The 114,564-nt window shown below is 56.4% G+C and carries 106 protein-coding genes (2 of these 106 only partly in view); 57 read left to right on the top strand and 49 right to left on the bottom strand.

What is annotated here, in order from left to right; all coding sequences use genetic code 11:
• Window positions 1-410 carry the final stretch of a DNA-binding protein YbiB gene (ybiB, locus tag ACOTXC_RS13000; protein WP_022647517.1) on the top strand. Its footprint begins 553 nt before the window's first position, so the window shows 410 of its 963 coding nt (coding positions 554-963); its start codon lies beyond the left edge, outside the window; its stop codon occupies window positions 408-410.
• Between the two features lie 116 nt (window positions 411-526).
• On the opposite strand, the gene ybiJ is transcribed toward ybiB, so the two are convergent.
• The 3 genes from ybiJ to mcbA form a co-directional block, all read right to left on the bottom strand.
• On the bottom strand, window positions 527-787 hold the full coding sequence (gene ybiJ, locus ACOTXC_RS12995; protein ID WP_003858474.1) for a DUF1471 family protein YbiJ: 261 nt from the start codon (window positions 785-787) through the stop codon (window positions 527-529).
• Window positions 788-1,072: 285 nt separating this feature from the next.
• Window positions 1,073-1,339, bottom strand: coding sequence for a DksA/TraR family C4-type zinc finger protein (locus ACOTXC_RS12990; RefSeq protein ID WP_022647518.1), 267 nt, complete (start codon window positions 1,337-1,339; stop codon window positions 1,073-1,075).
• A gap of 117 nt (window positions 1,340-1,456) precedes the next feature.
• A complete protein-coding gene (gene mcbA, locus ACOTXC_RS12985) occupies window positions 1,457-1,720 on the bottom strand; it encodes a DUF1471 family periplasmic protein McbA (protein WP_022647519.1) in 264 nt (87 codons plus the stop codon).
• 242 nt (window positions 1,721-1,962) lie between these two features.
• Between mcbA and rlmF the strand changes: the two genes are divergently transcribed.
• Window positions 1,963-2,874, top strand: coding sequence for a 23S rRNA (adenine(1618)-N(6))-methyltransferase RlmF (rlmF, locus tag ACOTXC_RS12980; protein WP_023305741.1), 912 nt, complete (start codon window positions 1,963-1,965; stop codon window positions 2,872-2,874).
• A 43-nt stretch (window positions 2,875-2,917) separates the two neighbouring features.
• On the opposite strand, the gene ybiO is transcribed toward rlmF, so the two are convergent.
• From ybiO to rhtA, 6 genes are all read right to left on the bottom strand, one after another.
• Window positions 2,918-5,128 carry a mechanosensitive channel protein gene (gene ybiO / locus ACOTXC_RS12975; RefSeq protein WP_038415723.1) on the bottom strand — a complete coding sequence of 737 codons (2,211 nt, stop codon included), beginning with the start codon at window positions 5,126-5,128 and terminating at the stop codon, window positions 2,918-2,920.
• Window positions 5,129-5,248: 120 nt separating this feature from the next.
• Window positions 5,249-5,971 carry a glutamine ABC transporter ATP-binding protein GlnQ gene (gene glnQ, locus ACOTXC_RS12970; RefSeq protein WP_022647522.1) on the bottom strand — a complete coding sequence of 241 codons (723 nt, stop codon included), beginning with the start codon at window positions 5,969-5,971 and terminating at the stop codon, window positions 5,249-5,251.
• Window positions 5,968-6,627 carry a glutamine ABC transporter permease GlnP gene (gene glnP / locus ACOTXC_RS12965; protein ID WP_010428919.1) on the bottom strand — a complete coding sequence of 220 codons (660 nt, stop codon included), beginning with the start codon at window positions 6,625-6,627 and terminating at the stop codon, window positions 5,968-5,970. Before glnP ends, glnQ begins: the two co-directional genes overlap by 4 nt.
• A 93-nt stretch (window positions 6,628-6,720) precedes the next feature.
• Window positions 6,721-7,464, bottom strand: coding sequence for a glutamine ABC transporter substrate-binding protein GlnH (gene glnH / locus ACOTXC_RS12960; RefSeq protein ID WP_003858455.1), 744 nt, complete (start codon window positions 7,462-7,464; stop codon window positions 6,721-6,723).
• 361 nt (window positions 7,465-7,825) lie between these two features.
• The gene (gene dps / locus ACOTXC_RS12955) at window positions 7,826-8,329 is read right to left on the bottom strand and encodes a DNA starvation/stationary phase protection protein Dps (RefSeq protein ID WP_000100801.1); all 504 of its coding nucleotides are present in this window, start codon (window positions 8,327-8,329) and stop codon (window positions 7,826-7,828) included.
• 298 nt (window positions 8,330-8,627) lie between these two features.
• Window positions 8,628-9,515, bottom strand: a complete 888-nt coding sequence (rhtA, locus tag ACOTXC_RS12950; protein WP_023305742.1) for a threonine/homoserine exporter RhtA — start codon at window positions 9,513-9,515, stop codon at window positions 8,628-8,630.
• Window positions 9,516-9,870: 355 nt separating this feature from the next.
• On the opposite strand from rhtA, the gene ompX reads away from it, so the two are divergent.
• Window positions 9,871-10,389 (top strand): outer membrane protein OmpX, encoded by a 519-nt coding sequence (gene ompX / locus ACOTXC_RS12945; protein WP_003858450.1) that lies wholly within the window; start codon window positions 9,871-9,873, stop codon window positions 10,387-10,389.
• A 116-nt stretch (window positions 10,390-10,505) separates the two neighbouring features.
• Here ompX and ACOTXC_RS12940 read toward each other — a convergent pair whose 3' ends face one another.
• The gene (locus ACOTXC_RS12940) at window positions 10,506-12,089 is read right to left on the bottom strand and encodes a phosphoethanolamine transferase (RefSeq protein WP_023299649.1); all 1,584 of its coding nucleotides are present in this window, start codon (window positions 12,087-12,089) and stop codon (window positions 10,506-10,508) included.
• A gap of 269 nt (window positions 12,090-12,358) precedes the next feature.
• Window positions 12,359-12,487, bottom strand: coding sequence for a manganase accumulation protein MntS (gene mntS, locus ACOTXC_RS12935; RefSeq protein ID WP_022647525.1), 129 nt, complete (start codon window positions 12,485-12,487; stop codon window positions 12,359-12,361).
• Between the two features lie 182 nt (window positions 12,488-12,669).
• Between mntS and mntR the strand changes: the two genes are divergently transcribed.
• From mntR to ACOTXC_RS12890, 9 genes are all read left to right on the top strand, one after another.
• A complete protein-coding gene (gene mntR / locus ACOTXC_RS12930) occupies window positions 12,670-13,143 on the top strand; it encodes a manganese-binding transcriptional regulator MntR (protein ID WP_022647526.1) in 474 nt (157 codons plus the stop codon).
• A complete protein-coding gene (locus ACOTXC_RS12925) occupies window positions 13,140-14,249 on the top strand; it encodes an anion transporter (protein ID WP_023299650.1) in 1,110 nt (369 codons plus the stop codon). The genes mntR and ACOTXC_RS12925 overlap by 4 nt, the downstream gene beginning before the upstream one ends.
• Window positions 14,250-14,350: 101 nt before the next feature.
• Window positions 14,351-15,445: an HlyD family secretion protein gene (locus tag ACOTXC_RS12920; RefSeq protein WP_319853727.1), complete on the top strand. Its 1,095-nt coding sequence runs from the start codon at window positions 14,351-14,353 to the stop codon at window positions 15,443-15,445.
• Complete coding sequence (locus ACOTXC_RS12915) at window positions 15,442-17,013, top strand: DHA2 family efflux MFS transporter permease subunit (RefSeq protein ID WP_022647529.1); 1,572 nt, start codon at window positions 15,442-15,444, stop codon at window positions 17,011-17,013. The genes ACOTXC_RS12920 and ACOTXC_RS12915 overlap by 4 nt, the downstream gene beginning before the upstream one ends.
• Complete coding sequence (locus ACOTXC_RS12910) at window positions 17,013-18,536, top strand: efflux transporter outer membrane subunit (protein ID WP_058646137.1); 1,524 nt, start codon at window positions 17,013-17,015, stop codon at window positions 18,534-18,536. The genes ACOTXC_RS12915 and ACOTXC_RS12910 overlap by 1 nt, the downstream gene beginning before the upstream one ends.
• Before the next feature lie 102 nt (window positions 18,537-18,638).
• The gene (locus ACOTXC_RS12905; RefSeq protein WP_063148407.1) at window positions 18,639-19,679 is read left to right on the top strand and encodes an aldo/keto reductase; all 1,041 of its coding nucleotides are present in this window, start codon (window positions 18,639-18,641) and stop codon (window positions 19,677-19,679) included.
• A 161-nt stretch (window positions 19,680-19,840) separates the two neighbouring features.
• Window positions 19,841-21,217, top strand: coding sequence for a glycoside hydrolase family 1 protein (locus tag ACOTXC_RS12900; RefSeq protein WP_421767726.1), 1,377 nt, complete (start codon window positions 19,841-19,843; stop codon window positions 21,215-21,217).
• A gap of 51 nt (window positions 21,218-21,268) precedes the next feature.
• A complete protein-coding gene (locus ACOTXC_RS12895) occupies window positions 21,269-22,591 on the top strand; it encodes a PTS sugar transporter subunit IIC (protein ID WP_150311961.1) in 1,323 nt (440 codons plus the stop codon).
• Window positions 22,592-22,605: 14 nt separating this feature from the next.
• Window positions 22,606-23,322, top strand: a complete 717-nt coding sequence (locus tag ACOTXC_RS12890; protein WP_023305749.1) for a GntR family transcriptional regulator — start codon at window positions 22,606-22,608, stop codon at window positions 23,320-23,322.
• A gap of 41 nt (window positions 23,323-23,363) precedes the next feature.
• Here ACOTXC_RS12890 and ldtB read toward each other — a convergent pair whose 3' ends face one another.
• On the bottom strand, window positions 23,364-24,284 hold the full coding sequence (gene ldtB, locus ACOTXC_RS12885) for a L,D-transpeptidase (RefSeq protein WP_003858435.1): 921 nt from the start codon (window positions 24,282-24,284) through the stop codon (window positions 23,364-23,366).
• A gap of 222 nt (window positions 24,285-24,506) precedes the next feature.
• Here ldtB and ACOTXC_RS12880 point away from each other — a divergent pair, with 222 nt between their 5' ends.
• Window positions 24,507-26,102: an ABC-F family ATPase gene (locus tag ACOTXC_RS12880; RefSeq protein ID WP_022647534.1), complete on the top strand. Its 1,596-nt coding sequence runs from the start codon at window positions 24,507-24,509 to the stop codon at window positions 26,100-26,102.
• Between the two features lie 92 nt (window positions 26,103-26,194).
• Here ACOTXC_RS12880 and ACOTXC_RS12875 read toward each other — a convergent pair whose 3' ends face one another.
• Together ACOTXC_RS12875 and ACOTXC_RS12870 are read right to left on the bottom strand one after the other, a co-directional pair.
• Complete coding sequence (locus ACOTXC_RS12875; protein WP_038415727.1) at window positions 26,195-28,558, bottom strand: TIM-barrel domain-containing protein; 2,364 nt, start codon at window positions 28,556-28,558, stop codon at window positions 26,195-26,197.
• 17 nt (window positions 28,559-28,575) lie between these two features.
• Complete coding sequence (locus ACOTXC_RS12870) at window positions 28,576-29,877, bottom strand: MFS transporter (protein WP_023299659.1); 1,302 nt, start codon at window positions 29,875-29,877, stop codon at window positions 28,576-28,578.
• A 285-nt stretch (window positions 29,878-30,162) separates the two neighbouring features.
• On the opposite strand from ACOTXC_RS12870, the gene ACOTXC_RS12865 reads away from it, so the two are divergent.
• A complete protein-coding gene (locus ACOTXC_RS12865) occupies window positions 30,163-31,236 on the top strand; it encodes a LacI family DNA-binding transcriptional regulator (RefSeq protein WP_063850241.1) in 1,074 nt (357 codons plus the stop codon).
• Here the strand turns inward: ACOTXC_RS12865 and ACOTXC_RS12860 are convergent.
• The 4 genes from ACOTXC_RS12860 to ACOTXC_RS12845 form a co-directional block, all read right to left on the bottom strand.
• Window positions 31,233-32,489, bottom strand: a complete 1,257-nt coding sequence (locus ACOTXC_RS12860) for a DUF1479 domain-containing protein (protein WP_022647538.1) — start codon at window positions 32,487-32,489, stop codon at window positions 31,233-31,235. The genes ACOTXC_RS12865 and ACOTXC_RS12860 overlap by 4 nt on opposite strands.
• A 150-nt stretch (window positions 32,490-32,639) precedes the next feature.
• Window positions 32,640-33,455 carry a Cof-type HAD-IIB family hydrolase gene (locus tag ACOTXC_RS12855; protein WP_023299662.1) on the bottom strand — a complete coding sequence of 272 codons (816 nt, stop codon included), beginning with the start codon at window positions 33,453-33,455 and terminating at the stop codon, window positions 32,640-32,642.
• Between the two features lie 219 nt (window positions 33,456-33,674).
• Entirely contained in the window at window positions 33,675-36,107 is a 2,433-nt protein-coding gene (locus ACOTXC_RS12850) for a formate C-acetyltransferase/glycerol dehydratase family glycyl radical enzyme (protein WP_046618562.1), read from the bottom strand.
• Window positions 36,108-36,111: 4 nt separating this feature from the next.
• On the bottom strand, window positions 36,112-37,011 hold the full coding sequence (locus ACOTXC_RS12845) for a glycyl-radical enzyme activating protein (RefSeq protein WP_022647541.1): 900 nt from the start codon (window positions 37,009-37,011) through the stop codon (window positions 36,112-36,114).
• 127 nt (window positions 37,012-37,138) lie between these two features.
• Between ACOTXC_RS12845 and fsa the strand changes: the two genes are divergently transcribed.
• Window positions 37,139-37,801 (top strand): fructose-6-phosphate aldolase, encoded by a 663-nt coding sequence (gene fsa / locus ACOTXC_RS12840; RefSeq protein WP_022647542.1) that lies wholly within the window; start codon window positions 37,139-37,141, stop codon window positions 37,799-37,801.
• A 98-nt stretch (window positions 37,802-37,899) separates the two neighbouring features.
• Here fsa and moeB read toward each other — a convergent pair whose 3' ends face one another.
• Window positions 37,900-38,652, bottom strand: a complete 753-nt coding sequence (moeB, locus tag ACOTXC_RS12835; protein ID WP_038415730.1) for a molybdopterin-synthase adenylyltransferase MoeB — start codon at window positions 38,650-38,652, stop codon at window positions 37,900-37,902.
• Window position 38,653: 1 nt separating this feature from the next.
• Window positions 38,654-39,886, bottom strand: coding sequence for a molybdopterin molybdotransferase MoeA (gene moeA, locus ACOTXC_RS12830; RefSeq protein WP_023305756.1), 1,233 nt, complete (start codon window positions 39,884-39,886; stop codon window positions 38,654-38,656).
• A gap of 189 nt (window positions 39,887-40,075) precedes the next feature.
• Between moeA and iaaA the strand changes: the two genes are divergently transcribed.
• From iaaA to gsiD, 5 genes are read left to right on the top strand one after another with little or no spacing between them, the layout of a single operon-like run.
• Complete coding sequence (iaaA, locus tag ACOTXC_RS12825; protein WP_045308527.1) at window positions 40,076-41,014, top strand: beta-aspartyl-peptidase; 939 nt, start codon at window positions 40,076-40,078, stop codon at window positions 41,012-41,014.
• A gap of 11 nt (window positions 41,015-41,025) precedes the next feature.
• Window positions 41,026-42,897, top strand: a complete 1,872-nt coding sequence (gene gsiA / locus ACOTXC_RS12820) for a glutathione ABC transporter ATP-binding protein GsiA (RefSeq protein WP_421767725.1) — start codon at window positions 41,026-41,028, stop codon at window positions 42,895-42,897.
• 23 nt (window positions 42,898-42,920) lie between these two features.
• Complete coding sequence (gene gsiB, locus ACOTXC_RS12815) at window positions 42,921-44,459, top strand: glutathione ABC transporter substrate-binding protein GsiB (protein WP_421767724.1); 1,539 nt, start codon at window positions 42,921-42,923, stop codon at window positions 44,457-44,459.
• Window positions 44,460-44,464: 5 nt separating this feature from the next.
• Window positions 44,465-45,385 carry a glutathione ABC transporter permease GsiC gene (gene gsiC / locus ACOTXC_RS12810; RefSeq protein ID WP_006809475.1) on the top strand — a complete coding sequence of 307 codons (921 nt, stop codon included), beginning with the start codon at window positions 44,465-44,467 and terminating at the stop codon, window positions 45,383-45,385.
• 1 nt (window position 45,386) lies between these two features.
• On the top strand, window positions 45,387-46,298 hold the full coding sequence (gene gsiD, locus ACOTXC_RS12805) for a glutathione ABC transporter permease GsiD (protein ID WP_032624585.1): 912 nt from the start codon (window positions 45,387-45,389) through the stop codon (window positions 46,296-46,298).
• A 118-nt stretch (window positions 46,299-46,416) separates the two neighbouring features.
• Here gsiD and rimO read toward each other — a convergent pair whose 3' ends face one another.
• Complete coding sequence (gene rimO, locus ACOTXC_RS12800; protein ID WP_023299671.1) at window positions 46,417-47,742, bottom strand: 30S ribosomal protein S12 methylthiotransferase RimO; 1,326 nt, start codon at window positions 47,740-47,742, stop codon at window positions 46,417-46,419.
• Window positions 47,743-47,959: 217 nt separating this feature from the next.
• Between rimO and bssR the strand changes: the two genes are divergently transcribed.
• On the top strand, window positions 47,960-48,343 hold the full coding sequence (gene bssR / locus ACOTXC_RS12795; RefSeq protein WP_038415734.1) for a biofilm formation regulator BssR: 384 nt from the start codon (window positions 47,960-47,962) through the stop codon (window positions 48,341-48,343).
• Between the two features lie 106 nt (window positions 48,344-48,449).
• Window positions 48,450-49,568, top strand: coding sequence for a PQQ-dependent sugar dehydrogenase (locus ACOTXC_RS12790; protein WP_022647551.1), 1,119 nt, complete (start codon window positions 48,450-48,452; stop codon window positions 49,566-49,568).
• Here ACOTXC_RS12790 and ACOTXC_RS12785 read toward each other — a convergent pair whose 3' ends face one another.
• A complete protein-coding gene (locus ACOTXC_RS12785; RefSeq protein ID WP_063138193.1) occupies window positions 49,569-50,195 on the bottom strand; it encodes a glutathione S-transferase family protein in 627 nt (208 codons plus the stop codon).
• A 243-nt stretch (window positions 50,196-50,438) separates the two neighbouring features.
• Between ACOTXC_RS12785 and dacC the strand changes: the two genes are divergently transcribed.
• Entirely contained in the window at window positions 50,439-51,644 is a 1,206-nt protein-coding gene (dacC, locus tag ACOTXC_RS12780) for a serine-type D-Ala-D-Ala carboxypeptidase (protein WP_023299674.1), read from the top strand.
• A gap of 86 nt (window positions 51,645-51,730) precedes the next feature.
• On the opposite strand, the gene deoR is transcribed toward dacC, so the two are convergent.
• From deoR to ACOTXC_RS12765, 3 genes are all read right to left on the bottom strand, one after another.
• Window positions 51,731-52,489, bottom strand: coding sequence for a DNA-binding transcriptional repressor DeoR (deoR, locus tag ACOTXC_RS12775; protein ID WP_022647554.1), 759 nt, complete (start codon window positions 52,487-52,489; stop codon window positions 51,731-51,733).
• Window positions 52,490-52,556: 67 nt separating this feature from the next.
• Window positions 52,557-53,165 (bottom strand): undecaprenyl-diphosphate phosphatase, encoded by a 609-nt coding sequence (ybjG, locus tag ACOTXC_RS12770; protein WP_421767723.1) that lies wholly within the window; start codon window positions 53,163-53,165, stop codon window positions 52,557-52,559.
• Window positions 53,166-53,172: 7 nt separating this feature from the next.
• Window positions 53,173-53,901 (bottom strand): phosphatase PAP2 family protein, encoded by a 729-nt coding sequence (locus ACOTXC_RS12765; protein ID WP_421767722.1) that lies wholly within the window; start codon window positions 53,899-53,901, stop codon window positions 53,173-53,175.
• Between the two features lie 167 nt (window positions 53,902-54,068).
• Here ACOTXC_RS12765 and ACOTXC_RS12760 point away from each other — a divergent pair, with 167 nt between their 5' ends.
• Window positions 54,069-55,301, top strand: coding sequence for an MFS transporter (locus ACOTXC_RS12760; RefSeq protein ID WP_022647557.1), 1,233 nt, complete (start codon window positions 54,069-54,071; stop codon window positions 55,299-55,301).
• A gap of 524 nt (window positions 55,302-55,825) precedes the next feature.
• Here ACOTXC_RS12760 and ACOTXC_RS12755 read toward each other — a convergent pair.
• Both ACOTXC_RS12755 and ACOTXC_RS12750 read right to left on the bottom strand, forming a co-directional pair.
• Window positions 55,826-56,638, bottom strand: coding sequence for a Cof-type HAD-IIB family hydrolase (locus tag ACOTXC_RS12755; RefSeq protein ID WP_022647558.1), 813 nt, complete (start codon window positions 56,636-56,638; stop codon window positions 55,826-55,828).
• The gene (locus tag ACOTXC_RS12750) at window positions 56,628-57,842 is read right to left on the bottom strand and encodes an MFS transporter (RefSeq protein ID WP_023299676.1); all 1,215 of its coding nucleotides are present in this window, start codon (window positions 57,840-57,842) and stop codon (window positions 56,628-56,630) included. The genes ACOTXC_RS12755 and ACOTXC_RS12750 overlap by 11 nt, the downstream gene beginning before the upstream one ends.
• A gap of 82 nt (window positions 57,843-57,924) precedes the next feature.
• Here ACOTXC_RS12750 and ACOTXC_RS12745 point away from each other — a divergent pair, with 82 nt between their 5' ends.
• Window positions 57,925-58,476, top strand: coding sequence for a TetR/AcrR family transcriptional regulator (locus tag ACOTXC_RS12745; protein ID WP_032624580.1), 552 nt, complete (start codon window positions 57,925-57,927; stop codon window positions 58,474-58,476).
• 27 nt (window positions 58,477-58,503) lie between these two features.
• On the opposite strand, the gene arsC is transcribed toward ACOTXC_RS12745, so the two are convergent.
• The 4 genes from arsC to ACOTXC_RS12725 all read right to left on the bottom strand — a co-directional run bounded on the left by arsC (window position 58,504) and on the right by ACOTXC_RS12725 (window position 63,228).
• Window positions 58,504-58,929 (bottom strand): glutaredoxin-dependent arsenate reductase, encoded by a 426-nt coding sequence (arsC, locus tag ACOTXC_RS12740; RefSeq protein WP_421767721.1) that lies wholly within the window; start codon window positions 58,927-58,929, stop codon window positions 58,504-58,506.
• 12 nt (window positions 58,930-58,941) lie between these two features.
• Window positions 58,942-60,231, bottom strand: a complete 1,290-nt coding sequence (locus ACOTXC_RS12735) for an arsenic transporter (RefSeq protein WP_023299679.1) — start codon at window positions 60,229-60,231, stop codon at window positions 58,942-58,944.
• A 40-nt stretch (window positions 60,232-60,271) separates the two neighbouring features.
• Window positions 60,272-60,592 (bottom strand): metalloregulator ArsR/SmtB family transcription factor, encoded by a 321-nt coding sequence (locus tag ACOTXC_RS12730; RefSeq protein ID WP_015571018.1) that lies wholly within the window; start codon window positions 60,590-60,592, stop codon window positions 60,272-60,274.
• 950 nt (window positions 60,593-61,542) lie between these two features.
• On the bottom strand, window positions 61,543-63,228 hold the full coding sequence (locus ACOTXC_RS12725; protein WP_001024855.1) for an aspartate:alanine antiporter: 1,686 nt from the start codon (window positions 63,226-63,228) through the stop codon (window positions 61,543-61,545).
• Window positions 63,229-63,502: 274 nt separating this feature from the next.
• On the opposite strand from ACOTXC_RS12725, the gene ACOTXC_RS12720 reads away from it, so the two are divergent.
• Window positions 63,503-63,877, top strand: a complete 375-nt coding sequence (locus ACOTXC_RS12720) for an inner membrane protein YbjM (RefSeq protein ID WP_023299682.1) — start codon at window positions 63,503-63,505, stop codon at window positions 63,875-63,877.
• Window positions 63,878-63,907: 30 nt separating this feature from the next.
• Here the strand turns inward: ACOTXC_RS12720 and ACOTXC_RS12715 are convergent, their stop codons facing one another.
• The gene (locus tag ACOTXC_RS12715) at window positions 63,908-64,177 is read right to left on the bottom strand and encodes a GrxA family glutaredoxin (protein ID WP_014169305.1); all 270 of its coding nucleotides are present in this window, start codon (window positions 64,175-64,177) and stop codon (window positions 63,908-63,910) included.
• Window positions 64,178-64,362: 185 nt separating this feature from the next.
• Here ACOTXC_RS12715 and nfsA point away from each other — a divergent pair, with 185 nt between their 5' ends.
• From nfsA to ACOTXC_RS12660, 11 genes are all read left to right on the top strand, one after another.
• Complete coding sequence (gene nfsA, locus ACOTXC_RS12710) at window positions 64,363-65,085, top strand: nitroreductase NfsA (protein ID WP_023299683.1); 723 nt, start codon at window positions 64,363-64,365, stop codon at window positions 65,083-65,085.
• A gap of 64 nt (window positions 65,086-65,149) precedes the next feature.
• Window positions 65,150-66,052 (top strand): 30S ribosomal protein S6--L-glutamate ligase, encoded by a 903-nt coding sequence (rimK, locus tag ACOTXC_RS12705; RefSeq protein ID WP_032621711.1) that lies wholly within the window; start codon window positions 65,150-65,152, stop codon window positions 66,050-66,052.
• A gap of 63 nt (window positions 66,053-66,115) precedes the next feature.
• On the top strand, window positions 66,116-66,592 hold the full coding sequence (locus ACOTXC_RS12700; RefSeq protein ID WP_022647571.1) for a YbjN domain-containing protein: 477 nt from the start codon (window positions 66,116-66,118) through the stop codon (window positions 66,590-66,592).
• 350 nt (window positions 66,593-66,942) lie between these two features.
• On the top strand, window positions 66,943-68,055 hold the full coding sequence (gene potF / locus ACOTXC_RS12695; RefSeq protein ID WP_126490343.1) for a spermidine/putrescine ABC transporter substrate-binding protein PotF: 1,113 nt from the start codon (window positions 66,943-66,945) through the stop codon (window positions 68,053-68,055).
• Between the two features lie 143 nt (window positions 68,056-68,198).
• The gene (potG, locus tag ACOTXC_RS12690) at window positions 68,199-69,332 is read left to right on the top strand and encodes a putrescine ABC transporter ATP-binding subunit PotG (protein ID WP_017693732.1); all 1,134 of its coding nucleotides are present in this window, start codon (window positions 68,199-68,201) and stop codon (window positions 69,330-69,332) included.
• Window positions 69,333-69,341: 9 nt separating this feature from the next.
• A complete protein-coding gene (potH, locus tag ACOTXC_RS12685) occupies window positions 69,342-70,295 on the top strand; it encodes a putrescine ABC transporter permease PotH (protein WP_022647573.1) in 954 nt (317 codons plus the stop codon).
• Window positions 70,292-71,137 (top strand): putrescine ABC transporter permease PotI, encoded by an 846-nt coding sequence (gene potI / locus ACOTXC_RS12680; RefSeq protein ID WP_022647574.1) that lies wholly within the window; start codon window positions 70,292-70,294, stop codon window positions 71,135-71,137. Before potH ends, potI begins: the two co-directional genes overlap by 4 nt.
• Before the next feature lie 42 nt (window positions 71,138-71,179).
• Entirely contained in the window at window positions 71,180-71,677 is a 498-nt protein-coding gene (locus ACOTXC_RS12675) for a YbjO family protein (protein WP_087878582.1), read from the top strand.
• 40 nt (window positions 71,678-71,717) lie between these two features.
• Window positions 71,718-72,845, top strand: coding sequence for a 23S rRNA (uracil(747)-C(5))-methyltransferase RlmC (rlmC, locus tag ACOTXC_RS12670; protein ID WP_063139299.1), 1,128 nt, complete (start codon window positions 71,718-71,720; stop codon window positions 72,843-72,845).
• Window positions 72,846-72,917: 72 nt separating this feature from the next.
• Entirely contained in the window at window positions 72,918-73,625 is a 708-nt protein-coding gene (locus ACOTXC_RS12665) for a response regulator transcription factor (protein ID WP_045623347.1), read from the top strand.
• Entirely contained in the window at window positions 73,609-75,078 is a 1,470-nt protein-coding gene (locus ACOTXC_RS12660) for a sensor histidine kinase (RefSeq protein ID WP_045623376.1), read from the top strand. Before ACOTXC_RS12665 ends, ACOTXC_RS12660 begins: the two co-directional genes overlap by 17 nt.
• 75 nt (window positions 75,079-75,153) lie before the next feature.
• On the opposite strand, the gene artJ is transcribed toward ACOTXC_RS12660, so the two are convergent.
• From artJ to ACOTXC_RS12630, 6 genes are all read right to left on the bottom strand, one after another.
• The gene (gene artJ, locus ACOTXC_RS12655) at window positions 75,154-75,885 is read right to left on the bottom strand and encodes an arginine ABC transporter substrate-binding protein ArtJ (protein WP_015571008.1); all 732 of its coding nucleotides are present in this window, start codon (window positions 75,883-75,885) and stop codon (window positions 75,154-75,156) included.
• A gap of 173 nt (window positions 75,886-76,058) precedes the next feature.
• Complete coding sequence (artM, locus tag ACOTXC_RS12650; RefSeq protein ID WP_022647579.1) at window positions 76,059-76,727, bottom strand: arginine ABC transporter permease ArtM; 669 nt, start codon at window positions 76,725-76,727, stop codon at window positions 76,059-76,061.
• Entirely contained in the window at window positions 76,727-77,443 is a 717-nt protein-coding gene (gene artQ / locus ACOTXC_RS12645; protein ID WP_003858367.1) for an arginine ABC transporter permease ArtQ, read from the bottom strand. The genes artM and artQ overlap by 1 nt, the downstream gene beginning before the upstream one ends.
• A gap of 6 nt (window positions 77,444-77,449) precedes the next feature.
• Window positions 77,450-78,181, bottom strand: coding sequence for an arginine ABC transporter substrate-binding protein ArtI (artI, locus tag ACOTXC_RS12640; protein WP_006174322.1), 732 nt, complete (start codon window positions 78,179-78,181; stop codon window positions 77,450-77,452).
• Between the two features lie 18 nt (window positions 78,182-78,199).
• A complete protein-coding gene (gene artP, locus ACOTXC_RS12635; protein ID WP_006809439.1) occupies window positions 78,200-78,928 on the bottom strand; it encodes an arginine ABC transporter ATP-binding protein ArtP in 729 nt (242 codons plus the stop codon).
• A gap of 226 nt (window positions 78,929-79,154) precedes the next feature.
• On the bottom strand, window positions 79,155-79,673 hold the full coding sequence (locus ACOTXC_RS12630) for a lipoprotein (protein WP_022647580.1): 519 nt from the start codon (window positions 79,671-79,673) through the stop codon (window positions 79,155-79,157).
• A gap of 97 nt (window positions 79,674-79,770) precedes the next feature.
• On the opposite strand from ACOTXC_RS12630, the gene ACOTXC_RS12625 reads away from it, so the two are divergent.
• The 3 genes from ACOTXC_RS12625 (at window position 79,771) to ACOTXC_RS12615 (ending at window position 81,807) form a co-directional block, all read left to right on the top strand.
• Entirely contained in the window at window positions 79,771-80,094 is a 324-nt protein-coding gene (locus tag ACOTXC_RS12625) for a heavy metal-binding domain-containing protein (RefSeq protein ID WP_003858361.1), read from the top strand.
• Entirely contained in the window at window positions 80,091-80,921 is an 831-nt protein-coding gene (locus ACOTXC_RS12620; protein WP_126490342.1) for an N-acetylmuramoyl-L-alanine amidase, read from the top strand. The genes ACOTXC_RS12625 and ACOTXC_RS12620 overlap by 4 nt, the downstream gene beginning before the upstream one ends.
• A 262-nt stretch (window positions 80,922-81,183) precedes the next feature.
• Window positions 81,184-81,807: a helix-turn-helix domain-containing protein gene (locus ACOTXC_RS12615; protein ID WP_022647582.1), complete on the top strand. Its 624-nt coding sequence runs from the start codon at window positions 81,184-81,186 to the stop codon at window positions 81,805-81,807.
• Between the two features lie 3 nt (window positions 81,808-81,810).
• Here the strand turns inward: ACOTXC_RS12615 and ACOTXC_RS12610 are convergent, their stop codons facing one another.
• Both ACOTXC_RS12610 and ACOTXC_RS12605 read right to left on the bottom strand, forming a co-directional pair.
• Entirely contained in the window at window positions 81,811-82,443 is a 633-nt protein-coding gene (locus ACOTXC_RS12610; RefSeq protein ID WP_126490341.1) for a hypothetical protein, read from the bottom strand.
• Window positions 82,443-84,005 carry an ExeA family protein gene (locus ACOTXC_RS12605; RefSeq protein ID WP_063163406.1) on the bottom strand — a complete coding sequence of 521 codons (1,563 nt, stop codon included), beginning with the start codon at window positions 84,003-84,005 and terminating at the stop codon, window positions 82,443-82,445. Before ACOTXC_RS12605 ends, ACOTXC_RS12610 begins: the two co-directional genes overlap by 1 nt.
• Before the next feature lie 300 nt (window positions 84,006-84,305).
• Between ACOTXC_RS12605 and gspC the strand changes: the two genes are divergently transcribed.
• From gspC to ACOTXC_RS12530, 15 genes are all read left to right on the top strand, one after another.
• Window positions 84,306-85,037 (top strand): type II secretion system protein GspC, encoded by a 732-nt coding sequence (gene gspC / locus ACOTXC_RS12600; protein WP_032671003.1) that lies wholly within the window; start codon window positions 84,306-84,308, stop codon window positions 85,035-85,037.
• Window positions 85,038-85,050: 13 nt separating this feature from the next.
• The gene (gene gspD / locus ACOTXC_RS12595; protein ID WP_063163405.1) at window positions 85,051-86,973 is read left to right on the top strand and encodes a type II secretion system secretin GspD; all 1,923 of its coding nucleotides are present in this window, start codon (window positions 85,051-85,053) and stop codon (window positions 86,971-86,973) included.
• A gap of 14 nt (window positions 86,974-86,987) precedes the next feature.
• The gene (gene gspE, locus ACOTXC_RS12590) at window positions 86,988-88,466 is read left to right on the top strand and encodes a type II secretion system ATPase GspE (protein WP_063163404.1); all 1,479 of its coding nucleotides are present in this window, start codon (window positions 86,988-86,990) and stop codon (window positions 88,464-88,466) included.
• Window positions 88,466-89,674 carry a type II secretion system inner membrane protein GspF gene (gene gspF, locus ACOTXC_RS12585; RefSeq protein WP_063163403.1) on the top strand — a complete coding sequence of 403 codons (1,209 nt, stop codon included), beginning with the start codon at window positions 88,466-88,468 and terminating at the stop codon, window positions 89,672-89,674. Before gspE ends, gspF begins: the two co-directional genes overlap by 1 nt.
• 3 nt (window positions 89,675-89,677) lie before the next feature.
• A complete protein-coding gene (gene gspG / locus ACOTXC_RS12580) occupies window positions 89,678-90,127 on the top strand; it encodes a type II secretion system major pseudopilin GspG (protein WP_023299696.1) in 450 nt (149 codons plus the stop codon).
• A complete protein-coding gene (gspH, locus tag ACOTXC_RS12575; RefSeq protein ID WP_023299697.1) occupies window positions 90,127-90,612 on the top strand; it encodes a type II secretion system minor pseudopilin GspH in 486 nt (161 codons plus the stop codon). The genes gspG and gspH overlap by 1 nt, the downstream gene beginning before the upstream one ends.
• Window positions 90,605-90,985 carry a type II secretion system minor pseudopilin GspI gene (gene gspI / locus ACOTXC_RS12570; protein ID WP_048966125.1) on the top strand — a complete coding sequence of 127 codons (381 nt, stop codon included), beginning with the start codon at window positions 90,605-90,607 and terminating at the stop codon, window positions 90,983-90,985. The genes gspH and gspI overlap by 8 nt, the downstream gene beginning before the upstream one ends.
• Window positions 90,982-91,635, top strand: coding sequence for a type II secretion system minor pseudopilin GspJ (gene gspJ / locus ACOTXC_RS12565; RefSeq protein ID WP_063163402.1), 654 nt, complete (start codon window positions 90,982-90,984; stop codon window positions 91,633-91,635). Before gspI ends, gspJ begins: the two co-directional genes overlap by 4 nt.
• Entirely contained in the window at window positions 91,632-92,642 is a 1,011-nt protein-coding gene (gene gspK, locus ACOTXC_RS12560; RefSeq protein ID WP_048966127.1) for a type II secretion system minor pseudopilin GspK, read from the top strand. Before gspJ ends, gspK begins: the two co-directional genes overlap by 4 nt.
• Window positions 92,643-92,657: 15 nt before the next feature.
• Window positions 92,658-93,791 carry a type II secretion system protein GspL gene (gspL, locus tag ACOTXC_RS12555; protein ID WP_063163401.1) on the top strand — a complete coding sequence of 378 codons (1,134 nt, stop codon included), beginning with the start codon at window positions 92,658-92,660 and terminating at the stop codon, window positions 93,789-93,791.
• Window positions 93,788-94,273, top strand: coding sequence for a type II secretion system protein GspM (gene gspM / locus ACOTXC_RS12550; protein ID WP_063163400.1), 486 nt, complete (start codon window positions 93,788-93,790; stop codon window positions 94,271-94,273). The genes gspL and gspM overlap by 4 nt, the downstream gene beginning before the upstream one ends.
• On the top strand, window positions 94,270-95,067 hold the full coding sequence (locus tag ACOTXC_RS12545; RefSeq protein WP_063163399.1) for a prepilin peptidase: 798 nt from the start codon (window positions 94,270-94,272) through the stop codon (window positions 95,065-95,067). The genes gspM and ACOTXC_RS12545 overlap by 4 nt, the downstream gene beginning before the upstream one ends.
• A 253-nt stretch (window positions 95,068-95,320) precedes the next feature.
• The gene (locus ACOTXC_RS12540; RefSeq protein WP_023299703.1) at window positions 95,321-98,023 is read left to right on the top strand and encodes a glycosyl hydrolase family 18 protein; all 2,703 of its coding nucleotides are present in this window, start codon (window positions 95,321-95,323) and stop codon (window positions 98,021-98,023) included.
• 102 nt (window positions 98,024-98,125) lie between these two features.
• Entirely contained in the window at window positions 98,126-98,566 is a 441-nt protein-coding gene (iagB, locus tag ACOTXC_RS12535) for a type III secretion system invasion protein IagB (RefSeq protein ID WP_023299704.1), read from the top strand.
• A gap of 134 nt (window positions 98,567-98,700) precedes the next feature.
• On the top strand, window positions 98,701-100,527 hold the full coding sequence (locus tag ACOTXC_RS12530; RefSeq protein ID WP_022647599.1) for a chitinase: 1,827 nt from the start codon (window positions 98,701-98,703) through the stop codon (window positions 100,525-100,527).
• Window positions 100,528-100,671: 144 nt separating this feature from the next.
• Here ACOTXC_RS12530 and ACOTXC_RS12525 read toward each other — a convergent pair whose 3' ends face one another.
• The 8 genes from ACOTXC_RS12525 to aqpZ form a co-directional block, all read right to left on the bottom strand.
• Window positions 100,672-101,685 (bottom strand): NAD-dependent epimerase/dehydratase family protein, encoded by a 1,014-nt coding sequence (locus tag ACOTXC_RS12525; RefSeq protein WP_022647600.1) that lies wholly within the window; start codon window positions 101,683-101,685, stop codon window positions 100,672-100,674.
• Between the two features lie 92 nt (window positions 101,686-101,777).
• The gene (locus ACOTXC_RS12520) at window positions 101,778-103,214 is read right to left on the bottom strand and encodes an SDR family oxidoreductase (protein WP_126490339.1); all 1,437 of its coding nucleotides are present in this window, start codon (window positions 103,212-103,214) and stop codon (window positions 101,778-101,780) included.
• A gap of 10 nt (window positions 103,215-103,224) precedes the next feature.
• Complete coding sequence (gene ltaE / locus ACOTXC_RS12515) at window positions 103,225-104,226, bottom strand: low-specificity L-threonine aldolase (protein ID WP_126490338.1); 1,002 nt, start codon at window positions 104,224-104,226, stop codon at window positions 103,225-103,227.
• A gap of 38 nt (window positions 104,227-104,264) precedes the next feature.
• Window positions 104,265-105,983: a ubiquinone-dependent pyruvate dehydrogenase gene (gene poxB / locus ACOTXC_RS12510; protein ID WP_023305792.1), complete on the bottom strand. Its 1,719-nt coding sequence runs from the start codon at window positions 105,981-105,983 to the stop codon at window positions 104,265-104,267.
• Between the two features lie 238 nt (window positions 105,984-106,221).
• Window positions 106,222-107,190, bottom strand: a complete 969-nt coding sequence (gene hcr, locus ACOTXC_RS12505; RefSeq protein WP_023299707.1) for an NADH oxidoreductase — start codon at window positions 107,188-107,190, stop codon at window positions 106,222-106,224.
• Window positions 107,191-107,200: 10 nt separating this feature from the next.
• Complete coding sequence (hcp, locus tag ACOTXC_RS12500) at window positions 107,201-108,853, bottom strand: hydroxylamine reductase (protein ID WP_023299708.1); 1,653 nt, start codon at window positions 108,851-108,853, stop codon at window positions 107,201-107,203.
• A gap of 144 nt (window positions 108,854-108,997) precedes the next feature.
• Complete coding sequence (locus ACOTXC_RS12495; RefSeq protein ID WP_022647606.1) at window positions 108,998-109,897, bottom strand: lysine exporter LysO family protein; 900 nt, start codon at window positions 109,895-109,897, stop codon at window positions 108,998-109,000.
• A 176-nt stretch (window positions 109,898-110,073) separates the two neighbouring features.
• A complete protein-coding gene (gene aqpZ / locus ACOTXC_RS12490; protein WP_026080729.1) occupies window positions 110,074-110,769 on the bottom strand; it encodes an aquaporin Z in 696 nt (231 codons plus the stop codon).
• 291 nt (window positions 110,770-111,060) lie between these two features.
• On the opposite strand from aqpZ, the gene ACOTXC_RS12485 reads away from it, so the two are divergent.
• Window positions 111,061-112,719 carry an ATP-dependent endonuclease gene (locus ACOTXC_RS12485; RefSeq protein ID WP_023299709.1) on the top strand — a complete coding sequence of 553 codons (1,659 nt, stop codon included), beginning with the start codon at window positions 111,061-111,063 and terminating at the stop codon, window positions 112,717-112,719.
• On the opposite strand, the gene ACOTXC_RS12480 is transcribed toward ACOTXC_RS12485, so the two are convergent.
• Window positions 112,716-113,672: a VirK/YbjX family protein gene (locus ACOTXC_RS12480; protein WP_421767720.1), complete on the bottom strand. Its 957-nt coding sequence runs from the start codon at window positions 113,670-113,672 to the stop codon at window positions 112,716-112,718. The two genes, ACOTXC_RS12485 and ACOTXC_RS12480, sit on opposite strands and share 4 nt — an antisense overlap.
• A 159-nt stretch (window positions 113,673-113,831) precedes the next feature.
• Here ACOTXC_RS12480 and macA point away from each other — a divergent pair, with 159 nt between their 5' ends.
• Window positions 113,832-114,564 carry the 5' portion of a macrolide transporter subunit MacA gene (gene macA / locus ACOTXC_RS12475; RefSeq protein WP_022647609.1) on the top strand. 383 nt of this gene lie beyond the right edge of the window, so the window shows 733 of its 1,116 coding nt (coding positions 1-733); its start codon is at window positions 113,832-113,834; its stop codon lies off the right edge, out of view.

Genomic DNA, 114,564 nt, shown 5'->3' with positions numbered 1-114,564 from the left:
CGAAGCTGGCGACGCCGTTTGCCGAAGACGCCGCGCTGCGTCTTTCCAGCGTCTCCCATCCGGAATACGTGACGCGAGTCGGGCAATTCTTTGCCGAAATCGGTGGACGCGCACTGCTGATGCACGGGACAGAAGGCGAGGTTTACGCCAACCCGCAGCGTTGTCCACAGCTGATGCTGATTGAGCCCGCCGGGACGCGGGTCGTTGTCGAACGTGGGGAAGAGAACAGAGATGCGATCCTGCCTGAGTCGAAAGATCCGCAGGTCACCGCGCGCTGGATTGTGCAGTGTCTGGCCGGGAAGGTGCCGGTTCCGCAGTCAATCAAGCTGCAAATGGCCTGCTGCCTGCTGGCTGCAGGGGAAGTCGAGTCCGTGGAAGCCGGGTTGCAGCGCGTGGCGCAGTCATTTTAAGCAAAAAAAAGCCCGTCCAGTGGCGGACGGGCAAACAAGGGTAACAACAACAGGGTCAATGAGGGTTGGAGCATCTCACCAGAGGGTATGGCGAGGGTGGAGCATAATTTGTTCGATTACTTGTAGATAACCGCAGTACCGCTCAGTTTGTTATTACCGTTAGTGGAAGTGATGGTGTATCCACTTGCGCCCGCGGCGGCAGCTTTTTCAGCCAGTTTTGCTTCCAGACCGTCCAGCGTGGTCGCGCCTTCAGCACTCACCACACCGATTTTGTTCAGATCCTGTGCCTGAGTAGAGGAGACTGGCTCTACAGCGAAAGCGCCGAAAGACAGAGCGGACAGGGCAACAGCGGCAACAGCATATTTGATGGTTTTCATGGATCAATTCTCGCAGGTTATTCTGTTAAGGGGACGATGTTCCGTCGATGTGATAAGTATCACGCTTTTTAGCGGAAGATAAAATCGAAGAGAATTGACGTGGTTGGTCAAAAAAATTGAATGACAAATAACTTATTGATTATTAATAAAATCAGAAGCGCAATTGACACTTCTTGCGGATACGCTTTACAGACACAATCAGAAGGGCACGTTTTGCTACGCGCTTCGCTGAAAGTCGTGAGCGTAAAGTAAACTGTTGGTGCGGTTAACTACGGTAAAGGAAAGTCAACGTAACTGGCTGTCTTTCGATCCTCTACGATTATATCCTGAATGTGAAGCATTTTTTGAATCTTTCTCCTGCTGACAGGTGATGCAAAGCCGTACTCCGGGAATGGCTTTACGTCGTGCCTCAGGAATGGGATCCCCGCACTCTTCGCATTCCGTCAAACTTTCGCCGCGCGGAATTTCACCGCGAGCACGCGCAACCGCATCTTCAATGGTACTGTTGATCTGTTCGTTAACGGCGTCGTCATTCGCCCAGCCGGAAGCCATGATGTTCTCCTGAAAGGGTCAAGTCATGCATTTAATATGGGGTGAAAAAACGCACAGTCAAGGCGCAGGCAGAGAGAACTGCATCTGCCGGGCAGATGCAGTTTGGAAGGCGGTAAGTTATTTATAGATAGTCGCTGTACCGTACATATGGTTATCGCCACCGGCGGCGTTCACCACGAAGCCTTTAGCGCCTTCCTGACGGGCTTTTTCGGCCAGCTTGTCCTGAAGGTCATCAAGGTTGCTTGCCCGGCTGACAGAGACCGTCCCAGCCGCGCGTAGCTGGCTGGTGTCGGTACTGTCGGTCAGAGGTTGAACGGACAAGGCAGAGAACGATGCGCCTGCCAGCGCACCCGCAATAATAAAGGTCAGATACTTTTTCATAATCACATCCTCAGGGGAAACAACAGGTGATTCCTGTTAAGTTTAGAAGCCTGATACGTGTAAATTAGCGCAAAAATTTGATGATGATCTGCTTATTTTTTGAACGATAAATTCTGACAATTTGTTGACAGATCATAGACATACAGGTCGCTGATTTTTGTCGTTTTTTTGTGCGACTCAGACAGATATTTACCCCCGTGCCGTCACAGGGTATCTTACGCGGCTGTTTAAAGGAGAATGCCATGACTTCCCACAAGCCGGGATTGCACCCGCGTAACCGCCACCGTAGCCGCTACGATATGAAAGCCCTGTGTCTGAGCTGCCCTGAATTGCAGGGTTTTATCGTTCAGACACCAGCCGGTGAACCGTCGGTAAACTTTGCCGATCCGCTGGCGGTTAAAACGCTGAACAAAGCGCTGCTGGCCCATTTTTATGGTGTGACGCACTGGGACATCCCTGATGGCTTTCTCTGCCCGCCGGTCCCGGGCCGTGCGGATTACGTCCATCATCTTGCCGATCTGCTGGCGGATGACCACGATGGCGTAGTGCCGAAACAGGCTACCGTCCTTGATATCGGTACGGGCGCGAACCTGATCTACCCCCTGATAGGCGCACATGAGTACCAGTGGCGATTTACCGGCAGCGAGATCGGTGATGAGGCCTTCGCCAGCGCGCAGGCCATTATCAACGCTAACCCGGGGTTAAGCCGGGCCGTACGTCTGCGTCGTCAGAAGGATGCCGCTGCTATTTTCAACGGCATAATTCATAAGAACGAACAATATGATGCCACCCTGTGCAACCCGCCATTCCACGACTCCGCCGCGTCCGCGCGTGCGGGAAGTGAACGCAAGCGGCGTAACCTGGGCCAGGCCGAAGATGGCGCGCTGAACTTTGGCGGCCAGCAGCAGGAGCTGTGGTGCGAGGGCGGGGAAGTAGCCTTTATTCTGCGCATGATTGCCGAGAGTAAAGGCTTCGGTCGTCAGGTGAAATGGTTTACCACGCTGGTCTCTCGTGGCGATAACCTGCCGCCGCTTTACCGCGCGCTGACCGAAGCCGGCGCGGTGAAGGTGGTCAAAAAAGAGATGGCGCAGGGTCAGAAGCAGAGCCGCTTTATTGCCTGGTCCTTTATGGACGATAACAAACGTCGCAAATAATCGTTTCTCGGGCCGGGTAAGGCGAAGCCGCCACCCGGCTCGGTTACAGCGTCGGCTCCTGCGGAGGGAGCAGCGAAGCGGGCGGCGACAATACCTGATACGTCTGCACCGGCGCTCTCACGTTCGCCAGATCGAAGTGTTTTTTCACCATGCTGTCCAGGGCAAAGCGCACCGTCCACTGTTTCAGCGGCTGGGTGGTGAACGACACGCGCAGGGTAAAGGCAGTGTTCGTCAGCCCGACGATGCCCGCAAACGACGGCTCACCAATTACCAGCCCGCGAATATCCTCCATCTCCATCAGTTCGCTCACCGCATCCCGCAGCGCCTGTTTCGCCTTATCTGCATCTTCGTGACGATCGACATCATAATTCGCCACCACCGAACCAATGCCGCGCACAAAGTTGGCAAAGGTGGTGATCGATGACCACGGAATAATGTGGTACGCCCCGGTATCCTGACGTACGCCGACGGAGCGAATGGACATCCTCTCCACCGTGCCGGTGAGCGGTCCGATGGTCACCAGATCCCCGGTGTTCATCCCGTTCTCAAACTGGATAAAAATGCCGGTGATAATATCCTTCACCAGCGTCTGCGAACCAAAGGAGATCGCCAGTCCCAGGGCACCGGCACCCGCCAGCAGTGGGGCGATATTTACGCCGATTTCCGACAACACAATCATGATGGTAATGGTGCTAATGATCACCGCCAGCGCGTTGCGGAACAGCGTCAGCAGTGTGCGGGCGCGGGCGCTTGGCAGGGGCCTGCCGTGGACATCCGACACCAGACGGTTTTCGATAAGGCTTGCCAGCAGCGTCCAGCCGACGGCGGAGAAGAACAGGATCAGCGCGATACGAATAAGAATATCGACGGTCTTTTCCCCGGCGCCGTTATGCAGCCAGTTCCAGAAATCAAACAGTCCCCACGCATTCAGCAGCAGCATAATTGCCACGCAGACCGTCAAAATACGCGCCACCTTCAGCGACACCGATGTCCAGCCATTTACCCGTTTTTGCAGCTCGGGGTAATTACGCTGAACCTGCGGCGACAGGGTGATCGTCTTCGACAGCCAGCGGGAGAGCAGGCCAGAAACAAAGGCCGCGATGCCGATAATCGCCAGGCTTTTGAACGTCGCCCCCATCATAAATTTCAGGCTGTTGCCCGGATCGAACAGCGAGAAGAAACACAGCACAATAAAATAGGCGCTGGCCAGCCAGTGCCACACCAGCGCAAAGGCGCGAATAAAGAGGCTGAAAAAGGAGAGGGAGCGATCGGCCAGGTGAAGCAGACTGTCGGTGATCGCTTTTTTATTGTGGAAGATGAGGTACAGCGCCCAGACGGTAATACAGAGCATGATCAGCACGTTCGCCAGGGCCCCGAACTGCACGTTAACCTGGTTGGAAATAATCGGGACGGCGACCAGCAGGCCATAGCCGATCAACCCGCTCAGCACGCTGAGCCGAACCGCCCAGTATTTGGCGCTCCGATCCGAAATGGCGAACGGGCGAAGTTCCGGCACGCGCGGACAGAATATTAACCGCAGGAGCGCCTTAAAGAACTCGATCAGGGCAAAGGCGTTCAGGAACAGCCCCTGCTGAAAGGCGATGGTTTTGTTCCCGGTATTAAGACGGTCGGCCAGCATCTGGCCGACAAACAGCGTCAGCGCCAGCAGCAGCAAATCGATGATAAAGGCCCCGGTAATCATTGCCGGAAGATGCAGCCAGCTGCTTTTATGCTGATTCTTTTTACGTCCCCAGTGGCCCATCTTCCGGTAAAGCGGCCAGACAGACAGGCGCAACAGCCAGTAAAAAATGAATACCGCGGCGGCCAGAATAGAAAACTGGGTCGCGGCTGCAGAAAAGGTGTGGGGATTAAAAGGCTTATGCGAGGTGCCAACAAGGTTGCGATAGAGCTGGGCAAAACGCGACGACAGGGCTTCCCCGTAGCGGCGACTGATATCGGTGACGTTTTCCAGTACCGTCTTTTCGTCTTCGACTTCCGGCGGCGCGATAGTCGGAACCGGATCCTGAGGCGGTGTGGCGGCCACTTTCCTCAGCTGATCGATAAGCTCCTGCCGGGACGTGTCGTTCTCAAGCACGTCGGCAAGTGCGCTGTAAGCGGCTTTTTTCTTTTCAGCGTCGGGTTCTGGCGGCGCATTTTGCTGGGTGGCGGTGGCTCCGGTGGTGACGCCGGGAATGGTTACAGCAAGTGATGGCGCGCTAAACAGGGTAAACAGTAGCAACAGGATCCACGGCACGGCGTCCTCCGACAAAAATATCGTGCAAAATGATAAGTATAGAGCGCGCGGAGCGGAGGGGAGTTTTTGGGAACAATCCGGCATAAAAAAGCCGGGCATGCCCGGCTCTGTGTATGGCTATCAGGAGACGTGTTGCAGGAACTCCTGGAGGCGCTGGCTCGGTGGGTTCGCAATCAGCGCCTGCGGATTACCGTCTTCCGCGATGCGGCCCTTATCAATGAAGATCAGACGGGACGCCACTTTTTCGGCAAAGCCGATTTCGTGGGTAACGATCACCATCGTCATGCCTTCTTCTGCCAGATCCTGCATCACTTTCAACACCTCGTGACGCAGCTCCGGGTCGAGTGCGGAGGTTGGCTCATCAAACAGCATCATCTTTGGCTTCACCGCCAGCGCACGGGCAATGGCCACGCGCTGCTGCTGGCCACCGGACAGCTCGGAAGGATAGTGGTGGGCACGCTCCGCTAGACCCACTTTCGCCAGCAGATCTTTTGCCAGCGTTTCTGCCGCCGCTTTGCTGGCCCCACGCACGCGCAAAGGACCGAACATCACGTTTTCCAGCGCCGTCAGGTGCGGGAACAGGTAGAACTGCTGGAACACCATGCCCGCTTCCTGGCGGATCAGGCGCTCGTCCACTTTCGGATCGTTCACCTTCAGACCATCGACGATCAAATCGCCGCTGGTGATCTCCTCGAGCTTGTTAATGCAGCGCAGCAGGGTGGATTTTCCGGAACCCGACGGCCCGATGATCACCACCACTTCACCCTGCCTGATGTTCAAATCGATATTGTGCAGCACCTGGGTTGGACCAAAGTGCTTGGAAACATTTTTAAATTCAATCACAGGATTTTCATCCTTCTTTCAAGACGACGCAGAACAAAGCTCAGGACAAGCGTGATAATCAGGTAGACAACGGCGACCGCACTCCAGATTTCCAGGGCGCGGAAGTTACCCGCGATGATCTCCTGGCCCTGACGGGTCAGCTCGGCCACGCCGATAACAATAAACAGCGAGGTGTCTTTAATGCTGATGATCCACTGGTTGCCCAGCGGCGGCAGCATGCGGCGCAGCGCCAGCGGCAGGATCACGTGACGGATCGTTTCGCGACGGGAAAGACCTAACGCCAGGCCAGCTTCGCTGAAGCCTTTATGAATCGACAGCACCGCACCGCGGGTGATTTCCGCAATGTAGGCGCCGGAGTTGATCATAATGGTGACGACAGCTGCGCTGAACGGGTCAATGCGCAGATCGTTGAAGGCCATCGGCAGGGCGAAGTAGATAAACATGACCTGCACCACAATGGGGGTGCCGCGGATCACTTCGATGAAAACCAGTGCGATGTGGTTTGCAATCCAGCCGCCGTAGGTGCGGGCGAAACCGGCCACCAGACCGATAATTAACCCGCCAACCAGACCGAGGACCGAAATCCACAAGGTCATTTTAGCGCCTTCAAGCAAGAGAGGAATGGCAGGCCAGATGGCGCTCCAGTCAAACTGCATGATGTATTCCTGTATACCGTGGTGAAAAACGAAAAACGTAGGCCCGGTAAGCGGTAGCGCCACCGGGCGTTACAAACCTGAAGTCAGGTGAAATTATTTAGGCTCGGTACCGAACCATTTTTTGTAGATTTCGTTATAGGTGCCGTTCTCTTTCAGGGTTTTCAGCGCGCCGTTAACTTTATTACGCAGGTCGTCGCTGCCTTTCGGGAACGCAATACCGTACTGCTGAGCTTCCAGAGAATCACCTACCGCTTTGAACTTGCCGTTACCGGCGGTTTTGATGAAGTAAAGGATGTTAGGCGTGTCGTGCAGCACCGCGTCTGCGCGGTTGGTGCCCAGTTCCATGTAAGCGTTGTCGATGTTCGGGAACTGACGCAGGTCTTTGGTTTTGATATTGGCTTTCGCGTAATCAACGGAACCGGTGCCGCTCTTCACGGCGACCACTTTACCGTCGAGATCTTTCACGCTTTTCACGTCGTTGTTATCCGCTTTCACCATCACCAGCAGGCCGCTTTTGTAGTAGCCATCAGAGAAATCGATAGCTTTCTTACGCTCTTCGGTAATGGTGATGCCCGCCAGCGCCAGGTCAACGTTTTTGGTTTGCAGTGCCGGGATAATGCCGCTGAAATCCATTGGCTTCAGGGTGTAATCCAGTTTGAGTTCTTTTGCGACAGCGGCCCACAGATCAACGTCAAAACCAACGTATTTATCACCCTGTTTGAATTCAAACGGTACGAACGCCGTGTCAGTCGCCACAACCAGTTTGTCGGCAGCCTGCGAGGACACCGCAAACGCCAGGGTAAGTGCAGCCAGTGAAACTTTTAATACAGACTTCATAGCATTTCCTTTTATATCCACGGGGCGATCCCCTGCGAGAACCTCAGGCACAATGAAAAAATCGTGCCAGTTTTACAAGCTGTTGTTTTGCAAAGGGGATAATGTCACGCATTGCACAAAAAGCGTGGCAATTCTGTCAGGTTGCACCAGAATGGAGCACCGTTTTGGTGCGCTTCGTTAAGGTCTTCTGACAGGGGGATATTTAGCGCAGAATCTGACGAAAAAACAATCTTCCGTTAACGGTTGTGTGAGGTGATTATTACATTTTATTCACTTTTGCGGCCGTTGCGGACAAAAGTGTGCACCATAAATGTGCAAAACCCCCGCCAGGGGCGAGGGTTATTCAGACAATCCGCAGGGATTATTCGATGTTTGACTCAATGAACCACAGGAACTGATCCAGGTCGCGTGACGCGGCAGTGAAGATATCAGCGGTGTCTTCATCTTTTGCTTCGCCAATCGCTTTACGAACATCGTTCGCGACAATCGCATAACGGTCTGCCAGCTCTTTCAGGTGATCCTGAACGGTATGGATATCCAGCGGATAGCTTTTCAGTGGCGTTTTGCTGTTGATCACCTGCGTGGTACCCAGAGCCACACCGCCCAGCTGTACGGCGCGTTCGGCCATGGTATCCAGATGAGTCACCAGTGCTGTGCGGAAGCCATCCAGCATTTCATGAACGGCAATAAAGTTTGCACCGCGCATATTCCAGTGGGCCTGTTTGGTGATCAGCGAAAGATCGATGAACTGGACCACCTGGCGATTCAGCAGCTCAATGGTCGCTTTTTTATCGCTATCCGATACATCGTTACGGGTATAAAGCAGATTAGACGCTTTCGTTTTCACCAGTTTAGCGGTACTCATAATCTCATATCCTCTTGATGTTTGTGTCCCAGGTAATTACGGGATTAAGTATAGCACCGGATTTTTTCTCTGCGGTTTGGCGCTGCCTATCGGTTTAATAGCGAAAGGATGGTTGAAGTTTTAACTTAATGATTTTAAAGTTTTTTATATAAATTGATGCAGATCAATCTTAATTCGTTAAGTGACAAGGCGGGCAGGTGAAATATTTTGGCAATATAAGAGAGTTTGTAAGAAATTATTTGAAGGGCTGACGAGACCTATATTCTGCATGGCCGGTATGCCATGCAGAATTTAAGGGCTAGTTGAGGTCAATCTTATGTACTTTTGGTTCCGGGCGCATGGTCAATGTAGAGCCCATTGACGCCGCGATAATGGAACAGAGCGCCAGCGTCTGCACCAGTGTCAGGGTTTCGCCGAGGAACATCATTCCAGAGATGGCAGCCAGCGCGGGCTCCATGCTCATGAGCGTACCAAAAATACGCGTAGGCAGACGCGTCAGGGCGATCATCTCCAGAGAGTAGGGCAGCGCCGTGGAAAGAATGGCGACCGCCAGCCCAACCGGCAGGATTGACCACTGCCATATTGAGTCCGTTGCTTGTGCCATGCCGATCGGGACAAAGATAACCGCGGCAATCAGCGAGCCTAAGGCGACCGTCGCGGGGCCGTGCTCTTCGCCCGCACGCTGGCCAGTGAGAATATACACCGCCCAGCACGCCCCTGCGCCCAGCGCCAGAGCGGCCCCTGTCAAATCGATTTGTGAAACGCTTTGGCCGAGCGGCAGAAGGAACCATAGCCCCAGCACGGCCAGTATGACCCAGATAAAGTCTACCGGGCGACGAGAAGAAAAGAGGGCAACCGCCAGCGGGCCGGTAAATTCAAGCGCGACCGCGATCCCCAGCGGGATAGTCTGAATAGAGAGGTAGAACATGTAATTCATCCCTCCCAGCGCCAGCCCATAAAAAAGCAGAGGCAGTCGCTGCTCCTTTTTAAACCGTAGCCGCCAGGGTTTAAAGACAACCACGAGGATCAGGGTGCCTAATGCGATACGCAGCGCCGTGACGCCGGGCGCACCAATCAGCGGAAACAGCGATTTTGCCAGCGACGCGCCGCTTTGTATGGACATCATCGCGATAAGTATGACTGCCACCGGCATCCAGACCGACGATTTACGAGGTAAACCTGGCATCCTTTCTCCTGTCAATTTTTGTCAAAAGAGGTAAAAGTCGCAGTGTAATGGAAATAACCTGCAACGGTTGAGCTACTGTTGAAAAAAAATCCAGGGAAAATCCGTAAAATGAGAAAACGTTGCTGATTTTATCGCCTGAAAGATTAGGAATAATCTGGATGAACTAAATGGCGATGACGCGCACTATTAGCATTTACAGGTGAAAATCTGGAGTTATTTGAACGAGATAGCTGGTGCTGGAAATGTTCTGTTACAGGAAAGGTCGCATTAGACATCGTGAATGACAAAGAGTTTCACAGATTTTTTTGATATATTTAAAACTTACGGACTTACTTGAAGCACATTTGAGGTGGTTATGAAAAAAATTGCATGTCTTTCAGCACTGGCAGCTGTTCTGGCTGTTTCCGCAGGTACCGCTGTAGCGGCAACTTCTACTGTAACTGGTGGTTACGCTCAGAGCGATATGCAGGGCGTGATGAACAAAACCAACGGTTTCAACCTGAAGTACCGTTACGAGCAAGACAACAACCCGCTGGGTGTGATCGGTTCTTTCACTTACACCGAGAAAGATCGTACTGAAAATGGCTCTTACAATAAAGGTCAGTACTACGGCATCACCGCGGGTCCTGCTTACCGCCTGAATGACTGGGCAAGCATCTACGGTGTTGTAGGTGTTGGCTACGGTAAATTCCAGCAGACCGAAAACCAGGGTCTGAACCGTACTGCAAGCAACAGCGACTACGGTTTCTCCTATGGCGCAGGTATGCAGTTCAACCCGATCGAAAACGTTGCTCTGGACTTCTCCTATGAGCAGAGCCGTATCCGCAACGTTGACGTTGGCACCTGGATCGCGGGCGTAGGTTACCGCTTCTAATCACTTCGGTGAGCCAGTAAAAAATCCGCCCAATGTGGCGGATTTTTTTTGTTTGTACCCTCTCCCCGTGGGAGAGGGCCAGGGTGAGGGCATCAGCCTGCACGAGACGGCAGAGATCACTTACTCTTAATATCGAAAATATCCGTCCCCAGATGGTTATAGTCAACTTTCTGTAACCTGAAGTTGGTAATGTAAACTGGCGGGCCCTTCTTCCCGGAGATAAACGGGTAATCATTTTTTATCTCTTTCGCCTTAATCCCCGTCCACTGTGAGAAGAATTTCAGGAAATCGTTCGCGGAACGGCGCGCTTTGATGATGCGATGCGTTTTGTCATCACTCGACAGCACCATAAACGGTACCTGGAAGTTCTGCTGAAACTTGTCATCGTGGGCCAGATACTGCACCTCTTTACCGCGCTCCTTAAACGCCAGACCGTGGTCAGAGAAATAGACCATCGAGAAGCTATCGCCGCTGTTGCGCAGCTGCGCGTACAGCTTGCTGAGCAGATCGTCGGTTTGCGTCATGGTGTACAGATAACACGAGGTCTCTTTGGATTGCACAAACTCCGCATATTTTCCCCCGGTACGATCGCATGCCTGCGGGTGTGACCCCATCAGGTGCAGGACGATCAGCTGCGGCTGGGTGCGCTGAGTGGCAAAGACCTGCGCGGTCATTTTTAGCAACGCTTCATCTTTTGTGTTTTTATCGGCTTCGAAATCACCGCTTTTCAGGAACTGTACCTCGTCGGCACGCTTCGCGATGCTGGCAATGGCGGTATCATACTCGCCGATCTGCCCCTGGTTGGAGAACCACCACGTCTGAAAACCTGCCCGGTTGGCCAGGGTGACAAAATTATCCTGAAACTGCGGTTTTCCATCCACGACACGGTTGAGCGTCAGACCGAGAGATTTCTGCGTCGAACCGCTGGCCGCCACGTAATCGGTAAACAGCGTACCGTTGACGGAGCTGGCAAACGGCGTGTTATCCCAGTGACCGCCAAACGCGCCGAGCGCATCGCGACGCGCGCTTTCACCGATCACCACCACATAGGTGTGATACTTCGGTTTCACCGCCAGCACGTTCCAGGTATCTTTCATGGTGGAAAGCTCGGCCATACGCGCCTGCTCGTCGAGCACTTCCTCGTTATTCACTACCACGTCTTTAACGAAGCGAAACACCGGATACCCGGTATCTTTAAGCTTAAACACGCCGCCCCAGGCCAGATTTTGTACCGGCGCAACAAAAAGCGTCACTACGCTAAAGGCCAGGCACAGGCTTTCAATTTTACCCCATGTTTTTTTCCCGACCTGCTTACGGCGAACCGCAATCACGCCGAGAGCAAAAATGAAAAGGCCAACCACGTAGTTGTACCACGGGAAGATCGTCAGGATCTCTGTAGACTCTTCCATATTGGTGGAGTGGAGCGCCAGCAGGGTATTAAAGTTCGGCGCGCCATAGGCCTGGCCGAACGGGAAATAGGCGGCAGCCACCAGAGAACAGATCCCGATAAGCACTTTCTGCATGCGCGGTGCGCTTCGCCATAGCAGGTGAAGAATGCAGGTGAACCCGACGGCATAAAGCAGGCTAAAGGGGTAGCCAAGAGCAAAGTTAATCAACAGCGATTGCAAAAAATAGAATCCCGTCCACGGGCTTAGGGCCCGGCTGCGGGTAACAAGTGTATCAATCAGGGTTACGTTCATAGATCACTATCACGAAAACGCCATGTGCTCACCCTGGCGTCAAGGGTCAAAGCCTGCCGGACAGTGCGTGGAAAGGGAATGGAGGTCCGCTTCAGCGAAGCCGCAAATTGTGCAGGGCTGCAAGAAGATAGTGCGAGCGTGAATCAAGGTCAACAGTTGCTAAACAGATGTTTTGCGAAGGGGGCTGCAAATCCGCAAAAATAATCAGGAAAAAGCGAGTTTACAACGAAAGTGTGACAGGAAAATGAAGCGGCGTGCCGCGACGCCGCTTAGTGAGAAGATTTGTCGTCCTGATGCGGTTTGGCGTTAAACATATCGCACAGCATGTTCAACAGCATTAGACGCACTTTAAAAGGAGAGTGGGTAAACACGTTCATACACCTCTTGAATTCATTCATAAGACCTCCTGATTCATGATCCCTTCGATCCGTGAAGGGTGACTGCATTACATACAGATATAGCACAGGCTATATTGTATAGCTATGGCTAATTCGTTAATTTTTTGTGCTTGTAGAGCTATGGTTTACAATGTGCGCTCCGTTACAGGGCGCTGGAAGCGTCAACCCATTGAGGAAGCACAATGAACCGTCGCGCAGGTAAGCCAACAACAAAAAAAACGACGCAACTGGTGAACGTTGAAGAGCATGTGGAAGGCTTCCGTCAGGTGCGTGAGGCGCACCGCCGGGAGCTGATTGATGATTATGTCGAACTGATCTCCGATCTGATTCGTGAAGTTGGAGAAGCGCGCCAGGTGGATATGGCCGCACGCCTGGGGGTGTCGCAGCCAACCGTTGCCAAAATGTTAAAACGTCTGGCGTCGGTCGGGCTGATCGAGATGATCCCCTGGCGCGGGGTGTTTCTCACCGCTGAAGGCGAAAAGCTGGCGCAGGAGAGCCGCGAGCGCCATCAGATCGTCGAGAATTTTTTACTGGTGCTGGGCGTCAGCCCGGAAATTGCCCGTCGGGATGCCGAAGGTATGGAACACCACGTCAGCGAAGAGACGCTGGTGAAGTTCCGCGAATTTACGCTCAAATATGGCCCCGCCGCTGAATGAACATCCCCGGCTTGCAGGCCCTGAAACGCGATCGTTTTTTCCATCTTTTACTTATCACTGGCGTTGGGCTCAGCGTCTTTGTGCCCTTCACGCCGCACACCTGGCCGGCGGCCATAGACTGGCGCACCATTATTACCCTGAGCGGTTTGATGATGCTCACCAAAGGCGTGGAGCTGAGCGGCTATTTTGACGTGCTGGGGCGCAAAATGGTGCGCCGCTTCGCCACCGAGCGCAAACTGGCTCTGTTCATGGTCTTTTCGGCGGCGCTGCTGTCGACGTTCCTCACTAATGACGTAGCGCTGTTTATCGTGGTGCCGCTTACGCTCACGCTGCGTAAGCTGTGCGAAATACCGGTTACCCGTCTGATTATCTTTGAAGCGCTGGCCGTCAATGCAGGCTCGCTGCTCACGCCGATCGGTAACCCGCAGAACATTCTGCTGTGGGGACGCTCCGGCCTGTCGTTTACCGCATTTACCTGGCAGATGGCGCCGCTGGCGCTGGCGATCGTGGCGACGCTGCTGGTGGTGGGCTGGTTTGCTTTCCCGAATAAATCGTTGCAGTACCACAGCGGTACCACCGGCCCCCAGTGGCAGCCGCGTCTCGTCTGGAGCTGCCTGGGACTGTATATCGTTTTCATTACCGCGCTGGAGTTAAACCAGGCGCTGGCGGGCGCGCTGCTGGTGGCGTGTGGCTTCCTGTTCCTCGCCCGGCGGGTGCTGGTGAGTGTTGACTGGACGCTGCTGCTGGTGTTTATGGCGATGTTTATTGACGTGCATCTGCTGATCCAGCTCCCGGTATTGCAGACCGTTCTCCATAGCGTCAGCGGTCTGTCGCAACCGGGACTATGGCTGACGGCGATTGGTCTCTCGCAGGTGATCAGTAACGTGCCGTCCACCATTTTGCTGCTTAACTATGTTCCCCCAACGGTTCTGCTGGCGTGGGCGGTCAACGTCGGCGGCTTTGGGCTGCTGCCCGGCTCGCTGGCCAACCTCATCGCCCTGCGGATGGCCAACGATCGCCGCATCTGGTGGCGCTTCCATTTATGGTCAATCCCAATGCTGCTCTGGTCTGCGGCGGTCGGTTTCGGACTATTCCTTCTCATATAGTGCGCAATTTGTCAGTTTTTCCTGGCAAATGTATAGCAACGTCCTAGCTTTAGTGAACGGCATAGTGTGATGCCGCTCACTGACAGGACCGTTGCTGAACTATGGCAGAAGATCAAAATCCACCTGCTGACGGGCAGGATCAAAACAATAACGAGCGCAAGCGCCCGGGCAAAAAACCGTTAATTATCCTTGGCATCGTGGTCATCGTGATGGTGATTGTGGCGCTGGTCTGGTGGTTTTTGACCCGTAACGAAGAGACCACCGACGACGCCTTCACCGACGGCGACGTAGTGACCATTGCCCCAAAAACGGCAGGCTACGTTACCGAACTTCGCGTGCGGGATAACCAGCGTGTAAAGAAAGGGGATGTGCTGGTGGTGATCGATCCGCGTGATACCACCGCCCAGCGCGATCAGGCTCAGGCCCAGCTTGGGCTGGCGGTTGCGCAGTTGCATCAGGCGCAGGCGCAGCTGGCGCTCTCGAAGGTGCAATATCCCGCCCAGCGCGATGAAGCCAAAGCCCAGGTACTGAAAGCCCAGGCGGATATGACCAACGCTCAGGCGGAGTACCGCCGTCAGCGCGGCGTTGACCCCCGCGCGACCACACAACAAAGCATCGATGCCGCGAACGCTCAACTGCGGAGTGCCCAGGCGGGTCTGGCCAGCGCGCAGGCGCAGCTGGAGGTGGCGGAGCAGGTCCAGCTGCAAATCCGCCAGCAGGAGACTAACGTCGAAGCCCGCGAACGGCAGGTCGATCAGGCCAGAGCGCAGTTGGAAACCGCCAACCTGAACCTCTCTTATACCGAAGTCCGCGCCCCGTTCGACGGTTTTGTCACCAAACGCAACGTCCAGCCTGGTACGCTGGTGCAGGCAGGCACGGCACTGTTCTCGCTGGTTTCCCCGAACGTGTGGGTGGTGGCGAACTTCAAGGAGTCGCAGCTTGAACGTATGAAGCCGGGCGACAAAGTGACCGTGTCCGTCGATGCCTGGCCGGATATGGCGCTCGAAGGCCATATTGACAGCATCCAGCAGGGCAGCGGCTCGCGCTTCTCCGCCTTCCCGTCGGAAAACGCCACCGGTAACTTTGTGAAGATCGTTCAGCGCGTGCCGGTGAAAATCGTCATTGATAAGGGGCTGGATCCGAACAAACCGCTGCCGCTGGGGCTGTCGGTTGAACCGAAGGTCACCGTGGAATGACGGACAGCAGCCACGAAAACTGGAAGCCCGCCAGTAACCCGTGGGCGGTGGCGATTGTGGTCACCCTGGCGGTGTTTATGGAAATTCTGGACACCACCATCGTCAACGTGGCGCTGCCCCACGTCGCGGGGTCGCTCTCGGCCAGCTATGACGAATCTACCTGGGTGCTCACCAGCTACCTGGTGGCGAACGGCATCGTGCTGCCGATCTCGGCCTTCCTGAGCCGGCTGTTTGGCCGCAAGCAGTTCTTCCTGATCTGCATTGTGATGTTCACCATCTGCTCGTTCCTGTGCGGCATCGCCACCGAGCTTTGGCAAATCATCCTGTTCCGTGTGATGCAGGGCTTTTTTGGCGGCGGGTTGCAGCCCACGCAGCAATCGGTGCTGCTTGATTACTTCAAGCCGGAGGACAGGGGCAAAGCCTTTGGCCTTTCATCCATTGCCATTATCGTCGCGCCGGTACTTGGCCCGACGCTGGGAGGCTGGATCACCGATAACTACTCCTGGCGCTGGGTGTTCTTTATCAATATTCCGGTAGGGATTGTTACGGTGCTGGCCATCTATCAGCTGCTGGAAGATCCGCCGTGGGAGAAAAAGTCGGAAGAGAAGCTCACCGTCGACTGGACGGGGATCGGCCTGATCGCTCTCGGACTTGGCTGTTTGCAGGTGATGCTCGACCGGGGCGAAGATGATGACTGGTTCTATTCGAACTTTATCCGCACCTTCGCGGTACTGACGCTGGTCGGCATTATCGGCGCGATCTACTGGCTGATGTATGCCAAAAAGCCGGTGGTGGATCTGCACTGTATGAAGGATCGCAACTTTGCGATCTCCAGCCTGCTGATGGCGGGGATGGCGATGATCCTGTACGGCAGTTCGGTGGTTATTCCGCAACTGGCGCAGCAGGATTTGGGCTATACCGCCACCTGGTCCGGGCTGGTGCTCTCGCCCGGCGCGGTGCTGATTGTGCTGACTATTCCGCTGGTACTGAAGCTGATGCCGGTGGTGCAGACGCGCTGGATCATCGCCTTCGGCTTTACCTGCCTGGCGGTGTCCTTCTTCTGGTCCCGGACGCTGACACCGGATATCGATTTCGAAACGCTGGTGCTGTTCCGCAGCGCCCAGTCGATTGGACTCGGGTTCCTGTTTGTGCCCCTCACCACCATCGCCTTTATCTCGATCCCGAGGCGGCTTAACGCCGACGCGGCGGCGCTGTTTACCATGTTCCGCAACGTGGCCGGCTCGATTGGGATTTCGCTCTCGACGGCGGCGATCACCGAGCGCTCGCAGGCGCACAGCGCGCATCTGGCTTACCACGCTTCGCCGTTTAATGAGCAGTTCCAGCTGGCGATACGCGAAAGCGCCCAGGCGATCCAGAACTTCACCACTCAGGTGGGCGATCCGACCGGCATTGCCACCGGGCGGATGTACCAGACCATGATCGAGCAGTCGCGCTTTCTGGCCTACATTGACGTCTTCACCATTCTGAGCGCGGTGGCCTTCTTACTGATTCCGTTTTGTTTGTTGCTCTCGCCGGTTAAGAGCGAGGGGAGTGCAGGAGCACACTGATGATACACAGACGTTTACACCCCCTGATGATAATGATGCTGCTGGTGGGCTGCGCCGTCGGGCCGGACTACCAACAGCCTGCACCGCCCGCCACCACGCACTGGAACGATAAGGGCGACGGCGCGGTGAAATCACAAACGTCCTCCGCCGCCACCAACCCGCGCTGGTGGAAAACCTTCGGCTCGCCGCAGCTCGACAGCCTGATTGAACGCGCCATCGCCGGAAATCTGACGCTACAGCAAACCGTATTACGCATTGCCGGCGCGCGCGAACAGATTAACCAGGCCGGCGGGGCGTTTTTCCCGTCGGTGAATGGCAATGTGCAGGCGACGCGCCAGCAGCTTGGGCTGGAAGGGGAGCTGAAATCCCACGGCGTGTATGACCAGCTGAATAATGTCGATCCGCAGCTGCGAAGCGCGTTAGGCCCGCTGACGCAGCCGATTAACCTCTATCAGGGCAGCTTCGACGCTCAGTGGGAAATCGACCTGTGGGGCAAGGTGCGCCGTCAGGTAGAAGCGGCCGAGGCGCAGCAGCGGGCGGCGATCGAGCAGCGTAACGATGCGCTGGTCTCGCTGGAAGCCGAAGTGGCGCGGGCGTGGCTACAGCTGCGAGGGGCGCAGAGCATCATTGCCACGCTTAATACGCAAATTGAAAGCGCGCAGCAGACGCTGGATCTGACCGAAAGCCGCCAGCGGGGCGGGCTGTCACCGCAGATGGACGTAGAAAACGCCCGGGCGCAGCTGGGCAATCTTGAAGCCCAATTGCCGCAGTATCAGGCGCAGGAACGCCAGGCGATGAACGGGCTGGCCATCCTGCTCGGCAAACCGCCGGGGGCGCTGGATGCCGAATTACAATCCGTGCAGCCGATGCCAGCGTTGCCGGATATTGTGCAAACCGGCATTCCGTCAACGCTGGCGCGTCGTCGCCCGGACGTGCGCGAAGCTGAGGCGAACCTCCATGCCGCTACGGCGCAAATTGGCGTCTCGGTAGCCGAACTGTTCCCAAGCTTCACCCTCTCCGGGCAGTTTGGCCTGCGTAACAGCGAATCCGGCTGGCTGACCGACTGGAGCAGCCACTTTTACAGCTTCGGTCCGCAGGTCTCCATCCCCATCTTCCAGGGCGGTCGGCTGGTCTCCAGCGTCAAGGTGGCCCGCGCACAGCAAGGGGCGGCGGTGCTGGACTATCGTCAGACGGTGCTGACGGCGCTCGGCGACGTTGAAAACGCGCTGGTGAGCTATCGCACTGACCAGCAGCGTGAGGCGGGCCTGGCGAAAACCATCGACGCGCTGCAAAACGCTTTTGATCTCGCCAGCGACAGCTACCGACAGGGGATCGCCAGTTTTATTGACGTGCTGGACGCCCAGCGTCAGCTCGCTCAGGCCGAACAGCAGCGGGCGCAGGCGCAGGTGCAGAGCGCGCTTGACCTGGTGGCGCTCTACAAAGCCCTCGGCGGCGGCTGGGAGCCGTATCAGCAGGTTCAGCTGCCAGACTACAGCGTCTTTGGCGATGCCCCGCGCGGATAGATTCAGAGGATTGGGCAAGAAACGGACAGGAACGCCACATTCGCGATGGCTGGGGGGCGGGTATAACTAACAGACACCCAATCGACATGCGAGGAAAGCGTTATGCGTTATCAAAAACTGGGCAATACCGGACTGTTTGTTTCTGAACTCTGCCTCGGCACCATGACCTTCGGCGGCGAGGGCGGCATGTGGGGCAAGATTGGCCAGCTAAGGCAAAACGAAGCCGAGCAGCTGGTGGGCCGCGCGCTGGACGCGGGCATCAACTTTATCGACACTGCCGACGTCTATTCGGAAGGACGCTCGGAGGAGATCCTCGGGCAGGCGCTGAAAAACCTGAGCGTTCCACGTGAAAACGTGGTGGTCGCCACAAAGGTGTTTGGTGAAACGGGCACGGCGGGAGTGAACTCACGCGGCGGCTCGCGCTATCACATTATCGACAGCGTAAAGGAGAGCCTGCGCCGCCTGCAGCTCGATCATATCGATCTCTATCAGCTGCACGGTTTCGACCCCGCGACCCCCATCGAGGAGACGCTTTACGCACTGGATAACCTTGTGCAGCACGGTCACGTGCGATACATCGGCGTCTCGAACTGGACTGCGTGGCAGATTGCCAAAGCGCTCGGTATTTCTGAACGTCTTGGGCTGGCGCGTTTCGCATCGTTGCAGGCGTATTACACCATTGCCGGACGTGACCTGGAGCGCGAGCTGGTGCCGATGATGCAGAGCGAAGGCGTCGGATTGATGGTCTGGAGCCCGCTGGCGGGCGGCCTGCTGAGCGGAAAATACGGTCGTGACGGGCAGAGCGAAACCGGAGGCCGCCGTCTGGAATTTGACTTCCCGCCGGTGAATAAAGATCGCGCCTTCGACTGCGTGGACGTAATGCGCGTCATTGCCGAGCGTAGGGGCGTCTCCGTGGCGCAAATCGCGCTGGCATGGCTGCTGCATCAAAAAGCGGTGACCAGCGTCATTATTGGTGCGAAACGCGTCGATCAGCTGGACGATAATATTGCCGCCACCGGGATCCGCTTAAGCGAAGACGAGCTTAAACAGCTTGATGCCGTCAGCGCGCTGCCGCGCGAATATCCAGGCTGGATGCTGGAGCGGCAGGGGGAATACCGTCGTAGTCAGCTCGCGCAGCAGTAACCTTCCTTTTCCCCGGTGGCGCTTCGCTTACCGGGGCTACTATCTCTGGTCTTTATTTCAACCCACCTCACAAAAAATGCTCCTTCTCTTTGCCTGATGTTTCATCTCGATCTATATGACTAGTCATGAAATTTAAATGACTAGTCATATAGGGAGAGACCATGAACAAATCACTGCCAGCCAACTTTTTATGGGGCAACTCGGTATCCAGCATGCAGACGGAAGGGGCATGGAATGAGGGCGGGAAGGGGATGTCGGTATATGACATTCGGGAAGCAGGAGAAAACATCTCCGACTGGAAAGTGGCGACCGACTCCTACCACCGCTACCGGGAAGATTTCGATCTGATGCAGGATCTGGGCATGAACTGCTACCGCTTCCAGATCTCCTGGAGCCGCGTCTGCCCGCAGGGTGACGGCGAGTTCAACGCCGAAGGTATCGCGTTTTACGACCGCTTTATTAACGATCTGCTCGCCCGCGGTATTGAGCCGATGGTCTGCCTCTACCACTTCGATATGCCGCTGGCGCTGGCGCAGGAGTACAACGGCTTCAACGAACGCCGGGTGATGGAGGCCTTTATCCGCTACGGCAAGAAGATGATCGACTGCTACGGCGATCGCGTGAAGTACTGGCTGACCTTCAACGAGCAGAACATTTTCCATATGCCGGAAGCTTTTCGCATTTCCGGTTACATGAAAGGTGAACAAACCCTGCGCGAGCTGTATGAGCTTCAGCACCATGCGATGGTGGCGCACATGACTCTGACCGAATACCTGCACCAGACTAAGCCAGGCAAGCTGATGGGCGGCATGCTGGCGCACCAGCTGATTTATCCGGCCACCTGCAAACCGCGTGATATCTTCTGCGCCCAGCAGTACGACGAATTCCTCAACCAGAACCTGCTGCGCGTCTTCGCGGGACAGGGCTACAGCCCGGCGGTGATGGCGGTGGTGGAGCAGGAGGGCTTCGGTGATATCTACCGCGCAGACGATCTCGCGCTGTTTGCGCGCACGAAGAACGACTTTTTGGCCTTCAGCTATTACGCCAGCAAAACGCTGGACAGCGATGCCATCCCGGAAGGCACGCCGGTGAACCATTACCTGCTGCATGGCGAGAAAAATAACCCGTACCTGAAAGCCACCGAGTGGAACTGGCAGATCGACCCGCTGGGCTTTCGCACCATCATCACCCGCTATGCCAACGACTGGCGGATGCCGGTATTCCCGATTGAAAACGGCATCGGCGTGATCGAGTCCTGGGACGGGGTAAACCCGATCGAGGACACCTACCGCATCGACTACCACCGGGCGCACATCGAGGCGATGAAAGCGGCAATATTCGAGGACGGGGCAGAGGTAATGGGCTACCTCGGCTGGGGCTTAATCGACATTCTCAGCTCGCAGGGTGACATGCGTAAGCGCTACGGCGTGGTCTACGTCAACCGTGAAAATCACGACCTGAAAGACCTTAAGCGCGTGCCGAAGAAGAGCTACGCGTGGTTAAAACAGGTTATCCATACTAACGGACGCGAGATGTAAGCCGTACGCTGCCGGGCCGTTTTTGTGACTGATTGATGGGAATACTCCGCTATGTCTGAAACAAAAATAACACCGCACATGCAGTCTTTTGTCGATAAATTTGTTGAGTTCTCGGCGCGCCTGGCAAACCAGGTACACCTGCGATCCCTGCGGGACGCTTTCGCCACGGTGATGCCGATTTTCATCCTCGCCGGTCTGGCGGTGCTGGTGAACAACGTCGTGTTTCCATGGGTGCTGGAAGGCGACACGCTCACGCAGTTTAAGGTGTGGGGCGAGGCGATTATCAACGGCACGCTGAACATCGCCGCGCTGCTGCTGGCACCGATGATCGCCTGGTCGCTGGCGCGTAACAAAGATTTCGACAATCCGGTCTCGGCAGTGGTTATCGCCGTCAGCAGCTTCATCATCATGATGCCGATGCGCTTACAGATTACGCCTGTCGGCAGCGACGCCACGGTGAACGTCACCCAGGTGCTGACGTTCGCCAATATCGGCTCGACCGGCATTTTCGCCGGGGTGCTGATTGGGCTGCTCTCAACCGAGCTGTTTATCGCCATTTCACGGCTGAAGGCGCTGCACATTTCGCTGGGGGAGAACGTGCCTCCGGCGGTGAGCAAATCCTTTACCGCGCTGATCCCGACAATCCTCACGCTCTCCCTGTTTGCGGTGCTGGCGGCCATACTGGCGAACGTGCTGCATACGGATCTGATCCATCTCATTACGACATTCATTCAGCAGCCGCTGCGGCTGATCAACACCAGTCTGCCCGGGACGATCTTCATTTACAGCTTCGGTAACTTCCTGTTCACGCTCGGTATTCATCAGTCGGTAGTCAACAGCGTGGTGCTGGAGCCGTTTCTGCTGATCAACACCAACGAGAACATGCTGGCCTTTGCCAACGGCCAGCCGATCCCACACATCATCAACAACATCTTTGTGCCGACCTTTGGCATGGTGGGCGGGACGGGCAGCACTATCTCATTGCTGATCGCTATCTTCATCTTCTCAAGACAGAAATCAGCGAAGCAGATGGCGCGTCTGTCACTGGCGCCGGGTCTGTTCAACATCAACGAGCCGGTGATTTTCGGCCTGCCGATTGTCTTTAACCTGCCGCTGATGATCCCGTTTGTGCTGCTGCCCGCCATCGGGATTTACTTTGCGTGGCTCTGTACCACGCTGGGTCTGATGTCGCGCTGCGTGGTGATGATCCCGTGGACCACGCCGCCGATCCTCAGCGCCTGGCTGGCGACGGCGGGGGACTGGCGGGCGGTGGTGGTGCAGTTGGCAATCATCGTATTTGGTGTATTCTTCTACCTGCCTTTCCTCAAGGTGGCCGAGCGAGTGGCCTTGAAAAACAGCGGGACAGAAAACTAATTTAAGGAAGGAAGATGGCGGCGAAGTACATCACCATAGCGCGGGAAATTAAGAAACGCATTATTACCCAGCAGTACGCCGCCAATGAACCGCTGCCGGACCAGTTCGCGCTGGCGGCGGAATTCAGCACCAGCCGGATGACCATTCAGCAGGCGATGCGTCAGCTGATCGTAGAAGGGCTGGTCTATACCCGGCAGGGACAGGGCACGTTCATCCGCAAAAATTTCCTCCAGCTTTCCCAGTGGGATCTCTCCGGCAGCGACTACTTTGGGGCGACCAAAACCTGGGAACATTTAGGCACGGTGTCGAGCCAGGTGGTGCACTTCGAACTTCGCTTCCCGAACGAGAAAGAGCAGGCCTCGCTGATGATAAATCCGGATACGCCGATCTATGACTTCATCCGTCTGCGTTTACTCAACGGTGAGCCGATGTCCCTGGACGCCACGGTGATGCCGCTCAATCTGGTGCCCGGGCTGAACAAAACCCATCTTGAAAGTTCGGTATTCCGGTATGTGCAGGAGACGCTGGGGCTGAAGATCATGGGATCGTATCGTGTGGTGCGGGCGCTGAAGCCCAGTGCGCTGGATATGCAGCATCTGGTCTGTGAGCCAACCGACCCGGTGCTGGAGGTCGAGCAGGTGATCTATCTGGAAGATGGTACGCCGCTGGAGTACGCCCATTGTCACTATCGCTATGATCATGGCGGCATCGTAATTGTGAATAACGGATAAAAAAAAGCGGGCCTCGAGGCCCGCTTTGTTCGTGCTCGCGATTAGTTCAAACGCACCGGCATACCGGAACGGTTCTGAATCGCCTGGTCAACGATGGTCGTGTCAACATCCGCCTGAGAGGTAACGGACTGCACCGCGCTGGTCAGCTTAATCGGTACGATTTCGTTGTTGTTGATCTGATCTTCGCTGGTGGACAGCGGGTTATGCACTTCAATGTAACGGCTGCCGTCCGGCTCTGACGTCGCTTTCACCGGTTCGTTAATGAACTGCACGCGCGTACCGACCGGCACGTTATCGAACAGGAATTTGATGTCTTCATTACGCAGACGTACGCAGCCGTGGCTTACGCGTAGGCCGATACCGAAGTTGGCGTTAGTACCGTGGATGGCATACAGACGACCAATGTACAGCGCGTACAGACCCATCGGGTTATCCGGGCCAGCAGGCACAACGGCCGGTAGCGGTTCACCGGCAGCAATGTACTCAGCGTGCATTTTGGCGGTCGGCGTCCAGGTTGGGCCCGCTTTCTTACGCTCCACTTTGGTGGTCCAGTTCAGCGGGGTGTCTTTACCCAGCTGACCGATACCGATAGGCAGCACGATCACGGTGTTGGTGCCTTTCGGGTAGTAATACAGACGCATTTCGGCGCTGTTAATCACGATACCTTCGTGCACGGTATCCGGCAGGATCAGCTGCTGTGGAATGTTGAGTACGGTACCCGCTTTCGGCAGATACGGGTCAACGCCCGGGTTCGCTTCCAGCATGTTAGACAGGCCGAGCTGATACTGCGCCGCGAAGTATTCCAGCGGCTGAGTGTTACCTTCCGGAACCGTCACCACCTGGTTTTCACCCACCAGACGGCTTCCGTCTGTCGGCAGGGGATACGTCACCGCAGACGCGGTCTTACAAAAACCTACTACGGCTAACGCCGCCGCAAAAAGCGTTGTTAATTTCATGTTCATGTTATGCGAGGTATCTAAGCCATTCTGGCGATGAGTTGAGAAGTCTGAATCTGTAATGGGAGCGCATTATATGTGCATTCCCGTTAACTGGGAATTCAGATGTGTACGAAATCACATTTTTTTCGATTTTGTTAAAGTTTAGTGGATTACCGCAACACAGGATCTCAATTCGGAATTGTGGCATAATGCCGCGTTTATCACACTTTTCGCAGGAATCTCTCCGTGTTAGTTACCAGCAACGTCACTATGCAGTTTGGCAGTAAGCCGCTGTTCGAAAATATTTCCGTCAAATTTGGCGGCGGCAACCGTTACGGCCTGATTGGTGCCAACGGTAGCGGAAAATCCACCTTTATGAAGATCCTCGGCGGTGACCTGGAGCCGACGCTGGGCAACGTCTCGCTCGACCCGAACGAGCGTATCGGTAAGCTGCGTCAGGATCAGTTCGCCTTCGAAGAGTTCACCGTGCTCGACACCGTGATCATGGGGCATGCGGAGCTGTGGGAAGTGAAGCAGGAGCGCGATCGTATCTACGGTCTCGCTGAGATGAGCGAAGAAGACGGTTACAAAGTGGCCGACCTGGAAACGCAGTACGGCGAAATGGACGGTTATTCTGCGGAAGCGCGTGCGGGCGAACTGCTTCTGGGCGTCGGCATTCCTGTTGAACAGCACTATGGTCCGATGAGCGAAGTTGCGCCAGGCTGGAAGCTGCGTGTGCTGCTGGCGCAGGCGCTGTTCTCTAACCCGGACATCCTGCTGCTCGACGAACCGACCAACAACCTGGACATCGACACCATCCGCTGGCTGGAGCAGACCCTGAACGATCGCGACAGCACCATGATCATCATCTCGCACGACCGTCACTTCCTTAACATGGTGTGTACGCACATGGCGGATCTGGATTACGGCGAGCTGCGCGTTTATCCGGGCAACTACGATGAGTACATGACGGCGGCAACCCAGGCGCGTGAACGTCTGCTTGCCGACAACGCCAAGAAGAAAGCGCAGATTGCGGACCTGCAATCCTTCGTGAGCCGCTTCAGCGCCAACGCCTCTAAATCGCGCCAGGCAACGTCGCGTGCCCGTCAGATCGACAAAATCAAGCTCGAAGAGGTAAAAGCCTCCAGCCGTCAGAACCCGTTCATCCGCTTCGAGCAGGACAAGAAGCTGTTCCGTAACGCGCTGGAAGTGGAAGCCCTCACCAAAGGCTTCGATGAAGGCCCGCTGTTCAAAAACTTCAACCTGCTGCTGGAAGTGGGCGAGAAGATTGCTATCCTGGGCGCCAACGGCGTGGGTAAATCCACTATGCTGAAAACTCTGGTGGGCGAAATGCAACCGGATAACGGTACCGTGAAATGGTCTGAAAACGCGCAGATTGGTTACTACGCGCAGGACCATGAATATGAGTTCGAAAACGATCTGACCGTCTTCGACTGGATGAGCCAGTGGAAGCAGGAAGGCGACGACGAGCAGGCGGTACGCAGCATTCTGGGGCGTCTGCTGTTCAGCCAGGACGACATCAAAAAGCCCGCCAAAGTGCTCTCCGGTGGTGAAAAGGGCCGTATGCTGTTCGGCAAGCTGATGATGGAAAAACCGAATATCCTGGTGATGGACGAACCAACCAACCACCTGGATATGGAATCGATCGAATCCCTGAACATGGCGCTGGAGATGTATCAGGGCACCCTGATCTTCGTCTCTCACGACCGTGAGTTCGTCAGCTCCCTGGCGACCCGCGTGATCGAAATCACGCCAGAGCGCGTGGTGGACTTCACCGGTAACTACGAAGATTACCTGCGCAGTAAAGGTATCGAGAGTTAAAAAAATAGCCGGGTGGCGGCTTCGCCTTACCCGGCCTACGTTCTATCCCCTCTCCCTGTGGGAGAGGGTTAGGGTGAGGGCATCAGGCCGCACTAAACCACCCACTCGCCTCCTTCAACCCCGTTCACCCGCAGCGTACGTTTTTCCCCCGTCGGTAACGACACCTTCAGTGCCTTCCATGCCGGACGATAGTCGCCGCGCGCATTCACCTTCAGGTTGATACTTGCGCCGTCGCACACCATCTCCCATTCCACCCACAGCGCATTGCCGTTCAGGTAGCCCCAGCTTTCGCCGTCATCCTCAAACAGCAGCCCGGAGGTGGTGCCGACGCCTTTCACCGGGAACAGTTTTAGCTCGCGGGTATCGTCTTTATCGGCGCTCACGTGACGGATGCGTTCGCTGAGCGGCAAACCGGCCCCTGCGCGCACCAGAAGCGGCAGCTTTTCCAGCGGCGCATCAAGGACGATCGATTGCCCGCCCGCATACCACGCGTGGGTGTAAAAATCGTACCAGCCGGTTTCGTTATCCGGCAGCCAGACGCGGCGCTCGCGCTGCCCGGCTTCGACGACGCTGGCCACCAGCAGGTCACGGCCCAGCAGGAAGTCGTCGCACTCTTCAAAGGTCTGCGCATCGTGCTCATGATCGAGGAAGGTCGGGCGCAGCATCGGCTCGTCGTCGGCGTGCGCCTGCCAGAGCAGGGTGTAGAGGTACGGCAGCAGGCGATAGCGCAGTTCAATGGCGCTACGAATCGCAGGGGTCACGCCCGGGTACATCCACGGTTCGTTCACGGTGCGATCGTCATTCCACGAGTGGATGGTAAAGCGCGGATGCATCACGCCGTTCTGTACCCAGCGCACGAACAGCTCGGCATCCGGCTTGTCGCCGGAGAAACCGCCGACGTCGTGACCGACGTTGAACAGTCCGGAGAGGCTCATGCCCAGGCCCATGCGGATGTTATAGCGTAGGGTGTCCCAGTTGGTACGGTTGTCGCCGCTCCAGGTCTGAACGTAGCGCTGCATTCCGGCACAGCCGGAGCGGGAGATCAGATACGGACGTTTATCCGGCGCAAAGCGCTGCTGTGCTTCCAGCGAGGCGCGCATCATCAGCAGCGGCATCACCGGGCGAATATGCTTGATGGCGATCTCCTGGCCGAAGCCATAGCAGCGCGCTTCCCCGTCCCACACTTCATATTCGTTGTTGTCGTTCCAGGTGGAGTCGATGCCCATCTCCAGCAGCTGCGTGGTCACGCCGTTCTGCCACCACTGCACCGTCTGCGGGTTGGTGAAGTCGAGATGCGATCCTTCGTCATCCCAGAAGCTGGAACGTTCAGGCGCATCGGTTTCTGAATCGCGAATGAACAGGCCGCGTTCCGCCACTTCGCCGTAGCGGGGATGATCCTGCAACAGACACGGCTTGATGTTTGCCGCAAGCCGCAGCCCCGCGTCGTGGAACGCCTGGCTCATCACCTTCGGCTGCGGCACTTTGTCGTAGTTCCAGTTAAAGACGTAGCGCTTGCCGTTAATCGAGGTATAGCCGGAGGAGAGCTGGAACGAGTCGCACGGAATGGCATGCTCATCGCACAGGCGGATGAAGTTCATCAGCTGGTCCTGCGCGTCCGGCGCGTCGGTGTAGTGCATGGTTGAGCCGCTGTAGCCCAGGCTCCACTTCGGTCCGAACAGCGTTTTCCCCGTCAGGCGCACGAAGGCTTTCGTCACGTCCAGCACGCGCTTGCCGGTGAAGAGGTAGTAGTCAATATCGCCCGCTTCCGCCTGCCAGCGGCGGTAGGCGGTGTGATAGTTGTCGATCTCGTTACCCAGATCCAGCCAGCAGCTGCTCAGGTTATCGTAGAACAGGCCGTAGCTCACGTCATCGCGACGGGTGAGGGTGAACGGGATGTGCTTGTACAGCGGATCGGTGCTGGCGGCGTTATAGCCCATCGCGTCCAGGTTACGCATCTCATAGCGTTTGCCGTTGCGCTGTAAATCCCCCGCTTTCTCACCCAGACCGTAAAAACGTTCATCATTGCGACGGCTGAGATAGTGCGCCACGCCGTCACCGTGGGCGTTCAGCAGGTAGGCGCTGGTCGGGCGGTCATTGACCAACGGCTGCCACTCGCCCGCCTCATTGCGGTAGTGCCACTCCAGCCACAGGGGCTGGTGGACGATGACGCGTAGTTGTTCGGTCGCTACGGTTAACGCATCGCCCTGCTGCGTCAGTGTCCAGGCCGGGCAGGTGAAGCCGCTGACATCGTCGCGACGGCGGCCTTCCCACGGTACGTCTTGTTCCGGCGCGATGCTCCAGGTGCGGTCCAGCGCCAGCTGGCCTTTACGCTTGATCAGCACGCGGAACAGATTCTCTTCCAGCACATACAGGCACAGACGGTGCTGGTTATCCACCAGCAGTTCCAGATGATTCGCTGACTGCGTATCGATGGTCCAGTTTTTCAGGGTTTTCATATGCAATACATCCACTATCAGGCGCGCTTGGCGCGACGTTCAGCAATAAATGCCACCAGGAAGAAAGCGCCAATCAGGTCAAAGAAGCCCATGGCGATAAAGAGCGGGTTGAAGCCGATTTTGTCGGCGGTCACCCCAATCAAAAGAGAGAACAGGAAGCTGGCGATCCACGCCGCCGAGCCGCGCATGCCGTTAACCGTCGCCATCTGGCCCTTGTCGAACGACTCCACGACCAGCGCGCTCAGCATGCAGGAGATAATCTGGTGGCCGAAACCGCCGATGGAGATCAGCACGATGGTGATATACGGGTCGCGGGTCACGGCCACAACGGCCAGAGAAATCATCAAAAACGCGCCGGTCACTGAACTTGCCACCACCGAGTTGACGCGGGTGCAGCCGAACCAGCGGGTATAAAGCCGGGTGAGGTAGCCGCTCGCCACGCTGCCGAGGTCGGCGGCGAGGAACGGCAGCCAGGCGAACATCGCGATCTGTTTCAAATCCATGCCGTGCTCTTTGGCGAGGTACAGCGGCACCCAGAAGCTCAGCACCGCCCAGGCGGGTTCCGCCATAAAGGCCGGAATGGCGATACCGTAGAACCGTTTGTTCTTCGAGACGGTTTTCAGCGCGGTCAGAAAGGGCAGCCTGACCGGTGCGGGTTCGTTATCCTGTTTGATAAACGCCAGCTCGTCGCGGCTCAGGTTCGGGTGTTGCTCCGGGTTGTGATAGAAGATCCACCACAGGATCACCCACAGCAGCGCCAGCACGCCGGTAAACATAAACGCACCCTGCCAGCCGAACGACGCATGAGCGAAGTAAATGATTGGCGGAGCCAGCATCGCACCGATGGAGAAGCCCACGCCCGCCCAACCGGCGGCAACAGGACGCTCTGATTTCGGGAACCATTCACCGATGGTTTTGGCGTTCGCTGGCGTGGCGGCGGCTTCGGACGCGCCCATAAAGAAGCGCAGGATCGCGAGATGCAGCCAGCTCCCGGCACCTGCGTGGAAGATACACATCAGCGCCCAAATCCCGGCGCAGACCATAAAGCCAATCTTGAGGCCGATAACGTCAATCAGCCAGCCGCAAAGGGGCTGGAAAATGGTATAGGCGATCTGGAACGCGCCGACGATCCACGAGTATTGCTCGGTGGTGATACCAAGGCTCTCTTTCAGCTCGGGGGCGAGAATACCTAACGAGTTACGGGTGATGTAGTTTACGGTCACGCCAAGAAGAAACAGCACCAGTACGTACCAGCGCAGATTCTTAATGACGCGACGGGTTTTGCTTGTCGCAACGGTGTTGTTGATGTCCTGACTCATTTTCTTCTCCACAAGACGGACGGTAAGGGACAAAGGTTCAGGTGTCACACAGCGTCAGGCGTTTGAAAGTTATCTGTTTTAGAGTGCTAAGCTGCTATACAACTAGTATGGAAGTTGTGTGACAGGTTCACCTTAAGAGAGAAATTGAGCAGGAAATAGTGGATTTTGTGCAAACTTTCTCATAACCGAGGTTTAATTTTCGGCATTATGGCCTTCTCGCAAGTTATTACCTGATAAAGATGTTGTGAAAATTTTTTCATTTCACATCCGGAGCCAGATCACAAAATGGATAAAAGGCTTAAAATCACCGAAATCGCCGCCCGTACCCGGCTCTCCATCAGCACCGTTTCCCGCGTGCTGGCGGGGAAGGCAAACACCAGCGAAAAAGCACGGGCAACGGTGCTGGCATGCGCGCGGGAGCTGGGGGTAATGGAGGGCATGGCGGCGGGGCGTCTGCTGCTTAACAGCCTGATGGTGTTTGCCCCGCAGCGGGCGTTTGACGAGCGGTCTGACATCTTTTACTACCGCGTCATCCAGAGCGTGAGCAAAGGGCTGGCCTCGCACGAGGTTCGCCTGCGCTATTGTGCGCTGGAGGAGAACGACAGCGATGCCCAGCTGTTTCTGGCCCGCATGAACGAAGTGGACACCCAGGCGGCGATCCTTCTCGGTATCGACGATCCGCATATCCACGATCTGGCGGTAGACGTGGGCAAACCCTGCATGCTGATTAACTGCCGGGACCGCCATATGCGCCTGCCCGCCGTCGCGCCGGATCACCGCGCCATTGGCGAGCGGGCGGCGGAGTACCTGTTCGAGATGGGGCACCGGGAGGTGATGAATGTGCTGTGTCTGCGTCGCTATACCATGGAGCTGCGCCTGTCGGGGATCCGCGACGCGTGGCACGGCCATAACCTCAGGTTTAGCGACCGGCGCGATCTGCTGATGGTGCCAAGCTTCAGCGCCAAAGAGACGGAGCAACTGGTGAGTGAGTGGCTTCACCAGCAAAAAGGGAAAGATCTGCCGACGGCGTTCCTGGTGGGCGGCGACTTTATGGCGGCGGGGACCATCAGCGCCCTGCAAAAACACGGTCTGCGCGTGCCGCAGGATGTCTCGGTGATGAGCATTGACGGGTTTAATCTCGCGGCGATTCAGGATGTGCCTCTGACGGCGGTGCATGTCCCGCGCGATGAGCTGGGAACAGAAGCGGTATATATGCTCCAGCAGCGGCTGATGCGCCCGGACGCGCCGGTCGGAACATTGCTGCTGAACGGCACGCTGGCCGTGCGGGAATCGGTACGGCGGATACGTCAGGGAAAACGACGCACCGCCGTTGAGCGGGAAGGGCTTTACGACAGTTAAGCCATGCCCAGCGCGCGCTTGCCGTGGATGTTCAGATCGTTCACGGTGAAACGGTCCTGCCAGCTTTTCTCATAATCCTCGCGCGGGAAATCTCCCGGTGACGCGCCGGTTTCCAGCGCTTCCTTGACCTTTTTCGCGTAGGCGAGGTTTTTCTCGCACATCGGCGCGGCAGGAATATACATCACGTTGCCCCAGCCCTGTTGGTTTTCCACCGGCGCGACCGAGTGGATCACATCGCAGTGCCACCAGACAGAATCACCGGCTTCCAGCGCGGGAATGCTGGTCAACGCTTCGATGAGCAGCGGATGCCACTTCTCAGAAATCGGCAGCACGCGCCCCGGCGCCACGCCGCACAGTTCGTCTTCCGGCACGTCGTCCAGCAGCGGACGCAGCAGAATGTAAGCCATCGCTTCCGGGATCGGCACCACGTGCAGCAGCCCCTGGCCGGGGATCATGTCCGACAGTGCCGTCCAGCCCTGGAAGGTGCGGAACACGGAGCATTTGGTGGTGTTATCCACCGTGTACTCTTCCACCTCGGTACGATGCGCAGCATTCCACGGATCGTATTTCTCAACGTTGCCGTCAAACACGCGGGCAAAGACCTGCTGATAAGCGGGCAGCAGCCAGCGCTCCAGCGCGCCGGAATCGGTGTGTGCGCCAAGTCCTTTCGAGGTTGTTCCTGGTGGGCGGCGGCGAATGCGGTCCGGATAAATTACGCTCACGTCCGGGTCGAACCACTGCTTACCGTTGCTCTCAAATGTCCATAAACGGTTCAGGAACGACTGTACCTGTGCCATCTCTTCACTCTGGCGCGCCTGCATTTGCGCCTGAGACCAGTAGATCGGATAAATCTCCGGGCGAGAGGCCGTTAAGGTGCCGAAGAAGTTATCGCCGGGTCCTTTGTAAACCTCGTCAAACTTATTCAGATCGAGGTAGTCGAGCATCGATTGATCCCATGCCAGCGCCTGCTCGCGCGGGAAGTGGCTTTTGATCACCGCGCAGCCGCGACGTTTAACCGCTTCGCGCTGTTCGGCGGTGATCGTACCGTTTTTCACATCCGTAAAGGGGATTACCGGCCATACGGATTCACCTTTATTTTTAAGGGCGTTAATTTCCGCCACGCGGGCGGCGATTTTGTCGCTAAGCCGGTCGAACACTGCCTGCACGTCACCGATCTGGGCCCGTAGCGCGCGTTTCATCTGACGAATTGCCGCTTTGTGGTCCGCTGGCAACGTTTCGCTGGTAAAGGTCATAACTGCCTCGCATCTTTCATTCGAAAGTAAAAGTGTCTACAAGTGATACTTTAAGTTAAAAATAAGTTAATGCAAGTTTAAAACCTTGACGGGCGCCACAGGATGGAAAAAGAGTGAAGGGGCCGGAGTGAGGCTCCGGCAGGTAGGGGATCAGACGTCGAACGGGGAGTGGGCGTCGAGCACGGCCTGAATCACATTCAGCGCGCCCTGATGGTTGTTATCGTCGGTAGTGTAACGGCTGACCGCTTTAATGCTTTCTGCCGCATTGCCCATCGCAAATGAATATTTCACCAGCTTCAGCATTTCCGCATCGTTGCCGCTGTCGCCAATGCCGACGCACGCCTGCGGGGAGACTTTCCAGCGTTTCAGCAGACGACTGATGCCGTTGGCTTTGTGCAGGCCCGGGATAATCAAATCGACAAAACCGAAGCCGCTGGTAACCGGCTTCATGATGCCGTCCAGGGAGACATGCAGTTTATCGACCAGATTCGGGATATCGCTGTCCGGCAGGTTCAGGGAGAATTTAAACAGCACGTCGTCAATGTCGCGGTAATCGCTGATGGGTTTTAAGCGATGGTAGTGTTTCGACATCAGCTTCACGAACGCTTCTGGAGCCTTATCGCTGACGTACGCGCTCTCCAGCCCGCAGGCCACAAAATTCAGCCCTTTGTCTTTCAGTAGTTCACCAATGACGATCTGCGACTCATGACGCGTTAGCTCACCGTGGAAAATCTGTTCGCCGTGGTCGAACACCAGCGCGCCGTTTTCCGCGACGAAGGAGATCTGATCTTTCAGCTCCGGGAAAAAGGAGATGAGCTGGTAATACTGGTTGCCGCTGGCGACAACAAATTCGATGTTACGGGCTTTAAGCTGCTCAAACTGTGCCTGGAAGCGGTCACGATCGTACTGCTTGGCATCATCAAGGAAAGTTCCGTCCATATCGGTGACGATAACTTTTACGGTCATACTGTGCTCCTGGGTCACTGCGTTTTGAAACATTCTAATAACAAGGTGACGGGGAGCACAAATTTAATTTCATTCGAAAGTCAAAGCAAAACGGCAACCGAAGTTGCCGTTTTTAGTGTTTTCTCCCTCTCCCCGTGGGAGAGGGCCGGGGTGAGGGCATCAGCGTGCGCATTTCCCCCTCACCCTAACCCTCTCCCTCAAGGGAGAGGGGATAAACCGTTACAGCGTATGCTCGGTACGGGCAATAATATCGTCCTGCGCATCCGGTGACAGGGCGGTGAAGAACGCCGAGTAACCCGCGACGCGCACCACCAGGTCACGATACTGATCAGGGTGTTTCTTCGCTTCCAGCAGCGTTTCGCGCGAGACAATGTTGTACTGAATATGCCAGCCTTTATGCACCTCGAAGAAGGTGCGCAGCAGCACCATCAGCTTCTGGCGATCGCTGTCGTTTTCCAGCGTCGACGGGTTCAGCTTCTGGTTAAGCAGCACGCCGCCGAGGATCGCTTCTGTCGGCAGTTTACCCACGGAGCCAATCACCGCCGTCGGGCCGAGGTGGTCGGTACCGGAGGCCGGGCTTGCCCCTTCCGCCAGCGGGGTGTGCGCTTTACGTCCGTCCGGCGTCGCCATGGTTGCTGCGCCAAACGGTACGTTTGCGGAGATAGACGACGTGCCCGCGTAGTAGTTACCCCCAATCGGGCCACGGCCGTAGCGTGGGTTGTGATACTGCTTCAGTTCTTCAATGTAGGTTTCGTAGGCACGGGTCAGCAGCAGGTCCACGCTGTCGTCGTCGTTGCCGTACTTCGGCGCGCCGTTGATCAGGCGCTGGCGCAGCTGCTCGTGGGTCAGCCCCTCGAAGTCATCCGCCAGCGCCGCCGCCAGCTGTTGCTGACCGATAACGCCCTGGTCAAACACCAGCTTCTTCACCGCGGCCAGGCTGTTACCGAGGTTGGCGATCCCCACCTGAAGGCCGGAAACCCAGTCATACTTCGCGCCGCCCTGCTTAATGCTTTTCGCGCGTTCGATGCAGTCATCCACCAGCGCCGAGCAGAGAATATCGTGGACGTTCTCTTCCAGCATGGTGTCCACCACGTACTCGATCTCAATGGATTTGCGGGTGTAGTAGCGGATCTGGTTATCCCACGCCGCCATCACTTCGTCGAAATTGCCGAAATTACCGGCCGAAAGCGCTTTTTCCTGCGGCAGGAATACCTGGCCGCTGGTGGCATCGCGACCGCCTTCCAGCGCTGCCAGCATCACGCGGGCGAAGTTGATAAAGCTCATGCCGGTGCAGCGATAGCCCCACTTTCCGCCGACGGCGGTTTCTATGCAGCCAATCGCCGCATAGTCATAGGCATCGTCCCGTTCCACGCCGAGCTTGATAAATTCCGGGATGACGATTTCATCGTTGTTAAACGCCGGCATCCCGAAGCCGCAGCGGATCACCTGCACGCAGGCGTCGAGGAAGTCGTTGCTCATCCCCGCGTGGTAACGCACGCTCAGGTTTGGCTGGGTGGAGCGCAGACGGCCGCAGGATTCCAGAATTGCGTAGGAGAGCGGGTTGACCGCGTCCATTGGCTCGCCGTTGACCAGCTTCTGGCCGCCAATGGTGACGTTCTGATACAGCGGGCTGCCCGCAGAGGCTTTGGAGTGCGAGCCGGAGCGGATTTTGTTCACTTCCAGCAGCTTCAGCCAGCAGCTGTGCAGCAGCTCGATGGCGTGCTCGCGATCCAGGCTCTGGTCCAGCTCCACGTCGCGGCGATAGTACGGGTAAAGGTACTGGTCCATACGGGCAAAGGAGACAGAGTGACCGTTGGACTCAATTTGCAGAATCAACTGAATGAAGTAGCACAGCTGTAGCGCCTGCCAGAAGGTTTTTGGCGGCTGGTGGGCGATGATGTCGCAGTTTTCCGCCATCGCCAGCAGCTCGTCCCGGCGGCTGTCGCGGGTTTCGCTGGCGGCCATCTCACGAGCCAGATCGGCGAAGCGCCTGATGTGCAGGCTTACGGCTTCCAGCACGATATCAATGGCTTTCAGGAACTGATCGCCGTGCAGATCGTCCAGTACCGTCAGGTTGATGCGCGAGCGGCGCTCGGCTACTTTCGCGCGCAGGCCGTCGAGCCCTTTCTCCAGCACCAGCGGGAAATTCACCGCCAGGTGTGCGTCACCGGAGGTCATGTTGCCTTCCGCTTTGATGATGCCGGTTTCCAGCAGGCCCTTCTGCTCGTCGGTAAACATACCGTAGCAGCGATCCTGTACCGTCTGGCCGCGCCACCACGGGCAGATTTCATGCAGAACGCGTTTATTCTCTTCGCTCACCGCAAAGCCTGCACCTGGACGGTCCGCCAGATCGTCAATCTCTTTCTCAATCCAGGAGACGGTATATTCCGGGAAGATCGGCGCGGCACGCACTTCGCTGGCCTGGTTACCGATAATCAGCTCATCGTGCTTGATCCAGATGGTGCGTTTTGCCAGGTGGTGGGCGAGGGCCAGCGCGCGACGTACCGGGATCGGCTTGTCCAGATGCTGCTGATACATTTCGGTATAGTGCTGCGCGCGTTCGGTACAGACCGGCGGCTTAACGATATGCACCAGAGCCGTTTTGTGCGCCTTGATGCGCTCGCTGAGGGTGTTGAGATTCAGGGTGGTCATAAGTTTATCCTCGTAAGGTCGCGGTTAACCCTTTCTGGCAGGCATACTGCTGCGCGAAGTCCAGCAGGGCAGGGTTATCCAGCGGTTTGTCAGGGGCAGAGTAGGGTTGGCCGAGCAGGGTGTATTTGTTCATGCCCAGCGTGTGATACGGCAGAAAATGAATATCGTGAACGCCGAGTTCGTCGGCGGCGAAATTGGTAATGGCGGTAACCGACGCTTCATCGGCGTTAAAGCCCTGGATCAGCGGCACGCGAATGGTGATTTTTTTCCCGGCGGCAGCCAGGCGCTTCAGGTTGTCCAGGATCCGTCTGGCTGAGCCATCGGTCCACTGTTTGAATACGTCACTGTCCACATGCTTCAGGTCCGCCAGGAACAGATCGACATACGGCAGTGACGGCTCGATATAATGCCAGGGGACGTGAAGGCAGGTTTCAACCGCAGTATGAATGCCTTGTTCATGGCTGACTTTAAACAGGGCGTGCGCCAGGTCAGGATTCATAAACGGCTCGCCGCCGGAGAGGGTGATCCCGCCGCCGCTGCGGTCGTAGAAGGGCTTGTCGCGCAGCACGGTGGCCATAATCTCCTCCACCTGCTTCTCTTCACCGCAGACGGTAAGCGCCTGCGTCGGGCAGCAGTCGGTGAGGGCAGTGAGCGTCTCATCGCTTAATTTTTCACGATGGATGATCAACCCGTTCAGCGCACGTTCAACACACCCTGGCGCGGCCTGCTGACACAGGTCACAGCCGTCCAGACACAGACGGGCGTCAAACAGGACGTCCCGCGTGCGGGAGCGGCTTTCCGGGTTCTGGCACCAGCGACAGCCCAGCGAGCAGCCTTTCAGGAACACCACGGTTCGAATACCGGGGCCGTCGTGGGTGGAGTAACGCTGTATGTTGAAGATCATTTTTTTGCCCTCTAATTACATATGAAGATTAAAATGCTTTCGAATGAAAGTTATCTTGATATGGGTCAATTCATGAGCAGGTTTTCTCGTGATAGGGTAAATGCAGGCTAATTTTGAGGGTGACATCATGGAACTTTATCTCGACACATCTGACGTTGCGGCAGTCAAAAAGCTGGCGCGTATCTTCCCGCTGGCGGGCGTGACCACTAACCCAAGCATTGTGGCGGCGGGTAAAACCCCCCTGGAAGAGTTGCTGCCCGCGCTGCACGACGCGCTGGGCGGCAAGGGCCGGCTGTTCGCCCAGGTGATGGCGAAGACCGCCGAGGGGATGGTGGAAGACGCACGTAAGCTGCGCGCGATAATCGATGACCTGGTGGTGAAAGTGCCCGTGACCGCTGAAGGGCTGGCGGCGATCAAAATGCTGAAAGCAGAAGGGATCCCGACCCTGGGTACCGCGGTATACGGCGCAGCGCAGGGGATGCTCTCCGCGCTGGCGGGTGCTGAGTATGTGGCCCCTTACGTGAACCGCGTGGACGCGCAGGGCGGGGACGGGATCCAGACCGTGATTGAACTGCAACAATTGCTGACGCTGCACGCACCGCAGTCAAAGGTGCTCGCCGCGAGCTTTAAAACGCCGCGCCAGGCGCTGGACTGCCTGCTGGCAGGGTGCGAGTCCATCACGCTGCCGCTGGACGTGGCGCAGCAGTTTATTACCTCTCCGGCAGTAGATGCGGCAATTGTGAAGTTTGAGCAGGACTGGCAGGGGGCGTTTGGGCGGACGTCTATTTGATGCTGTTGCCGGGTGGCGCTGACGCTTACCCGGCCTACGATTTTCTCCCTCTCCCTGTGGGAGAGGGCCGGGGTGAGGGCATCAGGCCGCAGCGGGGTTTAACCTCCGCACACCTCACACCCCGGATTACGCATCAGCTTCATCTCGCGGAACTGACAGGTCATCGCGTCATACATCACGATTTTGCCCGCTGCGGGCGTGCCGTAATGCGCCAGCACCTTGATCGCCTCCATGGCCTGCAAGGAACCGATAACCCCAACCAGCGGCGCCATCACGCCCGCCTCGACGCAGGTCAGCGCATTCTCGCCAAACAGACGGCTCAGGCAGCGGTAGCAGGGCTCTCCCTCAGCGTAGGTGAAAACGCTGATTTGCCCCTCCATGCGGATGGCCGCGCCGGAAATTAGCGGCGTTTTATGGGCAAAGCAGCCCGCATTGAGCTGGTTGCGAATGGCGACGTTATCGGTGCAGTCCAGCACCAGGTCATGCCGTGCAATCTGCGCAAACAGCGCGTCGTCATCCAGCATCGCGTCAATCAGGGTGAACTGAACGTTGGGGTTAATTCGCGCCAGCGCCGTGCGCGCAGATTCCACTTTCGGCTGACCAACCGTCGCGTCGCTGTGTAGCGTCTGGCGTTGCAGGTTCGACACCGACACGGTATCGAAATCCAGTAACGTCATGCGGCCGACGCCCGCCGCAGCCAGGTATTGCGCCGCCGCGCAGCCCAGCCCGCCAAGGCCGACAACCAGCACGCTGGCCGCCTTGAGCGCTTCCTGACCCTCGAAATCAAACCCGCGCAGCACGATCTGGCGGTTGTAGCGCATCATCTCCGGGTCGCTCAGTTCCACCGTCATGTCAGCCTCCGAACAGGTGGTTAAAGCGTTCCACTTCAACCCATTCGCCCGCCTCAACGTGGCCGCGATCGCGCTCCAGCACGATAAAGCAGTTACCCTGGCTGAAGGAGCTAAAGATGTGCGAACCCTGATGCCCGGTGGTGCTCACCTCCAGCTCGCCATCGGCGTTGCGCGCCAGAATGCCGCGCTGGAAATCGAGACGGCCCGGAGATTTTTTGAGGCGCGTTGCCGCCCGCACGCGCACACGTTCCGGCAGCGGGTCGGCATTGTTGCCTGAAAGCTTCGCCAGCAGCGGGATCACCAGCTGGTAGAAGGTCAGCGCGGCAGAGACCGGGTTACCCGGCAGGCCACAGAACCAGCTGTGCGGAAGTTTGCCAAACGCGAACGGTTTGCCCGGTTTAATCGCCAGCTTCCAGAAGGCGATTTCACCCAGCTCTTCAAGCAGGGTTTTGGTGTAATCCGCTTCGCCAACCGAAACGCCGCCGGAGCTGATCACCACGTCGGCAGAGGCGTCCGCGTCGATAAACGCCGTGCGCAGTTTCTCCGGATCGTCAGGAATGATGCCGAGGTTAATCACCTCGCAGCCCAGTTGCTCAAGCATCAGGTGCACCGCCAGACGGTTGGTGTCGTAAATCTGCCCCTCGTTCAGCGGCTGACCCGGAAGCTGTAGCTCGTCTCCCGTTGAGAACACCGCCACGCGTACCTTGCGGACAACGTCAATCTCCGCGATGCCAAGCGATGCCAGCACCGGCAGTTCGGCGACCGTCAGTTTTTGCCCGGCGGCAAAGACCGTTGCGCCGAGGGTAATGTCTTCCCCGATGTGGCGGATATTCTGTCCCGCTTTGACGCTGGCGGTAAAACGCACGCCGTCGTCCGTTAGTTCGGTCTCTTCCTGCATCACCACGGCTTCACAGCCCTTTGGCACCGGCGCGCCGGTCATAATGCGCACGCAGGTGCCCGCTGGCCACTCACCGTTGAACGGCTGCCCGGCAAAGGCTTTACCTGCCACCGGCAGCGGCTGACCCGTTTGCAAATCCGCCAGACGTACGGCATAGCCGTCCATCGCCGCGTTATCGAACCCCGGCACGTTCAGCGGCGAGACGATATCGCGCGCGGCAATACGGCCAAAACAGCGCACAAGCGGCAGCGTCTCAACGTCGTGCAGGGGAGTAATACGATCAAGCATCTGCGAGAGTGCCGTCTCAAGCGGCATCAGTCCGGCGGTAAAATCCATGGTGGGCTCCTGCGGAGTAACAACGAAAGCGCTCATTATGGCAGAAAAGTGCGGCTAACTGTATGACCCGATGGGTGTAAGCTTTACATCACAGTTGCGTCTTTCTATATTCAAAAATCATCTGAAGATTCGTCGACGATAATGATATTTATAGAAAAAGCAGCCAGCCAGGCTGATGGGTGATGCGAAATGAGTAAAGCGGTTATCGCAATTCATGGCGGTGCCGGGGCAATCACCCGTGCACAGCTCAGTCCCGAGCAGGAGAAGCGTTATATTGATGCGCTGAACGCCATTGTGGAAACAGGCCAGCGCATGCTGGAAGCGGGCGAAAGCGCGCTGGACGTGGTGACCGAAGCGGTGCGCCTGCTGGAGGAGTGTCCGCTGTTTAATGCCGGTATTGGCTCGGTCTTTACGCGCGATGAAACGCATGAACTGGATGCCTGCGTGATGGACGGCATCACCCTGAAAGCGGGGGCGGTGGCGGGCGTCAGCCGACTGCGCAATCCCGTACTGGCCGCGCGTCTGGTGATGGATCAAAGCCCGCATGTGCTGCTGACCGGGGCGGGGGCGGAGAAATTTGCCGTCGAGCACGGGATGGATACGGTCTCGCCCGATCTTTTTTCCACCGAGGAGCGTTACCGGCAGTTGCTGGAGGCCCGTACAGCGGGGATGACGCAACTGGACCATGCCGCGCCGCTCGATGAACGCAGAAAAATGGGCACGGTAGGCGCGGTGGCGCTGGATAAAGCCGGTAACCTCGCCGCCGCGACGTCGACAGGCGGTATGACCAACAAGCTTCCCGGACGCGTCGGCGACAGTCCGCTGCCGGGGGCCGGGTGTTACGCTAATAACGCCACGGCGGCGGTGTCATGCACCGGCACTGGCGAAGTGTTTATTCGCGCGCTGGCGGCCTACGACATTACCGCGCTAATGGATTACGGCGGATTAAGTCTGAGTGAGGCCTGCGAGCGGGTGGTAATGGAGAAACTGCCAGCCCTGGGCGGAGAAGGTGGCTTAATCGCGGTGGATCGGGAGGGCAACGTGGCGCTGCCGTTCAACAGTGAAGGGATGTACCGGGCGTGGGGGTATGCCGGCGATGCGCCCAGCACAGGCATTTATCGTGAATAAGGGGGCATTGCGTGCCGCACAGTGAAGAGCTGGACAACTGCGAAGTGCTGGCTGTCCACCAACTGAATATTGCCTTTCAGGAAGAGCGGCAGTTCATCCCTGCAGTACAGAATTTATCGTTTTCGCTCAGGCGCGGCGAGACGCTGGCGATTGTCGGCGAGTCCGGATCCGGTAAATCGGTTACCGCGCTGGCGCTGATGCGTCTGCTTGAGCAGACGGGCGGGCAGGTCACCAGCGAGCGGATGCTGTTGCGCCGTCGCAACCGTCAGGTTATCGATCTCAACGAGCTGAGCGCGTCCCGGATGCAGGGGGTGCGCGGGGCGGATATTGCGATGATTTTTCAGGAGCCGATGACCTCCCTGAACCCGGTCTTCCCGGTGGGCGAGCAGATTGCCGAATCTATCCGCCTGCATCAGGGACTGAGCGGTGATGAGGCGCTCAACGAAGCTAAACGGATGCTGGAGCTGGTACGTATCCCTGAGGCGCACGCGATTTTGTCCCGCTATCCGCATCAGCTTTCCGGTGGCATGCGCCAGCGGGTGATGATTGCGATGGCGCTGTCGTGCCGTCCGGCGGTGCTCATTGCGGACGAACCCACCACGGCGCTGGACGTCACCATTCAGGCCCAGATCCTGCAACTGATTAAGGTGTTGCAGCAGGAGATGGAGATGGGGGTGATATTCATCACCCACGATATGGGGGTGGTGGCGGATATTGCCGATCGGGTGCTGGTTATGCATCTGGGCAATGCCGTGGAAACCGGCACGGTGGAGCAGGTCTTTCATGCGCCGGTGCATCCTTATACTAAAGCGCTGCTGGCGGCGGTCCCGCGTCTGGGCGCCATGAATGGCAGTGATTTTCCGCGCCGTTTTCCGCTGTTCTCTCAGACCGAACAGGGCCAGCAGGAAGACGAAACCGAGCAGAACACGGTGGTTTCCGGCAGGCCGATTCTTGAAGTGCGTGACCTGGTGACCCGTTTCCCGCTGCGCAGCGGGATCCTTAACCGCGTGAAGCGCGAAGTGCATGCGGTTGAATACGTCAGTTTTGATCTCTGGCCGGGCGAAACGCTGGCGCTGGTGGGGGAGTCCGGCTGCGGTAAATCCACCACCGGGCGGGCGCTGCTCAGGCTGGTTGAGTCGCAGGAGGGGAGCATCACCTTCAACGGTGAGCGCATCGATACACTCCCCAATGGTAAATTGCAGGCGGTGCGCCGGGATATTCAGTTTATTTTTCAGGATCCTTATGCGTCGCTCGATCCGCGCCATACGGTGGGGTACTCGATTATGGAGCCGCTGCGGGTGCACAACCTGCTCGACGGTGAAGCCGCGCAGCGCCGCGTCGCGTGGCTGCTGGAGCGCGTGGGCCTGAAACCGGAGCATGCCTGGCGTTATCCGCACGAATTTTCTGGCGGTCAGCGACAGCGTATCTGCATAGCCCGGGCATTGGCCCTGAATCCGAAAGTGGTGATTGCGGATGAGTCCGTGTCAGCGCTGGATGTCTCCATCCGCGCGCAAATCATCAATCTCCTGCTCGATTTACAGCGGGATTTGGGCATTGCGTTTCTGTTTATCTCTCACGATATGGCGGTGGTTGAGCGGATCAGCCATCGCGTGGCGGTGATGTACATGGGGCAAATTGTTGAAATTGGCCCCCGTCGGGCGGTATTTGAAAACCCGCAGCATCCGTACACCCGCAAGCTGATGGCCGCCGTACCGGTTGCCGATCCTGAGCATCGTCACGCCCAGCGCGTGCTGTTGCAGGACGAAATGCCGAGCAATATTCGTAAACGGGGCGAAACTCTGGAGCGCGTGGCGCTGCGTGAAGTCGGTCCCGGTCATTTTGTCGCACCCCCGCGTCAGGGCAATGCATTCTCGCGGTTATAACTTACAACAGGCAGGAGAACACAATGGTTCCTTTTGTTGCTCGTAAATGGCTGCTGGCCGCGAGCGTGACGGCTGCGCTGGCCGCCGCCCCCGCGTTCGCGGCGAAAGATGTGGTGGTGGCTGTGGGGTCTAACTTCACGACGCTGGATCCGTATGATGCTAACGACACCCTTTCTCAGGCGGTGGCAAAATCCTTCTACCAGGGGCTGTTCGGCCTGGACCGCGAGATGAAGCTGAAAAACGTGCTGGCGGAAGGCTATACCGTGTCGGACGACGGGCTGGTCTATACCGTTAAGCTCCGTACCGGCGTGAAGTTCCAGGACGGCACCGACTTCAACGCCGAGGCGGTTAAGGTCAACCTGGACCGAGCCAGCAATCCGGAAAACGGTCTTAAGCGCTACAACCTATATAAAAATATCGCCCAAACCGAGGCGGTTGATCCGGCGACGGTGAAGATCACCCTCAAAGAGCCGTTCTCGGCGTTTATCAATATCCTGGCGCATCCCGCGACGGTGATGATTTCCCCTGCGGCGTTAAAGAAATACGGCAAAGAGATTGGCTTCCACCCGGTGGGGACCGGACCGTACGAACTGCTTACCTGGAACCAGACCGATTATGTGAAGGTAAAGAAATTCGCCGGATACTGGCAGCCGGGGCTGCCGAAGCTGGATACCCTCACCTGGCGGCCGGTCGTGGACAACAATACCCGCGCCGCGATGCTGCAAACCGGCGAAGCGCAGTTTGCCTTCCCGATCCCCTACGAACAGGCAGCGCTGCTGGCGAAAAACAGCAAGCTGGAGCTGGTGGCCAGCCCGTCGATTATGCAGCGCTACATCAGCATGAACGTCACGCAGAAACCGTTTGATAACCCGAAGGTGCGCGAAGCCATCAACTACGCCATTAACCGCCAGGCACTGGTGAAGGTGGCCTTTGCCGGCTACGCCACCCCGGCGACGGGCGTGATGCCGCCAACCATTGAGTACGCGCAGAGCTATCAGCCGTGGCCGTACGATCCGGCGAAAGCGCGGGAACTGCTGAAAGAGGCGGGCTATCCGAACGGCTTTAGCACCACGCTGTGGTCGTCGCATAACCACAGTACCGCGCAGAAGGTGCTGCAATTTACCCAGCAGCAGCTGGCACAGGTGGGCATTAAAGCCAGGGTCACGGCGATGGATGCCGGACAGCGCGCGGCGGAAGTGGAAGGCAAAGGACAGAAAGAGAGCGGCGTGCGGATGTTCTACACCGGCTGGACGGCTTCAACCGGTGAAGCGGACTGGTCCCTGTCGCCGCTGTTTGCTTCCCAGAACTGGCCGCCAACGCTGTTCAATACCGCGTTCTACAGTAATCCGCAGGTGGATAAGGATCTGGCCGATGCCCTGAAAACCATCAAACCGGAAGAGAAAGCGCGCCTGTACAAAGAGGCGCAGGACATTATCTGGAAAGAGTCGCCGTGGGTGCCGCTGGTGGTGGAAAAACTGGTCTCAGCCCACAATAAAGCGCTGACCGGTTTTTACATCATGCCGGATACGGGCTTTAGCTTTGACGACGCGGATCTAAAATAAAACTCATGCTGAATTATGTGTGTAAACGCCTGCTGGGGCTTATCCCGACGCTGCTGATTGTGGCCGTGCTGGTGTTTTTATTTGTCCACATGCTGCCCGGCGATCCGGCGCGTTTGATTGCCGGACCGGAAGCGGATGCCACGGTTATAGAACTGGTACGTAAACAGCTCGGTCTTGACCAGCCGCTGTATCGGCAATTTCTGCGCTACATTGGCAATGTCCTTCAGGGCGATTTCGGCATCTCGATGGTGTCGCGTCGTCCGGTGTCGGAGGAGATTGCCAGCCGCTTTATGCCCACCTTCTGGTTAACGATTGCCAGTATGAGCTGGGCGGTTGTGTTTGGCCTGGGCGCGGGGATTGTCGCCGCCGTCTGGCGCAACCGCTGGCCGGATAAGCTCGGTATGGCGCTGGCGGTCACCGGTATCTCTTTCCCGGCGTTTGCGCTGGGTATGCTGCTGATGCAGATTTTCTCCGTCGAGCTGGGCTGGTTGCCCACCGTCGGGGCCGACACCTGGAAGCACTACATTCTGCCCTCTATGACGCTTGGCGCAGCCGTTGCGGCAGTGATGGCCCGTTTCACCCGCGCCTCCTTTGTCGACGTGCTGAGCGAAGATTACATTCGCACCGCGCGGGCAAAAGGGGTGAGTGAGAAATGGGTCATTCTGAAGCATGGTTTTCGTAATGCGATGATCCCGGTGGTCACGATGATGGGGCTACAGTTCGGCTTCCTGCTGGGCGGCTCTATCGTGGTTGAGAAGGTCTTTAACTGGCCGGGGCTGGGGCGCCTGCTGGTCGACTCGGTCGATATGCGTGACTATCCGGTTATTCAGGCTGAAGTTCTGCTTTTCTCGCTGGAGTTTATTCTTATCAACTTAGTGGTGGATGTGCTGTACGCCGCCATTAACCCGGCCATCAGGTATAAGTAAGATGCGATTACTGAACTGGCGTCGCCAGGCCATTTTAAACGCTATGCCGGGGATCAGGCCGGACCATATTCGCACCCCGTGGGTTGAGTTCTGGCGTCGATTCCGTCGTCAGCCCGTCGCTATGGTCGCCGGGTTGTTTGTGTTACTGCTGATCCTGGTGGCGATTATCGCCCCCTGGATAGCCCCGTTTGATGCGGAAAATTACTTCGATTACGACCGGCTGAACGATGGACCGTCGATGATGCACTGGTTTGGCGTGGACTCGCTCGGGCGCGATATTTTCAGCCGCGTGCTGGTAGGGGCGCAGATCTCGCTGGCGGCCGGGGTCTTTGCGGTGCTGATGGGCGCAGCAATTGGCACCGTGCTGGGGCTGGTGGCCGGGTACTATGAAGGCTGGTGGGACCGCATCATCATGCGTATCTGCGACGTGCTGTTTGCCTTTCCCGGTATTCTGCTGGCGATTGCCGTGGTGGCGGTGATGGGCAGCGGCATGGCGAACGTCATCATCGCCGTGGCGGTATTCACGATTCCCGCTTTCGCGCGCCTGGTACGTGGCAACACGCTGGTGCTGAAGCAGCAGACCTTTATCGAGTCGGCCCGCAGCATGGGAGCCGGCGATGCCACTATCCTGTTCAGCCATATTCTGCCGGGAACGGTCTCGTCTATCGTGGTCTATTTCACCATGCGCATAGGCGTGTCGATTATCTCGGCGGCCAGCCTGTCGTTTCTGGGGTTAGGCGCACAGCCGCCGACGCCGGAGTGGGGGGCGATGCTGAACGAGGCGCGGGCGGATATGGTGATCGCCCCGCACGTGGCGATCTTCCCGAGCCTGGCCATTTTCCTGACCGTGCTGGCGTTTAACCTGCTGGGCGATGGGCTGCGCGACGCGCTGGATCCGCGGATTAAGGGGTAGGTTTTTGCAGGAACTTACCCCTCACCCTAACCCTCTCCCCTGAGGGGAGAGGGGACTGCTCGGTGCGGTCTGTTCCCCCTCGCCCCTTTGGGGAGAGGGCCGGGGTGAGGGGTTAAGATTAAACCCGGCTGCCCCACAAATCATACTCGTCGGCGTTTTCAACCTTCACGCGAATAATATCGCCCGGCTTGACGTTGGTTTCCCCGTTCAGGTACACCGCGCCGTCGATTTCAGGCGCATCCGCCATGCTGCGGCCAATCGCGCCTTCTTCGTCCACTTCGTCGATAATGACCAGAATTTCGCGGCCCACTTTCTCCTGCAAGCGTTCAGCAGAGATCTGCTGTTGCAGCTGCATAAAGCGGTTCCAGCGTTCCTCTTTGACCTCTTCCGGTACCTGGTCCGCCAACTCGTTGGCCGTTGCGCCTTCAACCGGGCTGTACTTGAAGCAGCCCACGCGATCCAGACGCGCTTCTTTCAGGAAGTCGAGCAGCATCTGGAAATCTTCTTCGGTTTCACCCGGGAAGCCAACGATGAAGGTGGAGCGCAGGGTCAGTTCAGGGCAGATCTCGCGCCACTGCTTGATGCGCGCCAGCTGGCGGTCAACGGAGCCAGGACGCTTCATCAGCTTCAGAATGCGCGGGCTGGCGTGCTGTAACGGGATATCCAGATACGGCAGGATTTTGCCTTCAGCCATCAGCGGGATCACATCGTCAACGTGTGGGTAAGGGTAGACGTAGTGCAGACGCGTCCAGATCCCGAGCTTAGCAAGCTGCTCGCACAGGCCGACCATGCTGGTTTTTACCGGCTCGCCGTTGTGGAAACCGGAGCGGTGTTTGACGTCCACGCCGTAGGCGGAGGTGTCCTGGGAGATGACCAGTAACTCCTTCACGCCCGCGTCGGCCAGGCGTTTGGCTTCTGCCAGCACCTCGCCAATCGGACGGCTCACCAAATCGCCACGCATCGACGGGATGATGCAGAAGGTGCAGCGATGGTTGCAGCCTTCGGAAATTTTCAGGTAAGCATAGTGGCGCGGCGTCAGCTTCACGCCCTGTTCCGGCACCAGGCTCAGGAACGGGTTGTGCTTTGGCTTTGGTACGTAGTGATGAACATGTTCCAGCACCTGCTCGTAGCTGTGCGGGCCGGTGATCTCCAGTACCTTCGGGTGCACTTCGCGGATCTGATCCACCTTCGCGCCCAGGCAGCCGGTGACAATCACTTTGCCATTTTCCGTCAGGGCTTCACCAATGGCTTCCAGTGACTCCTGGACCGCGCTGTCGATGAACCCACAGGTGTTGACGATCACCATGTCGGCGTTGTCGTAGCTTGGCACCACGTCATAGCCTTCAGTGCGAAGTTCAGTCAGGATGCGTTCGGAATCCACCAGGTTCTTCGGGCAGCCCAGGGAGACAAAGCCGATTTTCGGCGGGTGCGTAACATTGCTCATAGGTTAAAAATTCATCAATTATGGAGTTATCAGGGCGGGATTTTACAGCGTATCGCGGGGGATTTATACACTCTTGATGGCGCAGTTGAGGCGGGCAATCGTTGTAACATTGTAAAGAATGTTAATCAGTTATCGTTTATTGATCTCAGGCATCACATTGTACAAAAAATGACCTTATTATTAATAGGGTAACATGGCTGACAGAGGAGGAAATAGCATGTCCGTTGACAGACTGAAACGCGATCTGCTTAACAAGCTGATCAACGCCCGAATCGACCTGGCTGCATATCTGCAACTCCGCAAGGCGAAAGGGTATATGTCAGTCAGCGAAAGCGAAAATCTGCGTGAAAATTTCTTTGAACTTTGCAATTTCATGCGTGAAAAAGCACCCATCCTGAAAGCGCACTGCGCTGAAAACGAATTAGTGGCGCTGCGCCGCGCCGCCGAGGTGCTTTCCATCGCAGGGGTCTGTTTGATGAACGGACGTCACGACTGCCCGAATTTTATTGCCGTTAACGCGGAGAAGCTTGAAAACTGCCTGACCACGCTCGCGCTTTGCATCATGTGTCTGAACAAGCCGGAAACGCTTGCCCGACACTGAACCCGGGGGAGGCAACTCCCCCTTTTGATTAAGCTTTTGTAAAAGTGTTAACGCACCCGGGAACAGTGGCTAATCTTTAAGCCATATGCCGATAAAGGAGTGCGTTATGCCTCGATCCTCGCTGCTTTTCCTCCCTGTACTGTTATTCCCGCTTTCGCTGCTTGCGGCGCCCGAGACGGTTAAGGTCGACGTGCTACAGACAAAACTGGATCACCCCTGGTCGCTGGCGTTTCTGCCTGATAATAAGGGGCTGCTGATCACGCTAAAAGACGGGCAGCTTAAGCACTGGCAGGCAGGGAAAGGGCTCTCCGATCCGATTATCGGCGTGCCGAAGGTCTGGGCGAGCGGCCAGGGCGGATTGCTGGACGTGGTGCTGGCCCCGGATTTTGAACAATCACGGCGGATCTGGCTCAGCTTCGCCGAGGCGGGTGATGATGGAAAAGCGGGCACCGCGGTGGGCTACGGGCGGTTGAGCGATGACCTCTCGCGCATTGAGGGCTTCCAGGTGGTGTTCCGACAGATGCCGAAGCTCTCTACTGGCAACCACTTTGGCGGACGGCTGGTGTTCGACGGCAAAGGCCATCTCTTTATTGGCCTGGGTGAAAACAACCAGCGCCCGACGGCGCAGGATCTGGATAAGCTTCAGGGCAAGGTGGTGCGCCTGACGGAGGACGGGAAAGTGCCGCCGGATAACCCGTTTGTGAACACAGCCGGTGCACGGCCTGAAATCTGGTCTTACGGCATTCGCAACCCGCAGGGGATGGCGATGAACCCGTGGAGCGACGCGCTGTGGCTTAATGAACACGGCCCTCGCGGCGGGGATGAGATCAACATTCCTGAAAAAGGCAAAAACTACGGCTGGCCGATGGCGACGCACGGGATCAACTACAGCGGCCTGAAAATCCCGGAAGCGAAAGGCGAGCACGTTGAGGGCACTGAAAAACCGCTGTTTGTCTGGAAAGTGTCGCCCGCCGTCAGCGGCATGGCGTTCTACAACAGCGACGTCTTCCCGCAGTGGAAAAACAAGCTGTTTATCGGCGCGCTGAAGGAGAAAGACGTCATCGTGCTGAGCGTGAAGGGCAATACCGTGACGGAGGACGGGCGCATTCTTGGGGATAAAGATCAGCGAATTCGCGATGTGCGCGTCGGGCCGGATGGTTATCTGTACGTGCTGACCGACGAGACGGACGGGCAGCTTTGGAAAGTCAGCCCGTCCGGGTCGTAATCAGGTCACCGGGATCATCACCACGTTGCGATACGCCGGGCGCTCGCTGAGCTGCTGGATCCAGCGCTCAAGGTGAGGGCGCGGGGTCCAGCTGAGACCCATGTTAGTGAGGTTCCAGACGAAAGGGGCGACGGCGATATCGCCCACGCCGAACGTGTCGCCGGAGAACCAGGTATGCTTCGCCAGTTCGTCGTCCATCATCGCAAACAGCGACTCGCACGCGTCCTGGGCGGCATGAATGGCGGGATAATCACGATCGGCTTCCGGCGTACGGATAAGCCCCATCAGGATCACGCGGTGCGTTGGGGAAAGCGTCTGGTTTGCCCAGTCCATCCATTTTTCGCCCTGCGCGCGCTGGGCTGGATTTTCTACCCACAGCCGACCCTGGCCGTACTGCGCGGCGAGGTATCGCACGATGGTGTTAGACTCCCACAGCGTGGCGTCTGTCTCGTCATCGCGCAGTAGCGGCACCAGTCCGTTTGGGTTCATCGCCAGGTAGTCCGCGTCTTTATTCACGCCAAACTCCAGGCCCGCCATAACCTGCTTAAACGGTAAATCCAGCTCTTCCAGCGTCCAGAGCACTTTTTTCACGTTGGTCGAATTGTTCCTGCCCCACAGCGTAATCATATTTACTCCCGATGAGATGTGAATCCGAGTCAGCTTTTCGCCATGGTGAGATAAACCTAACAATTACGCAACAGATGCTAAAAAAAACACCGCAATCAAAGCGTATCTGAATGTTATTGCATAAACTTTAAAAACTTTACCTGGAACAGGTTTCTTTGAAGGCTGTAGTGCGCTATTACTCATCGCTTCTTGCGACACGGTGATTGTGACGTGATTTTTAGAATGGACACTCGGGTGGCATTTATGACGCAAAAAACTTCCTCTCTGCGCAGCCTGGCGGCAGGCTCGGCGCTGCTTTTCCTTTTTGCCCCAACGCTCCATGCGGCGGAACAGACAGCGCCCGAAGCGCCGCCTGTTGATGCGCGCGCCTGGATCCTGATGGATTACGCCAGCGGGAAAGTGCTGGCGGAAGGTAACGCCGACGAAAAACTCGACCCGGCGAGCCTGACGAAAATTATGACCAGCTATGTGGTCGGCCAGGCGTTGAAAGCGGGCAAGATCAAGCTGAATGACATGGTCACCGTCGGGAAAGATGCCTGGGCGACCGGTAACCCGGCGCTGCGCGGCTCGTCCGTGATGTTCCTGAAGCCTGGCGACCAGGTCTCCGTGTCCGATCTGAATAAAGGGGTTATTATTCAGTCGGGAAATGATGCCTGTATTGCGCTGGCCGATTACGTCGCGGGCAGTCAGGACTCATTTATTGGGCTGATGAATGGCTACGCGAAAAAACTGGGTCTGACCAATACCACTTTTAAAACTGTTCACGGCCTGGATGCGCCGGGTCAGTTCAGTACCGCGCGCGATATGGCGCTGCTGGGCAAAGCGCTGATCCATGACGTGCCGGATGAGTACGCTATCCATAAAGAGAAAGAGTTTACCTTCAACAATATCCGCCAGCCTAACCGTAACCGTCTGCTGTGGAGCAGTAACGTTAACGTGGACGGCATGAAAACCGGTACAACTGCCGGGGCCGGATACAACCTGGTGGCTTCTGCGACGCAGGGCGATATGCGCCTGATCTCAGTGGTGCTGGGAACGAAAACCGACCGTATTCGTTTTAACGAATCCGAAAAACTGCTGACCTGGGGTTTCCGCTTCTTTGAAACCGTCACGCCGATTAAGCCGGACGCCACCTTCGTCAGCCAGCGTGTCTGGTTTGGTGATAAAAGTGAAGTGAACCTGGGAGCGGGTGAAGCGGGTTCCGTCACCATTCCACGCGGTCAGCTGAAAAACCTGAAAGCCAGCTATACCCTGACCGAGCCACAGCTCACCGCACCGTTGAAAAAAGGTCAGGTGGTCGGGACGATAGATTTCCAGCTTAACGGCAAATCTATTGAGCAGCGTCCGCTGGTGGTAATGGAAGCGGTGGAAGAGGGCGGCTTCTTCAGCCGGATGTGGGACTTTGTGTTAATGAAATTCCACGGCTGGTTTGGCAGCTGGTTCAGCTAAGTTTTTGCCGGGTGGCGGCTTCGCCTTACCCGGCCTACAACGGCTCGAACGTAGGCCGGGTAAGCGCAGCGCCACCCGGCATAACCTCAATACATCAACTTCACCTGCTGCGCTTTCGCGTATGCCACCAGCTCGTCATCCGGGCGGCAATCACTGACGATGGCGTCAAAGCGCGACAGTTCTCCCATCCTTGCCGGACGGACCTTGCCAAATTTACTGTGATCGACCACCAGCACATGCTGCTGCGCGGCGTTGAGCGCCCACTGTTTCACCGGTAACTCTTCAAGATTAAAACAGGTTGCCCCCTGTTTCACATTCACGCCCGCCGCAGAGTAAAAGGCGATATCAGGGCATACATTGCTCAGCGTGTCCTGAATATTCAGCGGCTTGAAGATGGCGTTGCTGGCATGAAACTCGCCGCCACACAAAATCACCCGGCATGCTGGTTTCTCCTGCAAAGCCAGGAAGGTATTTAGCGAATAACAGACGGCGGTAAAGGGAACGGTGCTGTCGATGGCCTCGATGATCCACGGGGTTGTCGTACCGCAGTCAAAAAACAGCGTTTGATGCGGCTGCACCAGCGAGGCGGCGAGCCGCGCGGCTTTGCGCTTCTCTTCCACCAGGCGTGTTTTTTGATCGCTTAACAGATAATGGCTGGCGCTACGCGGCTCCAGAACAATATACCCGCCAAGCAGCACAACGGGGGCGCTGTCGCTGTTCAGATCGCGACGAATGGTCATTTCAGACACGCCAAGCAGGGAAGCGGCTTCCTTAAGATGCAGCTTATCGCTGCGCTTCAGCGCCTGAAGCAGCTGAGCAATGCGGTCATCGCGACGTGTTTCCATAGATCCTCGGGCTAAAAAAGTGAGCCCCCGCAGGGCGGGGGCTCAAGTGTAACCTGACGGACCGGGGTTAGTCACGTATCCAGCCTTTGCGGATCGGAAGGGCAAACAGAACGCGATAGGCCTGTGATAATCCATGATAAAGCGCCGGGCCAAAAAGGCTCCACAGGATGGCTGCGCTGACGCAGCCCATCAGCCCCACCAGGAAACCGCCGACCATATCCAGCGGCCAGTGCACCCCCAGGTAGACGCGGGACCAGGCGATGGCGACTGCCACGCCCATCAGCACTACGCCGGACCACAGGCGATGCCAGAACAGGAAGGCCAGCGCAAAGGTGAAGATCACCGTGCCGTGATCGCTCGGGAACGAGTCATCCGGCGCATGGTGCAGGAAGTTGTAGCCGACGCGATCGACAAACGGACGATCGTGCGGGAAGGCGTGACCCAGCACGTAGCTTGCCAGCACGCTCACGCCAATTGCCATCGCCATTTTGATCACCAGATGGCGCTGGGCGGTGACCTGTGTACGAGGTCCCCATAACCAGAGGATCACTGCCAGCGCCGGTACAATGCTAATCAGATCTTTCGCAATGAAGGTGGCGAGATCGATCATCCATTCCGGTGACGACGGTGTGGCGTTGAGCAGGTAAAACAGTTCGTAGTTCAGATTTTCTAACATAATCTCGTTACTCTTTAGCAAACCGGGCGGAAACCAGCCCGTAAACCAGCACCTGGGAAAACCAGACCCACCACCCGGCCCACAGGTTGTGAGAGAAAAAATGCGCGCCGCGCATGACCTGCCCGAAGCCCATCACCAGCCCCATAACAACGCCTGACGCGACAAAGGACCATGCCAGGCGCGGACGTTCACGCCAGAAGGCAAAAAACAGCCCCATCACCATAAACCCGCTGGAGGCGTGGCCGCCGGGAAAGCAGCGTCCCGGTCCGCTGTCTGCCGGAACGGCGCTGAACAGGGGATACGAAACGGACCTGCCGCCATATTCCACCAGATCCCACGGACAGCTGTGGTGGCTTATGCTTTTCAGCACCCCTACTACCAGCGCACCCAGCCCCATCAGAAGCGCGGCCGTTACCAGTCGGGCATTGCGTTTGTAAGCGCCGTAAATCAGCGATGCGGCAGCGATAACAATGGTCACATATTTCGCCAACCGATGGTTCAGCAGATCCAGCAGCGGGTTTTGCTGTAGCGGAAAATGATGCGCCGCTGCGTCATACCAGAAACCGGTTATCCATCGGTCAAGCGATTCATTGCGCGAAAGCCAGGTAAAAAGCACCGCAAGGGCAATAAGCACGAAAAGTTGATAACCATAAAAGCGGGCAGGCAAACGGTAAAGACGTTTTGTCTTATTTGTCGGTAACTTAGATAATTCTGAAGGGCTGACGGCGTGTGTCATAGTTTCGGTCAATAACGTGAAATAGCACTATCATAGGGAGGGCAACTTAAGGAAACCTTAAACAACAACGATAAGTGCGTTATTTCTGTTTTTTCACGTTAATTTGCTATCTCAGACAGCGGCAATTCATTACACTCATCGCGATTTTTTCATACTAAAGAGATTGCATGATAAACCGTTCTTCTTCCGGTAATCGTCTGGGTCGTCAGGCGTTACTTTTTCCTCTGTGTCTGGTGCTTTACGAATTCTCTACCTACATCGGCAACGACATGATCCAGCCCGGCATGCTGGCTGTGGTTGAGCAGTACAACGCAGGTATTGAGTGGGTGCCGACATCCATGACCGCCTATCTGGCGGGTGGCATGTTTTTACAGTGGCTGTTAGGGCCGCTGTCGGATCGTATTGGCCGCCGTCCGGTGATGCTGACGGGCGTAGTGTGGTTTATCGTCACCTGTCTCGCCACGCTGCTGGCGCAGAGTATTGAGCAGTTCACACTGCTGCGTTTCCTTCAGGGCGTGAGCCTGTGCTTTATTGGCGCCGTGGGCTATGCCGCTATTCAGGAGTCGTTTGAGGAGGCGGTGTGTATCAAAATTACCGCGCTGATGGCAAACGTGGCACTGATTGCACCGCTTCTTGGGCCGCTGGTGGGAGCCGCATGGGTTCACGTCGCGCCGTGGGAGGGGATGTTCGTCCTCTTTGCCGCGCTTGCGGCTATCTCTTTCTTTGGCCTGCACCGTGCGATGCCGGAAACCGCCACCCGCCTGGGCGAAAAGCTCTCGCTTAAAGAGCTTGGGCGGGATTATAAGGCAGTGCTGAAAAACGGTCGTTTTGTCGCGGGCGCGCTGGCGACGGGGTTTGTCAGCCTGCCACTGCTGGCGTGGATTGCCCAGTCGCCGGTCATTATCATCAGCGGCGAACAGCTTAGCAGCTATGAGTATGGCCTGTTACAGGTGCCGATTTTTGGCGCGCTGATTATCGGTAACCTGGTGCTGGCGCGTCTGACGTCGCGCCGTACCGTGCGTTCGCTGATTATTTTGGGCGGCTGGCCCATAGCGGCAGGGCTGATTATCGCGGCGGTGGCGACCGTAGCCTCGTCTCATGCGTACCTGTGGATGACGGCGGGGCTGAGTGTTTACGCGTTTGGTATCGGCGTGGCGAATGCTGGCCTGGTGCGCCTGACGCTGTTCGCCAGTGAAATGAGTAAAGGCACGGTGTCTGCCGCGATGGGGATGCTGCAAATGCTGATTTTCACCGTCGGTATTGAGGTGAGCAAACATGCCTATGCTTTCGGCGGTAACGGGCTGTTCAGCCTGTTCAACCTCGCAAACGGTGTGCTGTGGGTAGGGCTGATGGTGGTGTTCCTGAAGGACAAACGCGTCGGAAGCGCACTGCAACCGTAATCCTTATTCCCTCTCCCCCCTGGGCGAGCTCGGGACAGTTCCCTCTCCCTGTGGGCTGAGGGATCCCCAGTAATTTGAAAGCAAAAGCGATAACGTTGCCTCAGAATAACTGAGGGCTTTCAGCGATGCCTCGGTCCGGCTGTAAATCGCTGAGGCGTTTCCTGTAGGCCGGGGCGAGGCGCAGGGATGCGCCGAGAGGGCGGGCTTTACAGGGATGTTACCTCCGCCCGTCCCCGATAAGCCGGAAGGAATAAGCCGAAGGCACCGCGAAGCGGCGATTTTCCGCCGGAAGCCCGGGTCGCCAGGGTGGTGGCGACTGAGCCACCCTGGCACGTTCACCGGTCATGTCGTGACAGAGTAGCAAGGAACATAAAGTGAACGGAATGACCACCAGAGCCGTATGTTCCCCCTCACCCCAGCCCTCTCCCTCAAGGGAGAGGGGGCCATCTGTGCAGGCATTATTTTGTGGGGAACCCTCAGCCCTGTGGGAGAGGGTTAGGGTGAGGGCACCAGACCGCACGGAATCAATTAAACGGCGCCTTCCCCTCCAGCACCATATCAATCACGTCCAGCACCCCTTCGTCATTATTGTTCGGCGCTTCATAGCGGGCCACAGCTTTTATATGCGGTCTGGCGTTGGCCATCGCGAAGCCAAACCCAGCCTGGCGCAGCATCTCCACGTCGTTACCGCTGTCGCCAAAGGCCACCACTTCACTGTCCTCAATGCCCCAGCGCGCTTGCAGGATCCGCAGGCCGTTAGCTTTGTGCACGCCAGGGATTATCAGGTCGATACTGCCGTGACCCGTGGTCACCGGCACCATGATGTCGCCAAGCTTCTCATGCAGCAGCGCCTGAATGCGCGGTATTTCGTCGTCAGAGACGTTAAGCCCGAACTTGAAGAAAATATCGTTGAGGTTGTCAAAGCTGCTGACGCTTTCAAGGCGGTGATAGTATTTCGCCGCAATCTCTTTGAAGAGGTCGTTATACGTTTTCAGCGTGTAGGCGCTGTTTTTTCCGCAGGCAATTATCTCAATGCCGGGCACGTCGTTTAACAGGGTGGCGACGGTCAGAAAATGCTCTTTCGACAGTTCGCCGTTAAACACGTCTTCGCCCGCATCCACCACCCAGCCGCCGTTTTCGGCGACGAAGGCGATTTCATGGGCGATCTCGGGGAAAAATGAGATCAACTGGTAGTACTGGTTTCCGCTGGCGACCACAAAACGGATGCCTTGCGCTTTCATGCGCGCGTACTGCGCCAGAAAACGCGCGCGATTATAGGTTTTCGCATCGCTCAGGAAGGAGCCATCCATGTCGACTGCAATCAGTTTAACGCTCATATCCCTTCTCCATTGTCGTTTGTTCTGCTTCCGGTTTTGCCACCGCACGCGCCACCAGGGCGGCAATAATCACTAACCCTAACACCACCAGCATGGCGCTGCGCAACCCGTAGTGCTCACCGAGGAATCCAAGCAGCGGCGGCCCCACCAGGAAAGCGAGGTAGCCCGTGGTCGCCACAACGCTCACGCGCGTCGGCGCATCGGGACCGGTATCGCTGGCAGCGGAAATGGTCAGCGGGAAGCCAAGGGAGGCGCCCAGCCCCCACAGGATCACCGACACACCGGCAATCCAGTCCACATCCACAAAGATGATCATCGCGATGCCCAGCCCACCCAGCAGGGCGCTGGCACGGACGACCGCCACGCGGCTGTAACGGTCGATAAACCAGCCGCCGGTAAAGCGTCCGACGGTCATGCCGAGCGTAAATCCAGCGTAGATCAGCGAGCCGGAGGTGGGGCTAAATCCGTGCCCGTCCACCATCAGCAACGGTAGCCAGTCGTTGGCGGAGCCTTCAGCAAATGCCATCGCCAGCACCACCACGCCAATCAGCATTAGCTGGAAATCACGATAGAAGGGCAACCCTTTTGCCGCAGACTTCTGTTCGTCCGAGGCGTGTTGTCCTGTGCCTGCGGGAATAGCCCTGATGCCGGTGAGGATCGGGATAATACAGACCAGCGCCGCCAGCAAAATGTGCACATTGGCCGCAATGCCCAGCGCCGTCAGTGCCATCCCCACGCCCGCGCCCGCCAGCGTGCCGAGGCTGTAAAAGCCATGCATCATGGGCAGCACCGTTTTGTTCATCGCCTGTTCGACGGCGGCCCCCTCGACGTTAATGGCCACTTCAGCCGCACCAAAGCTGCCGCCAAATACCATCAGCCCAAGGGCAAACATCAGCGGCGAGGCGAACCACAGCGCCACGCTCAAAGCGAACATTCCCACCACGGCGCAGCACATGGTGGTACGGATCACCGCGCGCGTGCCAAAGCGCTTCACCAGCCAGGCCGAGCAGAGGATGCCGCTCATCGAGCCAATCGACAGGCCAAACAGCACGATCCCCATCTCCGCCGTCGAGACGGATAGCGTATCGCGGATTGCCGGGGTGCGCGTTGCCCAGGAAGCCATCAGCAGCCCGGGGATGAAGAAGAACATAAACAGCGCCCACATGCGCAGATGCAGGGCTTTGCGAGGAGAAGTTAGCGTCATTGGGATCAGCACCAGAAGTACAACAATAGCGACAACACTAGCAACTTTGTGTACATTTGTACATAAACCGGATGAGGATTTTATGAGCAGACCACCAAACGACCCTAACCGCCGCGAGAAGATACTCCAGGCGACGCTGGACACCATTGCTGAGCACGGTATTCATGCCGTCACGCACCGCAAAATTGCCACCTGCGCAGGCGTACCGCTGGGGTCGATGACCTACTATTTCGACGGGATGGAGTCGCTTCTGGAGGAGGCGTTCACGTGGTTTACGCAGCAGATGTCTCAGCAGTACCGGGATTTCTTCGCGGGGGTGACCGGGCGGGAGAGGGCGTGCGAGGCCATTACCACGCTGATCCACAGTTCAGCCGTGACCACGCCACACAATATGGCGCTGATGTATCAGCTGTACGCTTTTATGCACCGCAGCGCCGCGCTGAAAACGGTGATGCAGGACTGGATGAAGATGAGCCAGACTACGCTTGAGCAGTGGTTTGATCCGGCCACCGCCCGTGCGCTGGATGCGTTTATCGAGGGGATGACGCTGCATTTTGTAACCGACCGGTCGCCGTTAACCCGGGAGGAGATCCGGGCGATAGTGGGACGGATTGCAGGCGAGGATACCGTCTGATAGCGCTCGCCCCGGCCACGCCTGATGTCAGGAGATTTTTTTCCCGCTGGCGTCAACGACGATTTCGCCATCTTCCTTTGTAAATGCCCCTTTTTGCGCGTCCGGAAGGATGTCGAGAACGACTTCAGAAGGGCGGCACAGACGTGTACCCAGCGGCGTCACCACAATCGGACGGTTAATCAGAATGGGGTACAGCAGCATGAAATCGATAAGCTGGTCATCGGTGAAATTTCCCCCGGCAAGGCCCAGTTGCTCATAAGGCTCGACGTTTTTGCGCAGCAGATCGCACACGGGAATCCCCATGTCTGCAATCAGCCTGGTCAGTTCATCACGCGACGGTGGGTTCTCAAGATAGAGAATAATTTCGGGTTCCGTACCGCTGTTGCGGATCATCTCCAGCGTATTGCGCGACGTGCCGCAGGCCGGGTTGTGGTAGATAGTGATGTTGCTCATATCCGTTACTCATTACAGTGTGAAGGAGAGACGTAGCGCCAGCGCGGCGAGCGTCACAAACAGAACCGGCAGCGTCATTATGATGCCCGTCCTGAAATAGTAGCCCCAGGTAATGGTCATGTTTTTCTGTGCCAGCACATGAAGCCATAGCAGGGTGGCCAGGCTACCGATGGGGGTGATTTTCGGCCCCAGATCGCAGCCAATCACGTTAGCGTAAATCATCGCCTCCTTAATCAAGCCTGTTGCCGCACTACCCTCAATGGAGAGCGCGCCGATCAATACCGTTGGCATATTGTTCATTATGGATGACAGAAAGGCGGTGATAAATCCGGTTCCCAGCGTAGTGGCCCAGAGTCCGTGTCCGGCTAAGCGATCAAGAACGCCTGAAAGAGACTCCGTCAGCCCGGCATTACGCAGGCCATACACCACCAGATACATCCCCAGCGAAAAGATAACGATCTGCCAGGGTGCGCCGCGCAGCACTTTCCCGGTGTTAATGGCGTGCCCGCGTTTCGCAACGGCAAATAAAATCAGCGCGCCAGTTGTTGCGATAGCGCTGACCGGGATACCCAGAGGTTCAAGCACAAAGAAACCGACGAGCAGTAGCAGCAGCACGATCCAGCCCGTTCTGAACGTCGGCAGGTCATGAATGGCCCGTGCGGGCTCGCGGAGTTTTGCCAGGTCATATTCCGGCGGTATTTCCTTGCGGAAGAACAGATGCAGCATCACCAGCGTCGCGGCAATTGCAGCGATATCAACCGGGATCATCACCGAGGCGTATTCGCTAAAGCCCAGCTTAAAGAAGTCCGCTGAGACGATGTTGACCAGGTTGGAGACAATCAGCGGCAGGCTGGCGGTATCGGCGATAAATCCCGCCGCCATCACGAACGCCAGCGTGGCCTGCTTGCTGAACCCCAGCGCCAGCAGCATGGCGATAACGATAGGCGTCAGGATCAATGCCGCACCGTCATTGGCGAACAGCGCCGCCACGGCCGCACCCAGCAGCACGATCCAGGTAAACAGCAACCGCCCGCGACCGTTTCCCCAGCGAGCAACGTGCAGCGCCGCCCACTCGAAAAAACCGGACTCATCCAGCAGCAAACTGATAACGATTACCGCGATAAACGTGGCCGTCGCATTCCAGACGATGTTCCAGACCACCGGAATATCGTTAACGTGGATCACACCGCTCGCCAGCGCCAGCGCGGCGCCAATGGTGGCACTCCAGCCGATACTGAGCCCTTTGGGCTGCCAGATAACCAGTACCAGCGTAAACAGAAAAATAGCCCCTGCCAGAAACATCTTTTACTCCGTTATATCTGTTTTTGTGAATGTGTTGTGGTCAGCACGAGCCCGGGAGGCGGTTTTTCAGCTTCATACGTGTCTCTTCTCGCAGGCAGTTCCAGCTGGTGTCGATAACGGTTGCCGCCCATGCAGGCATGTTGGGAGAGAGACGGTAGTAGATCCACTTACCCTCGCGACGGTCGATGGCCAGCCCGGCCTCGCGCAGTAAGGCCATATGGCGGGAGACTTTCGGCTGCGGCTCGTTGGTAGCGGAGCAGAGATCGCAGACGCACAGCTCGCCCGCTTCACGCAGAAGCATGACGATGGAGAGGCGCGTTTCGTCGGAGAGGGTTTTGAAGAGCTGAACGGGGTGAAGCATCTGGCGATCCTGCGTGGTTTTTGTCATATACATTAAATCATATATGTTTGTGGCGAGTGAGGGAAGGGCAATAAGGGCAAATAAATGTCCTCAGTGAAGTACCATTACGTTGAGCAGTCGTCTTTGAGCCACAGACAAGGCGGGATTAGAAGATTAATGATTCCTGGTTTTGTTGAATATCTTCAATGTTATGAGACAGACGATCGTTGCAGATGTTAACAGAATCAAAATATCAATATTTGTATATGTTTCGTACATTGTCTCCGCATTAATATCACCATAGATGAAGCCGCAAATAGCAGTCGCAACGTCGTGGTTAATATAAGCTGTTGAAGGACCCAGCGTGCGTCCTAGCAGAAAGCTAATTAACGCAAACCAGACGGCCTTAAGTAGTCTTGAGCCCCATTTACAGGCAAGGGTAGTGATATCCACCGTCAATAACCTCAATACTATTGCACGCGATATGTGAACGCATACATGGGACCTAAATAAATTCCGGTTTCAGAAGAGCGATTCCGAAATTGGAGTGGTGAGCGAGCTTTATGTAGACTTCTGCCGCTATCCCCGGATGAAGCCTTCATTACTTTTCCTGTCATCAGGTGGATTAATTCGTTCCAGCTTATGCCAGCTGCCTGTATCGAAGTTCAAACCCGATCATATCTACGCTCAATCGTTGTTCTTTTAAGATATTGACCAGGCAAAATTTAACCGCGCAAGAAGATCAGCTATACCGCCATGGAAAATAAGGTAGTGTTATAAGTAATTGATAGGGAAGGGTATTAATTTCAGGCAACAAAAAACCCATCAACCTTGAACCAAAAATGGCGGGGTTGATGGGCTCCACAAATTGGGGACATCAAAGAAAAGCAGTGGCACTAGTTATGACTGCACCCTGCGTAAAAAGTTCTGCGCGTAACGAAAATTTTTTCAGCCACACGCAATCTTGAGATTTATCCGAGTCCTGGCCAGATAATGATGATCAGCGTACCTGCCAGCGTCAGCAGCACGTTTGCGATGGCGTAGGTGCCTGCATAGCCCAGCGCCGGGATGTTGCTGCGCGCGGTGTCGCTGATGATCTCCATTGCCGGTGCGCAGGTGCGCGCGCCCATCATCGCGCCGAAGAGCAGGGCGCGGTTCATGCGGAGCACGTAGGCGCCGAACAGGAAGCAGATGACTACCGGTACCAGGCTGACGATAAGCCCGGAAACCAACATTTGCCAGCCGACCGCACCCAGGCCATTGCCAATGCCGCTCCCGGCGCTTAAGCCGACACCCGCCATAAAGACCATCAGACCGAACTCTTTCACCATGTTCAGCGCTCCCTGAGGGATGTAGCCGAAGGTGGGATGGTTCGCTCGCAGGAAGCCCAGCATGATCCCGGCGAACAGCAGACCGGCAGCGTTACCGATGCCGAAGCTAAAGTTACTGAACTGGAAGGTGATCATCCCGATCATCAGGCCAACAATGAAGAAGGCGCAGAAGGCTAACAGGTCCGTCACCTGGCTGTGGATCGAGATAAAGCCGATACGGTCGGCAACGGTTTTAACACGTCGGGCATCGCCGCTGACCTGCAACACATCGCCTTTATTAAGCACCACGTTATCGTCGATAGGCATTTCAATCTGGCTGCGGATCACGCGATTGAGGAAACAGCCGTGGTCGGTCAGCTTCAACTGCGCCAGACGGCGGCCCACGGCGTTGTGGTTCTTCACCACAATCTCTTCGGTGACGATACGCATGTCCAGCAGGTCGCGGTCGAACACTTCTTTCCCGTTGCGGAAGCTCGGATCGAGACGCGCGTGGGCGTCCGGGTAACCAACCAGAGCGATGTCATCGCCCATCTGGAGTACTGCGTCACCGTCCGGGTTTGCCAGAATGCCGTTACGACGGATACGTTCGATGTAGCAGCCGGTCTGACGGTAGATCCCCAGCTCGCGCAGGTTTTTCCCGTCGGTCCAGGCAACCAGTTCCGGACCGACGCGGTAGGCGCGGATCACCGGCAGGTAAACTTTACGTTTGGAGTCCGTATCCAGACCACGCTCTCGGGCAATGGTTTGGGCGCTGGTCTGGAGATCCTGATGCTGAAGTTTTGGCAGATAGCGCGCGCCAACAATCAGGCTCACCAGACCAATCAGATAGGTCAGGGCATAGCCCAGGCTCAGGTTATCCAGCGCGGCGGAAAGCTGCGTGCCTGCCATGCCAGAATGACGAAGCGTATCCCCCGCGCCAACAAGCACCGGCGTGGAGGTCATCGAGCCTGCCAGCATACCGGCCGTTAAGCCGATGTCCCAGCCAAACAGTTTGCCCAGCCCTAACGCAATCAGCAGGGCGCTGCCGACCATCACCAGCGCCAGCATCAGATAATTTTTGCCGTCTCGGAAGAAAATGGAAAAAAAGTTCGGACCGGCTTCCACGCCTACGCAAAAAATAAACAGCATGAAACCTAAGTTAAGCGCGTCCGTGTTAATACTGAAATGTTGCTGACCTAATAACAGGGAGACGACTAAAACGCCAATGGAATTACCAAGTTGAACTGAACCCAGGCGCAATTTACCCAGACAAAGGCCCAGTGCCAGTACCACAAATAATAACAGGATGTAATTCCCATTTAACAAGTCTGCGACGTTTATATTCACGGAGGCTAACTTCTTGTTTACCAGTAAGTTGTTGAATGAAAGGACTATTTGGGCTACTGTTTTCAGAGTCAGGGAATCACTTTGCACCTCCCTGCTTCCTGATAAATACCCTAAACACTAGCAGGCGGTTAGTTTAATCGTAATAGCTACCGACAGCCACCTATTATCGCACGACTTGTGTGCGTGCTTTGGCAAGGATTGCCGCAATGCTTTATCTGACTGGGCGTCCACCGGACGATTTTTGTATTTGATAGAGATAAGTCAGGAGGATAGTTTGAACTTTAAACGAAACTGGGTTGGCGTAATCAGCTGCTTTTTGCTGTTTACGGTCGTTTGCATGTCGCTTGCTTTTAATGTGAAGGGCGCCTTCAGAGCGTCCGGTCATCCCGAGCTGGGCCTGTTGTTCTTCATCCTGCCGGGGGTAGTGGCCAGTTTTCTCTCGCGCAAAGGCGAGGTGGTAATGCCGCTGCTGGGGGCCATCCTTGCGGCGCCCCTCTGCCTGCTTCTGATGCGCGTGCTGTTTCTCTCGTCGAGAAGCGTCTGGCAGGAAGTGGCGTGGCTACTGAGTGGCGTTTTCTGGTGTGCGCTGGGCGCGCTCTGTTTCTTATTTATGCGCAGCCTGCTGCAACAGCGGAAGCACCATAAATAAAAACGCCCTCAGGGTGAGGGCGTCTTAGCATTACTGAGCGGCAAACAGGCCCAGGTGCTCTTTGGCGTACGCTTCGAAATCGGTGCAGCCGCCGATGTGTTTCTGATCGAGGAAGATTTGCGGCACGGTTTCAACCGGTTTACCCACGGTTTTTTCCAGATCGGCTTTGCTGATGCCTTCCGCGTGGATATCCACGTAACGGAAGTTGAAATCATCACGTTCTTCAGTCAGTTTCTCAGCCAGCTCTTTCGCGCGCACACAGTAAGGGCATCCTGGACGACCAAAAATTACTGCAAACATTTCTCTCTCCTCAAAAAACAAGCCTGACGGCGAATAATCCCTATAGTGCACGATAACCTGCCGTCATGGAAAGAAGGTTTCACCTGTCACTTTGATACAGTCAGGCTATGTTTCGCCAATTACATCAGGTGGATCATTGCCTATACTGGCTGCCATACGTTTTACGCAATACAAAGAGAGACAAAATGACGCCAACCATTGACCTGCTTCGTTCCCACCGTTCCATTCGCCATTTCACCGATGAGCCGATCACCCAGGCGCAGCGGGACGCGATCATCGACAGCGCAAGAGGCACCTCCAGCTCCAGCTTTTTGCAGTGCAGCTCCATTATCCGCATCACCGATCCGGCGATGCGTGAACAGCTGGTAACGCTGACGGGCGGACAAAAGCACGTTGCCCAGGCGGCTGAGTTCTGGGTGTTCTGCGCCGATTTTAACCGTCACCTGCAAATCTGTCCTGAGGCGGAGCTGGGGCTGGCGGAACAGCTGCTGCTGGGCGTGGTGGATACGGCATTGATGGCGCAAAACGCGTTCACGGCGGCGGAATCGCTGGGGCTTGGCGGCGTCTATATCGGCGGGCTGCGTAATAACATCGAAAGCGTGACGCAACTGCTGAAGCTGCCGAAACACGTGTTGCCGCTGTTTGGTCTGTGCCTCGGCTGGCCGGCGGATAACCCGGATCTGAAGCCGCGTATTCCTGCTGCGATGCTGGTGCATGAAAACCACTACCAGCCGGTCGATCAGGACGTTCTGCATCAATACGATGAAGAGCTGGCGAACTACTATCTGACGCGCGACAGCAACAACCGCCGCGATACCTGGAGCGACCATATTCGTCGCACCATCATTAAAGAAAACCGCCCGTTCATTCTTGATTACCTGCACAAACAGGGCTGGGCAACGCGATAGTCCCTTCCTCCTGCGCCTCGTGTATGATAGGCAGGCTTTTCCCATGTCTTTAGAGAGGTGCAGGGTGAAAATTGCCATATTGTCCCGGGATGGAACGCTCTATTCATGTAAACGCCTGCGAGAAGCGGCGGCGAAACGCGGACATCAGGTTGAGATCCTCGATCCGATGTCCTGCTATATGAACATCGACCCTGCGGCGTCGTCGATTCATTACAAAGGCCGCAAACTCCCGCATTTTGATGCGGTAATTCCCCGCATTGGCTCCCAGATCACCTATTACGGCACGGCCGCGCTGCGCCAGTTTGAAATGCTGGGAAGCTATCCGCTCAATGAGTCCGTGGCGATCTCACGCGCCCGCGATAAGCTGCGCTCGCTGCAGCTGCTGGCGCGCCAGGGGATCGATTTGCCCGTCACCGGGATTGCTCACTCCCCGGACGACACCAGCGATTTAATCGACATGGTGGGCGGTGCGCCGCTGGTCATTAAGCTGGTGGAAGGCACGCAGGGTATTGGGGTGGTACTGGCGGAGACGCGTCAGGCGGCGGAAAGCGTGATTGACGCCTTTCGCGGTCTGAATGCCCATATTCTGGTGCAGGAGTATATTAAAGAGGCCAAAGGGTGCGACATCCGCTGCTTTGTGGTGGGCGATGAAGTGGTGGCCGCCATAGAGCGGCAGGCGAAAGAGGGCGACTTCCGCTCTAACCTGCACCGCGGCGGTATCGCGCGGGTGGCCCTTATCAGCGAGCGCGAGCGCGAGATTGCGGTGAAAGCGGCGCAGACGCTGGGCCTGGACGTGGCGGGGGTCGATCTGCTGCGTGCCGACCGCGGGCCGCTGGTGATGGAAGTTAACGCCTCGCCGGGGCTGGAAGGGGTGGAAAAAACCACAGGCGTCGATATTGCAGGTAAAATGATCGCATGGATTGAACGCCATGCGACGCCGGGATTTTGCCTGAAAACGGGCGGTTAAATGGATCGGCGCGCACTTTTTGCGTAAGCTGGACAACGTTTTTATTTAAGAGGCTGCACAGCGATGGATTTACAGGTCGTACCTACACTGGATACGTTACGTCAATGGCTCGATGATGCCGGTATTACTTTTTTCGAATGCGACTCCTGCCAGGCGCTGCATCTGCCTCACATGCAAAATTTCGATGGTATTTTTGATGCCAAAATCGATCTGATTAACGACGTGATCCTGTTCTCGGCGCTGGCTGAAGTGAAGCCTTCAGCGCTGCTTGCACTGGCATCCGATCTGTCAGCGATTAACGCCAGTTCTTTGACCGTGAAAGCGTTTCTCGACATACAGGATGATAATCTGCCGAAGCTGGTGGTTTGCCAGTCTTTATTCTCCGGCGCGGGGCTCTCCTTCAAACAGTTCGCCTGGTTTATGCGCCTGAGCGAAGAGCAAATTTCCATGGTAATGATGGAAGCCAACGCACATCACCTGCTGTATAGCGCGGAAGATGATGCCGAGAATAATGATGCATCTTCCAATTTTCTCCACTAAGCCTGTCTGACTTTTGCGCAGTCGCTACCAGAGCGGCTGCATAACACCGCTTTTTCTGCTGCTTTTAACCTTTCTTTAAAGAATTTTTCACCTCCTCTCAGGCCGTTTCGGCTTATCACGTAGACATAATCTGCATAAAAAATTGATAAAAGGCGTTTTTTCGTCTGGGCTATAGCCGGAGACACGGGCTACAGTTATTCTTGCGGTGCTTAAAAAAGCGAGCGGAACCTGCCGGGAAGAGGGGTGTATTTTATTTCGGGCAGAGCGACAAACTATGCATGAATATTGCATATCTTCAGGCTGCACAGTTTTGGTTCGTTTGTTAACGAGCTTTCAGAAGGAATAACAATATGATCGCCTTGAATAAAAAATGGTTATCGGGTCTGGTTGCGGGTGCTCTGATGGCCGTCTCTGCCGGCACGCTCGCTGCGGAACAAAAAACGCTGCACGTCTATAACTGGTCTGACTATATTGCGCCGGACACCGTCGCGAATTTTGAAAAAGAGACCGGCATTAAGGTTGTCTACGACGTATTCGATTCCAACGAAGTACTGGAAGGCAAACTGATGGCGGGCAGTACCGGTTTCGACCTGGTGGTGCCCTCTGCAAGCTTCCTGGAGCGTCAGCTGACCGCCGGTGTCTTCCAGCCGCTGGACAAGAACAAGTTATCGAACTGGAAAAACCTCGATCCGAAAGTGCTGAAGCTGGTGGCGAAGCATGATCCGGACAACAAATACGCCATGCCTTACCTGTGGGCGACCACCGGTATTGGCTATAACGTGGATAAAGTCAAAGCGGCGCTGGGCCCGGACGTCAAGCTGGACAGCTGGGACGTCGTGCTGAAGCCGGAAAATCTCGAGAAGCTGAAAAGCTGCGGCGTCTCTTTCCTCGATGCGCCGGAAGAGATTTTCGCCACCGTGCTTAACTATCTTGGCAAAGATCCAAACAGCAGCAAGGCCGACGACTACACCGGTCCGGCGACCGACCTGCTATTAAAGCTGCGTCCGAATATTCGCTACTTCCACTCCTCTCAGTACATCAACGACCTGGCTAACGGGGATATCTGCGTGGCCATCGGCTGGGCGGGTGACGTCTGGCAGGCAGCGAACCGTGCGAAAGAGGCGAAAAACGGTGTGAATGTTTCCTACTTCATTCCGAAGGAGGGGGCGCTGGCGTTCTTCGACGTCTTCGCGATGCCGGCTGATGCGAAAAACAAAGAGGAAGCGTATCAGTTCCTCAACTACCTGATGCGTCCGGAAGTGATTGCCCACATCAGCGACCACGTCTACTACGCCAACGGTAACAAGGCCTCCGTGCCGCTGGTGAGCGAAGAAATCCGCAATAATCCGGCGATCTACCCGCCAGCCGATGTGTTTGCCAAGCTCTTCACCCTGAAAGTGCAGGAACCGAAAATTGACCGTGTGCGTACCCGCGCGTGGACGAAGGTGAAAAGCGGTAAGTAACGGCGTTTGATATCGTTGCCCGGTGGCGCTGTCGCTTACCGGGCCGACAAATCCCGTAGGCCGGGCAAGCGTTAGCGCCGCCCGGCGATGCGCACCCTGACGGTGCGTTTGCACCAGTGTTGATCTATGCCGGAGAGCACCCCGTGAATGACGCGATCCCCCGCCCGCAGGCGAAAGTCCGTAAAGCGCTGACCCCGCTTCTTGAAATTCGAAACCTCACCAAATCCTTCGACGGCCAGCATGCCGTGGACGATGTCAGCCTGACGATCTACAAAGGTGAAATATTTGCTTTACTCGGCGCATCTGGCTGCGGTAAATCGACCCTGCTGCGTATGCTGGCCGGGTTTGAACAACCTACCGCCGGGCAGATCGTGCTGGATGGGGTAGACCTCTCCAGCGTGCCGCCGTACCAGCGGCCCATTAACATGATGTTCCAGTCCTATGCCCTGTTCCCGCACATGACCGTCGAGCAGAACATCGCCTTCGGCCTGAAGCAGGACAAACTGCCGAAAGCCGAAATCACCGCGCGCGTGGCGGAGATGCTGAGCCTGGTGCACATGCAGGAGTTCGCGAAGCGTAAGCCGCATCAGCTTTCCGGCGGCCAGCGTCAGCGCGTGGCGCTGGCAAGAAGTCTGGCCAAACGGCCGAAATTACTCCTGCTCGACGAGCCGATGGGCGCGCTGGATAAAAAGCTGCGCGACCGGATGCAGCTGGAAGTGGTGGATATCCTTGAGCGCGTAGGGGTGACCTGCGTGATGGTGACGCACGACCAGGAAGAGGCGATGACCATGGCCGGGCGCATTGCGATCATGAATCGCGGTAAGTTCGTGCAGATCGGCGAGCCGGAGGAGATTTACGAACACCCGACAACCCGCTACAGCGCGGAGTTCATCGGCTCGGTAAACGTCTTCGAAGGGCTGCTGAAGGAACGCCAGGACGACGGTCTGGTGATTGAATCGCCGGGGCTGGTGCACCCGCTTAAGGTTGATTCTGATAATTCCGTGGTGGACAACGTGCCGGTTTACGTTGCCCTGCGCCCGGAAAAAATCATGCTTTGCGATGAGCCGCCCGCCGATGGCTATAACTTTGCCGTGGGCGAAGTGGTACACATCGCCTATCTCGGCGATCTGTCGATTTACCATGTCCGCCTGAAAAGCGGCCAGATGCTCAGCGCCCAGTTACAGAACGAACACCGGTATCGCAAGGGACAGCCAACCTGGGGCGACGAAGTGAGCCTGTGCTGGGATGCGGACAGTTGCGTAGTCCTGACGGTATAAGGAGCGGTCATGAGCACACTTGAACCTCCAGCCCGCGTCAAAAAACCGGGCGGTTTCTCGCACTGGCTGGCGCGCGTGCAGATGGCGCATGGCCGCAAGCTGGTCATCGCCATGCCCTATATCTGGCTGATCCTGCTGTTTTTGCTGCCGTTCCTGATCGTCTTTAAGATCAGCCTGGCGGAGATGGCGCGGGCGATCCCGCCGTATACCGATCTGTGGGAGTGGGCCGACGGGCAGCTGACGCTGACCTTAAACCTCGGGAATTTCCTGCAACTGACTGAGGATCCGCTCTATTTCGAAGCCTATTTACAGTCGTTACAGGTTGCGGCGATCTCAACGATCTGCTGCTTGTTGATGGGCTACCCGCTGGCGTGGGCAGTGGCGCACAGCAAGCCGTCGACGCGAAATATTTTACTGCTGTTGGTCATTTTACCGTCGTGGACATCGTTCCTGATCCGCGTGTACGCGTGGATGGGGATCCTGAAGAATAACGGCATACTGAATAACTTCCTGCTGTGGCTTGGGGTGATCGACCAGCCGCTGACGATCCTGCATACCAACCTTGCGGTGTATATCGGGATTGTCTATGCCTATCTGCCGTTTATGGTGCTGCCAATCTACACGGCGCTGACGCGAATCGATTACTCGCTGGTGGAAGCCTCGCTGGATCTCGGCGCACGCCCATTGAAGACGTTCTTCAGCGTCATTGTGCCGCTCACAAAAGGCGGGATCATCGCCGGATCGATGCTGGTGTTTATCCCGGCGGTCGGGGAGTTTGTGATCCCCGAACTGCTCGGCGGCCCGGACAGCATCATGATTGGCCGCGTGCTGTGGCAGGAGTTCTTCAATAACCGCGACTGGCCGGTGGCCTCGGCGGTGGCGATTGTCATGTTACTGCTGCTGATCGTGCCGATCATGTGGTTCCACAAACATCAGCAGAAACAGATGGGAGACCACGGATGAACAACTTACCGGTAGTACGCTCCCCGTGGCGAATTCTGATCCTGATTATCGGCTTTACCTTCCTGTACGCGCCGATGCTGATGCTGGTGATCTACTCGTTCAACAGCTCTAAGCTGGTCACCGTCTGGGCGGGCTGGTCGACGCGCTGGTACAGCGAGCTGTTCCACGATGATGCGATGATGAGTGCGGTGGGGCTGAGCCTGACCATTGCGGCGCTGGCGGCGACGATGGCCTGCGTGCTGGGCACGATTGCCGCGCTGGTGATGGTGCGCTTCGGCCGTTTTCGCGGAGCAAATGGTTTTGCGTTTATGATCACCGCCCCGCTGGTCATGCCGGACGTCATCACCGGTCTGTCGCTGCTCCTGCTGTTTGTCGCGCTGGCGCACGCCATCGGCTGGCCAGCGGATCGCGGGATGCTCACCATCTGGCTGGCGCACGTCACCTTCTGTACGGCGTATGTGGCGGTGGTCATCTCCTCGCGGCTGCGCGAGCTGGATCGCTCCATTGAAGAGGCGGCGATGGATCTCGGCGCCACGCCGCTGAAGGTCTTTTTCATCATTACGCTGCCGATGATTATGCCGGCGGTGATCTCCGGCTGGCTGCTGGCGTTCACGCTCTCGCTCGACGATCTGGTTATCGCCAGCTTTGTGTCGGGGCCGGGCGCGACGACGCTGCCGATGCTGGTCTTCTCCAGCGTGCGCATGGGGGTGAATCCGGAGATTAATGCCCTGGCCTCCATCATCCTCGGCGTGGTCGGAATTGTCGGATTTATCGCCTGGTATTTGATGGCGCGCGCGGAAAAGCAGCGCGTGCGCGATATCCAGCGTGCAAGACGCGGCTGAAGGAATTATTATTTCCAGTGATGTGCCGCGTATGACGCGGCACTGTTTTTCAGGGAAGTAAAAACATTGGGATTCTTACAAAAAACACGTCATTCGCACGCCCGTCCGAACGTCCCTGCGCTGGTGCAGGTGGCGGCGCTCGCCATTATTATGATCCGCTGCCTGGATGTGCTGATGATTATGAACACGCTGGGCCCGCGAGGCATGGGGGAGTTCATTCACCGCAGCGCGCAGACGTGGAATCTGACGTTGGTGTTTCTCAGCAGCCTGATGCTGGTGTTTATTGAGATCTACTGTGCGTTCTCGCTGGTAAAGGGGCGCAACTGGGCGCGCTGGGTATATTTTCTTACGCAGATCACCGCCGCCAGCTATCTGTGGGCCGCCTCGCTGGGCTATGGCTATCCGGAGCTATTCAGCATTCCCGGCGGCTCCCGCCGCGAGATTTTCCATTCCTTAGTGATGCAAAAATTGCCGGACATGCTGGTGCTCTGCCTGCTCTATGTTCCCGCCTCCAGTCGGCGGTTCTTCCGCCTGCAATAATGTGTATAATCGCAGCCCTCGTGATTCTTAAGGTTTTCATATGCAGTGCGCACTCTATGACGCCGGACGCTGCCGCTCCTGTCAGTGGATAGAACAGCCGGTCCCTCAACAACTCACCGCTAAAATGGCCGACCTGCAACAGCTGCTGGCAGCACACGCGGTGGGCGAGTGGTGCGCACCCGTCAGCGGGCCGGAGCAGGGCTTTCGTAATAAAGCCAAAATGGTGGTCAGCGGCAGCGTCGAAAAGCCGCTGCTGGGCATGCTGCACCGTGACGGCACGCCCGTCGATCTCACCGGCTGTCCGCTGTATCCCGCCTCGTTTGAGCCGGTGTTTACCGCCCTGAAACCCTTTATCGCCCGCGCGGGGTTAACGCCCTATAACGTTGCCCGCAGGCGCGGCGAGCTTAAGTACCTTCTGCTGACCGAAAGCCAAATCGACGGCGGGATGATGCTGCGCTTTGTGCTGCGTTCCGAAACCAAACTGGAGCAGCTTCGCGCGGTGTTGCCGTGGCTGCAGGAACAGCTTCCGCAGCTCAAGGTCATTACCGCTAATATTCAGCCGGTGCATATGGCGATCATGGAAGGAGAGAAAGAGATTTTCTTCACCGAACACCATGCGCTGGCGGAGAATTTCAACGGCGTGCCGCTGTGGATCCGTCCGCAAAGCTTCTTCCAGACTAACCCCACCGTCGCCAGCGCGCTGTACGCGACCGCGCGCGACTGGGTGCGTGCGTTACAGGTTCATCACATGTGGGATCTGTTCTGTGGCGTCGGCGGCTTTGGCCTGCACTGTGCCACGCCAGACATGCAGCTCACCGGGATTGAAATTTCTGCGGAGGCCATCGCCTGCGCGAAACAGTCCGCCGCGGAGCTGGGGCTGACGAATCTGCACTTCCAGGCGCTTGACTCGACCCGGTTCGCCACCGGCCAGGGCAACGTGCCGGAGCTGGTGCTGGTAAACCCGCCGCGCAGGGGCATCGGCCAGGCGCTCTGCGACTACCTGAGCCAGATGGCGCCGGAGTACATTATCTACTCCAGCTGTAACGCGCAGACCATGGCGAAGGATATCGCCAGCCTGCCGGGCTACCGCATTGCGCGCGTTCAGCTCTTTGATATGTTCCCGCACACTGCGCATTACGAAGTGCTGACGTTGCTCGTGAAATCTTAAACAAAATGTGAACTCTTCCCCCGCTCGAAATCAGGTAAGCTTACGTCATAACAAATGATTGAAGGCTTACCCATGAAGCAGATCCTGCTGGTAGAAGACGACCACGATATCGCGGCACTCCTGCGTCTTAACCTGGAAGATGAAGGCTACGCCATTACCCACGAGCCGGACGGGGGAAAGGCGTTACCGCTTCTGGAAAAACAGCCGTGGGACGCGGTGATCCTCGATCTGATGCTGCCGAATGTTGATGGTCTGGAGATTTGCCGCCGTATCCGCCAGATGACCCGCTACCTGCCCATTATCATCATTAGCGCCCGCAGCAGTGAAACTGACCGTATTACCGGCCTGGAAACCGGGGCGGATGATTATCTGGCAAAACCTTTCTCGGTGCAGGAGCTGATTGCCCGCATTAAGGCGCTGTTTCGTCGTCAGCAGGCGATGGGCCAGGCGCAGACGGACGGCATTATTCAGGCGCACGGTCTGACTATCGATCCGCTGGCGCGCACCGTGCGTCTTAACGGTCAACACGTCGATCTCACCCCGCGTGAATTTGAACTGCTCTATTTTTTTGCCCGGCATCCCGGAGAGGTCTTTTCACGGCTGGCATTGCTGGAGCAGGTGTGGGGGTATCAGCACGAAGGCTACGAACACACCGTCAACACCCATATTAACCGCCTGCGCATCAAAATAGAGAAAGATGCCGCCGAGCCGGAGATCGTTCGCACCGTCTGGGGCAAAGGCTACAAATTTGCGGAGCAGAATCATAATGCGTCGCTTTAGCCTGAGCCAGCGCCTGACGCTGCTGTTTACGGTGTTACTGCTGCTCTGCGCCACCGTCGCCTGTGCGGTACAGCTCTACGTTAGCATGCAGTACGGCAATGCGATGGTGCAGCGTCTCTCCGGCGGGCTGGCGCAGCAGATTGCGCAGCGGGAAGCGATTCTGGATACGCAGGGCAGGGTGGATCGCAGCGCCTTAAAGCCGCTGTTCGACCGGCTGATGACCTTTAATCCGAGCGTCGAGCTGTATGTTGTCTCGCCTGATGGCGATATCCTGGCCGATGCCGCCCCGCCGGGGCACATTCAGCGGCAAAAAATTGACCTCGCGCCGATACAGAATTTCCTGAGCGGGACGGTGATGCCGGTGTTTGGCGACGATCCCCGAAGCCAGAATAAGAAAGTCTTCAGCGCCACCCCGCTGCGGCAGGACGGTGAGCTGAAGGGGTATCTGTACATTATTTTGCAGGGGGAGGAGTCCAACGCGCTGGCGGAGATGGCCTGGCACAAAGCACTCTGGAGTACGGCGCTGTGGTCGATGCTGCTGGTGGCGCTGTTTGGTCTGCTGGCCGGGCTGCTGCTCTGGTACTGGGTGACGCGCCCGGTTAAACAGCTCACGCTGGACGTGGCCGGGCTGGAGCAGGACAGCATCAGCGCGATTAAGCAGCTGGCGGCCCAGCCGCTCAAGCCTGCCGGCCAGGATGAAGTGGCGATCCTGCGCAATACCTTTATCGAGCTGGCGCGCAAAATCACCTCTCAGTGGGATCGGCTGGCCGACAGCGACCGCCAGCGCCGGGAGTTTATCGCCAACATTTCGCACGACTTACGCACCCCGTTGACGTCGCTGCTGGGTTATCTGGAAACGCTGTCGCTGAAATCCGCCACGCTGACGCCGCAGGAGCATCAGCAGTACCTCGCTACCGCGCTGCGTCAGGGGCAAAAGGTACGCCATCTGTCGCAGCAGCTGTTCGAGCTGGCGCGTCTTGAGCACGGCGGCATCAAGCCCCAGCGCGAGCGTTTTGCCATGGCTGAACTGATTTCCGACGTGGCGCAGAAGTTTGAACTTACCGCCCGCACGCGCGAGGTGAACCTGCGTATTGATGTGCCGGGGCGATTGCCGCTGGTGAACGCCGACGTGTCGATGATCGAGCGCGTGGTCACTAATCTTCTGGATAACGCCATCCGTCATACGCCGAGCGGCGGAGAAATTCGTCTGGCGGTCTGGCAGGAGAATGAACGACTTCAGGTCGAAGTGGCAGACAATGGTACGGGCGTAGATGCCTCGCTGCGCGACGATTTGTTCCAGCGACCGTCAGCGTTAAATCCTCAGGCGTCGCGGGAGAACCGTGGGGGATTAGGGCTGTTAATCGTGAAGAGAATGCTGGAGCTGCACGGTGGCGGGATCAGGCTGATGGAGTCCGTGAGCGGGGCGCGGTTCAGGTTCTTTGTGCCGCTATGAGAAATTGCCGGGTGGCGCTGCGCTTTCCCGGCCTACAGACCACCCCCGTAGGCCAGACCACCCGGCAAAAAGAGATTACTGCGGGAACCACTGCTCGCTGATTTTCTGGTATGTGCCGTCAGCTTTGATCGCTTTCAGCGCGCCGTTCAGTTTTTCCAGCAGGGCTTTGTTATCCGGACGTACCGCGATGCCGAGGCCGGTACCAAAGTACTGCGGATCGGTCACTTTCTCCGTCGCTGTACCCAGCTGCGGGTTGGTTTTCAGCCACTCATTCACCACCGCGGTGTCGCCAAATACGCCATCGATACGGCCATTTTTCAGGTCGATAATTGCGTTCTGGTAGCTGTCATAGGCCACGGTTTTCACTTCAGGATGCTTGTCCTGGAGATATTTCTGGTGCGTGGTGCCGTTTTCCATGCCGATGCGCTTGCCTTTCAGTTCGTCGAAAGACTTATAAGCCCCTTTCTTCGCAATCACTACCGCAGAGTTCGCGTAGTACGGGTCGGTGAACGCGACCTGCTTGCTGCGCTCTGGGGTGATATCCATGCCGGAGATCACCGCATCGTATTTTTTAAATTTCAGGGACGGGATCAGGCTGTCAAACGCGTGGTTAGTAAAGGTGCAGTCGGCCTGCATCTGCTTGCACAGCGCTTTCGCCAGGTCAATGTCAAAGCCGACGATCTGGTTGCTGGCATCCAGCGATTCAAACGGCGGATAGGTGGCAGAAACGCCAAAATTGATTTTATCTGCGGCGGATGCGCCTGCGGCGAAGGTTGCGAGTAATGCGGCCAGAACTAACTTTTTCATTGTAATGCTCCCGTCTGTCTTATTTATGCGCCGTGTCTGCGGCCTGGATATACAATGCCATCTACTGAATTTATATTCAATAAAAATGATTAAATATTACCTTTATTGCAAAAAAAAGCGGATAACCCATCAGGTTACCCGCTCAATGAATACCGTTTTATGCATTGGCGTGATTAATTCCTGCGCTCAAACGCCAGCGCCTTACGCTCGATAAGACGCATCATCAGTGTCAGCAGACCGTTGACCACCAGATAGACCAGACCCGCCGCACCGAACACCATCACGTCGTAGGTACGTCCGTACAGCAGCTGCCCGTGGCCCATCACTTCCATCAGGGTGATGGTGTAGGCCAGAGAGGTGCTTTTGAACACCAGAACGACTTCGTTGGAATAGGAAGAGAGCGCACGCTTAAAGGCGTATGGCAGCAGGATCGCCAGCGTGTCCTTCTTGCTCATGCCCAGCGCACCGCAGGACTGCCATTGGCCTTCCGGGATCGCGCGGATTGCGCCGTAAAACAGCTGCGTGGTATAGGCCGCGCTGTTCAGTGAGAGAGCTATCAGGGCGCAGAGCCATGGCTCAGAGAGCAAATGCCAGATAACCGGATATTCCTGTAACGACGGGAACTGCCCTGGACCGTAGTAAATCAGGAAGATCTGCACCAGCAGCGGCGTACCGGTAAAGAGCGTAATGTAGCCACGGACAATCCACACCAGCACCGGCGTTTTCAGCGTCAGGACGATGGTGAAGAACAGCGCCAGGATCAGCGCTACGATGATAGACGCAACGGTCAGCGTCAGGCTGGTGTGCAGCCCTTTCATCAGTTCGGGTAAATAATCCAGCATCAGCCTGGTCTCCGTTCAAAACGCGTTGCGCGCAGATCAATACGCTTCAGAACGTACTGGCTCAGCAACGTGATTACCAGGTAGATAGCCGCCGCGACGATGTACCAGGTAAATGGCTCCTGCGTACGGGTGGCGATACTTTTGGTTTGCAGCATCAAATCGTTCACGCTGATCAGGCTCACCAGCGCGGTATCTTTCAGCAGTACCAGCCACTGGTTGCCCAGCCCTGGCAGGGCATGACGCCACATCTGCGGCATCACCAGGCGGAAGAAGATCGCCGCTTTCGACAGGCCCAGCGCCTGACCGGATTCCCACTGTCCCTGCGGTACCGCTTTCAGCGCGCCGCGCAGCGTTTGTGACGCATAGGCCGAATAGAGCAGGGAGAGCGCAATTACGCCGCACAGGAACGGGCTGACGTCGAAGTTCTCAATCTGCATTTGCACCGGGATCTGCGCAAAGCCGAGATTAATCGTAAAGCCGTCCGACAGCGTTAACAGCAGCTGTGAGGAGCCGAAATAGATAAACAGGACCACCAGAATTTCCGGCAGTCCACGCAGCACAGTTACCAGCGCTGAACCGAGCCATGCGACAGGGCGCCACTTAACGGACTCCCACACCGCAAAGAACATCGCCAGTACGAGGCCGATAATCAGTGCACAAACGGCAAGGCCGACGGTCATCCCGGCGGCGCTTGCTAAAGGAAAAATTTCATTCATCAGGAATTACTTCTGGAACCATTTTTTGTAGATGGTTTCGTAGGTGCCGTCTTTCTTCACTTTTTCCAGCGCAGCGTTGAATTTCTGCTGCAGCTCGGTGTTGCCCTGACGTACGGCAATACCCAGACCTGTACCGAAGTAGTCTTTATCTGTCACCTTGTCACCCACGGCGGCCAGCTTGTCGTTCGCTTTCAGCCATTCAGTCACGACAGCCGTGTCCCCGAACACCGCATCGATACGGCCGTTTTGCAGGTCCAGCTTCGCATTCTGGTAGCTGTCATACGGCACGGTGGTGATTTCCGGGTGCTTATCCATGATGAATTTCTGGTGCGTGGTGCCGTTCTGCACGCCGACTTTCTTGCCTTTCAGCAGGTCAACGGAGGCGTATTTACCTTTCTGACCAATGAACAGCGCCGAGTTGTCGTAGTAAGGGGTGGTGAACAGAACCTGCTTTTCACGCTCCGGAGTGATGTCCATACCGGCCATCACGGCGTCGATACGGCGGAACTTCAGGCTGGGGATCAGGCTGTCGAACGCCTGGTTGCTGAAGGTACAGGTCGCGTCGATCTCTTTACACAGGGCATTTGCCAGATCCACGTCGAAGCCAACAATCTTGTTGTTCGCATCAATGGATTCAAACGGAGGGTAGGACGCTTCAGTGGCGAAACGGATGGTCTGGGCTGCGGTAGCGGAAAGGCTGACGCTAGCAAGCAGCGCGGCAATCAATACTTTTTTCATTATAATTTCCCTAACACATCAGTGTGATAAGTAGTTTTTGAAGGCATCGGTTTGCGGGTTGGTGAAGCAGCTCGCATCACCTTGCTCAACAATATACCCGTTTTCCATGTAGACCACGCGGCTGGCGGTTTTGCGCGCCACTTCCACCTCGTGGGTCACGATGACCTGGGTAATGTTGGTTTCCGCCAGTTCACGAATGATACTCACGATCTGGGCAGTAATTTCCGGGTCCAGCGCTGCGGTTGGTTCGTCGAACAGCAGCACCGCTGGCTCCATCATCAGCGCACGGGCGATCGCCACACGCTGTTGCTGACCACCAGAGAGATGCAGAGGATAACGGTCGCTGTACGGTTTCAGACGCAGACGTTCCAGCAGCTTTTCAGCTCGCGCCATCGCCTGGTCTTTGCTTAAGCCAAGCACGCGGCACGGGGCTTCAATCAGGTTTTGCACCACTGTCAGATGCGGCCAGAGATTATATTGCTGGAAAACCATGCCCACGTTTTGACGCAGTTCACGAATCGCTTTATCAGAAGGGGTTTTCGCGAAGTCAAAATGGTTACCGGCGATGGCCAGCGTTCCCGAACGGGGCATTTCAAGCAGATTTAAAACACGCAGAAGGGAGCTTTTTCCCGCACCGCTTGGGCCGAGCAAAACCAGCGTTTCGCCCTCCGGGCAGCTCAGCGTAATGTCGAACAGCGCCTGGTGTGCGCCGTAGAAGCAGTTAATGCCGTTTAGTTTAATACTCATCGGGGCAGTCTTTACTCATCCAGGCAATCTATAGCAATTGAGGCCGCAGATAGTACCGTTGACAGAATAGTTATGCAATATTTCTGCGTTAAAAGTTAAATATAACCCGTGTTTCCTCTTAAACATAGCACAAAATAGCGACGGGAAAGGGGGGCGAGAATAAATGTCGGCATTCCGCATGAAATGCCGGACATTTTACGGGGTTAACGTTTATTTAACGTATGCGTTAGCGGTTCTCAATCGACTGGCGAAGGGTGCCCGCCGGAGCATGAACGCTGCCGCCAATGTAGCGCACATCATCTATTGCCCAGCACTGGCCTTCACGGATCATCAGCACCTCATCCTGCCAGGTTTGCGTCCCCTGGGTTAGCTTCACGCGCAGAGGAATATTCCGTGCGTCGGTATTCGGAATGGTGGACGCGCTGGCGACGTCGGCGCTGTCCGGCAGCGTGGCGCGGCTGGAGAACGGATCGGATGAAAGCAGCGCGTTTTGCTGCGGATCGCGCGAGGCGTCATTAAGCAGTTTCGCCAGATTATCGCTCAGGTACGGGCGCAGGGCGGTGAGGTCATTACCGCGATGCTGAATGCGGTAATCATAGAACTGTTGCGCCACGGCGTCCGGGCCGCCCTCAATGCAGGGGCCGCTGCGGGAACCGATATCCTTAAAGGCTGGCGTGACCGGCGTAGTGCAGGCGCTGAGCACCAGCGCGCAGGGCACTAAAAGCGTTAAAGCAGAGTAGCGCATGTTGATTTCCTTATTTATTAACTATCCTTTCAATCATAGCGTAACGAACCGATAATGCAGTTGCTAACGCATTGAACGCTAAAGACGGAGAGGAAGTATGCAATTTTCAACAACACCAACCCTGGAAGGTCAACCCATTACCGAGTACTGCGGCGTGGTCACCGGTGAGGCGATTCTGGGCGCCAACATCTTCCGGGACTTCTTTGCCGGCATTCGGGATATCGTCGGCGGGCGCTCCGGTGCCTACGAGAAAGAACTGCGTAAAGCGCGTGACATTGCGTTTAAGGAGCTGGGCGAGCAGGCCAAAGCGTTGGGCGCGGATGCGGTGGTGGGCATTGATATCGACTACGAAACGGTCGGGAAAGATGCCAGCATGCTGATGGTGAGCGTAAGCGGCACGGCGGTGAAAACCCGTCGATGAAGCGTTCGCTCTCAACCCTCCTGCTGGCATTATTGCTGGCAGGATGCGCCTCGGAAGAGGGCATTGTTGATAAAGGCGCGTACGAACTTGATACGCGCCATCAGGCGCAGGCGGCCTACCCGCGCATAAAGGTGCTGGTGATCCATTACACCGCCGATGATTTCGACACCTCGCTTGCGACCTTGACCGATAAAAACGTCAGCTCTCACTATCTCATCCCCGCAAAGCCCCCAGCTCCGCAGGGCAAACCGCGTATCTGGCAGCTGGTGCCGGAGAGCGAGCTGGCCTGGCATGCAGGTATTAGCTTTTGGCGTGGGACCAACCGCATAAATGATACCTCCGTCGGCATTGAGCTGGAAAACCGCGGCTGGCGGAAAACCGATGGTGTGAAAACCTTTACCCCCTTCGAACCGGGGCAAATTGCGGCGCTGATCCCGCTTGCCAGAGACATCATCGCCCGCTACGACATTAAACCGCAGAACGTTGTGGCCCATTCGGATATCGCCCCGCAGCGTAAAGACGACCCTGGCCCGCTGTTTCCGTGGCGCGAGCTGGCGCAGCAGGGCATCGGAGCCTGGCCCGAACCGGTGCGGGTAAATTTTTATATCAACGGGCGACCGCATTATCAGCAGGTTGATACCGCAGCACTGCTCGATCTGCTGGCGCGCTACGGTTACGAGGTGCCAGAAAACAGCACGCCTGCACAGCAAAAACGCATCATCATGGTGTTCCAGATGCATTTTCGTCCGCAGTTATGGAATGGCGTAGCGGATGTGGAAACCATGGCGATTGCCGAAGCACTTTTAGAGAAATACGGGCAGGGGTAAACCTTTGGCTTACCCCCAAATGAGTATATTTCCGCGAGTTTCTATTAGATTAATCCTAAGTACAATCTCATTTCATTTTTAGTTAATTGACTTAAAATTATTCGGATTTAAGATGGACACATAGCACGCTAAGCAATTTAGCGAATAAAAAACTTTACTCTTTTTTTTATTCTTGAGTTTTTCATCAGGAAAATATTTATGGTTCGGTATGAATGCCGTTGCCATGTTTTTTTTAAAATCACATCTTAAAACGGGTATAACAATGTTAAGCATCTATGGAAAAAAATTACGTCCGCAACATGAAATGGAAAAGATTATTTCTGCAACCTCATGCGTTGAAGAAAGAACGTTAAAAAAATGGCAGAAGATTTCCACTGCTGATTCCGGTTTAATTCATATTATTGTCAGCGGCGAAGTTGAATTTCGACGTGACTCTGACGAACTGTGCTTGTTCACCGTTACCGGGCAATGCATTTTCGGCCTGTCGTCGATGTATTACAACGCCACCCATATGTACGGCCTTGTTCGGTCGAATACGGTTGTTCGCTCGATCAAGAAAGAGGTCTTCGCCCAGCTGATGACCGAGAAAAACCTGTGGCCTGAACTGACAAAAGTGCTTTCCTGGTACATATGCCTGATGAGCAAGCGCGATGATATTCTGGTCGCTCGCAGCGCATATTCTGTTGTTCGCGAATTTTTATATGAGATCAACGACCTGATTGTACAGCATCAGCGTGATATTAACGTTTATGATTACATTCAGGAATACACTAACCTGGCACGTAGCACCATTATTAAAATCCTCTCCGATCTGAAAAAAGGTCAATATATTGTGGTGGAAAAAGGTCGACTGCTTAACCTCACCGCACTGCCTGAAAAATATTAATGCCTACTCCCGCCGGTCTCCTTTATCACTGAAAGGGGAACGGCTGTTTTCACTGTTTTTAACACTTGCTTGTGAATTATCCTGCGTTTCGTCAACCGGCGGTGCGGGAAATTTTCCTTGAGAATAATCCTGCTCCTGCTCTTTTAATGCCTGTTTAAATAATTCCGTTAATGATGACTCTTCACTGCTCGTGCTGGCGGGGGCGGTATCGTGCTCATGCGCCTCAGTTCCGGGTAGGGTATCCCGCGAGGGGTCTTGCGGCACCGCGCCGTCGGGCGCCTGCTGCCAGTCGGCATCATCACTGATGATCGGCAGATCCTGCATCGGTGGAACATCAACAGGCACTGGCGCAGCTTTAGGCTGCGGATGCGGGAACGGTTTACTCACGTACACGTAGTGCATCTCCGAAAGCTGGGTTTCCGGTTTGGCAACGCTGGCGTTGACCGGTTCAGGCGCCGGGTGGCGCATGTTCCAGTAGACATGCATATACAGGCCGACAACCAGCATGGCGCAAAGGCCGACCATCCATAATGCTGTTTTGCCGAATACGTTTTTCAGGCTGGGGAGGCGATACGAAAACCAGACCGCTTCCCCGGTTGTATAGCTGCGCTGGGCCGCAAGGCAGATGGTCGACATTAGGCTTTCTTCTCCTGCATTTTTGCGTCCGGGGTAGTGCGGGTGGCCTGAATCAGTACGCTCGGCGTGCTGTTGGTTACGCGCATCAGCTGCATCAGCGTTTCTTCGCCGGGGATGCCATCCACGTGCAGATGCATTTTTTGCTGAAACTCACGGGTGCGTTTCATCATCTCTGCGGTCCAGATCCGGGCATGCGTTTCGGGCTGGTTCAGCGCGATGCTTAACTGCTGATCGAGCCAGGCCATGTCTTTGCTGTCGCTGGCCGCGCCGATCGCGTCTTTTCCTTCCGGTGTCAGGCGGTGCAACTGGGTGAAGTTGCCGGTCGCATGCCGGTTAAACCAGCTGCGGCTCACCTGCCAGGTCCGGTTATTCATTAACAGGTCAATTGATGTATCTCCGACCCTGGCGACCACCGCATAGTTAAGGTGACCGCTGGTTTTCAGCTCACTGACCCACGGATACCCTTCCTGCGCCAGCGTCTCCGGCGACGCGTTCCCCTGTTTACACATCAGGTTCACTTTAGCGGCGTTCTGGCACAGCGCATCTTCGGCCGAGGCGTCATATCCCCACATCAGATAGAGCTGGTGCATCGCATCCGGCTGATTAACCATTTCATTGTCGATAACCGGCACCACGGGCGCCTCCGTTTTTCGCGTCGGCTGTTTCCAGCTGACGGGGACCGGCAGCTGGATGGGAAGGTGCCCGCTGATGGACGAGGTTAAATACCAGCCGCAGGCGGCAAACAGCACCGAAGCGAACAGCCCCACGGTTGCCAGACGCTTACCGTGTTTTTTCGCGGGCAGGATCTCTCCCGCCGCCAGGCGTAAATGACGCGGGCTGACCTGCGACGCGCGTTCCGTCCAGGCAGCGAGCATTGACAGGTGCGCCAGTTCGTTAAGTTTGCTGATGTTGCCTTTGGTCAACGTGTGCATTTTGCGCACGCGGGCCGGCGTTAACGGCGAATTTTCACAGCCGTGTTCTTCGCATTGCGCCTGCACATAGCCCAGGAATTCGCGGCAGGTCAGGGGGCGCAGGACATGACGAGTGTGTGTATATTCGCGCAGTTCAGGTTGCTTAAGCAGGATTTCCTGATCCGCAGTGCCCGTCAGCACCACGGAGAGCCGGAAGTTCAGCTCCTGGGCTCGCGTGAGCAGCGTACCCAGAACTTCACGGCAGCTCTCTTTCATGGCTTCGGCGTGTGAAATCACCAGCACTCTGGTTTTCGCTTTTTCCTCGTGCCACTGGCGCAGGATGGCATCCACCGCCTGCAGGCGATTCTTGCTCTCTTTCGTTACCGGATTGAGCTTGTACAGCAGGCTACTGGCACTCAGTTTGGGAAACGCATTGATAACAAGGACGTTACTGTGGCGGGTTTTTAGCGCATCGCTGAAGTGACCCAGAAGCGGGGCGTCGTCGCAAAAGAGCCCGATAATTCCCGCCTGCTGGGTTTTCTCTTTCAACAGGTTGAACACATCCTGATGATAAGGCACCAGAAAATCCCCGGATAAACGGGCGATCGATCTGAATGGCGGATTTTTAAAATTAAAGTGGCTCTGATACATAACGACTTACCGTCTCTGATTAGGAATAGCAACAGCATCAGAAAGTAAGGTAACGCCCCTGAACGGTCAATTTGCAAACAGGGTAAAAATATCCTGCTGGCAGCGTCTAACATTTGGATTTTATACGGTCAATATTTTTCTTTATGAAAGTTAGCGGCGAAGTCAGTGGTCGCATTTGCACCAGCTTATTACTATTTTCATCCATATTGGCGCAGTATGACGCTGCTTATTTTTGCTTTGCTATAGGCCGGATAAAAAATGAGGTTCTCATTTCTTTCACGGTGGATAACGCCTTGTATTATGTTTGTGCTGCTGATCTTTTGCGGCCAGCAAGGGTATCTCACCTTTAAAGATTATAAAAAAGTTATGAATAAGTTGGCTAATGCCGATCAACAGCCGCTGAAAAAAACGCGCGAAGAGAAATCCTTTTCGCTTTTTACGGCAGCCGTGCGTCAGGAAATCTTACCGGGTGCGGTGAAAGCCCCGCTGGCAGCTGAAATCGAAGGTATTGTGAACAGCGATGACGCCTGGCTCTCCTTTGCTGTCATCAAAACGCCAGGCGGTCAGAGAAGCTACCGTGAGGGTGAACCTCTCTCTGGATTTAACGACGCATTTATTCAGGAAATAAACAAAGATAATGTGGTGGTTAATTATGAAGGTACTACGCAGGTTCTGGCATTAAATAAACCGGACTATTTTAAGGGTGGCGTGGATAGCGGCCCGGTAACGAAATCGACAAAAGATGTTGGCGCAGAGAGTGTGCATCTTGATGATTATCTGGTGTTAAAACCCATAATTGAAAAGGGCCGACTGGAAGGCTACAGGATAAACCCAAGGAATGCCTCCGCCTTTTACAGCCAGTCAGGTCTGGTAAAAGGCGATGTGGCGGTTCAGGTTAACTCTGTCGATATGACCGATGAAGCAAAAGCGAAAAGCATTATTGCCAACTGGTCAAAAATGAAAGAAGCGGAGGTCATCGTACGACGTCACGCTCACCTTGAAAATATTCGGATTAATGTTCTAAACAATTAAAAAGTGTGCAGACATGAAAAAAATTCCCTGGGCGTGCGTGGCGCTGACCGCATTGTCGTTATATTCCAGTTCGCTGCTTGCAGCTAACTTTAGCGCGAGTTTTAAAAATACTGATATTCGCGAGTTTATCGATACGGTAGGCCGCAATCTCAATAAAACCATTCTGGTCGATCCGTCCGTCCAGGGAACCGTCTCGGTCCGAACCTACAACGTGCTGACAGAAGATGAGTACTATCAATTCTTTCTGAGCGTGCTGGATCTCTACGGCCTGTCGGTGATCCCGATGGACAACGGCATGGTCAAAGTGGTGCGCTCAAGCGTAGCGCGTACCGCAGGTGCGCCGCTGGCAGACAGCAAAAATCCGGGCAAAGGTGACGAGATCATCACCCGCGTGGTGCGCATGGAAAACGTGCCTGTTCGTGAGCTGGCCCCGCTGCTGCGTCAGCTCAACGATGCCACCGGTATCGGGAATGTGGTCCACTTTGAGCCGTCCAACGTCCTGCTGTTAACCGGTAAAGCCTCGGTGGTGAACCGGCTGGTGGATCTGGTGCAGCGCGTCGATAAAGACGGCATCCAGCGTCGCGAAATCATCCCGCTGCGCTTTGCGTCCGCCAAAGAACTCTCGGAGATGTTGAATAACCTCAACAATGAAGAACAGAAAGGGCAGAACGCGCCGCAGCTGGCGACTAAAGTCGTCGCGGATGACGAAACCAACAGCCTGGTGATCAGCGGCGCGGAAGATGCGCGGGCGCGCACCCGTTCCCTTATTCATCAGCTGGATCGTGAGCAGAATAACGAGGGCAATACCCGCGTCTTCTACCTCAAGTATGCCAGCGCCACCAAAGTGGTGCCGGTTCTCACCGGGATTGGTGAGCAGCTGAAAGACAAGTCGGGTGCGGCCAAAGCGAAATCCGCGAGCGCCTCAACCGATCTGAATATTACCGCCGACGAGTCAACCAACTCCCTGGTGATCACCGCACAGCCTAACGTGATGAACTCCCTCGAGAAAGTGATCGACAAGCTGGATATTCGCCGTCCGCAGGTGCTGGTGGAAGCGATCATTGCCGAAGTGCAGGACGGTAACGGCCTGGATCTTGGCGTGCAGTGGACCAGCAAGCACGGCGGGGTGCAGTTTGGCTCCACCGGCCTGCCAATCAGCCAGATTAAAAATGGCACCATGAAAGGGGCAAGTTTCACTGGCCTTGCGACCGGCTTCTTTAACGGTGACTTCGGTGCGCTGGTGACCGCGCTTTCCACTGACGGCAAAAATGACATCCTCTCCACGCCAAGCGTGGTCACGCTGGATAACAAAGAAGCGTCGTTCAACGTCGGTCAGGATGTGCCGGTGCTTTCCGGTTCGCAAACCACCAGCGGCGACAACGTCTTTAACTCGGTTGAGCGTAAAACTGTAGGGACCAAGCTGAAGATTGTGCCGCAGATTAACGATGGCGACATGATCCATCTGAAGATTGAGCAGGAAGTGTCGAGTGTCGACAACAGCGCGACGGAAGACTCCAGCCTCGGCCCAACCTTCAACACGCGCACGATTAATAACGAAGTGATGGTCCACAGTGGTCAGACGGTGGTGCTCGGCGGTCTGATGGAAAATGTGACCAAACAGTCCGTGTCCAAAGTGCCCCTGCTCGGCGATATCCCGCTGGTCGGTCAGCTGTTCCGCTACACCTCGCAGGATACTTCCAAACGCAACCTGATGGTGTTTATTCATACCACCGTCCTGCGTGACGACGACAACTACAGCGCGGCCTCGAAAGAGAAATATGACCAGATCCGGGTGCGCCAGATGCAGCGAGTGGAGGAGAAAAAGCTCGGTATTGTTGAGCCGACTGACAACGCCGTCCTGCCCGCGTTTCCCTCTGCAAGCACTGGCGCCGCACCGGTGAAAACCAGCGCCACGCGCAATCCGTTTAAAGAATAGCGCGGAGGGGTAACGTGGACGAACTGAGTAAAACACTGAGTAGCAGCAACTACGCAAAAGATAACGGCGTTCTGTTTTACAACAATGATGTCTATATCCGGGACGACACTCCTGCGCATGCTCTGCTGGAGGTGCGCCGGGTGCTGGGCCGTGCTTTCATCCCCGTCACTGTGACGCCGGAAGCGTTTGACGAGATGCTGGCCAAAATCTGGCAGCAGAGCAGCGGCGTGTCGCAGCAGCTGGTGGACGACATGGACGCGGATATCGATCTGATGGCCTTAACCGAGGAGATCCCGGATAACGAAGATCTGCTCGATAACGACGAAAACTCACCGGTGATCCGCCTGATCAACGCCATTCTCGGCGAGGCGGTGAAGGACGGCGCGTCGGATATTCATATCGAAACCTTCGAGCGCACGCTGAGCATCCGCTTTCGTGTTGACGGCGTGCTGCGCCCGGTGTTGCAACCGGCGCGTAAGCTCGCGCCGCTGCTGGTGTCGCGTATTAAGGTGATGTCGAAACTCGACATCGCCGAGAAACGTCTCCCCCAGGATGGACGTATCTCCCTGCGCATTGGTCGTAAGGCCATCGACGTGCGTGTGTCGACCATTCCGTCTCAGTACGGCGAGCGCGTGGTCATGCGCCTGCTCGATAAAAGCAATCTCAAGCCCGACATCAACAAGCTTGGGCTGATTGATGAAGAGCTGGAGAAGCTGAAAGGGCTGATTGACCGCCCGCACGGGATCATCCTCGTTACCGGCCCGACGGGTTCCGGTAAAAGTACCACGCTGTACGCCATTCTTTCGGCGCTGAACGGTCACGAGCGCAACATTCTGACCGTGGAAGACCCGATCGAATACGAGCTGGAAGGCGTGGGGCAGACGCAGGTTAACCCGCGCGTGGACATGACCTTTGCCCGTGGGCTGCGCGCGATTCTGCGTCAGGACCCGGACGTGGTGATGATCGGGGAAATTCGCGACGGTGAGACCGCCCAGATCGCGGTGCAGGCGTCGCTGACCGGTCACCTGGTGATGTCGACGCTGCACACCAACAGTGCCGCAGGGGCGATAACCCGTCTGCGGGATATGGGGCTGGAGTCGTTTTTAATCGGTTCATCGCTGCTCGGTGTCATTGCCCAGCGTCTGGTGCGTCGGCTGTGTACGCACTGCCGGACCACCAGTCCGCTGGATGCCAATGAAAAAGCGTTGTTCAGCTTTATGGACGCGCCGCCAAAAGCGATTTATCGCGCGGTGGGGTGTGAACACTGCCGTCAGAGCGGCTATCAGGGCCGCGCCGGTATTCATGAGTTTCTGGTGGTGGACAGTACCATGCGCCGCGCCATCCATGAAGATAAGGACGAAATGTCCATAGAAACGCAGCTCTTTAAGCAGGCCTACAGCCTGCGTGAAAACGGGCTGCTGAAGGTGATTAGCGGCGTGACGTCTCTGGAAGAAGTCATGCGCGTCACCGCCGAGCGTGGGGGGGATGCGTAATGGCTTTCTACGCCTGGACGGCGACGAGTGCCGCGGGAAAAACCCAGCGCGGGACGTTACAGGCCGAGGGACAGAAGCAGGTTCGCCAGTGGCTTCGCGAGCAAAAGCTGATGCCCGTGAGTATCACCGAAACCCGCGAAACGGCGACAGGCGGGAAAGCGAAAACCGGGGCGAAGCTCTCTACCCCGGTGCTGTCGATGTTTACCCGTCAGCTTTCGACGCTGGTGAACGCCGCGCTGCCGCTGGAAAGTGCGCTGAAGGCGATCTCTAAGCAGACGGAAGATAAAAAGCTGGCGGCGATGGTGGTGGAGATCCGCGAGAAGGTGGTCGAGGGGCATACGCTGTTCGACGCCTTTAGCCAGTTTCCACGCACCTTCGACAAACTTTACTGCACGCTGGTGATGGCCGGTGAAAAGACCGGCCACCTGGGCGACGTGCTGGAGAAGCTGGCGGAGTACAACGAACAGCGCCAGAAGATGAAAAGCAAGCTGACGCAGGCGATGGTCTACCCGATTACCCTCACCGTGGTCGCTATCGCGGTGATCGGCATTCTGCTGGTGGCGGTGGTGCCGCAGGTGATTGAGCAGTTTACCCACATGAAACAGCAACTGCCGATCACCACCCGGACGCTGATTGCGGTAAGTGATTTCCTGCAAGCCTGGGGTATCTGTATTGTCGGCAGCCTGGCGGGGGCATTCGTCGGCTTCAAAACCTGGGTGCGAAACGTGAAAAACCGTTTTCGCTGGCACAGCTGGCTGGTGAACGGCTCGCCGATTAAAAAGCTGGTGTGCGCCATCAACAGCGCCCGCTATATCCGTACCCTGAGCATTTTGCAGGCCAGCAGCGTGCCGCTGCTGGAGGGGATGTATATCGCGATGGACGGTATTGAAAATCTCTATGCCCGTCAGGTGCTTGAGCAGGCCGCCGATACCGTACGTCAGGGGGCGTCGCTGTATGCGGCGCTGGAACAGGCGAAATTATTCCCGCCAACCATGCTGTATATGATTGCCTCCGGTGAAGAGAGCGGGGAATTAGGTAATTTAATGGATCGCGCTGCAGAAAATCAGGAATCGGCATTACAGCATCGAATTACATTAACGCTGTCGGTATTTGAACCGGCGCTGGTGGTATCCATGGCGACGATTGTTTTATTCATCGTTCTTTCAATATTACAACCGCTTCTGCAACTTAATAATATGGTAGGTTAAATCATGGCTCTAAAACGTAAAAACCTGGCTCGCCAGGCGGGCTTCACATTGCTCGAATTAATGGTGGTGATTGTTATTCTCGGCGTTCTGGCGAGTATGGTAGTGCCAAACTTAATGGGTAATAAAGAAAAAGCGGATACGCAAAAGGCGACCAGCGATATTGTCGCGCTCGAAGGCTCGCTGGATATGTATAAGCTGGACAACCACCGCTACCCGACCACAGAGCAGGGTTTGCAGGCGCTGGTGACGAAGCCGGAAATCGCACCAATCCCGAACGGCTATCGCGCGGATGGCTATATTCGCCGCCTGCCGCAGGATCCATGGGGCAGCGATTATATTCTGGTCAGCCCAGGTGAACACGGTGCGGTGGACATTTTCTCTGCGGGTCCGGACGGCGAAGCGAATACTGCCGATGACATTACCAACTGGTCTCTGGATAAGAACGAGAAGTAATGAAAAATCAACGCGGCTTTACGTTGCTGGAAATTATTCTGGCGCTGGTGATATTTGCCAGCTGCGCCATGATGGTGGTGTCCACCATTCCTTCGCGCAGCGGCGCGGATATATTTGGCCAGCAATTAAAAGCGCTCGTTGATTATGGTTCAGACCGTGCGGTGATGGACGGAAATATTGTCGGGCTGGTGATCGCCACTGATAAATATCAGCTGGTGACGATCGCGGATAAAAATGGCGAGCGTCACTGGGTGCCATTATCTGCCGGACGTATTACCACCAAAGGTGATTTTCCGGAAGAGATGCACGTGTCGCTCTCGCCGCAGCGCCTGGCCGCGACGGTGGCGTCCGAGCCACAGGTGATCTTTTTACCGGACGGTGAAATCAGCCGCTTTACGCTGACGCTGCAAAGTTACGACAAACAGCACCATTTCCGCGTGGTGTCGCAGGGTGCGGCGCCGGTATCGGTAGAAAACGATGGCTAACGACAACACAAAGCAAAAGGGGATGACGCTGCTGGAGGTGATGGTCGCGCTGGTGATTTTCTCCACCTCCGCGCTGGCGCTAATGAACTCGGTCTCCCTGAACGTGCGTTTTACCCATGGTCTGGCCGATACCTTGCAGGCCAGTTGGGTGGCGGAAAATCAGCTGGCGGAAGCGCAACTCACCAAAACCGACTTCCCGGATGCTGAGCAGCAGGGGACGGAAATCATGGGCGGGCGCAGCTGGAACTGGCGTAAGCAGCGGGTGAAAACCGCCGACAACGGCTGGGCGAACTCCATTCGCGTCTATGCGGAAGGCGATGAGAGCCAGCCGGTTGTTTCCCTGCACATCATTCCGCCGGGAGAGAGCAAGTGAAGAAAACGCGACGCCAGCGCGGATTTACCCTGCTGGAGATCATGATTGCGCTGACTATTTTCGCGGTAATCAGCACCCTGGCCTGGCAAATTCTGGACGGCGCGATGCGTACCAGCTCGGCCACCGATGCCAGTGCCGCTAAGCTCAACCAGCTTCAGCGCGGCTGGAGTCTGATGGAGCGCGACTTTTTCCAGCTACAGGCGCGAGCGCCGCGTAATGAGCCAGAGCGGTTCCGTCAGGAGGGCGATGCCCTTGAACTGACCACCCTGAATGGCGTGAGCGGAACGGTCCAGCTGGAGCGCGTGCGCTGGCGGCTGGAAGAGGGGCGTTTGTACCGCGACGTCTGGCCGGTCATTGACGGCCCGGTGGACGTTAAGCCTGACGAAGTGCCGATTGTCAGCGGTGTTAAAGCATTGCAGTGGCGGTTTTATCGTCAGGGCTGGCTGACATCCTGGCACGACGCCGCCCATCTGCCGGACGGCGTGGAGGTTACGTTGACGATGGAAAACGGGGATACCTGGCGCTGGGTGTTCACCACGCCGGGGGATATGCCGGAGGTGGCCGCTGCCGCGGCCCCAGAGAAAGCCGCCGACGCGCCTGCGACGACTCCGGACGCAGCCCCTGCGCCTTCGCCGGAGACCAGACCATGAACCGAATCCGTCAACAAAAGGGCGTCGCCCTGCTGGTGGTGCTGATTTTGCTGGTGATGATGTCGGCGCTGGCCGCCAAAATCAGCCAGCAGTTCTGCCGTAATTTGCAGAAAACGCATTATCAGATAAGCCAGCAGCAGCTGCGCTGGGCGATGCAGGCCCAGGAAAAAGTGGTGAAGGACAGGTTACAGACCGATGCCAGCGGCGAGAGCAAGCCGCTGGCGCTGGACGGCGACTGGCATCAGCCGCTGGAGACGCAGGGAGAAGACTACACGGTCGTGAGCCAGGTGGAAGACGCTCAGGACTGCTTTAACGTCAATAACCTGTTGACCGCCGACGTCGCGCCCCAGGGGCAAAGCGCTCCCGCGGTGGCGGAAAAACCGCGTAAAGAGCGGATTGTTGAACAACTCCTGACGGAAAGCGGGCTCAGTCCGGGCACGGCGGAGGCGGTCTATTTCCAGCTGGTGGATTATCTCGATGGTGACAGCACCACGGCGAAAGAGGGTGCCGAAAGCGATGCGTGGGCTGGCGTCGTGCCCGCCCGGCAACCGGCAAACCAGATGATGCGCAGCATCGCGGAGATCAAACTGCTGCCAGCGTTCCCGGTTACGGCATATCCGAAGGTGAGCAAGCTGTTATGCGCGCTGCCGGACGCCGCCAGCAAGGTGGACGTTAACACCCTGCAACCGGAACAGGCCGCTGTGCTGGCGGCCATGTTTCCGGGAAAATTCACGCAGGATGACGCGGTTCGTCTGCTGGATACACGTCCGGAATCGGGCTGGGAAAATATGGACGCGTTCAGCAAAGCGCTGGAGCAGACCTTCCCGCAGTTAAAAGACGATCTCCCGCAGGTGGCAGATCAATTTTCTATAAACAGCCGGTACTTCCGCGTGAATTACAGCGGCAATACCGATGAATTAACGCTTCGCGTGGTCAGCCAGCTTCAGATGAATAACGAAGCCGGTGAGATCGTGACGTGGCAGCGTCGTTACCGAATGATTGAATAAGAAAAGTAGAACGTTATGAAACAGGTACTTTTTGTTCGCCCCGACAGCCGCGAGGGCGGGAAAATAATGTGCTGTGAGTTCGGCAGCGAGCGCGTCGAGGTGCTCGACAGCCTGGAGATGCTGGCCGAACACCCGCTGGCTACACGCGTTTGTCTCCTGCTGCCCGCCAGCGACATGATTTTCCGCCATTTCACGCTGCCGAAAAAGGTGGCTTCTCAGGCGATGGCCTTCTCGTGGATGGCGGAAGAGACGCTGATTGGCGACGTGGACAACCTCCACTGGACGGTGCTCTACAAAAAAGGCGCTGACGTCGACGCCGTTGCCATTGACGCCGACCGCCTGCGTGCGGCATTGACCCGCTGTCACGAGGCCGGATTAAACGTGATTCAGGCCCTGCCTGATGCCTGGCTGCTGCCCGTGGCGGCAGGGGACAGCACGCTGGTCGCACAGGATAAAGGCTACTGGCTGCGTTTATCTCCCCACGTGGCGGGTGAAATGGAGGGAACCCTGCTGCCGCTGTTGATGCAGAAAGCCGGAGACGGGGAAGTGTGTTGCTACGGCGACGCGCCTGCGGACGTTCACGTTGACGTACAGCATGCCTGGCAGCACCCGCTGGTGCTGATCCAGCCGCAGTGGAAAACCTGTCGTGTGAATCTGCTTCACGGTGAATTCAGCCTTAAGGCCGGTCATGGCCAGGCCGCAAAAAGCATGAAAGCAGCGATGATAGCGGCGGGCCTGCTGTCCGTTGGTCTGCTGCTGGGGCCGCGCATTGCGATGGCCTGGATGCTGGTGCAGCAGGAAAATCGGGTTCAGCAGGAGATCGTTCAGGTTTATCAGCACCATTTCCCCAGCATGCGCCAGCAGACCAATATCAAATATCACTTTGGCCAAAGCCTGAAAAAACAGAGCAAGGGGTTCTTTCTTCAGCTTGAGGAGCTGGAGAAAGCCCGGCAGTCAGTCCCTGCGATGGAGATCGATCTGCTGGAATACGATGCGCAGCAAAACACCCTGACGCTGAGCGTTAGCGCGCAAAGCCAGCCCGCGTTGCAGGCGTTTGTGAACCAGACCAGTGAGAATTTTGATTTTACCTTACAACCTGTTTCAACAACCGAACCGTATACCGCCATGATCGCAGGGAAACATAAATGAAAGAGCGAATCGCGCAGCTGAAATCACGCTATCTGAATTACAGCGCCCGGGAAAAAATCATTTTAAAAATATGTGCCGTTGCCATTGTGGGGGCTGCAGTGTATTACACAGGAGTAATTCCCCTGGATAATATGATCCAAAATAGTAAATCGACGCTTAAAAGACAAAAAGAGACGCTCAACTGGATGCGCAGTGAAATTGATAAAAATCATCTTCAGGTCCAGTTAGTTAAAACGAATAATCCGCGTACGGTGGTCGAGAACAGCGCTCATGAAATTAATCTTTCACTGACGGATGTGCGCCAGGAGGGGCAAACTTTATCGTTCGTGGTGAATCGGGTAAATGTACATGAATTAAAAAGCTGGCTGCGTGAAATTAATCAGACCTCCGGCGTGACATTGCAAAAAATAAACCTCACGCCGGTTGACCACCTCAGCGATGTGAAAGCACAGGTGCAGCTTACCTGGTCAAAAAGCGCATGAATACCTTCACGCTGATGCGGGAGGCCTGTCCGCTCGGTTTCCCGATGATGAGTGCTATCCTGGGCGGGATTATGGGCAGTTTTCTCGGCGTTGTTGCCGAGCGCGTACCGGGAATGGTGATGGATGAGGAGGGGAGCGGCAATCTGCTCTTTCCTGCCTCGCACTGCCCGGTGTGTCAGCACACGCTTGCTGCATGGGAAAATATCCCGCTGCTCAGTTGGCTGTTATTACGGGGGCGCTGCCACCAGTGCGGCAGCGCGATCCCGCTGCGACTCTTTTTGGTGGAACTGTTCTCCGCGCTGTTTTTTGGCATCACGGCCTGGTGCATGCCGGACGTTCAGGCGCTGTTCTCTTTGTGGTTACTGGCGGCTTTTTTACTGCCGCTGGCCATGATCGACTGGCAGCATCAGTTGTTGCCGGACTGCCTGACCCAGCCGCTGCTGTGGGCGGGGTTAGTGCTCCATGCTATTGACCACACATTGTCGCTACGCGCTGCGCTGTTTGGCGCGGTGGCGGGCTATCTGTCGCTCTGGCTGCTCTACTGGGCTTTTCGTCTGATCGCCGGACGAGAAGGGCTGGGTTACGGGGATTTTAAGCTACTGGCGGCGCTGGGCGCCTGGTGCGGCTGGCAGGCATTACCCTCCATTGAACTGGCGGCAGCGTTAAGCGGTATTGTCGGTTATTTCGCCGTCAATAATTTAAATAAAAATAACCTCACTATTTCTTTTGGTCCTTACCTCGCCTTTTCTGGAATCGTGGTGTTTATTAGTCAGCAGTTTGCTTTCACATTTTAAATATACTGGTCAAGGTTTTTTATAAATCTTTTTGATGCTGGGAGAGAAGGACGACTCTTTACGCTCGGTGTATCGTAGGAGATATAAGCTACACGGGATTTGGCTTGTATCTTTTTATGGAGGAATACAGCGCAGCAACAATTTTTTGTTCACGGCACTCACGTTGGTTAAATACGCATTACGCGAAACGCATCCATGATCTCACGGAAGGCATGGGTTATTACGTTATAAATAAATTTATCAGGAAATAAAAATGAAATTTATGAAACCAAAATATCTGGCGCTCTTTATTGCGGCGGCCACCAGCTCCGCATTTGCAGCTGCGCCGGGTACGCCTTCTATTACATCGGGCAATGATAAATTTGCGCTGGTAGAAGTGGATCAGGCGGCACAGGATTACAACAACCTCATCAAAGTGCATAAAGAGGGTGTTGATGTAAAAGTGGAATGGAACGTCTGGAGCGGTGACGCCCCAACGTCTGCAAAAGTGCTGCTGGACGGCAAGACCGTCTGGACCGGCGCGGGCAGCGCGGCGGGTTCTGCGACCTTCAAAGTCAAAAAAGGGGGCCGCTATCAGGAACAGGTCGAACTGTGTAACGACAGCGGCTGTACCAAAAGCGCAAGCAAACTGATTATCGTGGCGGATACCGACGGAAGCCATTTGCTGCCGCTGAATACGCCGCTGCTGGAAAATAACAAAGCTTTCGCTCAGCATACCGATAAAGTCGTCGGTGCCTATTTCCCTGAGTGGGGCGTTTACGATCGAAACTTCTCTGCGGATAAGATCCCGGTCGCGAACATTAACCACCTGCTGTACGGCTTTATTCCAATTTGCGGCGGCGACGGTATTAACGACAGCGCCAAATCTTCAGGTGCACTGGAATCCCTGAAACGCGCCTGTGCTGGCCGTCAGGACTACACCGTGGCCATTCACGATCCATGGGCTGCGTTGCAGAAACCGCAGAAAGGCGTAAGCAACTGGGACGATCCCTACAAAGGTAACTATGGGCAGCTGATGGCGATGAAAAAAGCCCATCCTGACCTGAAAATTCTGCCATCCATTGGTGGCTGGACCCTGTCCGATCCGTTCTATCAGATGGATAACAAAGTACTGCGTGACCGTTTCGTGGCGTCGGTAAAAGACTTCCTGACCACCTGGAAAGTGTTTGACGGCGTGGATATTGACTGGGAATTCCCGGGCGGCGGCGGTGAAAACGCCAAACTCGGCAATCCTCAGACCGATAAAGCCACCTACACCGCGCTGATGCACGACCTGCGTCAGATGCTGAATGAACTGTCTGCGGAAACCGGTCGTACCTACGAGCTGACCACTGCAATCGGTGCCGGTAAAGATAAGATCGAAGACGTGGACTATAACACCACGCAGCAGTACCTCGACCATATCTTCCTGATGAGCTACGACTTCTACGGTGCCTGGAGCAATACCGATCTGGGCCACCAGACCGCCCTGTACGGTGCTTCCTGGAAACCAGACACTAACTACACCACCGATAACGCGGTGAAAGCGATGCTGGAGCAGGGCGTTAAGCCAGGCAAGATCGTGGTAGGCGCAGGTATGTATGGCCGCGGCTGGACCGGCGTTCATGGTTATACCGGCGATAATCCATTTACCGGCACCGCAACCGGACCAATTAAAGGGACATGGGAAAACGGTATCGTTGACTATCGTCAAATCGTCAACCAGATGCTGGGCAAACCGGGCTGGGAATACAAATATGACGAAGCGGCTGAAGCGCCGTACGTGTTCAACAAGTCCACCGGTGAGCTGGTGACGTACGATAACGCCCGTTCCGTTATGGCGAAAGGCAAATACGTACTGAACAAAAACCTGGGCGGACTGTTCGCATGGTCTATCGAGTCTGATAACGGCGATATCCTGAACGCCATGAACGAAAGCCTGCTGGGCGGAAGTTCCATCCCGGATCTGCCTGTTGAGACTAACCATGCGCCAGTGGCTTCAGCTGCCGATCAAAATGTCACCGGTCCTGCAACCGTGACCCTGGATGGCTCTGCTTCTAGCGACCAGGACGACGATGCGCTGACCTATAAATGGACGCAGGTTTCAGGCCCTTCTGTGACCATCGCCAATAGCACCAAAGCAAAAGCCAGCTTTAGCGTTCCGGCTGTGACAAGCGACCAGAACCTGGTCTTCCGTTTGACCGTAACCGACGCTAAAGGGCTGAGCAATGCTGTTGACGTCCAGGTTGTGAATAAAGCGCCTAAAGCCAACCAGGCGCCGGTAATCAATGCTATGGAAGCCGTTACCGTTCAGTCCGGTGAAGCAATTTCTCTGCACGCACAGGCATCCGATCCTGATGGTGACGCGCTGACCTACAGCTGGAGCGTACCGGCTGATATGAACGCGACCGGCACTGATTCGGCCAACGTTCGCATCACTGCGCCAGAAGTGCACAATACTTCTTCCTACACCCTGAGCGTTATTGTGACGGACGGTAAAACCAGCGTGCAGTCTGACGTGCAGGTGACGGTGGAGCCTAAGCCAGCTGACGAGGTAACGCCTCCTGCCGATGACGTCACACCACCGGCTGACGACGTAACCCCTCCGGCTGACGACGTAACCCCGCCAGCTGATGATACCGCCGGCAGCTGCGACGCACCTGTCGATGCCAACGCCAGCAAATACGCTGCGTGGGACGCGAGCAAAATCTATAACAACGGCGATACCGTAAGCTTCGACCACCTCGTGTGGAAAGCGAAATACTGGACTCAGGGCAATCAGCCTGGCTTCGGTATGGACGCGTGGGAGCTGGTAAGCAACGTGAAGATGAACTGGCGTTCTGACCTGGTCTACAACGGCGGCGACACCACCACCTATGAAGGTAACGTTTACCGTGCGAAATGGTGGACCCGTGGTGATAACCCAGCAAATAGCGACGTATGGGTAAAAGAAGGCGCATCAACAGATTGCAAATAATCTAACCCATTAATTACTCCCCCCTTCTGAGGGGGAGTAATTAAAAATTCATTTTACAGGATGTTTCTAAGGAGAAATAACCAATAAAGTCAGCAGGTAAAAATGAAAAAGCTCATTTTGTTGTTATTAATAATAAGCCAGGGTGCTCTGGCAAACTGTTGGGATAAAGCGGCGCGTTATTATCATGTCGACCCTTATTTACTGTACGCGATAGCGAATGTGGAATCCGGTATGAATCCGTACGCGGTTGGGAAAAACCGCGATGGCACGCGGGATGTCGGGCTGATGCAAATCAACAGCTCGCATTTTACCGCGCTGGAAAGCAGAGGCATCGATGAGTATCGCTTAATGACCGAGCCGTGTACCTCCATCATGGTGGGTGCCTCCATTCTCTCCGGAATGATAAGAGTATATGGCTATAACTGGGAAGCGGTAGGCGCTTATAACGCCGGGTTGAAGAAAGAGAATTATCCGCAGCGGATGAAATATGCCCATAAGGTCTGGGCTAAATATCAGCAATTAAAATTAGCAGCACGCGATTAACGTTTTTTATTTTTGAAGAATTCCTGAAGGTGTTCTTCGAAAAGTGAAAACAGCTGAATGTGGTTTATGTATTAACGGAATAATACCTAAGCCGGGATATTAACATTTAATTTGAAACGAACAGGAAAACTGAAATGAACAAAAGGACGTTACTGAGTGTACTTGTTGCTGGTGCTTGCGTTGCACCTTTTATGGCGCAGGCCGCCTCTTTGCAGGCGACCACCGGCGAGCCGTACACCATGAAAGCCAGCGATCTGGCGAAGAAAGAGCATGAGCTCACTAACTTCCCGCTGATGGCCTCCGTTAAAGAGACTATTCAGACCCTGGACAACGCGCAGGTCGAACTGATTGAGCCAGGCCGCGCGGCGAACCCGGACAACGTCAAACGCGTTGAAGGGATTGTGAAAGCCAGCGACTGGGAATATCTCTTCCCGCTGCGTGCACAGGCTTATACCTACAGCAACTTCCTGAAAGCCGTGGGTAAATTCCCGGCGCTGTGTAAGACCTACAACGACGGTCGTGACAGCGACGCTATCTGCCGCAAAGAGCTGGCGACCATGTTTGCCCACTTTGCCCAGGAAACCGGCGGCCACGAAAGCTGGCGTCCGGAAGCCGAATGGCGTCAGGCGCTGGTCCACGTGCGTGAAATGGGCTGGAGCGAAGGGCAGAAGGGCGGCTATAACGGCGAATGTAACCCGGACGTCTGGCAGGGACAGACCTGGCCTTGCGGTAAAGACAAAGACGGCGATTTCCTGAGCTATTTCGGACGCGGTGCGAAACAGTTGTCCTACAACTACAACTACGGTCCATTCTCTGAAGCGATGTACGGCGACGTGCGTACCCTGCTCGATAAACCTGAGCTGGTGGCGGACACCTGGCTGAACCTGGCCAGTGCTATCTTCTTCTTCGCCTATCCACAGCCGCCAAAACCAAGCATGTTGCAGGTGATCGACGGTACATGGCAGCCGAACGATCACGATAAAGCCAACGGCCTGGTCCCGGGCTTCGGTGTAACAACCCAGATCATCAACGGTGGCGTTGAGTGCGGCGGCCCGACTGAAATTGCGCAGTCTCAGAACCGTATCAAGTATTACAAAGAATTTGCGAACTACCTGAAAGTCCCTGTTCCGGCGAACGAAGTGTTGGGTTGCGCCAACATGAAGCAGTTTGACGAAGGTGGCGCAGGCGCCCTGAAGATTTACTGGGAACAGGACTGGGGATGGAGCGCGGATACCCCTGACGGCAAGACTTACTCTTGCCAGCTGGTGGGTTATCAGACACCGTTCAGCGCGTTCAAAGAGGGCGACTACAGCAAGTGCGTGCAGAAGTTCTATAACGTGAATATCGTGAATGACGACGGTTCCTCGGTGACGCCGGACGAAACCCCGGTCACGCCAACGCCAACACCTTCTGAAGATGTTACGCCGGCCCCAACGCCAGCGCCAGTTCCGGATGAAACTCCGGTTGAACCTGTCGCGGTGAACCACGCGCCGGTTGCGCAGATTGCGGGCCCAATCGGTGCCGTTGAAGCGGGCGCGCAGGTTTCTCTGAGCGCGGAAGGCTCTACCGACGCAGACGGCAACAAGCTGACCTACACCTGGCGTTCTCAGGATGGCCAGACCGTCACCGGCGAAGATAAAGCGGTGGTGACCTTTAAGGCGCCTGAGTCTGCAACGGCGCAGCAGTATGAAGTGAGCCTGACCGTCAGCGATGGCGAGCTGAGCAGCACCACGTCTTACCTGCTGAACGTGAAAGCGAAAGCGGCAACGCCATCTGGAGAAGATACGTCTTACCCGGCATGGAGCGCGAACAGCAAGTACAACGCCGGTGATATCGTGAATAACCACGGTAAATTGTTCCAGTGCAAACCGTTCCCGTACAGCGGCTGGTGTAACAGTGCGCCAACGTACTATGAGCCGGGTGCAGGCCTGGCATGGGCTGAAGCCTGGACGGCTCTGTAAAAGCAAACGGCAACCCTCGGGTTGCCGTTTTAATGTTTGCACCCTCTACCTGTGGGAGAGAGCCGGGGTGAGGGCATCAGTCCGCACTCTCTGTTTTTTGCCGGGTGGCGCTGCGCTTACCCGGCCTACATGAGGCTGGAACGCTTACCGGTGTAACTTCCCGTGATCCCGCAACCACGCCGCCGTACGCACTATCCCTTCATCGAGCGAGATAATCGGTTTATACCCCAGCTCGTTCTCCGCCCGTGAGATATCCAGCGTAAAATCAAAGTTGAGCTTCGACACACCGTAATGCGTCAGCGCAGGCTCTTTCGCCGATTTACTGCCAAAGCGCTCCATGCTGCGGGCAATCATGTCCAGCATCGGGTAGGGAACAGAACGGATCCGGCAGTCGATTTTTAACTCATCAATCAGCCTTTGCACAATGCTGCGCAGGGTACAGGGTTCGCCGTTGGTAATGTTATAGGCGCGGCCCGACACCAGCTTATCGCACTCCGGCTGGCTCGCCAGCCACATGGCGTGAACGGCATTTTCGTAATAGGTCATGTCTACCAGCGCATCGCCGCCGCGTGGTAACAGCACGCTGCCGTAATGGTGCATCATCTGGGCCAGTCGCGGGATAAAGACTTTGTCGTGCGGCCCAAACAGGCTCTGTGGTCGCAGCACGGTAAAGCGGGTGTGCGGATTTGACTGGGCCAGCAGGTCGATCACCTCTTCGCCAGCCGCTTTACTGCGGGCAAATTCACAGGCAAAGCGCGCAGGGCGGAAATCTTCCTGAATATCACGATGATGGTGATAATCAAAATAGAGCGACGGGGAAGAGATATGAATAAAGTTACGCACGCCCCAGGCGACGGCCCATTCGCCCAGACGGCGCGTGGCGCGCACGTTGGCGAGATCGAAGGCTTCCTGGGTACCCCACGGGGAGGTAAAACTGGAGCAGTGCCACAGCGTATCGATACCGGCGAGCATCACCTTGGCCTGAGAGGAGACCAGCTCCGTCAGGTCGGCATGGACAAACTCAGCGCCCATTTTTTGCAAGAGCTTGCCCATCGCCTCGTTGCGACCGGTGGCCCTCACGCTGATGCCTTTGTTGCGCAGAAATTCGACCGCATTTCGGCCTAAGCCGCTGGTCGCCCCGGTAACCAGTACCTTCATAACAATCCACTGTGTTGAAAAGAATTTCGTGCGCATTCTTTCGTGAATTACGATGTGTTGCAATGGGAAAGGTGAAAGAAAAAGGGTTTTATTTAATTACTTTCCCGCTTTTCTTCTGCCAGTTGCGCAATCCTTTTCGCCATTCCGCGGAAGATAAACAGGTGTGCCGGGATCATCAGCAGCCAGTAGAACAGCCCGGGCATTCCGTGCGGGTGCCACCACGCCCGAACGTCCAGCTCGCGGTGATCGCCTTTGTCTTTAAGGGTGAAGCAGAGCCGCCCCAGCCCCGGTGCCTTCATGCCAAACAGCAGCGCCAGCTGTTTTTCCGGCTCAACGATGATCACCTTCCAGCTGTCGACCGTATCGCCCACGTTCAGATACGGGGCGGCAGGACGGCCTTTTGCCAGCCGGTGACCCACCAGCAGATCCAGCGCGCCGCGCGTTTGCCAGAGGATATTGCCGAAGAAATAGCGCTCTTTGCCGCCGATCTGGTTCACAACGTCCCACAGCGCTGAGAGGCTGGCAGTGGTTTTTACCGTACAGCCCGCCTGTTTTGGGTAATAGCCGTACTCGGGCCGCCAGCGGGCAAACGCCTGCGCGTCGTAGCCCCAGTCACTGGAGTTCACCAGCTTCTCTTCTTCTTTCAGCGTATTGCGTACGGCATCGTCGAAGGGGATCAATTCCTGAGGGATCAAGGCACGCAGTTCACGATCGTCCGCCAGCAGATCGTGTTTCAGTCCCTGTATAAGCGCTTTGGCAGTCGTCGGCGGCACGGAGGTGATCACATTCAAAAACCACACCGAAATCCAGCGGGTCGGGAAGGGGACGGGCACCAGCCAGCGGCGGCGGCCACTCACCCGCATAAAATGTTCGAACTGCGCCTGATAGCTCAACACTTCCGGGCCAGCCGCCTCCAGCACACGCTGCGCCGCCGCCGGATGATCCAGCAATGCCACCAGATAGTGGAGTAAATTCTCCAGCGCAATGGGCGTGGTGCGCGAGCGTACCCAGCGCGGCGGTGTCAGCACAGGCAGGTTGTAGACCATATCGCGCATCACTTCGAACGCGGCGGAACCCGCACCGACGATGATCCCTGCCCGCAGTTCGGTGACGGGGATACGGGCGCTTCGCAACGTCTCTGCCGTCAGTTGCCGCGCGCGCAGATGGTCTGACTGCTCGTTCTCAGGCGCCTGAAGCGAGCTTAGAAAGATCACCTGCTTTACCGGCGTTTGCAGCAGCGTATCACGTACGTTCATCGCCACCTGACGCTCGTGGGCGATAAAATCGCCGCCTTCGCCCATGCTGTGAACAAGGTAGTAAAGCGTATCGACCCCTTCCAGCAGCGCAGGAAGCGCTTTCGGCCAGTTAAGGTCAACGTTGTGACACGTCACGCCAGGCAAATGTAGCTTTTGCAGGCGTTCCGTGTTGCGTGCCACTGCCAGCACCTGGTGCCCCTGCTGGCTTAACGCAGTGGTCAGATGCTGACCGATATACCCGCTGGCACCGAGCACCAGAATACGTTGCGGCACGGTATGCTCCTTAACGCTGTAAAAACGCCTGCCAGTGTTTCACCACCTCGGTCAACTGCTCGCGGTTAACGTCAAGATGCATCACCAGTCGCACGACCGGGGAGGCGTTGATCAGCACGCCTCGGGCTTTCATAAATTCGCCCAGCGCGGCAGCATGCTCTTTGCCGACGCGGACAAACAGCATGTTGGTGTCATGACGCATGACATCAGCGCCGATTTCACGCAGCTGCGCTGCCATCCACGCCGCATTGTCGTGATCGTCTTTCAGGCGTGACACGTTATTTTTCAGGGCGTACAGTCCGGCAGCCGCAAGAATACCCGCCTGACGCATCCCGCCGCCGGTCATTTTGCGCCAGCGGTTGGCGCGTCTGATGTAGTCTGCACTGCCAACCAGCAGGGAACCCACCGGCGTACCCAGCCCTTTAGAGAGGCAAATGGTGAACGAGTCGCAATATTGGGTGATCTCTTTCAGCTCGCAGCCGTACTCCACCACGGCGTTGAAGATACGTGCGCCGTCAACGTGCAGGCCGAGCTTGCGCTCGCGGGTAAAATCCCATGCCGCTTTCAGGTATTCGCGCGGCAGGACTTTACCGTTATGGGTGTTTTCGAGGCTCAGCAGTTTAGTGCGGGCGAAGTGAATATCATCGGCTTTGATTTTTGCCGCGACTTTGTCCAGCGGCAGCGTACCATCCGGCGCGGCATCGATCGGCTGCGGCTGAATGCTGCCAAGCACCGCCGCGCCGCCGGCTTCGTACAGGTAGTTATGCGCCCCCTGGCCGACGATATACTCTTCGCCGCGCTCGCAGTGGCTCAGCAGCGCCACCAGGTTAGCCTGCGTGCCGGTGGGCAGGAACAGGGCAGCCTCTTTACCGCTCAGCTCGGCCGCATAGCGCTGGAGTTCGTTGACCGTCGGGTCATCGCCGTAGACGTCGTCCCCGACCGGGGCGGCCATCATCTCTTCGAGCATGGCGCGGCCCGGACGGGTAACGGTATCACTACGTAAATCAATCATTTCACATCCCTTTCATTTAAGAGGTCTTGTGAAATGTTTTACCTGAGCCAGTTGGTTTTTGCCAGCTCGATCACTTCGTCACCGCGCCCGCTGATTATGGCGCGCAGCATGTAGAGGCTAAAACCTTTAGCCTGTTCCAGCTTGATTTGAGGCGGGATTGCCAGCTCTTCTTTGGCGACCACCACATCCACCAGCACCGGGCCGTCGATGGCGAAGGCACGTTGCAGGGCTTCGTCCACCTCTGAGGCTTTCTCCACCCGAATACCGGTGATACCGCAGGCTTCGGCGATGCGGGCGAAGTTGGTGTCGTGCAGCTCGGTGCCGTCCGTGAGGTAGCCTCCGGCCTTCATCTCCATCGCCACAAAGCCCAGCACGCTGTTGTTAAAGACCACGATTTTCAACGGAAGCTTCATCTGCGCCACCGACAGGAAATCCCCCATCAGCATACTGAACCCGCCGTCGCCGCACATCGCCACCACCTGACGTTCCGGTGCCGTCGCTTTTGCGCCCAGCGCCTGCGGCATGGCGTTGGCCATTGAGCCATGGTTGAACGAGCCAAGCAGGCGTCGTTTGCCGTTCATTTTCAGATAGCGCGCGGCCCAGACGGTGGGCGTACCCACGTCGCAGGTGAAGATGGCATCGTCGTCGGCGAAGTGGCTGATCTGCTGCGCCAGATACTGCGGGTGGATCGCTTTTTCGCTCGGTTTGGCGAGATCGTCCAGCCCCTTACGCGCATCGCGATAGTCGCTCAGGGCTTTATCGAGGAATTTGCGGTCCGTTTTTTCTTCCAGCAGCGGCAGGAGGGCGGCGAGGGTGGATTTAATATCGCCGATAAGCGCCATATCCACCTTGCTGTGCGCGCCGATGCTACCGGGATTAATGTCGATCTGGATAATTTTCGCATCCGTCGGGTAGAACGCGCGGTACGGGAACTGGGTGCCGAGCAGGATCAGCGTATCGGCGTTCATCATGGTATGGAAGCCGCTGGAAAAACCGATCAGCCCGGTCATGCCCACATCGTACGGGTTATCGTATTCAACGTGCTCTTTCCCGCGCAGGGCGTGCACAACTGGCGCCTTCAGCTTAGCGGCAAATTCCACCAGCTCTTTATGCGCGCCGGCACAGCCGCTGCCGCACATCAGGGCGATATTGCTGGAGTATCGCAGCAGTTGCGCCAGCTTTTTAAGCTCTTCATCCGCAGGGGTAATGGTTGGCTGTGGCGCAGAGTACCAGTGGGTGGTGGCGGTTTCAGGTGCAGCCTTCAGCGCCACGTCCCCCGGCAGCACAACCACCGAAACCCCGCGATTCAGGATCGCCTTACGCATGGCTATCGCCAGCACCTGTGGGATCTGCTCCGGCGACGAGACCAGCTCGCAGTAGTGGCTGCATTCACGGAACAGCTCCTGAGGATGCGTCTCCTGAAAATAGCCGCTGCCGATTTCGGATGACGGAATATGTGCGGCAATCGCCAGCACCGGAACATGGTTGCGGTGACAGTCGAAAAGACCGTTGATAAGGTGCAGGTTTCCCGGTCCGCAGGAACCTGCACAGACGGCGAGTTCGCCCGTGAGCTGCGCTTCGGCACCCGCGGCAAAGGCGGCGACCTCTTCATGGCGGGTGGGCATCCATTCAATGGTCTTCATCTTGTTGAGGCTGTCGCTGAGTCCGTTCAGCGAATCGCCGGTGACGCCCCAGATACGCTTTACGCCAGCCTGCTCCAGGGTTTTCGCTATGTATGCAGCCACGGTTTGTTTCATGGTGGTCCTTCTCCTTTATGTGATATCGCTTACAAGCTTAGAAGAAAGTCACTGTATTGGCTGCCTGGTATTCCATACGCACAGGCAGTAGGCACAACGTAAGCCGGGTAAACGCAGTGTCACCCGGCAAAAAGCCCGGTGGCGCTAACGCTTACCGGGCCTACGAAGAGCCAACATGTACAAAGTAGGCCGGGTAAACGCAGTGCCACCCGGCAACAAATGGGGGCACTGCGCCAGATTATGCCAGCACCAGGTCCCCCTGCGGATGGCATGAACACGCCAACACGTAACCCTCTGCAATTTCCGCATCGGTCAGCGTCATGGTGCTGGTGACGGTGTATTCACCGGAAACCACCTTCGTCTTACAGCAGCCGCACACACCCGCGCGACAGGCTGCCGCTACCGGCACGTTATTGCTTTCGAGCGCTTCAAGCAGCGTGGTGCCCACGCGACCAAAGAAGGTCTGCGCCGGTTGCAGCTTCGTGAACTTCATCCCGCTGGTCGCCGCTGCCGCTACAGGCGTGAAGAACTGCTCTTTAAAGAAGCGGGTCACGCCGAGCGCTTTCACTTCTTTCTCCACGATCTCCATGTACGGCGCCGGGCCGCAGGTCATCACGGTACGATCCGCAATGTCCGGCACGCTTTGCAACATTTCGCGGCTCAGACGCCCCGCGACAAAACCGTGCGTCGCGTTGTGCTCAGCCACCAGGGTCACCGGATAATTTCGCCATTCCTCGGCAAAAATCACATCTTCCGGGGAACGCACGCTAAAGATCACCTGCACGTCGGCCTGAGGACGGTATTTCGCCAGCCAGCGGCGCATCGACATAATCGGCGTTACGCCACAGCCTGCCGCCAGAAGCAGGAATTTGTCTTCCTTCTTGTCGTCACAGGTGAACTCGCCCTGCGCGTCAGACAGCCAGATGTAATCCCCGCGCTTCACGTCACGGGTCAGCCACCGGGAGCCTGCGCCGTCATCAATACGACGGACGGTGAGCGTTATGTATTCGCTCACGCCCGGCGTGGAGGAGATCGTGTAGGCGCGCAGGGTATCCGCCGAATTACGCACGCTCACCAGCGCATACTGACCTGCGCGGTACGGGTAGTAGTCATGGCACAGCAGCGACAGTGTCCACACATCCGGCGTCTCCTGTTGGATGTGATGAACCTGCATCCGCCACGGACATTGTGAGGTTGGCATGGTCATGAGTTACTCCTTACGCGCTCAGCAGTTGCTTCATATCATCTTCAACGTTGGTCACGGAACGCAGACCAAATTTCTCGTTCAGGATGGCCAGCAGGTCCGGCGTCAGGAAGCCTGGCGCGGTCGGCCCGGTGACGATGTTGGTCACGCCGAGAGAGAGCAGGGTCAACAGAATAACGATCGCTTTCTGCTCGAACCAGGAGAGCACCAGCGACAGCGGCAGATCGTTCACGCCGCAGCCCAGTTTCTCTGCCAGCGTGACCGCCAGAATGATGGCTGAATATGCATCGTTACACTGACCAGCATCCACCAGGCGTGGCAGACCTTCGATGTTGCCGAAGTCCAGCTTGTTGAAACGGTACTTACCGCAGGCCAGGGTCAGGATCAGACAGTCTTCCGGAACGCGGGTGGCGAAATCGGTGAAATAGTTACGTTCCCCGCGCGCGCCGTCACAGCCGCCGATCAGGAAGATGTGACGTAGTTTTTCACGGCTGACGAGGTCAATCAGGGAATCCGCCGCACCCAGCAGGGTTTCACGGCCAAAACCGACGGTGATGAGGTGCGGAATTTCGCTGTACGGGAAGCCTGCCATCTGCTGCGCCTGCGCGATAACCGGACCGAAATCATCGCCTTCAAGGTGGCTCACGCCCGGCCAGCCGACGATGCTGCGGGTCCAGATTCGGTCGTCATACGCGCCCACGGTAGGGTCGATGATGCAGTTAGAGGTCATGACGATTGGGCCAGGGAAGCGGGCGAACTCCACCTGCTGGTTCTGCCAGCCGCTGCCGTAGTTACCGATCAGATGCTTAAATTTACGCAGTTCCGGGTAGCCGTGCGCGGGCAACATTTCGCCGTGGGTATAGACGTTAACGCCGGTGCCTTCGGTCTGCTTCAGCAGGTTGTAGAGATCTTTCAGGTCGTGGCCGGAGATCAGGATGCATTTACCTTCGGTCGCTTTGACGTTGACCTGCGTCGGCGTTGGGTGGCCGTAGGTGCTGGTTTCACCGGCATCCAGAATGCTCATCACTTTGAAGTTCATTTGGCCGATTTCCATCGAGCATTCCAGCAGGGCGTTCATGTCGGAAGGCCAGGTGCCCAGCCATGCCATGATTTTGTGGTACTGGGCATAAATGTCGTTGTCGTACTGGCCGAGTACGTGCGCGTGCTCCATATACGCCGCAGCACCTTTCAGACCGTACAGGCACAGCAGGCGCAGGCCGAGGATGTTCTCGCCAATCGCCGCTTTGTCTTTATTGGGAGTAAATTCGGCGGCCTGACGCTGTAGCTCGCCCAGGTCGTCGCTCACCAGCTGTAGTTCCGCCATCGGGTTGTCCACGCGGGCGCTGGCGTCGGCATTCAGGCATTGCGCTTTCAGGGCTTCACGCAGGGCAATCGCTTCGCGGGCATAGCCCACAATGCGTGGCGAATCGAAGTTAACGTTAGTCAGCGTGGAGAAAAATGCGCGCGGCGCAAAGCTGTCGACATAGTGATCGACAAGGCCATATTCACGGGCCTTGAAGGCCCAGGCGGATAAGCCTTGCAGCGCCGCAATCAGCAGGTCCTGGAGATCGGACGTTTCTGCGGTTTTGCCGCACATACCCTGCGCGTAAGAGCAGCCGTTGCCTGCCGGGGTACGGATGGTTTGTTCACATTGCACACAAAACATAATCACACCTGTTAAAGTTATATTTGAAATACATGTTTAAGGTTATGCCTGTGCCACAACGGAGAAAAGTGCTTTCTTATACTAAGTGGAGGGTTATTGATTTAGCGCAATTTTGGCGGCAGGTTCACTACCGCCAAAGCAGTATCAGGCTGAGAAGAACGCCATCAGAATGGGGACCAGCAGGCTCAGAATAAAGCCGTGTACAATAGCGGCAGGAACCATCTCCAGACCTCCCGAGCGCTGTAAAACCGGCAGGGTAAAGTCCATTGAGGTGGCCCCGCACAGGCCCAGCGCGGTAGAGCGGCTGCGGCGTACCAGGCCGGGGATCAGCATGATGGCTATCAGCTCGCGCGCCAGATCGTTAAAGAAGGCGGCGCTGCCGATCACCGGACCAAACGATTCGGTCAGCAGAATACCGGAGAGCGAATACCAGCCAAAACCGGATGCCATCGCCAGGCTGGTTTTCAGCGGCAGATCGAGAATAAAGGCGTTAATCACTCCCCCCGCCATTGAGCTGGCCACAACGATAACGGCAACCATCATGCCCCGGCGGTTCAGGACAATCTGTTTCAGCGTCATGCCATTATTTCGCAACTGAATACCGATCAGGAAGAGCAGGAAAATCAGCGTATATTCGCTGGCTTCCGTAGCGTGCTGTAAAAAAGCCCATCCGGTTAGCCCCAGTAAAAAACCGAGCACCACCACGCCGCACAGCTTTAATGATTCCAGCGCCATCGCAATTCGGGAGGGAAGCTTTTCCTGATGGTGGTGATTTTTCCAGGGAATAGTGCGTTCCAGCCAGAACAGCGCGGCAATATTGCACAGCAGAATAACCACTACCGTAACCGCAGAATAATGCAGGATGGAAAGCAAGTTCGTCGCCAGATTATCCAGGAAGGCCAGGCTGATCCCCATAAAGAACAGAATGACGTAAACAATCCAGCTGAGAAAACGATTAATAAGCTTTAAGGCCGATTCATGACGCAGCGGAATAAGGTAGCCCACAATCAGGGGCAGAAGAATGATGAGGAGTCCTGAGAACATGAACAGCCGGTCCTTTTGAGTATCATTTAAGCGCCAGAGACACTACCCAATAAAGGCTGTGAGGTAAAGCTACAAAAAAAGCCGGGTGGCGGCTACGCCTTACCCGGCCTACAAAGTGCACACTCACGTAGGTCGGGTAAGCTTTAGCGCCACCCGACATTACAGGCCGCACTTAATTAATCGCGTTTTTCCAGCAGGGTGCGATACAGCACGCCGCCCAGAATACCGCCAATAATTGGCATCACCCAGAACAGCCACAGCTGTTCAAGCGCCCAGCCGCCCTGGAAAATAGCCACCGCGGTGCTACGTGCCGGGTTAACGGAGGTATTGGTCACCGGGATGGAGATCAGGTGGATAAGCGTCAGCGCCAGACCAATAGCAATGGGGGCAAAGCCCGCAGGCGCGTATTTGTCCGTTGCGCCGTGGATCACCAACAGGAAACCTGCGGTGAGCACAATTTCAATCACGATAGCAGACAGCATTGAGTAGCCGCCTGGAGAGTGTTCGCCGAAGCCGTTTGACGCAAATCCGCTGGCCGCGGCGTCAAACCCGGCTTTTCCGCTGGCAATGACGTACAACACCGCCGCGGCAATAATACCGCCAATAACCTGGGCAATAATATAGCCAATAATATCTTTCGCCGGGAAACGTCCGCCCGCCCATAAACCTAACGTGACGGCCGGGTTGAAATGACCGCCGGAAATATGCCCCACGGCGAATGCCATGGTTAATACGGTTAAACCGAATGCCAGCGCGACGCCGACAAATCCAATACCTAATTCCGGAAATGCGGCTGCCAGTACTGCGCTACCGCAGCCACCAAACACCAGCCAGAATGTACCAAAGCATTCTGCCGCTAATTTTCTGAACATAACCACCTCAATAATAAACGTCCGCGCCCATTCCTGCGCGCGGGTTATATCGCCATAAAGGGATGACGACTCAAAGAGCCAGTATTTTGAAACCATCAACATCCCTTCGCCACTCAAATAAATTCACTAAATTTGATTTAAGGCAATGTGATGTCAATCCTTGTTCAGAACGGAGGTAATTAGAGCATAGCCCAATAATTAAGGGGGCGTATATTCTGCTGTCGTGACCTACAGCCTGCCGCTATACTGCTGATAACTTGAAGGAAAAAGTGGCCGAAATGCGGGGGATGTATGCTACTCGAACGTGTGGAGATTGTCGGGTTTCGCGGGATTAACCGCCTGTCGCTGCAACTGGAACAGAACAACGTCCTGATAGGCGAAAACGCCTGGGGTAAATCCAGCCTGCTGGATGCCCTGACGCTGCTGCTTTCGCCCGAAGAGAACTTGTACCACTTCGTCCATGATGACTTCTGGTTTCCGCCGGGGGATGTCAACGGGCGCGAGAAACACCTGCATATCATTCTGACCTTCCGCGAATCCGAGCCCGGTCGCCATCGCGTGCGTCGTTTTCGCCCTATGTCGCCCTGCTGGGTGCCCTGTGAAGATGGGTTCCAGCGTATTTTCTATCGCCTTGAGGGCGAAATGGCGCAAAACGACGGGGTATTAACCCTGCGTGAATTTCTTGATGAGAAGGGGAATCCGATCCCGCTCGATAATATTGACGAGCTTGCCCGCCATCTTATCCGCCTCTCCCCCGTGTTGCGCTTACGAGACGCGCGCTTTATGCGGCGGATCCGTAACGGCACCGTACCGAATATGCCCGAGGTGGAGGTGACCGCCCGCGAACTGGATTTCCTCGCCCGTGAACTGGTCTCACGGCCGCAGAACCTCACCGACGGCCAGATCCGTCAGGGACTGTCTGCCATGGTCCAACTGCTAGAGCACTACTTCTCCGAGCAGGGAACGGGGCAGGCGCGCCACCGCCTGATGCGCCGCCGCTCGCACGACGAGCAACGAAGCTGGCGCTATCTCGATATTATCAACCGCATGATCGACCGCCCCAGCGGGCGCACGCATCGGGTGATCCTGCTGGGATTATTCTCCACGCTGTTACAGGCGAAAGGGACGGTGCGCCTGGATCGGGACGCGCGCCCGCTGCTGCTGGTGGAAGATCCGGAAACGCGGCTGCACCCGATTATGCTTTCCGTGGCGTGGCATCTTCTTAATCTGCTGCCGTTGCAGCGTGTCACCACCACGAATTCCGGCGAGCTGCTCTCCCTGACGCCGGTGGAGTATGTCTGCCGCCTGGTGCGTGAATCCTCGCGGGTCACCGCCTACCGGCTCGGGCCCGGCGGGTTAAATGCCGAAGATGGCCGACGCATTGCGTTTCATATCCGTTTTAACCGAGCCTCTTCCCTGTTTGCCCGCTGCTGGTTGCTGGTGGAAGGGGAAACTGAAACCTGGGTGATAAACGAGCTGGCGCGCCAGTGCGGACACCACTTTGATGCCGAAGGGATCAAAGTGATTGAATTTGCTCAGTCTGGCTTAAAGCCGCTGATCAAATTTGCGCGCCGGATGGGGATAGAGTGGCACGTGCTGGTGGATGGCGATGAGGCGGGTAAAAAATATGCGGCGACCGTGCGCAGCCTGCTCAATAACGATCGTGAAGAGGAGCGGGAACATCTGACCACGTTGCCCGCGATGGACATGGAGCACTTTATGTACCGCCAGGGATTTGACGACGTCTTTCACCGCGTGGCGATGATCCCGGTGGATGTGCCCATGAATATGCGTCGGGTGATTGCCAAAGCTATCCATCGGTCGTCAAAACCGGATTTGGCCATTGAAGTCGCGACGGAAGCGGGCAGGCGGGGCGTGGAGTCGGTGCCCACGCTGCTGCGTAAAATGTTCTCCCGCGTCCTCTGGCTGGCTCGCGGGAGGGCCGATTAACGGGCAGTCGCCTGCGATACCTGTTGATGCAGGCTCTCAAGCAGGATATAGCGGCGGCGGTACTCGGATCGTTTTTTACTCGCAATCTCTTCCATCGGTTTGCGTGGCATGGTCAGTGGCAGGGCAAAGTTACCGTTCTCCTGCTGCTGTCCGCCAAGGGAGCGCCAGAAGCTGTCATAGTCAGCCAGCAATTTTCCCTCTTTTTTCTTGCGATAGCGCCAGCTACGGTAGATGTGGGTGGCGTTACTCACCGCGAGGATCTGCTCGACGGGGAAGGCGCCTGCCAGCGTCATGACCGCTTCAACCAGCAGACGTTTTGGGAACAGTCCGTGACAGGCTTTGGTCGCCAGCTGAATGTGCTCGTGCGGGACATGCGCTTTCGCCCCCTGCATTCCGCCGATGAAGAGCGTTGACTTGCCCTGGTATTTGCACAGCGTAAAGGTCAGCTCGGCCAGCACCGTGTTCTGGTGGTCGCAAAAAGTGAGGGTCGCTTCCCCTTCTTTGTCCAGAAACGCATCCGCGCTCAGGCGAACGCTAAACTGCTGCTCCTCTTTGCCCGTTAACGTCACCAGCGTGATGCCCTGGCTGGAAAGGTAGCCGTTCAGCAGTGACGCCGGAAGATGGCGGCTCATCATCTGATAGTGATTGTCCAATGCGTCCAGCGTATTCTGACGGCCCATATTGACGGTCAGCCACGGTCGGTGCAGGCGGCACGGCAGGCCGGGCTGCACGCGCAGGATCTGCATCAGACGGGGCTGTTTTGCAAGGTTTCCGAGCAGGCGCGCAGTGGTGAACGGCGTTGCCAGCGAGCGCAACATAAACTTACGTCGATAGGCCGGATTTTGCCACGCCAGCCCCGGCGTGAGGGAACCCGATGCCAGGCTTTTAAACAGTTGCCAGCCCGATTTAGGCTGGGACAGCGTTGAATAAGGTGTATCGACGATGGAAGACATGTTAGATCCTGCTTCTGGTGGAATTTCGCTATTTCAGCAGGCGCTTTATCAACATCGGGTAAACAATTCCCGACGATAACGGGGATCGGGGGTTTCGTTGAGGAGTGGTTTAGATAAAATCAACGGTGATGATAGCCAGAACAATTATTTGGAATATTTATGAACCTGAAGGGAAAACGCAGAAAGCTGTTTCTGCTGCTGGCGGTAGTGGTGTTAGCAGGCGGATTCTGGTTATGGAAGGTACTGAACGCGCCGGTACCACAGTATCAAACGCTGATTGTTCGTCCGGGCGAGCTGCAACAAAACGTGCTGGCGACGGGGAAGCTGGATGCCCTGCGTAAGGTTGACGTGGGCGCGCAGGTCAGCGGTCAGCTTAAAACCCTGTCGGTTGAGATTGGCGATAAGGTTAAAAAAGGCCAGTTGCTGGGCGTGATCGATCCTGAGCAGGCGCAAAACCAGATCCGCGAAGTGGAAGCGACGCTGATGGAGTTGCGCGCGCAGCGCGCTCAGGCTCAGGCGGAGCGTAATCTCGCTCAGGTCACCCTGTCGCGCCAGCAGGCGCTGGCGAAAACGCAGGCCATCTCGAAACAGGATCTGGACACAGCCGCCACGGAGCTGGCGGTGAAGCAGGCGCAGATTGGCACCATCGATGCGCAAATCAAGCGGAATCAGGCCTCGCTGGATACGGCGAAAACCAACCTCGATTACACGCAAATCGTTGCGCCAATGGCCGGGGAAGTGACGCAGATAACCACCCTGCAAGGCCAGACGGTCATCGCCGCGCAGCAGGCGCCGAACATCCTGACCCTGGCGGATATGAGCACCATGCTGGTGAAAGCCCAGGTATCTGAAGCGGACGTCATTCACCTTAAGCCGGGGCAGAAAGCCTGGT

The organism is Enterobacter cloacae complex sp. IR5428 (assembly GCF_049238585.1).
Lineage (GTDB): Bacteria > Pseudomonadota > Gammaproteobacteria > Enterobacterales > Enterobacteriaceae > Enterobacter > Enterobacter intestinihominis.
The sequence above is the reverse complement of the archived record's forward strand: the minus strand, read 5'-3'. Positions and strand labels throughout refer to the sequence as shown.

What these genes read in the sequence shown, in the direction of transcription:
- gsiD (WP_032624585.1), top strand. Translation starts at nt 45,387, where the DNA reads ATGCGATTACTGAACTGGCGTCGCCAGGCCATTTTAAACGCTATGCCG.
- gsiB (WP_421767724.1), top strand. Translation starts at nt 42,921, where the DNA reads ATGGTTCCTTTTGTTGCTCGTAAATGGCTGCTGGCCGCGAGCGTGACG.
- rlmF (WP_023305741.1), top strand. Translation starts at nt 1,963, where the DNA reads ATGACTTCCCACAAGCCGGGATTGCACCCGCGTAACCGCCACCGTAGC.
- mntR (WP_022647526.1), top strand. Translation starts at nt 12,670, where the DNA reads ATGAACCGTCGCGCAGGTAAGCCAACAACAAAAAAAACGACGCAACTG.
- artJ (WP_015571008.1), bottom strand. Translation starts at nt 75,885, where the DNA reads ATGAAAAAGTTAGTTCTGGCCGCATTACTCGCAACCTTCGCCGCAGGC.
- gspC (WP_032671003.1), top strand. Translation starts at nt 84,306, where the DNA reads ATGTTTGTGCTGCTGATCTTTTGCGGCCAGCAAGGGTATCTCACCTTT.
- ACOTXC_RS12495 (WP_022647606.1), bottom strand. Translation starts at nt 109,897, where the DNA reads ATGTTCTCAGGACTCCTCATCATTCTTCTGCCCCTGATTGTGGGCTAC.
- ACOTXC_RS12860 (WP_022647538.1), bottom strand. Translation starts at nt 32,489, where the DNA reads ATGACCTTTACCAGCGAAACGTTGCCAGCGGACCACAAAGCGGCAATT.
- rhtA (WP_023305742.1), bottom strand. Translation starts at nt 9,515, where the DNA reads ATGCCAGGTTTACCTCGTAAATCGTCGGTCTGGATGCCGGTGGCAGTC.
- ACOTXC_RS12910 (WP_058646137.1), top strand. Translation starts at nt 17,013, where the DNA reads ATGATACACAGACGTTTACACCCCCTGATGATAATGATGCTGCTGGTG.
- mcbA (WP_022647519.1), bottom strand. Translation starts at nt 1,720, where the DNA reads ATGAAAAAGTATCTGACCTTTATTATTGCGGGTGCGCTGGCAGGCGCA.
- gspM (WP_063163400.1), top strand. Translation starts at nt 93,788, where the DNA reads ATGAAAGAGCGAATCGCGCAGCTGAAATCACGCTATCTGAATTACAGC.
- dacC (WP_023299674.1), top strand. Translation starts at nt 50,439, where the DNA reads ATGACGCAAAAAACTTCCTCTCTGCGCAGCCTGGCGGCAGGCTCGGCG.
- ACOTXC_RS12610 (WP_126490341.1), bottom strand. Translation starts at nt 82,443, where the DNA reads ATGTCGACCATCTGCCTTGCGGCCCAGCGCAGCTATACAACCGGGGAA.
- ACOTXC_RS12905 (WP_063148407.1), top strand. Translation starts at nt 18,639, where the DNA reads ATGCGTTATCAAAAACTGGGCAATACCGGACTGTTTGTTTCTGAACTC.
- ACOTXC_RS12870 (WP_023299659.1), bottom strand. Translation starts at nt 29,877, where the DNA reads ATGAGTCAGGACATCAACAACACCGTTGCGACAAGCAAAACCCGTCGC.
- ACOTXC_RS12540 (WP_023299703.1), top strand. Translation starts at nt 95,321, where the DNA reads ATGAAATTTATGAAACCAAAATATCTGGCGCTCTTTATTGCGGCGGCC.
- ybiJ (WP_003858474.1), bottom strand. Translation starts at nt 787, where the DNA reads ATGAAAACCATCAAATATGCTGTTGCCGCTGTTGCCCTGTCCGCTCTG.
- artQ (WP_003858367.1), bottom strand. Translation starts at nt 77,443, where the DNA reads ATGAATGAAATTTTTCCTTTAGCAAGCGCCGCCGGGATGACCGTCGGC.
- ACOTXC_RS12890 (WP_023305749.1), top strand. Translation starts at nt 22,606, where the DNA reads ATGGCGGCGAAGTACATCACCATAGCGCGGGAAATTAAGAAACGCATT.
- dps (WP_000100801.1), bottom strand. Translation starts at nt 8,329, where the DNA reads ATGAGTACCGCTAAACTGGTGAAAACGAAAGCGTCTAATCTGCTTTAT.
- iaaA (WP_045308527.1), top strand. Translation starts at nt 40,076, where the DNA reads ATGAGTAAAGCGGTTATCGCAATTCATGGCGGTGCCGGGGCAATCACC.
- hcr (WP_023299707.1), bottom strand. Translation starts at nt 107,190, where the DNA reads ATGACCATGCCAACCTCACAATGTCCGTGGCGGATGCAGGTTCATCAC.
- gsiC (WP_006809475.1), top strand. Translation starts at nt 44,465, where the DNA reads ATGCTGAATTATGTGTGTAAACGCCTGCTGGGGCTTATCCCGACGCTG.
- gspI (WP_048966125.1), top strand. Translation starts at nt 90,605, where the DNA reads ATGGCTAACGACAACACAAAGCAAAAGGGGATGACGCTGCTGGAGGTG.
- potH (WP_022647573.1), top strand. Translation starts at nt 69,342, where the DNA reads ATGAGCACACTTGAACCTCCAGCCCGCGTCAAAAAACCGGGCGGTTTC.
- ACOTXC_RS12925 (WP_023299650.1), top strand. Translation starts at nt 13,140, where the DNA reads ATGAACATCCCCGGCTTGCAGGCCCTGAAACGCGATCGTTTTTTCCAT.
- ACOTXC_RS12615 (WP_022647582.1), top strand. Translation starts at nt 81,184, where the DNA reads ATGTTAAGCATCTATGGAAAAAAATTACGTCCGCAACATGAAATGGAA.
- fsa (WP_022647542.1), top strand. Translation starts at nt 37,139, where the DNA reads ATGGAACTTTATCTCGACACATCTGACGTTGCGGCAGTCAAAAAGCTG.
- ACOTXC_RS12900 (WP_421767726.1), top strand. Translation starts at nt 19,841, where the DNA reads ATGAACAAATCACTGCCAGCCAACTTTTTATGGGGCAACTCGGTATCC.
- ACOTXC_RS12625 (WP_003858361.1), top strand. Translation starts at nt 79,771, where the DNA reads ATGCAATTTTCAACAACACCAACCCTGGAAGGTCAACCCATTACCGAG.
- aqpZ (WP_026080729.1), bottom strand. Translation starts at nt 110,769, where the DNA reads ATGTTCAGAAAATTAGCGGCAGAATGCTTTGGTACATTCTGGCTGGTG.
- ACOTXC_RS12855 (WP_023299662.1), bottom strand. Translation starts at nt 33,455, where the DNA reads ATGACCGTAAAAGTTATCGTCACCGATATGGACGGAACTTTCCTTGAT.
- artI (WP_006174322.1), bottom strand. Translation starts at nt 78,181, where the DNA reads ATGAAAAAAGTATTGATTGCCGCGCTGCTTGCTAGCGTCAGCCTTTCC.
- ACOTXC_RS12895 (WP_150311961.1), top strand. Translation starts at nt 21,269, where the DNA reads ATGTCTGAAACAAAAATAACACCGCACATGCAGTCTTTTGTCGATAAA.
- poxB (WP_023305792.1), bottom strand. Translation starts at nt 105,983, where the DNA reads ATGAAACAAACCGTGGCTGCATACATAGCGAAAACCCTGGAGCAGGCT.
- ACOTXC_RS12630 (WP_022647580.1), bottom strand. Translation starts at nt 79,673, where the DNA reads ATGCGCTACTCTGCTTTAACGCTTTTAGTGCCCTGCGCGCTGGTGCTC.
- ACOTXC_RS12940 (WP_023299649.1), bottom strand. Translation starts at nt 12,089, where the DNA reads ATGAACGTAACCCTGATTGATACACTTGTTACCCGCAGCCGGGCCCTA.
- ACOTXC_RS12920 (WP_319853727.1), top strand. Translation starts at nt 14,351, where the DNA reads ATGGCAGAAGATCAAAATCCACCTGCTGACGGGCAGGATCAAAACAAT.
- ACOTXC_RS12700 (WP_022647571.1), top strand. Translation starts at nt 66,116, where the DNA reads ATGGATTTACAGGTCGTACCTACACTGGATACGTTACGTCAATGGCTC.
- ACOTXC_RS12865 (WP_063850241.1), top strand. Translation starts at nt 30,163, where the DNA reads ATGGATAAAAGGCTTAAAATCACCGAAATCGCCGCCCGTACCCGGCTC.
- rlmC (WP_063139299.1), top strand. Translation starts at nt 71,718, where the DNA reads ATGCAGTGCGCACTCTATGACGCCGGACGCTGCCGCTCCTGTCAGTGG.
- ACOTXC_RS12715 (WP_014169305.1), bottom strand. Translation starts at nt 64,177, where the DNA reads ATGTTTGCAGTAATTTTTGGTCGTCCAGGATGCCCTTACTGTGTGCGC.
- artP (WP_006809439.1), bottom strand. Translation starts at nt 78,928, where the DNA reads ATGAGTATTAAACTAAACGGCATTAACTGCTTCTACGGCGCACACCAG.
- ompX (WP_003858450.1), top strand. Translation starts at nt 9,871, where the DNA reads ATGAAAAAAATTGCATGTCTTTCAGCACTGGCAGCTGTTCTGGCTGTT.
- ACOTXC_RS12620 (WP_126490342.1), top strand. Translation starts at nt 80,091, where the DNA reads ATGAAGCGTTCGCTCTCAACCCTCCTGCTGGCATTATTGCTGGCAGGA.
- ACOTXC_RS12845 (WP_022647541.1), bottom strand. Translation starts at nt 37,011, where the DNA reads ATGATCTTCAACATACAGCGTTACTCCACCCACGACGGCCCCGGTATT.
- ACOTXC_RS12745 (WP_032624580.1), top strand. Translation starts at nt 57,925, where the DNA reads ATGAGCAGACCACCAAACGACCCTAACCGCCGCGAGAAGATACTCCAG.
- rimO (WP_023299671.1), bottom strand. Translation starts at nt 47,742, where the DNA reads ATGAGCAATGTTACGCACCCGCCGAAAATCGGCTTTGTCTCCCTGGGC.
- gspD (WP_063163405.1), top strand. Translation starts at nt 85,051, where the DNA reads ATGAAAAAAATTCCCTGGGCGTGCGTGGCGCTGACCGCATTGTCGTTA.
- artM (WP_022647579.1), bottom strand. Translation starts at nt 76,727, where the DNA reads ATGCTGGATTATTTACCCGAACTGATGAAAGGGCTGCACACCAGCCTG.
- moeB (WP_038415730.1), bottom strand. Translation starts at nt 38,652, where the DNA reads ATGACGGTGGAACTGAGCGACCCGGAGATGATGCGCTACAACCGCCAG.
- ACOTXC_RS12755 (WP_022647558.1), bottom strand. Translation starts at nt 56,638, where the DNA reads ATGAGCGTTAAACTGATTGCAGTCGACATGGATGGCTCCTTCCTGAGC.
- ACOTXC_RS12665 (WP_045623347.1), top strand. Translation starts at nt 72,918, where the DNA reads ATGAAGCAGATCCTGCTGGTAGAAGACGACCACGATATCGCGGCACTC.
- ACOTXC_RS12760 (WP_022647557.1), top strand. Translation starts at nt 54,069, where the DNA reads ATGATAAACCGTTCTTCTTCCGGTAATCGTCTGGGTCGTCAGGCGTTA.
- deoR (WP_022647554.1), bottom strand. Translation starts at nt 52,489, where the DNA reads ATGGAAACACGTCGCGATGACCGCATTGCTCAGCTGCTTCAGGCGCTG.
- ldtB (WP_003858435.1), bottom strand. Translation starts at nt 24,284, where the DNA reads ATGAACATGAAATTAACAACGCTTTTTGCGGCGGCGTTAGCCGTAGTA.
- arsC (WP_421767721.1), bottom strand. Translation starts at nt 58,929, where the DNA reads ATGAGCAACATCACTATCTACCACAACCCGGCCTGCGGCACGTCGCGC.
- ACOTXC_RS12915 (WP_022647529.1), top strand. Translation starts at nt 15,442, where the DNA reads ATGACGGACAGCAGCCACGAAAACTGGAAGCCCGCCAGTAACCCGTGG.
- ACOTXC_RS12790 (WP_022647551.1), top strand. Translation starts at nt 48,450, where the DNA reads ATGCCTCGATCCTCGCTGCTTTTCCTCCCTGTACTGTTATTCCCGCTT.
- nfsA (WP_023299683.1), top strand. Translation starts at nt 64,363, where the DNA reads ATGACGCCAACCATTGACCTGCTTCGTTCCCACCGTTCCATTCGCCAT.
- moeA (WP_023305756.1), bottom strand. Translation starts at nt 39,886, where the DNA reads ATGGATTTTACCGCCGGACTGATGCCGCTTGAGACGGCACTCTCGCAG.
- ACOTXC_RS12480 (WP_421767720.1), bottom strand. Translation starts at nt 113,672, where the DNA reads ATGTCTTCCATCGTCGATACACCTTATTCAACGCTGTCCCAGCCTAAA.
- ltaE (WP_126490338.1), bottom strand. Translation starts at nt 104,226, where the DNA reads ATGATTGATTTACGTAGTGATACCGTTACCCGTCCGGGCCGCGCCATG.
- potF (WP_126490343.1), top strand. Translation starts at nt 66,943, where the DNA reads ATGATCGCCTTGAATAAAAAATGGTTATCGGGTCTGGTTGCGGGTGCT.
- ACOTXC_RS12750 (WP_023299676.1), bottom strand. Translation starts at nt 57,842, where the DNA reads ATGACGCTAACTTCTCCTCGCAAAGCCCTGCATCTGCGCATGTGGGCG.
- gspG (WP_023299696.1), top strand. Translation starts at nt 89,678, where the DNA reads ATGGCTCTAAAACGTAAAAACCTGGCTCGCCAGGCGGGCTTCACATTG.
- glnH (WP_003858455.1), bottom strand. Translation starts at nt 7,464, where the DNA reads ATGAAGTCTGTATTAAAAGTTTCACTGGCTGCACTTACCCTGGCGTTT.
- gspL (WP_063163401.1), top strand. Translation starts at nt 92,658, where the DNA reads ATGAAACAGGTACTTTTTGTTCGCCCCGACAGCCGCGAGGGCGGGAAA.
- ybjG (WP_421767723.1), bottom strand. Translation starts at nt 53,165, where the DNA reads ATGTTAGAAAATCTGAACTACGAACTGTTTTACCTGCTCAACGCCACA.
- iagB (WP_023299704.1), top strand. Translation starts at nt 98,126, where the DNA reads ATGAAAAAGCTCATTTTGTTGTTATTAATAATAAGCCAGGGTGCTCTG.
- hcp (WP_023299708.1), bottom strand. Translation starts at nt 108,853, where the DNA reads ATGTTTTGTGTGCAATGTGAACAAACCATCCGTACCCCGGCAGGCAAC.
- ACOTXC_RS12545 (WP_063163399.1), top strand. Translation starts at nt 94,270, where the DNA reads ATGAATACCTTCACGCTGATGCGGGAGGCCTGTCCGCTCGGTTTCCCG.
- ACOTXC_RS12875 (WP_038415727.1), bottom strand. Translation starts at nt 28,558, where the DNA reads ATGAAAACCCTGAAAAACTGGACCATCGATACGCAGTCAGCGAATCAT.
- ACOTXC_RS12530 (WP_022647599.1), top strand. Translation starts at nt 98,701, where the DNA reads ATGAACAAAAGGACGTTACTGAGTGTACTTGTTGCTGGTGCTTGCGTT.
- gspK (WP_048966127.1), top strand. Translation starts at nt 91,632, where the DNA reads ATGAACCGAATCCGTCAACAAAAGGGCGTCGCCCTGCTGGTGGTGCTG.
- ACOTXC_RS12850 (WP_046618562.1), bottom strand. Translation starts at nt 36,107, where the DNA reads ATGACCACCCTGAATCTCAACACCCTCAGCGAGCGCATCAAGGCGCAC.
- potI (WP_022647574.1), top strand. Translation starts at nt 70,292, where the DNA reads ATGAACAACTTACCGGTAGTACGCTCCCCGTGGCGAATTCTGATCCTG.
- ACOTXC_RS12730 (WP_015571018.1), bottom strand. Translation starts at nt 60,592, where the DNA reads ATGCTTCACCCCGTTCAGCTCTTCAAAACCCTCTCCGACGAAACGCGC.
- gspH (WP_023299697.1), top strand. Translation starts at nt 90,127, where the DNA reads ATGAAAAATCAACGCGGCTTTACGTTGCTGGAAATTATTCTGGCGCTG.
- ACOTXC_RS12735 (WP_023299679.1), bottom strand. Translation starts at nt 60,231, where the DNA reads ATGTTTCTGGCAGGGGCTATTTTTCTGTTTACGCTGGTACTGGTTATC.
- ACOTXC_RS12990 (WP_022647518.1), bottom strand. Translation starts at nt 1,339, where the DNA reads ATGGCTTCCGGCTGGGCGAATGACGACGCCGTTAACGAACAGATCAAC.
- ACOTXC_RS12605 (WP_063163406.1), bottom strand. Translation starts at nt 84,005, where the DNA reads ATGTATCAGAGCCACTTTAATTTTAAAAATCCGCCATTCAGATCGATC.
- gspF (WP_063163403.1), top strand. Translation starts at nt 88,466, where the DNA reads ATGGCTTTCTACGCCTGGACGGCGACGAGTGCCGCGGGAAAAACCCAG.
- bssR (WP_038415734.1), top strand. Translation starts at nt 47,960, where the DNA reads ATGTCCGTTGACAGACTGAAACGCGATCTGCTTAACAAGCTGATCAAC.
- ACOTXC_RS12785 (WP_063138193.1), bottom strand. Translation starts at nt 50,195, where the DNA reads ATGATTACGCTGTGGGGCAGGAACAATTCGACCAACGTGAAAAAAGTG.
- glnP (WP_010428919.1), bottom strand. Translation starts at nt 6,627, where the DNA reads ATGCAGTTTGACTGGAGCGCCATCTGGCCTGCCATTCCTCTCTTGCTT.
- ACOTXC_RS12765 (WP_421767722.1), bottom strand. Translation starts at nt 53,901, where the DNA reads ATGACACACGCCGTCAGCCCTTCAGAATTATCTAAGTTACCGACAAAT.
- mntS (WP_022647525.1), bottom strand. Translation starts at nt 12,487, where the DNA reads ATGAATGAATTCAAGAGGTGTATGAACGTGTTTACCCACTCTCCTTTT.
- ACOTXC_RS12485 (WP_023299709.1), top strand. Translation starts at nt 111,061, where the DNA reads ATGCTACTCGAACGTGTGGAGATTGTCGGGTTTCGCGGGATTAACCGC.
- ACOTXC_RS12525 (WP_022647600.1), bottom strand. Translation starts at nt 101,685, where the DNA reads ATGAAGGTACTGGTTACCGGGGCGACCAGCGGCTTAGGCCGAAATGCG.